General features: G+C 62.2%; 99 protein-coding genes, 1 other RNA gene and 2 pseudogenes. 65 read left to right on the top strand and 37 right to left on the bottom strand.

The features are described 5' to 3' along the window. Nucleotides 1-68 precede the first annotated feature (68 nt). Nucleotides 69-433: a transfer-messenger RNA gene (ssrA, locus tag HMPREF1008_RS10115) on the top strand. Between the two features lie 8 nt (nt 434-441). On the opposite strand, the gene HMPREF1008_RS01835 is transcribed toward ssrA, so the two are convergent. Beyond that, nucleotides 442-1,173, bottom strand: coding sequence for a flavin reductase family protein (locus tag HMPREF1008_RS01835; RefSeq protein ID WP_232202817.1), 732 nt, complete (start codon nt 1,171-1,173; stop codon nt 442-444). 75 nt (nt 1,174-1,248) lie between these two features. Between HMPREF1008_RS01835 and HMPREF1008_RS01830 the strand changes: the two genes are divergently transcribed. The 5 genes from HMPREF1008_RS01830 to HMPREF1008_RS01810 all read left to right on the top strand — a co-directional run bounded on the left by HMPREF1008_RS01830 (nt 1,249) and on the right by HMPREF1008_RS01810 (nt 7,972). After that, nucleotides 1,249-2,172 (top strand): patatin family protein, encoded by a 924-nt coding sequence (locus HMPREF1008_RS01830; RefSeq protein ID WP_009278148.1) that lies wholly within the window; start codon nt 1,249-1,251, stop codon nt 2,170-2,172. Next, nucleotides 2,169-3,161, top strand: coding sequence for a LacI family DNA-binding transcriptional regulator (locus HMPREF1008_RS01825; protein ID WP_009278147.1), 993 nt, complete (start codon nt 2,169-2,171; stop codon nt 3,159-3,161). The genes HMPREF1008_RS01830 and HMPREF1008_RS01825 overlap by 4 nt, the downstream gene beginning before the upstream one ends. Before the next feature lie 200 nt (nt 3,162-3,361). Continuing rightward, nucleotides 3,362-5,326 carry a PTS beta-glucoside transporter subunit IIBCA gene (locus HMPREF1008_RS01820; protein WP_009278146.1) on the top strand — a complete coding sequence of 655 codons (1,965 nt, stop codon included), beginning with the start codon at nt 3,362-3,364 and terminating at the stop codon, nt 5,324-5,326. A gap of 111 nt (nt 5,327-5,437) precedes the next feature. Beyond that, on the top strand, nt 5,438-6,388 hold the full coding sequence (locus HMPREF1008_RS01815; protein WP_009278145.1) for a carbohydrate kinase family protein: 951 nt from the start codon (nt 5,438-5,440) through the stop codon (nt 6,386-6,388). A gap of 60 nt (nt 6,389-6,448) precedes the next feature. After that, nucleotides 6,449-7,972: a glycoside hydrolase family 32 protein gene (locus tag HMPREF1008_RS01810; RefSeq protein WP_009278144.1), complete on the top strand. Its 1,524-nt coding sequence runs from the start codon at nt 6,449-6,451 to the stop codon at nt 7,970-7,972. Between the two features lie 208 nt (nt 7,973-8,180). On the opposite strand, the gene HMPREF1008_RS01805 is transcribed toward HMPREF1008_RS01810, so the two are convergent. The 4 genes from HMPREF1008_RS01805 to HMPREF1008_RS01790 form a co-directional block, all read right to left on the bottom strand. Beyond that, nucleotides 8,181-9,080, bottom strand: coding sequence for an HAD-IIB family hydrolase (locus HMPREF1008_RS01805; protein WP_009278143.1), 900 nt, complete (start codon nt 9,078-9,080; stop codon nt 8,181-8,183). Between the two features lie 67 nt (nt 9,081-9,147). Further along, nucleotides 9,148-10,563, bottom strand: coding sequence for a sucrose phosphorylase (gtfA, locus tag HMPREF1008_RS01800; protein WP_009278142.1), 1,416 nt, complete (start codon nt 10,561-10,563; stop codon nt 9,148-9,150). A gap of 54 nt (nt 10,564-10,617) precedes the next feature. Then, nucleotides 10,618-11,916, bottom strand: a complete 1,299-nt coding sequence (locus tag HMPREF1008_RS01795; protein WP_009278141.1) for a glycoside hydrolase family 32 protein — start codon at nt 11,914-11,916, stop codon at nt 10,618-10,620. A 43-nt stretch (nt 11,917-11,959) separates the two neighbouring features. Beyond that, nucleotides 11,960-13,441, bottom strand: a complete 1,482-nt coding sequence (locus HMPREF1008_RS01790) for a glycoside hydrolase family 32 protein (RefSeq protein ID WP_009278140.1) — start codon at nt 13,439-13,441, stop codon at nt 11,960-11,962. A 469-nt stretch (nt 13,442-13,910) separates the two neighbouring features. Between HMPREF1008_RS01790 and HMPREF1008_RS01785 the strand changes: the two genes are divergently transcribed. The 14 genes from HMPREF1008_RS01785 (at nt 13,911) to HMPREF1008_RS01720 (ending at nt 25,096) form a co-directional block, all read left to right on the top strand. After that, nucleotides 13,911-14,636 carry a hypothetical protein gene (locus HMPREF1008_RS01785; RefSeq protein ID WP_156797580.1) on the top strand — a complete coding sequence of 242 codons (726 nt, stop codon included), beginning with the start codon at nt 13,911-13,913 and terminating at the stop codon, nt 14,634-14,636. Continuing rightward, entirely contained in the window at nt 14,615-15,958 is a 1,344-nt protein-coding gene (locus HMPREF1008_RS01780) for a LuxR C-terminal-related transcriptional regulator (RefSeq protein WP_009278138.1), read from the top strand. The genes HMPREF1008_RS01785 and HMPREF1008_RS01780 overlap by 22 nt, the downstream gene beginning before the upstream one ends. Nucleotides 15,959-16,070: 112 nt before the next feature. After that, nucleotides 16,071-16,715, top strand: a complete 645-nt coding sequence (locus tag HMPREF1008_RS01775) for a hypothetical protein (protein WP_009278137.1) — start codon at nt 16,071-16,073, stop codon at nt 16,713-16,715. A 52-nt stretch (nt 16,716-16,767) separates the two neighbouring features. After that, entirely contained in the window at nt 16,768-17,436 is a 669-nt protein-coding gene (locus tag HMPREF1008_RS01770) for a hypothetical protein (protein WP_009278136.1), read from the top strand. Beyond that, the gene (locus tag HMPREF1008_RS01765; RefSeq protein ID WP_009278135.1) at nt 17,433-18,284 is read left to right on the top strand and encodes a hypothetical protein; all 852 of its coding nucleotides are present in this window, start codon (nt 17,433-17,435) and stop codon (nt 18,282-18,284) included. Before HMPREF1008_RS01770 ends, HMPREF1008_RS01765 begins: the two co-directional genes overlap by 4 nt. Nucleotides 18,285-18,400: 116 nt before the next feature. Then, nucleotides 18,401-19,114 carry a hypothetical protein gene (locus HMPREF1008_RS01760; RefSeq protein ID WP_156797579.1) on the top strand — a complete coding sequence of 238 codons (714 nt, stop codon included), beginning with the start codon at nt 18,401-18,403 and terminating at the stop codon, nt 19,112-19,114. Then, nucleotides 19,111-19,440 carry an ATP-binding cassette domain-containing protein gene (locus HMPREF1008_RS01755; protein ID WP_009278133.1) on the top strand — a complete coding sequence of 110 codons (330 nt, stop codon included), beginning with the start codon at nt 19,111-19,113 and terminating at the stop codon, nt 19,438-19,440. The genes HMPREF1008_RS01760 and HMPREF1008_RS01755 overlap by 4 nt, the downstream gene beginning before the upstream one ends. After that, entirely contained in the window at nt 19,403-19,828 is a 426-nt protein-coding gene (locus HMPREF1008_RS10960; RefSeq protein ID WP_009278132.1) for an ATP-binding cassette domain-containing protein, read from the top strand. Before HMPREF1008_RS01755 ends, HMPREF1008_RS10960 begins: the two co-directional genes overlap by 38 nt. Further along, nucleotides 19,825-20,502, top strand: a complete 678-nt coding sequence (locus tag HMPREF1008_RS01750; RefSeq protein ID WP_009278131.1) for a hypothetical protein — start codon at nt 19,825-19,827, stop codon at nt 20,500-20,502. The genes HMPREF1008_RS10960 and HMPREF1008_RS01750 overlap by 4 nt, the downstream gene beginning before the upstream one ends. Before the next feature lie 173 nt (nt 20,503-20,675). Beyond that, complete coding sequence (rplM, locus tag HMPREF1008_RS01745) at nt 20,676-21,113, top strand: 50S ribosomal protein L13 (protein ID WP_009278130.1); 438 nt, start codon at nt 20,676-20,678, stop codon at nt 21,111-21,113. 3 nt (nt 21,114-21,116) lie between these two features. Next, nucleotides 21,117-21,512 carry a 30S ribosomal protein S9 gene (gene rpsI / locus HMPREF1008_RS01740; protein WP_009278129.1) on the top strand — a complete coding sequence of 132 codons (396 nt, stop codon included), beginning with the start codon at nt 21,117-21,119 and terminating at the stop codon, nt 21,510-21,512. 554 nt (nt 21,513-22,066) lie between these two features. Then, nucleotides 22,067-23,107: an iron ABC transporter permease gene (locus tag HMPREF1008_RS01730; protein ID WP_009278128.1), complete on the top strand. Its 1,041-nt coding sequence runs from the start codon at nt 22,067-22,069 to the stop codon at nt 23,105-23,107. Next, the gene (locus HMPREF1008_RS01725; RefSeq protein ID WP_009278127.1) at nt 23,104-23,916 is read left to right on the top strand and encodes an ABC transporter ATP-binding protein; all 813 of its coding nucleotides are present in this window, start codon (nt 23,104-23,106) and stop codon (nt 23,914-23,916) included. The genes HMPREF1008_RS01730 and HMPREF1008_RS01725 overlap by 4 nt, the downstream gene beginning before the upstream one ends. A gap of 67 nt (nt 23,917-23,983) precedes the next feature. After that, complete coding sequence (locus tag HMPREF1008_RS01720) at nt 23,984-25,096, top strand: ABC transporter substrate-binding protein (protein WP_232202816.1); 1,113 nt, start codon at nt 23,984-23,986, stop codon at nt 25,094-25,096. A gap of 26 nt (nt 25,097-25,122) precedes the next feature. Here HMPREF1008_RS01720 and HMPREF1008_RS01715 read toward each other — a convergent pair whose 3' ends face one another. Then, on the bottom strand, nt 25,123-25,761 hold the full coding sequence (locus HMPREF1008_RS01715; protein WP_009278125.1) for a hypothetical protein: 639 nt from the start codon (nt 25,759-25,761) through the stop codon (nt 25,123-25,125). A 325-nt stretch (nt 25,762-26,086) separates the two neighbouring features. On the opposite strand from HMPREF1008_RS01715, the gene glmM reads away from it, so the two are divergent. The 27 genes from glmM to HMPREF1008_RS01580 all read left to right on the top strand — a co-directional run bounded on the left by glmM (nt 26,087) and on the right by HMPREF1008_RS01580 (nt 60,857). Then, a complete protein-coding gene (glmM, locus tag HMPREF1008_RS01710; protein ID WP_009278124.1) occupies nt 26,087-27,424 on the top strand; it encodes a phosphoglucosamine mutase in 1,338 nt (445 codons plus the stop codon). Between the two features lie 144 nt (nt 27,425-27,568). Further along, the gene (gene glmS / locus HMPREF1008_RS01705; RefSeq protein WP_009278123.1) at nt 27,569-29,416 is read left to right on the top strand and encodes a glutamine--fructose-6-phosphate transaminase (isomerizing); all 1,848 of its coding nucleotides are present in this window, start codon (nt 27,569-27,571) and stop codon (nt 29,414-29,416) included. Nucleotides 29,417-29,418: 2 nt separating this feature from the next. Then, on the top strand, nt 29,419-30,051 hold the full coding sequence (locus HMPREF1008_RS01700; protein ID WP_009278122.1) for a holo-ACP synthase: 633 nt from the start codon (nt 29,419-29,421) through the stop codon (nt 30,049-30,051). 1 nt (nt 30,052) lies between these two features. Continuing rightward, the gene (locus HMPREF1008_RS01695; RefSeq protein WP_009278121.1) at nt 30,053-31,672 is read left to right on the top strand and encodes a bifunctional ADP-dependent NAD(P)H-hydrate dehydratase/NAD(P)H-hydrate epimerase; all 1,620 of its coding nucleotides are present in this window, start codon (nt 30,053-30,055) and stop codon (nt 31,670-31,672) included. Nucleotides 31,673-31,692: 20 nt separating this feature from the next. Next, on the top strand, nt 31,693-32,853 hold the full coding sequence (gene alr / locus HMPREF1008_RS01690) for an alanine racemase (protein WP_009278120.1): 1,161 nt from the start codon (nt 31,693-31,695) through the stop codon (nt 32,851-32,853). A 12-nt stretch (nt 32,854-32,865) separates the two neighbouring features. After that, on the top strand, nt 32,866-33,480 hold the full coding sequence (locus tag HMPREF1008_RS01685) for a uracil-DNA glycosylase family protein (RefSeq protein ID WP_009278119.1): 615 nt from the start codon (nt 32,866-32,868) through the stop codon (nt 33,478-33,480). Next, entirely contained in the window at nt 33,473-34,018 is a 546-nt protein-coding gene (gene tsaE, locus HMPREF1008_RS01680) for a tRNA (adenosine(37)-N6)-threonylcarbamoyltransferase complex ATPase subunit type 1 TsaE (RefSeq protein WP_009278118.1), read from the top strand. The genes HMPREF1008_RS01685 and tsaE overlap by 8 nt, the downstream gene beginning before the upstream one ends. Before the next feature lie 169 nt (nt 34,019-34,187). Further along, nucleotides 34,188-36,653: a tRNA (adenosine(37)-N6)-threonylcarbamoyltransferase complex transferase subunit TsaD gene (gene tsaD, locus HMPREF1008_RS01675; protein WP_009278117.1), complete on the top strand. Its 2,466-nt coding sequence runs from the start codon at nt 34,188-34,190 to the stop codon at nt 36,651-36,653. Nucleotides 36,654-37,263: 610 nt separating this feature from the next. Then, nucleotides 37,264-38,292, top strand: coding sequence for a hypothetical protein (locus HMPREF1008_RS01670; RefSeq protein WP_156797578.1), 1,029 nt, complete (start codon nt 37,264-37,266; stop codon nt 38,290-38,292). 703 nt (nt 38,293-38,995) lie between these two features. Continuing rightward, on the top strand, nt 38,996-39,946 hold the full coding sequence (locus tag HMPREF1008_RS01665; RefSeq protein WP_009278115.1) for a transporter substrate-binding domain-containing protein: 951 nt from the start codon (nt 38,996-38,998) through the stop codon (nt 39,944-39,946). A 135-nt stretch (nt 39,947-40,081) separates the two neighbouring features. Then, complete coding sequence (locus tag HMPREF1008_RS01660; protein WP_009278114.1) at nt 40,082-41,404, top strand: amino acid ABC transporter permease; 1,323 nt, start codon at nt 40,082-40,084, stop codon at nt 41,402-41,404. A 63-nt stretch (nt 41,405-41,467) separates the two neighbouring features. Further along, a complete protein-coding gene (locus tag HMPREF1008_RS01655; RefSeq protein WP_303132936.1) occupies nt 41,468-42,220 on the top strand; it encodes an amino acid ABC transporter ATP-binding protein in 753 nt (250 codons plus the stop codon). 3 nt (nt 42,221-42,223) lie between these two features. Then, nucleotides 42,224-43,669 (top strand): M20/M25/M40 family metallo-hydrolase, encoded by a 1,446-nt coding sequence (locus tag HMPREF1008_RS01650; protein WP_009278112.1) that lies wholly within the window; start codon nt 42,224-42,226, stop codon nt 43,667-43,669. Nucleotides 43,670-43,813: 144 nt separating this feature from the next. Continuing rightward, a complete protein-coding gene (locus tag HMPREF1008_RS01645) occupies nt 43,814-45,439 on the top strand; it encodes an amidohydrolase (RefSeq protein ID WP_009278111.1) in 1,626 nt (541 codons plus the stop codon). 85 nt (nt 45,440-45,524) lie between these two features. Then, nucleotides 45,525-47,450, top strand: a complete 1,926-nt coding sequence (locus tag HMPREF1008_RS01640; protein WP_009278110.1) for an NAD(+) synthase — start codon at nt 45,525-45,527, stop codon at nt 47,448-47,450. Nucleotides 47,451-47,692: 242 nt separating this feature from the next. After that, nucleotides 47,693-47,983 carry a co-chaperone GroES gene (groES, locus tag HMPREF1008_RS01635; protein WP_009278109.1) on the top strand — a complete coding sequence of 97 codons (291 nt, stop codon included), beginning with the start codon at nt 47,693-47,695 and terminating at the stop codon, nt 47,981-47,983. Between the two features lie 61 nt (nt 47,984-48,044). Continuing rightward, a complete protein-coding gene (gene groL, locus HMPREF1008_RS01630) occupies nt 48,045-49,685 on the top strand; it encodes a chaperonin GroEL (protein ID WP_009278108.1) in 1,641 nt (546 codons plus the stop codon). 407 nt (nt 49,686-50,092) lie between these two features. Continuing rightward, the gene (gene deoC, locus HMPREF1008_RS01625; protein ID WP_009278107.1) at nt 50,093-50,731 is read left to right on the top strand and encodes a deoxyribose-phosphate aldolase; all 639 of its coding nucleotides are present in this window, start codon (nt 50,093-50,095) and stop codon (nt 50,729-50,731) included. A 443-nt stretch (nt 50,732-51,174) separates the two neighbouring features. Beyond that, the gene (locus HMPREF1008_RS01620; RefSeq protein ID WP_009278106.1) at nt 51,175-52,377 is read left to right on the top strand and encodes a phosphopentomutase; all 1,203 of its coding nucleotides are present in this window, start codon (nt 51,175-51,177) and stop codon (nt 52,375-52,377) included. Next, nucleotides 52,370-53,092, top strand: a complete 723-nt coding sequence (gene deoD / locus HMPREF1008_RS01615) for a purine-nucleoside phosphorylase (RefSeq protein WP_009278105.1) — start codon at nt 52,370-52,372, stop codon at nt 53,090-53,092. Before HMPREF1008_RS01620 ends, deoD begins: the two co-directional genes overlap by 8 nt. A gap of 104 nt (nt 53,093-53,196) precedes the next feature. Next, a complete protein-coding gene (locus HMPREF1008_RS01610) occupies nt 53,197-54,273 on the top strand; it encodes a BMP family protein (protein WP_009278104.1) in 1,077 nt (358 codons plus the stop codon). 92 nt (nt 54,274-54,365) lie between these two features. Beyond that, nucleotides 54,366-55,895: an ABC transporter ATP-binding protein gene (locus HMPREF1008_RS01605; protein ID WP_009278103.1), complete on the top strand. Its 1,530-nt coding sequence runs from the start codon at nt 54,366-54,368 to the stop codon at nt 55,893-55,895. Further along, nucleotides 55,892-57,022: an ABC transporter permease gene (locus tag HMPREF1008_RS01600; protein WP_009278102.1), complete on the top strand. Its 1,131-nt coding sequence runs from the start codon at nt 55,892-55,894 to the stop codon at nt 57,020-57,022. The genes HMPREF1008_RS01605 and HMPREF1008_RS01600 overlap by 4 nt, the downstream gene beginning before the upstream one ends. After that, on the top strand, nt 57,015-57,935 hold the full coding sequence (locus HMPREF1008_RS01595; protein ID WP_009278101.1) for an ABC transporter permease: 921 nt from the start codon (nt 57,015-57,017) through the stop codon (nt 57,933-57,935). The genes HMPREF1008_RS01600 and HMPREF1008_RS01595 overlap by 8 nt, the downstream gene beginning before the upstream one ends. Before the next feature lie 99 nt (nt 57,936-58,034). Then, nucleotides 58,035-58,475 (top strand): cytidine deaminase, encoded by a 441-nt coding sequence (locus tag HMPREF1008_RS01590; RefSeq protein WP_009278100.1) that lies wholly within the window; start codon nt 58,035-58,037, stop codon nt 58,473-58,475. Further along, nucleotides 58,472-59,803 (top strand): pyrimidine-nucleoside phosphorylase, encoded by a 1,332-nt coding sequence (locus tag HMPREF1008_RS01585; protein WP_009278099.1) that lies wholly within the window; start codon nt 58,472-58,474, stop codon nt 59,801-59,803. The genes HMPREF1008_RS01590 and HMPREF1008_RS01585 overlap by 4 nt, the downstream gene beginning before the upstream one ends. A gap of 142 nt (nt 59,804-59,945) precedes the next feature. Further along, a complete protein-coding gene (locus HMPREF1008_RS01580; RefSeq protein ID WP_009278098.1) occupies nt 59,946-60,857 on the top strand; it encodes a GRP family sugar transporter in 912 nt (303 codons plus the stop codon). A gap of 199 nt (nt 60,858-61,056) precedes the next feature. Here the strand turns inward: HMPREF1008_RS01580 and HMPREF1008_RS01575 are convergent, their stop codons facing one another. Further along, nucleotides 61,057-62,160 carry a PfkB family carbohydrate kinase gene (locus HMPREF1008_RS01575; RefSeq protein ID WP_009278097.1) on the bottom strand — a complete coding sequence of 368 codons (1,104 nt, stop codon included), beginning with the start codon at nt 62,158-62,160 and terminating at the stop codon, nt 61,057-61,059. Nucleotides 62,161-62,351: 191 nt separating this feature from the next. Between HMPREF1008_RS01575 and HMPREF1008_RS01570 the strand changes: the two genes are divergently transcribed. Then, nucleotides 62,352-63,623: a 4Fe-4S binding protein gene (locus HMPREF1008_RS01570; protein ID WP_009278096.1), complete on the top strand. Its 1,272-nt coding sequence runs from the start codon at nt 62,352-62,354 to the stop codon at nt 63,621-63,623. A 56-nt stretch (nt 63,624-63,679) separates the two neighbouring features. Next, nucleotides 63,680-64,744 (top strand): redox-regulated ATPase YchF, encoded by a 1,065-nt coding sequence (gene ychF / locus HMPREF1008_RS01565; protein WP_009278095.1) that lies wholly within the window; start codon nt 63,680-63,682, stop codon nt 64,742-64,744. Between the two features lie 262 nt (nt 64,745-65,006). On the opposite strand, the gene HMPREF1008_RS01560 is transcribed toward ychF, so the two are convergent. From HMPREF1008_RS01560 to HMPREF1008_RS01550, 3 genes are all read right to left on the bottom strand, one after another. Then, the gene (locus HMPREF1008_RS01560) at nt 65,007-66,230 is read right to left on the bottom strand and encodes a Fic family protein (RefSeq protein ID WP_009278094.1); all 1,224 of its coding nucleotides are present in this window, start codon (nt 66,228-66,230) and stop codon (nt 65,007-65,009) included. A 439-nt stretch (nt 66,231-66,669) separates the two neighbouring features. Beyond that, nucleotides 66,670-68,130, bottom strand: a complete 1,461-nt coding sequence (locus HMPREF1008_RS01555) for an LCP family protein (protein WP_009278093.1) — start codon at nt 68,128-68,130, stop codon at nt 66,670-66,672. Between the two features lie 21 nt (nt 68,131-68,151). Continuing rightward, on the bottom strand, nt 68,152-69,606 hold the full coding sequence (locus tag HMPREF1008_RS01550) for an LCP family protein (RefSeq protein ID WP_040656688.1): 1,455 nt from the start codon (nt 69,604-69,606) through the stop codon (nt 68,152-68,154). Nucleotides 69,607-69,847: 241 nt separating this feature from the next. Between HMPREF1008_RS01550 and guaA the strand changes: the two genes are divergently transcribed. Further along, entirely contained in the window at nt 69,848-71,440 is a 1,593-nt protein-coding gene (gene guaA / locus HMPREF1008_RS01545; RefSeq protein ID WP_009278091.1) for a glutamine-hydrolyzing GMP synthase, read from the top strand. Between the two features lie 504 nt (nt 71,441-71,944). Here the strand turns inward: guaA and HMPREF1008_RS01540 are convergent. Continuing rightward, entirely contained in the window at nt 71,945-72,358 is a 414-nt protein-coding gene (locus HMPREF1008_RS01540; protein WP_009278090.1) for a helix-turn-helix domain-containing protein, read from the bottom strand. 138 nt (nt 72,359-72,496) lie between these two features. On the opposite strand from HMPREF1008_RS01540, the gene HMPREF1008_RS01535 reads away from it, so the two are divergent. The 4 genes from HMPREF1008_RS01535 (at nt 72,497) to HMPREF1008_RS01520 (ending at nt 74,671) form a co-directional block, all read left to right on the top strand. Next, nucleotides 72,497-72,703, top strand: a complete 207-nt coding sequence (locus HMPREF1008_RS01535) for a hypothetical protein (RefSeq protein WP_009278089.1) — start codon at nt 72,497-72,499, stop codon at nt 72,701-72,703. Then, on the top strand, nt 72,690-73,760 hold the full coding sequence (locus HMPREF1008_RS01530; RefSeq protein WP_009278088.1) for a site-specific integrase: 1,071 nt from the start codon (nt 72,690-72,692) through the stop codon (nt 73,758-73,760). Before HMPREF1008_RS01535 ends, HMPREF1008_RS01530 begins: the two co-directional genes overlap by 14 nt. Before the next feature lie 40 nt (nt 73,761-73,800). Then, nucleotides 73,801-74,130, top strand: coding sequence for a hypothetical protein (locus HMPREF1008_RS01525; RefSeq protein WP_198003138.1), 330 nt, complete (start codon nt 73,801-73,803; stop codon nt 74,128-74,130). Between the two features lie 88 nt (nt 74,131-74,218). Continuing rightward, nucleotides 74,219-74,671 carry a hypothetical protein gene (locus HMPREF1008_RS01520; RefSeq protein WP_009278086.1) on the top strand — a complete coding sequence of 151 codons (453 nt, stop codon included), beginning with the start codon at nt 74,219-74,221 and terminating at the stop codon, nt 74,669-74,671. Between the two features lie 56 nt (nt 74,672-74,727). Here the strand turns inward: HMPREF1008_RS01520 and HMPREF1008_RS10730 are convergent, their stop codons facing one another. The 7 genes and pseudogenes from HMPREF1008_RS10730 to HMPREF1008_RS01490 all read right to left on the bottom strand — a co-directional run bounded on the left by HMPREF1008_RS10730 (nt 74,728) and on the right by HMPREF1008_RS01490 (nt 84,493). Then, a complete protein-coding gene (locus tag HMPREF1008_RS10730) occupies nt 74,728-75,714 on the bottom strand; it encodes an HNH endonuclease family protein (protein ID WP_232202868.1) in 987 nt (328 codons plus the stop codon). A gap of 498 nt (nt 75,715-76,212) precedes the next feature. Further along, nucleotides 76,213-76,848, bottom strand: a pseudogene (locus HMPREF1008_RS10725) (DUF262 domain-containing protein); the annotation flags it as partial. 8 nt (nt 76,849-76,856) lie between these two features. Beyond that, nucleotides 76,857-78,164: a P-loop NTPase fold protein gene (locus tag HMPREF1008_RS01510; RefSeq protein WP_156797577.1), complete on the bottom strand. Its 1,308-nt coding sequence runs from the start codon at nt 78,162-78,164 to the stop codon at nt 76,857-76,859. Between the two features lie 53 nt (nt 78,165-78,217). After that, nucleotides 78,218-81,319, bottom strand: a complete 3,102-nt coding sequence (locus HMPREF1008_RS01505; protein WP_198003137.1) for a GIY-YIG nuclease family protein — start codon at nt 81,317-81,319, stop codon at nt 78,218-78,220. A 3-nt stretch (nt 81,320-81,322) separates the two neighbouring features. Continuing rightward, nucleotides 81,323-82,741, bottom strand: a pseudogene (locus HMPREF1008_RS10570) (Eco57I restriction-modification methylase domain-containing protein). A gap of 94 nt (nt 82,742-82,835) precedes the next feature. Beyond that, entirely contained in the window at nt 82,836-83,516 is a 681-nt protein-coding gene (locus tag HMPREF1008_RS01495; protein WP_009278080.1) for a hypothetical protein, read from the bottom strand. Continuing rightward, on the bottom strand, nt 83,513-84,493 hold the full coding sequence (locus HMPREF1008_RS01490; RefSeq protein WP_009278079.1) for a YafY family protein: 981 nt from the start codon (nt 84,491-84,493) through the stop codon (nt 83,513-83,515). The genes HMPREF1008_RS01495 and HMPREF1008_RS01490 overlap by 4 nt, the downstream gene beginning before the upstream one ends. 448 nt (nt 84,494-84,941) lie before the next feature. Here HMPREF1008_RS01490 and HMPREF1008_RS01485 point away from each other — a divergent pair, with 448 nt between their 5' ends. The 7 genes from HMPREF1008_RS01485 to HMPREF1008_RS01455 all read left to right on the top strand — a co-directional run bounded on the left by HMPREF1008_RS01485 (nt 84,942) and on the right by HMPREF1008_RS01455 (nt 90,084). Continuing rightward, the gene (locus tag HMPREF1008_RS01485) at nt 84,942-85,307 is read left to right on the top strand and encodes a YraN family protein (RefSeq protein ID WP_009278078.1); all 366 of its coding nucleotides are present in this window, start codon (nt 84,942-84,944) and stop codon (nt 85,305-85,307) included. 249 nt (nt 85,308-85,556) lie between these two features. After that, a complete protein-coding gene (locus HMPREF1008_RS01480) occupies nt 85,557-86,324 on the top strand; it encodes a ParA family protein (protein ID WP_040656685.1) in 768 nt (255 codons plus the stop codon). Further along, nucleotides 86,311-87,267, top strand: a complete 957-nt coding sequence (locus tag HMPREF1008_RS01475; RefSeq protein WP_009278076.1) for a ParB N-terminal domain-containing protein — start codon at nt 86,311-86,313, stop codon at nt 87,265-87,267. The genes HMPREF1008_RS01480 and HMPREF1008_RS01475 overlap by 14 nt, the downstream gene beginning before the upstream one ends. 222 nt (nt 87,268-87,489) lie before the next feature. Beyond that, complete coding sequence (locus HMPREF1008_RS01470) at nt 87,490-87,912, top strand: hypothetical protein (protein ID WP_009278075.1); 423 nt, start codon at nt 87,490-87,492, stop codon at nt 87,910-87,912. Continuing rightward, nucleotides 87,912-89,165: a relaxase/mobilization nuclease domain-containing protein gene (locus HMPREF1008_RS01465; protein ID WP_009278074.1), complete on the top strand. Its 1,254-nt coding sequence runs from the start codon at nt 87,912-87,914 to the stop codon at nt 89,163-89,165. Before HMPREF1008_RS01470 ends, HMPREF1008_RS01465 begins: the two co-directional genes overlap by 1 nt. Then, entirely contained in the window at nt 89,162-89,731 is a 570-nt protein-coding gene (locus HMPREF1008_RS09755) for a hypothetical protein (RefSeq protein ID WP_009278073.1), read from the top strand. The genes HMPREF1008_RS01465 and HMPREF1008_RS09755 overlap by 4 nt, the downstream gene beginning before the upstream one ends. A 77-nt stretch (nt 89,732-89,808) precedes the next feature. After that, entirely contained in the window at nt 89,809-90,084 is a 276-nt protein-coding gene (locus HMPREF1008_RS01455; RefSeq protein WP_009278072.1) for a helix-turn-helix domain-containing protein, read from the top strand. A 100-nt stretch (nt 90,085-90,184) separates the two neighbouring features. On the opposite strand, the gene HMPREF1008_RS10390 is transcribed toward HMPREF1008_RS01455, so the two are convergent. From HMPREF1008_RS10390 to HMPREF1008_RS10100, 19 genes are all read right to left on the bottom strand, one after another. Further along, entirely contained in the window at nt 90,185-90,532 is a 348-nt protein-coding gene (locus tag HMPREF1008_RS10390) for a hypothetical protein (protein WP_198003135.1), read from the bottom strand. Beyond that, nucleotides 90,516-92,912, bottom strand: a complete 2,397-nt coding sequence (locus HMPREF1008_RS01450; RefSeq protein WP_009278071.1) for a hypothetical protein — start codon at nt 92,910-92,912, stop codon at nt 90,516-90,518. Before HMPREF1008_RS01450 ends, HMPREF1008_RS10390 begins: the two co-directional genes overlap by 17 nt. Before the next feature lie 220 nt (nt 92,913-93,132). Continuing rightward, nucleotides 93,133-93,435: a hypothetical protein gene (locus HMPREF1008_RS01445; RefSeq protein ID WP_009278070.1), complete on the bottom strand. Its 303-nt coding sequence runs from the start codon at nt 93,433-93,435 to the stop codon at nt 93,133-93,135. Between the two features lie 166 nt (nt 93,436-93,601). Then, nucleotides 93,602-94,309 (bottom strand): class B sortase, encoded by a 708-nt coding sequence (locus HMPREF1008_RS01440; RefSeq protein WP_009278068.1) that lies wholly within the window; start codon nt 94,307-94,309, stop codon nt 93,602-93,604. Nucleotides 94,310-94,360: 51 nt separating this feature from the next. Beyond that, complete coding sequence (locus HMPREF1008_RS01435) at nt 94,361-97,459, bottom strand: VaFE repeat-containing surface-anchored protein (RefSeq protein WP_009278067.1); 3,099 nt, start codon at nt 97,457-97,459, stop codon at nt 94,361-94,363. Nucleotides 97,460-97,470: 11 nt separating this feature from the next. Beyond that, the gene (locus HMPREF1008_RS01430) at nt 97,471-97,950 is read right to left on the bottom strand and encodes a hypothetical protein (protein ID WP_009278066.1); all 480 of its coding nucleotides are present in this window, start codon (nt 97,948-97,950) and stop codon (nt 97,471-97,473) included. A gap of 151 nt (nt 97,951-98,101) precedes the next feature. Beyond that, nucleotides 98,102-99,109, bottom strand: coding sequence for a type IV secretion system protein (locus HMPREF1008_RS01425; RefSeq protein WP_040656683.1), 1,008 nt, complete (start codon nt 99,107-99,109; stop codon nt 98,102-98,104). Continuing rightward, nucleotides 99,106-99,804: a hypothetical protein gene (locus tag HMPREF1008_RS01420; RefSeq protein ID WP_009278064.1), complete on the bottom strand. Its 699-nt coding sequence runs from the start codon at nt 99,802-99,804 to the stop codon at nt 99,106-99,108. Before HMPREF1008_RS01420 ends, HMPREF1008_RS01425 begins: the two co-directional genes overlap by 4 nt. An 18-nt stretch (nt 99,805-99,822) precedes the next feature. After that, nucleotides 99,823-101,376 (bottom strand): NlpC/P60 family protein, encoded by a 1,554-nt coding sequence (locus HMPREF1008_RS01415; RefSeq protein WP_156797575.1) that lies wholly within the window; start codon nt 101,374-101,376, stop codon nt 99,823-99,825. A gap of 38 nt (nt 101,377-101,414) precedes the next feature. Then, a complete protein-coding gene (locus tag HMPREF1008_RS01410; RefSeq protein WP_009278062.1) occupies nt 101,415-103,895 on the bottom strand; it encodes a VirB4-like conjugal transfer ATPase, CD1110 family in 2,481 nt (826 codons plus the stop codon). Next, nucleotides 103,870-104,292: a PrgI family protein gene (locus HMPREF1008_RS01405; protein ID WP_369750385.1), complete on the bottom strand. Its 423-nt coding sequence runs from the start codon at nt 104,290-104,292 to the stop codon at nt 103,870-103,872. The genes HMPREF1008_RS01410 and HMPREF1008_RS01405 overlap by 26 nt, the downstream gene beginning before the upstream one ends. A gap of 3 nt (nt 104,293-104,295) precedes the next feature. After that, entirely contained in the window at nt 104,296-104,511 is a 216-nt protein-coding gene (locus tag HMPREF1008_RS01400) for a hypothetical protein (RefSeq protein WP_009278060.1), read from the bottom strand. Nucleotides 104,512-104,688: 177 nt separating this feature from the next. Next, on the bottom strand, nt 104,689-106,482 hold the full coding sequence (locus HMPREF1008_RS01395) for a VirD4-like conjugal transfer protein, CD1115 family (protein WP_255348641.1): 1,794 nt from the start codon (nt 106,480-106,482) through the stop codon (nt 104,689-104,691). Nucleotides 106,483-106,526: 44 nt separating this feature from the next. After that, nucleotides 106,527-107,072 (bottom strand): hypothetical protein, encoded by a 546-nt coding sequence (locus tag HMPREF1008_RS01390; RefSeq protein WP_009278058.1) that lies wholly within the window; start codon nt 107,070-107,072, stop codon nt 106,527-106,529. A 28-nt stretch (nt 107,073-107,100) separates the two neighbouring features. Next, entirely contained in the window at nt 107,101-107,625 is a 525-nt protein-coding gene (locus tag HMPREF1008_RS10560; RefSeq protein ID WP_009278057.1) for a hypothetical protein, read from the bottom strand. Nucleotides 107,626-107,788: 163 nt separating this feature from the next. Next, nucleotides 107,789-108,622: an ATP-binding protein gene (locus HMPREF1008_RS01380; protein ID WP_009278056.1), complete on the bottom strand. Its 834-nt coding sequence runs from the start codon at nt 108,620-108,622 to the stop codon at nt 107,789-107,791. 14 nt (nt 108,623-108,636) lie between these two features. Continuing rightward, nucleotides 108,637-109,053, bottom strand: coding sequence for a hypothetical protein (locus HMPREF1008_RS01375; protein ID WP_156797574.1), 417 nt, complete (start codon nt 109,051-109,053; stop codon nt 108,637-108,639). 65 nt (nt 109,054-109,118) lie between these two features. Then, nucleotides 109,119-109,367 carry a helix-turn-helix domain-containing protein gene (locus HMPREF1008_RS01370; RefSeq protein ID WP_009278054.1) on the bottom strand — a complete coding sequence of 83 codons (249 nt, stop codon included), beginning with the start codon at nt 109,365-109,367 and terminating at the stop codon, nt 109,119-109,121. Nucleotides 109,368-109,463: 96 nt separating this feature from the next. After that, entirely contained in the window at nt 109,464-109,640 is a 177-nt protein-coding gene (locus tag HMPREF1008_RS10100; RefSeq protein WP_009278053.1) for an excisionase family DNA-binding protein, read from the bottom strand. Nucleotides 109,641-110,249: 609 nt separating this feature from the next. Here HMPREF1008_RS10100 and HMPREF1008_RS01360 point away from each other — a divergent pair. The 4 genes from HMPREF1008_RS01360 (at nt 110,250) to HMPREF1008_RS10375 (ending at nt 114,560) form a co-directional block, all read left to right on the top strand. Continuing rightward, nucleotides 110,250-110,483: a hypothetical protein gene (locus tag HMPREF1008_RS01360; RefSeq protein ID WP_156797573.1), complete on the top strand. Its 234-nt coding sequence runs from the start codon at nt 110,250-110,252 to the stop codon at nt 110,481-110,483. Between the two features lie 42 nt (nt 110,484-110,525). Continuing rightward, nucleotides 110,526-110,942, top strand: a complete 417-nt coding sequence (locus tag HMPREF1008_RS01355) for a DUF6508 domain-containing protein (RefSeq protein WP_009278051.1) — start codon at nt 110,526-110,528, stop codon at nt 110,940-110,942. Nucleotides 110,943-111,051: 109 nt separating this feature from the next. Further along, nucleotides 111,052-113,388: a hypothetical protein gene (locus HMPREF1008_RS01350; protein ID WP_009278050.1), complete on the top strand. Its 2,337-nt coding sequence runs from the start codon at nt 111,052-111,054 to the stop codon at nt 113,386-113,388. A 38-nt stretch (nt 113,389-113,426) separates the two neighbouring features. After that, a complete protein-coding gene (locus HMPREF1008_RS10375) occupies nt 113,427-114,560 on the top strand; it encodes a hypothetical protein (RefSeq protein WP_009278049.1) in 1,134 nt (377 codons plus the stop codon). Nucleotides 114,561-115,343 lie beyond the last annotated feature (783 nt).

Genomic DNA, 115,343 nt, shown 5'->3' with positions numbered 1-115,343 from the left:
CTTCGACGCACATCGCCCGTTCTTGAACCTTGACAGCGCGCATGGTGGCAGCAGCCCCACAACCTCATGGGGGTGACTGGTTTCGACAGGGTAGTTCTGAGGTGGGCAGCAAGCCGTGGTCTCCTCGCCACGTTAAACAGGGGTACCGTCAAATTGAATTGACGACAACTCTTATCAGGGCTCTTACGCCCTCGCTGCTTAATTTACTAGCAGCCGTCTAACCGGGGATCGCTCCCGTCTTCGGGGTGACGTCATTCTAGGGAGATGCTCCTGCGGACGTGGTTGGTATGCCGCAGGCTAAGACCGAACCAACTGGGATGCCGAACGCGTGTCGTTGGGTGCGAGGCGTCCGAGAGCCAACTAACGACTGAGCTTGGAGACACCTGCCAGGGGATTGCTTTGGACCGGAGTTCGATTCTCCGCACCTCCACCATGATGACGTCAGCCCCCTCCCGCCTTGTGCGGGAGGGGGCTTGTGTGACATGCGACGCGTGGTGTCAGCCTTTGCGCTATCCCTAAAAAGGCGCTGCCAAAGCGCCGTCCCGAAAGGATGACGCCGACGTGCGAGGCATGTTCCTGTTGCTTCCTGGCCTGCTCGGGAATGTAGGACGAGGCCTTCGGAGGCGTCTTTCCCTTGAGGATCGCATGGTAGTAGGCATAGGTGAGGGGCTCCTCCGCAAGGAGGTTCCGCGCGTCGTCCAGTTCTCCGACGAAGAGCATGTGGGTGCCGACGTCCAGGCTCTGCACCACCTTGCACGAGACCATTGCCGCGACGTGCTCGGTGGGATAGGGGTCGCCGTTGCCGGTCACGTCGCTCTGGATGCCCGCGAACTTGTCGAAGTCGGTTGAGCTGCGGAAGCCAAAGCGGCCGACGAAGGGCATGTCTGCCGTCTGGGTCAGGGGCGCGAGCGCGAAGTGACCGGCCTTCTCGATCACCTGCTCCGTGTGGTTCTGCTTGTTCACCACGACTGCGACCTGTAGGGGCTTGCTCGTGAGCTGGAGTCCGGTGTTGATGACGCAGGCGCCCACGTCACCGTCGTCCGCCCTTGCGGACACGACATACAGACCAGATGAGAACTTGAATAATGCAGTAGCGTCCATCTTGCCCTCTTCCCCGTGCGCGCCTAGTCGTGGCAGGCGCTCCTCTCCCTTTTGCTGCACTATATCATCCATGATGAGAATGGCTCGGACGCCCGATGCCAGCGGCCCGTTGGCGTTGGGTGGCGGCACTGATGGGAGGGGGATTGCATGGCACGAGGCAACGCGCTCGTCCTCGAGGGCGGCGGCTTTAGGGGCATGTTCACGGCTGGCGTCCTGGACGTGCTGCAAGAGAGGGGCGTCTACGACTTCGCAAGCGTCTGGGGAGTCTCGGCGGGTGCCATCAACGCGGCGAGCTACAAGTCGCGCCAGATCGGGCGCACGATGCGCATCATGCTCGCCTTCCGGGACGACCGGCGCTTCATGTCGCTCTGGTCCTTTGCCACGACGGGCAACCTCGCTGGTGGCGAGTTCATGTACGAGGAGATCCAGAACCACCTGGACCCAGGTGACGACGTGGCCTTCAACGCCAATGCCACGCGCATGTTTGCCGTGGCGAGCGACGTGGTGTTTGGCACTCCCGCCTACCTGGAGTGTGCGAGCTTTCCCGAGGACGTGGTCAAGGTGCGCGCCTCGGCCTCGCTTCCGCTGGTCTCCAGCATGGTGCAGATCGACGGGCACCGCTACCTGGATGGCGGCACCACGGACTCCATCCCCTTCGAGGTGGCGTTGGGGCGTGAGGGCGCGGCGAAGGTCGAGGGCTACGAACCGGCCGATCGCGCCTTGGTGGTGATCACGCAGGACCGCGACTACCAGAAGTCCGGCCTCAACGAGCGCATCACGGTGCGGAGCCATCGCTACGACGGCTTCCCCTACTACGAGGAGGCCCTTTCCGTGCGTGCCTCCTCGTACAACGCCAAGCGCGAGAGGCTCTTCGCCCTCGAGGCCGAGGAGTCGAGCCCGGTCCTGGTGATAGCGCCCGCGCAGCCCGTCGAGGTCTCGACCAACGAGCATGACGGGGGGAAGCTGCTGGACCTCTACCTGCAGGGCAGGGAGCAGGCGACCAAGCGCCTGGACGAGGTCCGTGCCTTCCTCGCGGGACGGTCGGGCGCGTCTTGGGGGGACAGGGCATGACCATCAACGAAATCGCCCAGATGGCAAACGTGTCGCGGGCCACCGTGTCGCGCTACCTCAACGACGGGTATGTCAGCGAGGAGAAGCGCAAGCGCATCGCCCGCGTGATCGAGCAGACGGGTTATGTGCCGTCCCAGCAGGCGCGCACCCTGCGCACGGGCAAGACGCAGTTCGTTGGGGTCATCATCCCCAAGATCAGTTCCGAGTCCATCGCGCGGGAGGTTGCGGGCATCACCTCAGTCCTTGGCGCCTCGGGTTACAGCACCGTGCTCGCCAACACGGACGGCGACGGATCGGCAGAGATCTCATACATCAAGTCCTTGGCCGACCAGGGCCGGAGCGACGGCATCATCCTCATAGGGACTGAGATAACGGAAGAGCACGAGCGACTCTTCAGGAGCCTTCCCCTGCCCCTTGTGGTGCTGGGCCAGCATGTCAAAGGCGTCAACTGCGTCTACTTCAACGACTATGACAGCATGTATGACCTCACGCTCTGCTGTACCGTGGGCAGCAGCCATCCTGCCTTCATAGCCGTGCCCGAGAGGGACTACGCGACGGGCTTCCTTCGTCGCAAGGCCTTCGTCGACGCCATCGGGCACCAGGGGTTCGACGTGGACGCGGCACCCATCGAGGAAGGCAGGTTCAACGCGCGGTCGGGCTTCGACTGCGCGGCAAGGATCATGGAGGCCCATCCTCAGACGGACGCCATCGTCTGCGCCACCGACGAGATCGCGGCGGGTGCCCTGCTGTACCTCCACGACAGCGGACGCGTCGTGCCGGGGGACGTGCGCCTCACGGGGCTAGGCGACTCCATGCTCGCCAAGGTGGTGAGCCCCAGCCTCACCACCGCCCACTACTACTATCGCACCAGCGGCGCGGAGGCGGCACGCATGCTCCTCGAGCTGATGGAGCAGAGCGAGGCAGCCCCGCATGAGGTCAAGATGGGCTACAAGCTCGTCCTGGGAGGCTCGACGCACAGTCCTGCATAGTCCTTCGCCTCCGTCGGCGAGGGAGCGGCAGGTTCGCCCGCCTGCAAAGTTCCCCGTTTGTCGACAAAAACCTACCGTTCGCATGCGCTCGGCAAAAGGTGTTCCTTTTGTGAAGGCGTCCTCCTAATCTTATTCAAAGGTGTGAGAACGATTTCACACAGACCTAAGACTGCAGGTCGTAGCAGGACAAGGGAGGAAGAATGGCGCTGGATTACAAAGAGGCCGCAAGGGCCACGCTGGAGGCGATCGGAGGCGCGTCAAACGTCGTGTCCGCCGCTCATTGCGCGACCCGACTACGCCTCGTGATTGCCGACAACGGCAAGATCGACAAGGACAAGCTCGAGGACATCCCCGGCGCGAAGGGCAACTTCGAGGCCTCGGGCCAGCTGCAGATCATCTTTGGCACGGGCACGGTCGACAAGGTCTACGACGAGTTCATCGGCCAGGGCAACATCAGCGCGGCGAGCAAGGCCGAGGTCAAGGAGGCTGCCGCCAAGAACCAGAACAAGTTCATGGCGGCCATCAAGGTCCTCTCTGACGTCTTCGTCCCCATCATCCCGGCAATCGTCGCCTCCGGCATGCTCATGGGCATCATGGGGGCCATCCCCTTCCTCTTCCCGAACGTCGACCTCTCCAACAACGTGTACTGGAAGATCGCGGGCCTGATCAACGCCTGCGCGCTTGCGAACCTCCAGATCCTCCTGGGCTTCTCCGCCGCAACCGTCTTCGGCGGCAACCCCTACCTCGGCGCGTCACTGGGTGCCTTGCTCATCAGCGGTGACTTCATCAACGCATACAACGCCTCCACCGCCATCGCCGACGGCACGATGGTCACCTTCAACGTCGTCCCCGGTCTCTATAGCATCGACTGGGTGGGCTACCAGGGGCATGTCATCCCCATCCTCGTGGGAGTCTGGATTCTCTGCTTCTTCGAGAAGCGCCTGCACAAGATCGTCCCCGAGATGTTCGACCTCTTCCTGACGCCGCTCCTGTCCGTCTCGATCGCGGCCTACGTGACGATCCTCTTCATCGGCCCCATCTTCGTCTTCCTCGAGAACGCCATCCTTGGCCTGCTCATGGCCTTGCTCTCCGTTCCCTTCGGCCTTGGCAACGCGGTCATCGGCCTGATCTACAGCCCGTCGGTCGTCACTGGCCTGCACCAGATGTACACCGCCATCGACGTCTCGATGATCGCCCAGCACGGCGTCACCTACTGGCTGCCCCTGGCCTCTGCCGCAAACATCGCGCAGGGCGGTGCCTGCCTGGCCGTTGCCCTCAAGACCAGGTCTGACAAGACCAAGGCCCTCGCGGTGCCCTCCGGCATCTCCTGCCTGCTTGGCATCACCGAGCCCGCAATCTTCGGCGTCAACCTGCCCAAGGTCAAGCCCTTCGTCGCTGGCATGGTCGGCTCTGCCGTCGGCTGCGTGATCTGCTACTTCACCAACCTCTCTGCCACCGGCACCGGCGTGACCGGCATCTTCGGCATCTTGCTCTGCATCGACAATGCCGTTGGCTATGTCATCATGTTCGCCGCCGCCTTTGCGGTCGCCTTCGGTATCACCTGGACCCTCTACTCCGACGAGGCCGACGCCAAGAGGCAGGGCAAGTCCCTGCCCGAGCAGGCCGTCGCCTCCACCCAGGCGGCTGCCAACCAGACCGCTGCGGTCGCCGCGAGCGTCGCCCAGTCCAACCAGGGCGTCACCGCCCCCACCGACGCCGAGGTCATCTTCGCGCCCTGCGCCGGTCAGGCGATCGGCCTCGATCAGGTGGACGACCCCGTCTTCGCCAGCAAGGCGATGGGTGACGGCGCCGCCGTGGTTCCCAGCGACGGCAAGATGTACGCCCCCGTCACGGGCACCGTCACGGTCCTGGCCGAGACCGGCCACGCCATCGGCCTGCTCTCTGACGAGGGTGCCGAGATTCTGATCCACATCGGCATCGACACCGTCAACCTCAAGGGCGCGCCCTTCACGCCTCACACCACCGTGGGTGCGGCAGTCAAGAAGGGCGACCTGCTCATGGAGGTCGACCTCGGTGCCATCAAGGCCGCCAATCTCGATCCGACGACCATGGTCATCGTCACCAACACTGACGAGTACGGGACCGTCAACACCCACACTGGCGGCGCGGTGAAGGCCGGAGCCGCGCTCATCGAACTCGGATAGGGCGCTTGCGCCAGACATGCGCGTGTGGGGGGGCGGCTGCCACGAGCGGCTGCCCCCCCGTTGGAATGAGGGCCCTTGCGGGCCGACCCATCGTTTGAAAGGGAGCTCGGCATGATTGACGTTACTGCCATGGGCGAGGTGCTCATAGACTTTACGGACGCGGGCATATCTGACGCCGGCCAGAAGCTCTTCGAGCGAAACCCTGGGGGTGCGCCGGCAAACGTGCTGGTCGCCCTCCAGCGCCTAGGTCACCAGACTGCCTTTCTGGGCAAGGTCGGTGACGACATGCACGGCAGGTTCCTGCGCGCCACGATGGAGGCCGACAACATCGACGCGCGAGGGTTGCTGACGGATCCGAGCTACTTCACGACCCTGGCCTTCGTGGCGCTCGACGAGCAGGGAGACCGTTCCTTCTCGTTCGCGCGCAAGCCTGGGGCCGACACCCAGATCACCACCGACGAGCTCGACACGAGGCTCATCGCCGAGAGCAGGGTCTTCCACATCGGCTCCCTCTCCCTCACCGACGAGCCTGCACGCTCCGCGACCTTCGCTGCGCTGGACGTGGCAAGGTCCGCCGGCTGCGTTATGAGCTATGACCCCAATTACCGCGCCAACCTCTGGCCGGGCGTGGAGGCGGCCATGGAGCAGATGCGCGCCGTGGTGCCTTACATGGACATCATGAAGATGAGTGACAACGAGTGCGAGCTGCTGACCGGTCGCCGCGACCCCGCCGAAGCGGCGAGGGCGCTGGTCTCTGGTGGAGTGAAGGTCTGCTGCGTCACCCTGGGCTCCGAAGGCGCCCTGGTATGCACCAAAGATGGCGTCACGGCAGTTCCGCCGTTCAAGACCGAGGCGGTGGACACCACGGGTGCCGGCGACTCCTTCTGGGGCGGGTTCCTTGCCGCCTTTCTCGAAAGCGGTCTGGCCCCCGCAGAGGTGGCACTTGATGAGGCAGTGGGGATGGCTCGCATGGGCAATGCCGTGGCGTCGCTCTGCGTCCGCAAGCGTGGCGGCATCCCCGCGATGCCCGAGCGTGCCGAAGTGCTTGGGGTCCTGGCGTAGCCAGCCGACGCCTGCCCCTCGCGCGCACCCACGTCAACCCTCCCGAATCGAGGAAGCCCCATGGCCGTCGACATCAACTGGAACCCCAAGCACAACTGGCGACTGCGCTTCCACCTGCAGACGCCCACGGGCGGCCTGACCGACCCCAACGGCCTGTCCCAGCTCAACGGGGTCTACCACTGGTTTCACCAGTACACGCCCAAGTGGCCCGCCGTGGGGCATGGCTGGGGGCACTGGACGAGCGAGGACCTCGTGAGCTGGACCTTCCATGGCGAGGTGATCCGGCCCGATTGCGAGCTTGACCGCAACGGCTCCTACTCGGGGTCCGCGCTGGTCAAGGATGACAGGCTGTGGTGCTACTACACGGGCAACGTGCTCGACCCCGGCGAGCATGACTATGACTTCGAGGGGCGTCGTGCAAACGAGATACTCGTGACCTCCGAGGACGGCAACACGTTCAGCGAGAAGGTCTGCGTCCTCGACAACGAGGGATATCCCGCCTACTGCTCCAACCACGTGCGCGACCCCAAGGTGTGGGAGCAGGACGGGGCCTTCCACATGCTGCTGGGCGCCCGTACGTCGGACAGTCGTGGCGCCGTGCTCCTATATCGCTCGGGCGATGGGCTCGCCTGGGAGTTCGAGGGGTCGGCGACGTCGCGCGGCAGAAGGGGCTTCGGCTATATGTGGGAATGCCCCAACGCCGTTCGACTGGATGGTCGTGAGTTCCTCTTCGTGTGTCCCCAAGGGGTTCCCAAGCAGCCGTTTAAGTATCAGAACATCCACAACTGCGGCTACTTCCCGGTGGAGGGGAAGGTCATCGACCTGCTTGGGCGGGACCCGAAGGGAATGGACGGCGAGGGGCCCTATGCCTGCTTCGACGAGGGGGACTTCGTCGAGACCGACTACGGCTTCGACTTCTACTGCCCCCAGGTCTTCGAAGATGAGCGCGGCCGCGTGCTCTGCGTGGGATGGATCGGCCTGCCGGACGTGGAGTTCCAGTACGAGACGCCGACACGCGAGTGGATGCACACGCTGACCCTGCCGCGCGAGCTCTCCCTCAATAAGTCCGGCCAGGTGTGCTTCTGGCCCGTCGAGGAGGTGGACTCCCTGCGCGGCACGGAAGTCGAGTTTAGCGAGGACGCCGCGCCGGGCGCCACGGGCTATGTGGGGTCACAGACGACCTGCGACATGTTCGACGTCACAGGGGCGAAGTCTGCCCGTTTCCCCAACGGGACGGCGGACGTGCTCATCAAGGACATCAAGGGAGAGGGGCGCGTCATCATTGGCTCCGACCTCGAGCTCCTCCTCCATGGGGACATGCTCGAGCTCGACTTTCAGAGTCCCTCGGGACGCTGGCGCACCAACCGCCGCCTGCCCCTTTCGGCCTTGAGCGCGGGACGCGTGACCGACCTGCGCATCCTGGTGGACACCTCTGTCATAGAGATTTACGTAAACGGGGGAGAGAAGACCATGACCACGCGCTGGTATCCCCTGGAGGTCACTGACTTGCACGTGACGTCCGACCTCCAGGCATTGCATGGCGCGTGGGAGATGGGCGCCTTTGTCTTCAACAACGTGGGCTAGGGGCGTAGCACGCCCGCGTGACGCGTGGCATTGCACGTGGCCACGGGCGCGCGCAGATTAGCCGTAGTTTGCGCGCGCCTGTGCGAAGCTGCAGGTCATCGTGAAGTCACGCGCAGTTTGCGAATGGAGCGCGCGGCTGGCTCTCTCCCTACGGGGTGGGCCAGCCGCGCATTGTCCCAAACCTCCGCTGCGGCGGACAAGTCAGTGGCTATGCCTCGTACCACTCACCCTCGAGGGCGTGCTCGAGCCACCTGGCGACGCCGTCCTCCCACATCGTGTCGACGACGCACGACGCCTGCTCCATGATTGCCTCGGAGGCGTTGCCCACGGCCACGAACACGCCGACGTGCGGCACCATGGGCAGGTCGTTGCCCGAGTCGCCGAAGGCCACGAGCTGCTCCCTGTCCAGCCCCAGCCGCTCCCGCACCCACTCGATGCCCGAGCCCTTCTCGACCCCCTTGAGGGTGATCTCTATCTCGGTGGGGGTGACGACGGCAATCTGCAGGTCTCCTCGCCCTTCCAACTCTGCGGCATCGCGCGCCAGGTCGTCTGCGGTGTCGAAGCAGGCACCCATCTTCTCGACGAAGCTCGTCACCTCGTCGACCGCGAGAATCTCGGGTTCGACGTCGTCGACGGTGAAGCGGTTGGGGATGCTCGAGATCTCTTCGTCGAGGTCCTCGTCGCTCAGGGTGCTGCTGTCGTCCAGTCGATGCACGGCCTGGGTCATGTAGGACACGAGTCGCTTCTCGAAGTAGGCTCCCCTCGAGGTGAGCACGTTGAGGCCGGCGCCGCGGGAGTGCAGCCAATGTGCCATATCGAGCGCCATGTCGCGGGGGATGGCCTTGCTCGCCAGGTGACGGCCTTCTCCGTCGAGGATTTGCCCGCCGTTGACGGTGATGTAGTAGTCGATGCAGGGCAGCCTGATGGCGTCGGGCACGATGGGCAGGTTGCGGCCGGTCGAGATGACGTTGGCGCAGCCCGCCGCATGCACGGCCTCCAGGGCGGCGACCGTGCGCTCGGAGACGTGGGTTAGGTCGAGGATGGTGCCGTCCAGGTCATAGAATGCCGCGCCGATGCCTTGGGGGAAGTGCGTGTTTGCGGGTAGCAAGGGGTGCTCCTTCGTGTTCGGGCTCCGGCTGGGTTGGAGGGCGCCGTGCCCGTCGGTGGCCATGTCCCTACGAGTGTGTTACCTCGAAGGAATGCGACGAGAGGTCCGCGTCGAGCTGCGCCCAGGCTTCGCCTGCGGTGCGGCGGATGCGAAGCCTGCTGCCCTGGGCGTCTGCCTCGAGCTCGCCCTCGACGTCGAACGCGGGATGGCTGTTCCGCAGCTCCATCAACTCGACGAGGTCCCTCACGACAGGGCGCTCGACCTCGCGGTCTATCTCGTCGACGCTGTAGTAGTGGCGGTTGATGTTGCGGCCCTCCTTGGTGGACTCGAGCAGCTCTATGTCGTTGCTGCCAGCGAGCAGGCCGACGTAGTAGACCATGGGCACCCCGCGGGCGAAGAACTGGACGGCGCGGGCGAGCAGGTAGGCGTCATCGTCATTGCCGAGTGCGGAGTAGTAGGTGGTGTTGACCTGGTAGATGTCGAGGTTGTTGTATGCCTCGGTGTTGTAGACCTTCTTGACGTTGGCCCCCTCCGAGAACATCTTGTCCTTGGTGTAGTCGACGGCCTCGTCGGGCAGCAGGTCCTTCACGTCGACGATGCCCAGGCCGTCGTGGGTGTCGAGGGTGGTGAACTGATGCTTGGGGCTCATTATGAGCCAGTTTGCGAGGTAGCTGCCCTCGCCCGAATAGAGGGCATGCAGGGTCAGCACGGGCAGGGCGAAGTCGTAGACCCAGTAGCCCTTGTCCGCGACCTGCATCTGGATGGTGTAGTGCTCGTGAATCTCGGGGAGCACCATGACGTCGTAGGGGTCAAGCACCTCCTGCATGTCGCGCAGGAGCTCGGTCGTATCCGGCTCCACGAAGAAGCAGCTGCTGCCCGCGCGCTTGGCGGCGTAGGCGAAGGCGTCGAGGCGAATGATGGAGGCGTTGTTCTCGGCCATGTGGGTCAGCGTCTCGCGGAAGAAGCGCTGCGCGCGATCGGACCTGATGTTGATGTCGATCTGCTCCTCCCCGAAGGTGCACCACACGTCCTCGCGACTGCCGTCGGCGAACTCCGCCACGACGCTCGGCGCCTTGGGCTTGCGCTTGTAGATGGCGTCCACCTGTTCCTGGGTCGGGGCGCCCCCCGGCCAGAAGTCCTTGTACCTGATGAAGAAGTCGGCGAACTCCGATTCGTCCTTCTTGGCCAGGAAGTCCTGGAAGTAGGGAGATTGGCGCGAGATGTGGTTGATCATGAAGTCGAACATCAGATAGCGCCTCTTGCCTATGCGACGCACGTCATCCCAGCTGCCAAGGGCGGGGTCGACGATGTCATAGCGCATGGGGGCGAAGCCGCGGTCTGCCGAGCTAGGAAAGAAGGGCAGTATGTGCACCCCGCCCACGGCCTTGTCGAAGTGCCTGGCAAGCACCTGGTCGAGGTCCCGGAGGTTCTTCCCCAGGCTGTCGGCGTAGGTGATGAGCATGATCTTGTTCTCGAACCTCATGTGACTCTCCCTGCGGCTGGTGGGTGCTGTGGATGTCGTGCCTCCGTGCGTGGCCTAGAGGCCGAGGATGGTGAAGTCCGCTGACGAGTTGGTGGACATCGAGTTGCCCAGGCCATAGACCATGTTGCTGATGACGTACTCGCCGTCATTGACGTAGACCTCGACGATGTGCCCGTGCACGAGCATCTCGATTTTGTTCTCGTCTGCCACCTCGGGCGTCATGGAGTGCATATGCGTGAAGCCCTCGCGCGGACGGTAGACCTTGCTGCGGTCGACGTGGACGCGGTTCTTGTCCTGCCACACGCGCAGACCGCCGATGTCGATGTGGTCGCCTTCGTGCAAGGTGGTCCCGAAGAGATAGGGACGGTGGTGCGCTGACGCATTGGTGCGGTGGGCGATGGCATGGCGTACGTTGGGATGCAGGCGGAAGTAGGTGTGCCCGTTGACGACCTCGATTATGCGCGGTGCGGTGAACATGCCGATCCACTTGTCGTCGACGGGCTCGGGCATGCGCATCCAGCCCACCATGACGCGACGACCCTCGGCATCGGTCGTGGTCTGCGGCGCATAGAAGTCGTGGCCGTAGTCGGTGAGGCGCCGCTCGCCAGTAAACTCGATGGAGCAGTCTGCTTCGTCGTAGTCGACGACGAAGCAGACGCTTTGGTCGTCGCTGCCGCCCTCGTAGCCCATCAGCGAGGCGAGGAGCACGGTGCTCCCGTCGACCCTGAAGAGGTCGGGGCACTCGCACATCCAGCCAAGCTCGGGATTGAGGACGGTGCGGTTGACGTACTCCCAGTTGACGAGGTCCTGGCTCCTGTAAAAGAGGACCTCTCCCTGCCTGCGATGGATGTTGCTGCCCAGGGCCAGGTACCAGCCATCGGAACCCTGCCATACCTTCGGGTCGCGCGTGTGGGTGGCGTCGCCCAGCTCGGGGTCCTCGATGGGTGGGATGATGACGCGCTTGTCCTCGAAGTTGTTGAAGCTGCGGCCATCGGGTGACTCGATGGTGAGCTGCGCCGAGGTGAAGTGGCCGGGAATGCACTTGTTGATGTCGTCGGGGTCGAACTCGTCGTAGTGGACGCCCGTGTAGAAGAGGCGGAGCCTGCCCCCGCTCTCGATGGCGCTGCCCGAGAAGCAACCGTTCTGGTCGGCGGGCTTGGAGGGGAACAGCGCGATGTCCTCCTGCTGCCAGTTGACGAGGTCGGGGCTGATGGCGTGTCCCCAGCAGATGGTCCCCCATTGTGTGGCATGGGGGAAGTACTGGTAGAAGAGGTGGTACTCGCCCTTGTAGTAGATGAACCCGTTGGGGTCGTTCATCCAGCCCCGATGCGTGTGGAAGTTGATGCTCTGCATGTGTGCCTCTCCGTGGTGGCTGTCTTGCGGTGTCGGGTGCTGACTAGCGGTCGACGACGTAGTTGACGCTGATGGGCGACATGGGGTACCAGACGGCAGTGGCCTCGGGGAAGTCGACACTCACCCTGATGTCCTCGGCCTCGCTGTAGTAGCGGGTGCCGAAGACGGTCTCGCCGCCGTTGACGAAGATCTCGAGGACGGAGGTGTCCATGACGACGCGGACGTCGCGCACGGCATCGACCCTGGCGCGGCGGACCTTCCTGCCCTGGCCCGTCTCGTCGTCGATGAACTCCAACTCTGCCACCCCGTCGTGGAAGCGCAGCTCGAGGGCGTCGTCGAAGCGCAGGGTGCCTTCTCCCTCGATGCCAGAGACCACGAGGTCCGACACCTTGGGGATGCTGGCGCTGCCCTCGAAGGCGACCGCCTTCCCGCGGAGCGCGTCGATTTCCGCCACGGGGTTCTGAAGGATGTGTCCGTCCGGACCCAGCGCGAGCTCGCGCGGGACCGTGAGGCAGCCGCGCCAGGTGCTGGTGGGATTGTCGTAGGGTCGCACGTCGTTCTTGTCATGGGGCAGGCTCATCCAGCCCACGAGGAGCGTGCGGCCCCTCTCGTCTACGAGGGTCTGGCAGGCATAGAAGTCGAAGCCGTGGTCCCACTCGACGAAGGTCGTCTGGTCGATGGCGGCGTGTGGGGCCTTGGCGTCCATGAGCTCGTGGTCCTGGTGGAGAAGGTCCAGAAGGGTCCCCTCGATGGGGAAGTAGCCGTTGCCGTGCACGTTCTGGAGCATGTAGGGGAGGCCGAGCTCGTCCGTGCCCTGGGGGCAGGTGGCAAGGAACTCGTGGGGCGCGCCCTTCTCGTCTGCGAGGACGATGCGGTCGGGGCACTCCCACATGTAGCCGAAGGGCGTGGGGTCGGTGTTGGTGACCGAGCCCTCGAGCTCCCAGGCCTCGCCGTCCTCGGAGCGATAGCACAGAACCGCGCCGCGGCTGTCCTCGCGCGTCCTCGCGCCCAGCAGCATGTGGAAGGCGCCGTCCTGCTTCCAGACCTTGGGGTCGCGCACGTGGTTGGAGCAGTAGGCGGGGTAGCCAGAGTTGTCGAGCACGACCTCCTTGGGGCCAAGGTGGATGCCGTTGTAGCTGCGCATGCGCGTCTGGTTGGCGAGGCGGCCGGCGAGCGTGCCGTCGCCCTCGGGCAGGCGGACGTTGCCCGTGTAGTAGTACCAGACCTCTCCGCCGTGGCCGGCGCCGTCCTCGGGGGTGGCGAGGTAGGCGCCTCCAGAGTAGGAGCCGTCCCTGTCGGAGGGGCAGTCGGGCATGACCTGGCAGCCCAGGAAGACCCAGTTGGTCAGGTCGCGGCTGACGTAGTGGCCCCAGCCGTGGGGGCTGTCGAAGTTGCCGGGGTACTCGGGGGCGTTCTGGCAGCAGATGTGATAGGTGCCGCGGAACTGGCACAGCCCGTTGGGGTCGCTGAGGGAGCCTTTCTGGGGTGCAAGGTGGAGTTTGGGACGCCAGGATTCGTCGCTCATGAAATGCCCCTTCCCTGGGTGTGCCGAGGCGTGCACGGACCCTGCCAGCACGTCTGCATATCTGCTTATAATCTTATCTGAGAACGATTTCATAGTATGCCAGGCGGCGGCGAGCGGCACCCGCGTCGTGCGAGTGGTTTTCCTGCCGTGCAGGGCGAGCTCCTATGATGTGTGTGTCTAGAGAGGGGGAGGAGTCCAGCCGATGGAAGCGCGCTTTGCGGAAGGCCGTGGGCCTCTGGTCCGCCTTGTGGGGCTCGCCCTCCTCACGACGATGCCGTTCTATGCGTTGACGGCGCCGAACCCAGCGTTGTCCGGCAACCAGGCGCTGGTGGCGCTCGGGCTTTGTGCGGGATTCGTCCTCGCTCGCGTTGTTCCGGATGGCCTCGCGCGACGGCTCCGAGCCGCTGGCGTCGTTGCCCTTGCGTCGCTGGCTTCCGTGGAGTGGGCGCTCTGCCTCTCGCTTGCGAGAATGTCACGATACGCATGGCCCTTCGACATGGATTGGTTCGCCTCCTTCCGGCACGCCTGGCTCCTGGCGACTCCCGTGCTTGCGTTCGCCTCCGCGCTCGCCCTCTCCTCATGCCCGTCCGGTGAGGAGACGCGTCCCCCTCGCGGCGCCTCGTGCGGCCTTGACGAGAAGAAGCCAAGCGGCGGAGGGGGTCTCGCCGCGATCGCGGCGGGTTTTCTCGTCAGGGGGCTGTCATATGCCGTCACGGCCGTCGTCGACGGTCGTATGGCGCCCGGCAGGCTCTGGACGACTGGCTTCTCTCCCGTGAACCTTGTCGTGATTCCCGTGGCGTCGCTGATCCTCCTGGGGGTGAGTGCGACCCCTGACGGTAAGCTGGACCCGATGCCCATGCGCGTGGGCGTCGGATCCTTTGCCTGGTGGTCCCTTACGAGGGTGATTCCCCTTGGTCAGGCGGTCTCGTGGCCGTATGCACTGCTCTCCCTCATTGCCGCGGCGTGCTGGCTGCCTCGCGCTCGTTGCCTCTTTGCCCTCTCCGCACATGGGGCCGAGGGACGACGGAGTCATTCGGCAGAGCCTGAGCCCTCGTTCGGAGACGGGCATGTGAGGCCGGACGAGGAGACCAGGGAGGCCCTGCTAGGCCTCGGGCTCGCTCCCCGCGAGCTCGAGGTGGCGGTCGGGGTCGTGTGCGGGGGAGCTCCAGGGAGGTGGGCGAGCTTCTGGGGGTGAAGCCCGCAACGGTTCGCAGCACCATGGCACGCGTCTACAAAAAGGCCAGTGTGACGGGTAGGAAGGCGCTCCTCGAGCTCATCGGGATGTCAGATCGCCAACCCGCCGCCTATGGCCATTCGGACGGCGAGGAATCGGGGCGATTGGCGGCCGAGGGCTCGACGGGCGCACGGAGGGTGCCTGCGTCGGCTGCCTCACGCCCGCTCGAAGCGGCTGTCGCGACCGCGCTCCTGCTTCCCTGGGGCATCACTCTGCCTGCGTGGGGCGCGGGGCGACCGCTTGTCTATGGGGCCGCGCTCGCGTGCCTCATGACAGGCGGGGCCTCTTTGGCGGGTTGCCATCCTTCGGAAGGCCGTCGCGCCTCCCGTGTCGCCCTTGCCCTCGCTTCGATGCTGTCGCTCGGCATGGCTCGGTTTGCGGTAGGGGTGGGCGGGTATTGGATTCCCTTCGAGCTGACCGGTGCCCTTCTTGGCACCGCCATGCTGATCGAGCTGTTGTTGCAGCAGCAGACGGAGGCGGTGCCGGGTGGCTGGGGGCACTGGGATAGCCTGGCGGGATGGGCCATGCTGCTGACATCCCTTTGCATGGGCGCCGCGTGGGAGGAGACCTGGCGCGTGGGGCCGTGGTTCGCAGCCTCGCTGCAAACTACGGTTTTCCTGCTTCTGGTGACGGCAGGGGGCTTGTATCTGCTGGCAAGCGAGCGTCAGTACTTGCGGATGGCCCTCGCGCTTGCCTTGCTTGCCGTCTCGCTGTTGTCGAATGTCAGAGGTTCCCTGTTCGCACTCGCGGCGGCTTCCTGCGCATTACTAGGGCGAAGGTTTGCGCGTGCGAAGTCGGCGACACCTGGTCCGTCCCTGCCGCTTGTCGCATTTGGGCTCGGCGTGGTTGCAGCTGACGTCCTGGTCAACCGCGTTGGCTTCCTGATGGTTGGCAACGAGGTGCTCACCCGACCCTTTGGGGGGCGTGGGGCGTTTGGGGGGATCTTCCTGAGCTCGTCCCTCCTCCTTGCGCTGTGTGCCGGGACGACGTTTGCGTGCCTCTGCCGGAGCGTCGAGGTGGCAGAGCGCCTGAGGGGCAGCCTTGACCGATCGGGCCTCACGCGCGAGAGGACCGAGCACCTCCTGCTTGGCCTCGGCTTCGGACAGACCGAGGCGGAGGTTGCGAGCGACATCGCCTATGGGTACTCCTCGCAGAAGATCTGTGAGCGCCGGTTCGTCTCCAGGGGAACGGTCAACACTGCCAGGCGTGCCGTCTACTCCTCGCTCGGCGTACATGGCAGGTCGCAGCTCGTAAATCTGTTGCTGCAGCTTAGCCGCCTGTAAACACCCCGTTTTCCACTTTCATATCGGCTGACTACAGACCCGTCGCGTTTGGCGGGCCATCGTTTGTGGTGGCGCGCCACCACCTTTGGTTGGTCAGACGAAAGGAAGCAAGATGAGGCTCGAACACATGTCCCATCTGAGTCTGTTTGCCATTGCACTTGCCTGTTGCCTAGCTGTCAATCCCACGGTCGCGCATGCAGGGTCCCTTGAGGAAGATTCTGCCACGGGGGATGCCGTCGAGGCGACCGCCGAACTTGAGGGGGCCTTCGAAGCTGGTGCCGTTGCGGGGGATGCCACCGAAGAGGCTGCCGTCCAGGAGGACGCTTCCGCAAAGGGTCCCATCGCGGAAGGTGCTATTGAAGAAGGTTCTCCTGCGGGGGGTCCCGCCAGGGTCAGAGACACGCGGGACTCACGATATGACTTCAACTTCCAGTTCAAGGGAGCAAGCCAGGGCACCGAATGGCGCGGAAAGGATTCATACAGCTCGACCTACCTTCGTGTTGACTACAGGACCGGCAAGTCACCGCAGCTGTTTGTCGACGGGGCTAATAACAGCAAGGGGGCAGGGTGGCGCAACTGCACGAACGGTGATTACGTAAGGGCTCCGGGCGTTGGCCAATACGAGATTCATAACGGCGTGCGCGAGCTTGGCTACGCCTTTGCGCGACTCACCGGCTGGGCCGATCAGGGCTCTGGGAAGCTTAGTGGCCTCTGGAGTCCAGACTGCGCGGGCAACTACACCGACCTGAACAGATAGGGACGGAGATGGCCCGGCGGGCGACTCCGCCAGGCCACCACTGGGAGGCTACGTGAAGAGGAATGAGCGCATCGCCGCCGCAGTGTTGCTCGCGGCCTGTCTTTTGGCGGCGCTTGCATACAAGGGCTACGAGTCCCATTTAGACGCCCAAGTTTGCCACGAGATTCAAGAGGAGGAGAAGAGTCGAACGAAGGCGCAGGAGGGGGACGAGGTCACGATTGGGACCAAGGACGATCGCGAGGACTCTCCATTCCGCGGAACGATGCGCGTGCGCGTGGAGGATGCCGTCGTCTTTGACGGACCCGACCAGGCCCGCAAGGAGTTCGACGGTTGGGTGGAGGACGCATTCTACGCGGGAAACTACTTCAGCGAGGGAAGGCAGGGGGAGGACTTCGACTTGGTGTTGTTTCGCATCCACGTCTCGAATGTCGACGCAGAGCCACGGCACGCGACAAAGCTGGGCAACCAGCTGTTCATGATCGAGGGCGTGGCCGGGTTGCACCCATGCATAGAGCATGCCTATCTGGATGGGCCTGGGACGGCAACCAAGGATGCCGAGCGCGGCTACTTTGGCATCGTCCCTGGCAGCGAGGGAGATTACGTCTTTGGATACGTGGTGAGAAGAGATGATGTGGACAAGGGGTCATTTACTGCGGGGAGTTGGGGCTACGGCGGCTACGAGGTGCCATTGGCTCCCAGGGATCTGAGGGGGCAGTCATGAGGACATTGCTGGCGCTGGAGCTCAACAAGGTTCTGAGGAGCAAATGGTTTGCCACGGCCTTGCTCGTTGCCGTGGCGCTTGCCGTTGCCTCTGCCGTTTGTGGGATCGCGAGCGTGCGTGAATGGGAGAGCCTCAAGGAAGGAGGTGTCCGCGAGTACATCGTCACATCCAAACGGGGGAGCTATGGCAGGAGCCTTCTGTTGCACAGCAACCTGCCGCGCGAGGCGTTCTTTCAGCTTGTGGCCCTCCTGGCGGCCCTTGCTGGCTCATGCTCGCTGAGGTCTGAGCTTGACTGTGGGGTCGCGAACCAGATGCTCGTGCGCGCGTCGAGGAGTCGCTATCTTGCGTCCAAGTGCATCGCGGTATTCTGTTCGGGCGCCTTGGTCGTGGGCGTGCCTCTGGCGCTGAACTTCCTTGTCCTTTCCTGTGCGCTCCCAGGCTATGCGCCCGAGGTGCTCGACAACCTGTACATCGGGCTTTCGGCACAGGAGACCCTCTCTTGGCTCCTGTACTCACGGCCCCTTTTGTACCTTGTGGTCAACCTTGTTGTTGATGCCGCGCTATGCGGAATCTGGTCCGTTCTGGTGCTCGCCGCCTCCTTGGTCATCAAGAACCGCGTCATATTGCTTGCGGGCTCGTATCTGCTCACCCTCGGCTCGCTGCAGCTGGGCAAAGTCATCTTCTACATCGCGAGAGTGGGTGGATTCCGCTTCGACATGATTTCCGTGCTGGAGGGCGTATGCGAGGGGCCGTTGCGCAGCGGTGTCGCAATGGCGGCAATGGCGCTGCTCATGCTCGCGGTCTCCCTTGCGACCCTGCGTCTTCGAAGGGACGGTGACGTCCTGTGACCTTCGCAAACCTTGTGAGGTCTGACCTTTCGGAAGGCCTTCGCTCGACGCGAGGGCGGGTGGCCCTGCTGGCCGTGGGGGGCGGCTGCCTATCGTTTCTGCAGCTTCTCTTCACCATGGCAATAGACTATTGGGATCCCCCCTTCACCTTCGGCGAGGCCATTGTGGCGGCCATGGGTGGGATGAGCGTCTTTGACCCTGATCATGAGGTGGCTTTCCGGTTTCCGGCTGGGTGGATGCTAATGCTCATGCTCGTCGCGTACATACCCCTGAGCTATCCGTACAGGGATCTCATGGGGTATGGGAGGGAAGTCCTCGTTGCGTCAGGTAGCAGGTGGTCGTGGTGGCTCTCCAAGTGCCTGTGGGTGACGCTTGTCGCCCTGCTTGGCTGCGCCCTGCTCGTTGTCGCCTGTGCCATCGTCTCCCTGTTGTGGGGAGGAGAGCCTTCCCTTTTGGTCCCCGATGGCTTCCTGGAATGCGCGGGACTTGGCTCGGAGCTTGCTGGCCCCTATGACCTCAGGCCCTTCGTCCTTGTGTTTCCCTTGATGGTCGTTGCCGTCTGCCTGCTCCAGCTAGCGCTGTCCCTCGCGCTGGGCCCGACTCTGGCATTTGCGTCCACCTCGGTCGTCCTCCTGGCGTCGGCGTATCTGTTCCACCCCCTTCTGCCGGGCGAATACCTCATGATCGCACGGCTTGACCTGTCGATTCCAAATGGCATGAGCCTGAGGAGCGGTGCCAGCTATGCCCTGGTCATAGCGGCGGCAAGCGTGCTGGTTGGAGGTCTTCACTTTTCGCGGATGGATTGCATAGACAAGGAGCTCTCGATATGAGGGGAAGTCTGGTCGTGACAGATCCTGGCACCGGCGTCGCGTCTGGCGATGCATGCTCCGGCTGTGCCGTAGAGGTCAGTGGGTTGTCCAAGCGGCTGAGGGGCGTGAGCGTCCTAGACGACGTCAGCCTGTGCGCGGACGCTGGCGAAACGATTGGCCTTTCCGGACAGAACGGCTCGGGAAAGACGATGCTCATGCGCGCCATCGCGGGGTTGATCAGGCCGAATGCCGGAAGGGTGACCATCGACGGCAAGGAGCTGTGGAAGGACACCCCCCTTCCCTCCCAGCGTGGGCCTCCTGCTGGAGGGCCCCGCCTTCCTGGCTGACCGCAGCGGGAGGGACAACCTGAGGCTCCTCGCCTCCATCAAGGGGCTGGCAAATGAGGATGACTGCCTGGCCGCCCTGCGTGACGTCGGGCTTGATCCAGACGACAGGCGTCCGTATCGCAAGTACTCGCTGGGAATGAAGCAACGGCTCGGCATTGCCGGGGCGCTTTTCGAGCGGCCCTCGCTCCTGCTGCTCGACGAGCCCACGAACGCTCTCGACGCGGATGGTGTGGAGATGCTGAAGAGGCTGGTGAGGCGCGAGCAGCGGCGTGGTGCGACGATTGTCCTGGCGTGCCATGCGGCAGACATCCTCCGGGAGCTTTCCCACGAGGTCTACCACATTGCGGAGGGGCGGATCGACGGGCACGAGGAGCTGAGGCAGCCATGAGGCGTGGTCGTGCTTGGAGCGCGTTGACCTTGGCGCTGGTCGCCTGCGCAGTCGCCGTTGCCCTGGCGGCGCGCATCTGGGTGGTGAACGCGAGGGCTCCCGTCATCCCCGAGGAGTGGTTCCAGGCCAACGAGGACGTTCCCCTGGAAGGTGCCTTTGCCGAATACAGGTACGAGAACACGAGGGGGTATTCGATCTGCGTGACGGACGCGCGCAGCATGTCCGTCAGGGAATACCTGGCCGAGTTCAGCAAGGACGACGATGCCGCACGCGTGCAGATGGAGCGGCTCGCCCAAGAGGGGACGGACCTGGATGCCAAGACGCTGCTGGTCGCCGACATAACGATGAAGAACGAGAAGGGGGCGGAGGACGAGAGGGGCTACCTCGACTCCATCGGGTGGTCCGTCAAGTGCCCTGAGACGCCGGCGTATTGGATCAGGGTGCAATCCATGCTGTTCTCCTGCTCCGTCCCCCAGATCAATGGCTCCTACAAGCTCTCGATCAGGCCGAAGACCGAGTACGTGATCCATGTGCCCTTCGCGTCGACGATGTTCGAGGCGACGTTCCCACAGCCGTATGACTACCAGTACCTTCCCACGTTGGAGCCGGGTGAATACGGCTTCGTGGTCACGAAGGGGCCGGTGAGGAAGGTCGTCCACCTGGACGTCGCATAGGACGTCCTGGGCGTGCGCCGGGTGGTGCGCGCCGCCCCTCTCGCCTCCACTTGTGTGCTTATTTTGAGCGCTCGGGGCATTGGAATGCTGCTGTATACTTTTAAGGCTTTTCCACTGAGCCCCGTAACCTCATAGGAAAAAGCGTACCGATACGTAGTACATGGAGGAGTCAAATGAAGTCGACTCATTACGCCAAGCCTGGCGAGGTCGAGCGCAACTGGGTGCTCATCGACGCCGATGGCGCCACACTGGGACGCCTTGCCACCAAGGCTGCCATGATCCTTCGTGGCAAGAACAAGCCCCAGTACACCCCCAACACCGACACCGGCGACTTCGTGGTCGTCATCAACGCCGATAAGGTCCAGCTTACCGGCGTCAAGGCCGAGCACAAGTCCTACTGGCGCTATTCCGGCTGGCTGGGCGGCCTCAAGACCGAGTCCTTCAAGGAGGCCATGGCCAAGCACCCCGAGCGCGTCGTCGAGCACGCCATCAAGGGCATGCTCCCCAAGACGACCCTTGGTCGCCAGCAGGGCATGAAGCTCAAGGTTTACGCTGGTCCCGAGCACCCGCACACCGCTCAGAACCCCGTCAAGATCGATCTGGAGGCTTAACCGATGGCTGACAACACCGCTGTTTACACCGGCACCGGCCGTCGCAAGGAGGCCGTCGCCCGCGTCCGTCTGGTTCCCGGCACCGGCAAGGTCACCGTCAACGGCCGCGACGCCGCCAACTACTTTGGCCGCCAGCAGCTCGTCGACAACGCGACCGCTCCCTTCCGCGTGACCGACACCGTCGACCGCTTCGACGTCTTCGCCAACTGCGATGGCGGCGGCATCAACGGCCAGTCCGGCGCCCTGCGCCTGGGCATCGCCCGCGCTCTCCTCGAGGCTGGCGAGTATCGCGCCGATCTCAAGAAGGCCGGCTTCCTCACCCGTGACGCCCGCGCCGTCGAGCGCAAGAAGTACGGCCTGAAGAAGGCCCGCAAGCGCCCGCAGTTCTCCAAGCGCTAGTCTCCTCTGGCCTTTCGCGAATCTGGGACCCGCTTCGGCGGGTCCTTTTTTGTTGCTCATGGAATGACGGGGATGACGGCTCGCGTGCGGGGTCGCGTCGTCGGGGGGCGCTTGGCGCGTGTCCTGCTCGACGGCGTCCAACGCGTGCGAGAGGGCGCCGACGACGTCCAACGCGTGCGAGAGAGCGCCGACGACGTCCAACGCGTGCGAGAGAGCGCCGATGACGTCCAACGCGTCTTTCTCCTTCCTGCCAACTGGGCAAACGCGGAAGCGAGAGGCGTGTTGGACGTTTTCGAGAGAATTTGGCACGCGTCGGGCGTTTTCATCAAAGAGCGGTGCGCGTTGGACGAGATGGCGCAGCCAAGTCCGTGGCGCCCGCAATCGATAGTGCACCCTGTGCCTGTGCCTGTGCCTGTACCTGCGGCAGGGACCTCCGCTCAAGACGAAAAGTCTGACATTCAAACGATTAATTTGCCAAATCGCCATTTTGATTCGTAATCCTTCGATATACTCGTCTAGCTATAACGTAGGAGAGACGAGAGGGGGCGAGGGACATGGAGAACGTCGCGTACGCATTGGGCAGGCGCCTGCGTCGCGCCAGCCATTCCACGCAGCTCCTCCTGCTCGCCCTCGGCGTCGCCGTCGTCGCGCTCGCCTCCCTGATGCTGGGCCGGTATCACATGGGCGTGGGGGAGGTGCTGGGCATGCTCGTCGGACGGGTGCTTCCGGTGACGCCCGGCTGGACGCCCCAGCAAGAGACCCTCTTCTTCAACGTCCGCCTTCCCCGCGTGCTCCTGGCGCTCATGGTGGGCTGCTCTCTCTCCGCTTCCGGCGCCGCCTTCCAGGGCGTCTTCCAGAACCCCCTGGTGTCTCCTGACTTCCTGGGCGCCTCACAGGGAGCGGCCTTCGGTGCCTGCGTGGCCCTGCTCCTCTCGTTTGGAAGCATGGGCACCTCCATCGCAGCGTTCGTGACCTCCATGGCGTCGGTGGCGATCGTCCTCTGGCTCAGCGGCCGCGCCAAAGGGAACCGCATCCTGGTCACCGTGCTCTCGGGCGTCATGGTGAGCTCGGTCTTCCAGGCCGGCGTCTCGTACACCAAGCTCGTGGCAGACCCCAACGCCCAGCTCCAGGCCATCACCTTCTGGCTCATGGGCTCGCTCACCAGCGCCAGCCCGCGCGACCTTGCCTTCGTCGCCATTCCCATGCTCGTGGGCAACGCGGGGCTCCTTGCCCTGCGCTGGCAGGTCAACGCGCTCACGATGGGGGACGACGAGGCGCTGAGCATGGGCGTCGACGCCCCGCGCGTCCGCCGTGCGGTGATCGTCTGCTCCACGCTGGTCACGGCTGCGAGCGTCTCGGTCACGGGCATCATCGGCTGGGTGGGGCTCGTGGTCCCGCACCTCGCCCGCGGCATCGTGGGTGTCGACTACCGCCACCTCCTGCCCGCCAGCATGCTGCTGGGCGCCGGCTTCCTGTTGGTGGTGGACGATGTCGCCCGTCTGGCCACCACGGCAGAGATTCCCATAGGCATCCTCACTGCCTTCATCGGCGCGCCCTTCTTCATGCACCTGATCACGAGGGGGCGGCGTCGATGAGCCTCGAGGTGAGTGGCCTCAGCTTCTCGTACGGGAATCGTCGCGTGCTGAGCGACCTCAGCTTCGGGGTGCCCGACGGCAGCCTTGCCTGTGTGCTGGGTCCCAACGGCGTGGGCAAGACGTCACTCTTCCGCTGCATGCTGGGCATCCGTGGCTACGAGGGCACGGTGCTCGCCAACGGTCATGACGTGCGCGAGCTCAGCGTGAGGGAGCGCGCCCGCCAGATGGCCTACATTCCCCAGGCCCACGTGAACGTCTTCGACTACGAGGTCGTGGACATGGTGCTCATGGCCTGCGGCACGGACCTCGGCATGCTCAGGACCCCCACCCGCCGCCACGAGGACAGGGCCATGGCGGCCTTGGAGCGCGTGGGCATCGCCGACCTGGCGCATCGCAGCGTCAACCGACTCTCGGGCGGCCAGCTCCAGCTCGTCCTCTTTGCCCGGACCATAGCCCAGGACGCACGCGCCATGATTCTGGACGAGCCCACGAGCGCGCTGGACTTCGCCAACGCGGACAAGGTCCTCTCGCTTGCCCAGTCCCTGGCCAGGGAGGGGAGGTCGGTGATCGTGTCGACCCACCGGCCCGAGCAGGCCTACCTGTACTCGGACCTGGTCATTGCCATGGGCGAGGGGGGCGTCGTGGGGGTTGGCAGTCCACAGGAGGTGGTGACGAGCGAGCGCATGAGCAGCCTCTATGGCATGGGCGTCACGGTGAGCTCGCTCTTTGGCGACGCGGCGCGCGCTTGCGTGCCCAGCGAGCGCCTGGGGGCCGAGGCCGCGCGGGAACAACGAACGACGATCAGGTGATTCTTTGTCGTGCGCTAGCTCGCGGGAAGGCCGCGACGCACGGCGTCAGAAGGGAGCAAAAGTGAGAGTGGCGCAGTTAGGCAGGAGGGCGTTCGCCGCGCTGGCGGCTGGGGCCTTGGCCCTCGCCCTTACGGGCGGGCTCGCGGCGTGCGCGGGCCAGCAGGCTGGCGGCGGGAGCGACCAGACACAGCAACAGGCGACCACGAGGAGCTTCACCGATTCCTGCGGCCGAGAGGTCGAGCTGCCCTCCAACATCACGAAGGTGGCGGCCTCTGGCCCGGTGGCCCAGCAGATACTCCTCACCATCGCGCCCGAGGACATGGTGGGTCTGGCCACGAAGCTGACTGACGGACAGGCCACCCTCTTTGACGACTCCGTGGCCCAGCTTCCCGTCTTCGGCCAGATCTACGGCGGCAAGGGCGACTTCAACAAGGAGGCGGTCGCGGACGCCGCGCCGCAGCTGGTTATCGACCTGGGCGAGGCCAAGGGCAGCATCAAGGAGGACATGGACCAGCTGCAGGAGCAGATCGGCATCCCCTGCGTGCACATCGAGACCTCGCTGGACAGCTATGACGAGGTGTATAGGACCCTGGGAATCCTGCTGGGCAAGGAGGGCCGTGCGGCAGAGCTCTCGAGCTACTGCAAGAAGGCCTACGACGAGGTCGATGGTGTCGTCTCGACGATTCCCGAGTCCGACCGACCGAAGGTGGCCTACCTGTTGGGGGATTCCGGCCTCAACGCGATCGCAAAGGGCAGCTTCCAGGGCGCAGTTGTCGACTTCGTGGCAAGCAACGCCATCGTGACCGAGAAGGCGTCCGGCTCCGGAAAGGGCCAGGAGGTGAGCCTGGAGCAAATCGCCTCCTTCGACCCGCAGCTGATCGTCTTTGGGCCGGGAAGCATATATCCCAGCGTGGGCGAGGACCCCGCCTGGTCCGAGCTGTCCGCCATCAAGGGTTCCAACTACTACCAGGTTCCTGCCAGCCCCTACAACTGGCTCTCCTCGCCTCCATCGGTCAACCAGGTCGCAGGCATGCAGTGGCTCGCCCGCGTGTGCTATCCCCAGAAGTTCCAGACCGGTGTCGAGGACGTGGCGAAGGACTACTTCAAGACCTTCTACGGCCACGACCTGAGCGACTCCGAGCTTGAGGACCTTCTCGCGGGCTCGCTTCCCAGGGCGTAGGGCTGCCGCTTACCCCGGTCGCCACGCTATCCAAGGGGGAATCCCTCCAGCACCCTCTCCTGGCATGTCGAAGTGGGCTCGATGGGCTCCGGTCTGCCCCAGGCGGGCCGGAGCCTCTTCGTGGCAAGGTCAAGAAGCGAGGGGCGCACGACCACGACGGCGTGCGGCCAGGCGGGACGCGGCCCCTCCTCTAGCAAGGCGAGTGCCTGACAGAGGCCTTCGCCGCGCCTGAGTTCGAGGGGGCCAAGCTCGTCCACGACCATGAGCCCCGGTCTGTCTGCCTCGAGAGCGAGCCCACCCAACGACCCGAAGTGACGGTTGACCCGTCCCAGCGCCACGTCCGATATGTCCCAGCCGAGCCCCGCGCGCCTGGACTGCGAGCAGCCGTCACGGTCGCCTCGTGGGGCGTGTGCGGCGTCGATGCGGTTGGCCCGCAGGCCATGCGTGACGGGATTGGCGGGGCGCGCGAAGGCGAGAAGCTCGTGCTGCGGGAGAAGCAGGTTGTCTATGCCCAGCTTGGAGAGGCTGCCGTCCGGCTCGCGCCTCCAGCGACCAGGCGCCAGGACGCCGCTGCAGACGACGCCGCGCGCCTCCAGCCCCTCCACCAGGGATTGCAGCCACCGCGTCTTGCCGCTTTGCCGTGGTGCGCTCAGCAAGTACAGCATCTTCTCTCCCTCGCATTCGACAGGCTCTCGGGTACGCGCGAGCGCACGTCTCGCCTATTCCCCACGCACGGACGCACGTCCCATTCAGCCATCACGCGCAAACGCACACAAGGGCGGCTCGCCAACTGCGAAAACGTCAATGAGCGTGTGCGTAGTAGCGTAGCGGATGCCATCGGCGTGCGCAGGAGCGTGCTCGGCGCCTGCGGCGATTGGCACCACCCGCTGTGCACAATCGCACGGCGGCATGCTGCTACCATTCTTCTTGTATCTTCCGTGGCAGCACCGGCGGCATCGCCGTACGGGGTCCATGAGCAGGGGAGAGTAGATGAAGTACTTTGGCACCGACGGCTTCCGCGGCCGCGCGAACGAGGGCCTCAACGTCGAGCACGCATACAAGATCGGCCGCTTCGTGGGTTGGTACTACGGAGCACGCCAGGCTCGCAAGGCTCGCATCGTCATTGGCAAGGACACCCGTCGCTCCAGCTACATGTTCGAGAGCGCCCTTGTGTCCGGCCTGGTAGCCTCCGGAGCCGACGCCTACATGCTGCACGTCATTCCCACGCCGGGCGTCAGCTACGAGACCGTGGACGGGCAGTTCGATTGCGGCGTCATGATTACCGCCTCGCATAACCCCTTCACCGATAACGGCATCAAGCTGGTCAATGCCGACGGCTTCAAGATGGACGAGGACGTCCTCGAGGAGGTCGAGCGCTACATCGACGGCGAGCTCGAGATCCCCCTCGCCACCGGAGACGCCATCGGCTGCACCGTCGACTACATGCAGGGCCGCAACCGCTACATCGCCCACCTCATCGCGAGCGCCAACTTCTCGCTTCAGGGCGTAAAGGTGGGCCTGGACTGCGCCAACGGCGCCGCTAGCTCCGTCGCGCGTCCCGTCTTCGACGCGCTGGGCGCTGACGTCCGCGTGATCAACAACGCGCCCAACGGCTTCAACATCAACGTCGACTGTGGCAGCACCCACATCGAGCGTCTCCAGCGCCACGTGGTGGAGCAGGGCCTGGACGTGGGCTTCGCCTATGACGGCGATGCCGACCGCTGCATTGCCGTGGACGAGCGCGGGCACGTGGTGGACGGCGACCTCATCCTCTACGTCTGCGGCAAGTACCTTCACAAGCACGGCCGCCTCGCGGGCGGCACCGTGGTGCCCACCGTCATGAGCAACTTCGGCCTCTTCCGCGCCTTCGACGAGGCGAACCTCCAGTACGAGACTACCGCCGTGGGCGACAAGAACGTCTATGCCTGCATGCGCCAGAACGGCTATTCGCTGGGCGGCGAGCAGAGCGGCCACATTATCTTCGGCGACATCGAGCGCACCGGCGACGGCATCATGACCAGCCTCCGCATGATGGAGGTCATCCGCGCCGAGCGAGAGAGGCTCTCGGTCCTCTGCTCTCCGGTCAAGCTGTACCCACAGCTCCTGGTCAACGTGCGCGTGAGCGACAAGGAGGCCGCCATGGGCTCGCCCGAGGTCAAGGCCGCGGTGGCCGAGGCCGAGCGCTTCCTGGAAGGCAACGGCCGCGTGCTCGTGCGCGCAAGCGGCACCGAGCCCCTGGTGCGCGTGCTTGCCGAGGCGCCCGAGGATGCGCTCTGCCGCCAGGCGGACGACATCGTGCTCAAGGCCTTGGAGCCCTTCAAGGCCTAGGCCGACAAAGCACCACGGGGCCCACCCGACGGGCTCGTGGCCCATGCCCCTCTCGCCTGACTTTTCCCATGCGAGAGGGGCTCGTCCTACGTGCTGGTAGAATGGCCAGACAGTACGTAAACGCAACGCAATCGGAGGTGTCACATGTGCGGAATCGTCGGCTACACGGGACGCAGGCAGGCTGCCGAGTTCCTTCTCTCGGGCCTCGCCGCCCTCGAGTACCGTGGCTACGACTCCGCCGGGATTGACGTGATGGCGTCCGACGGCGAGCTCCATGGCGTGAAGTGCGCCGGGCGCGTGGCCACCCTGGTCGAGCGCTGCAGGACGGCCAACCTCACGGGCACCACCGGCATCGCTCACACACGTTGGGCGACCCACGGTGCCCCCACCGACCGCAATGCCCATCCGCACCTCGACTGCGACGGGCGCATCGCCATCGTCCACAACGGCATCATCGAGAACTTCCGTGAGCTTCGTTCCCAGCTCAGGCTCGCGGGCCACCAGTTTGCGAGCGACACCGACTCCGAGGTCGTGGCGCACCTGGTGGAGGACGCCTGGAAGGGCCCCGCCAAGGGTGATCTGCTGCGCGCCGTGCGCTACGCGTGCCGCCGCCTCCAGGGCTCCTGGGCCCTGGTCGTGGAGTGCTCCGACGTCCCCGGCCAGCTGGTCGTGGCCCGCAAGGGCTCGCCACTCGTGCTCGCCTCGACGGATGACGGTGCCTACGCGGCGTCGGACGTGATGCCCCTCTCGCCCGTGTCCTCCGACGTCATCCAGCTCGAGGACGACCAGTTCGCCCTCCTGCGCGCGGACGGGACGGTCGAGGTCTTCGACGACGAGGGCGAGCTGGTGGCCCATCCCAGCACGCTCAGGATCGACTGGGACGCCTCCGCCGCCACCCTGGGCGGACACGCCGACTTCATGGCAAAGGAGATAAGCGAGCAGCCCGAGGCCATCGAGCGCCTCCTCAAGGGCCGCCTGGGCGAGCATGGCATCGAGCTCGACGAGCTCAGCATGACCTCCGAGGAGCTCGCAGGCATAGACCGCGTGTACGTCGTCGCCTGCGGCACCTCCTACCACGTGGGGCTCATCGCCCGGAGCATGATCGAGGACTGGGCGCACGTCCCCGTCTTCTGCGAGTACGCCTCGGAGCTCAACTACAAGGACCCGCTCGTGAGCGGCCGCACGCTCTGCGTGGTCATCACCCAGTCGGGGGAGACGGCCGACACCCTCACCGCCGCCCGTCGCATGAGGGCCTTGGGCTGCAAGGTCTTCGCGATCACCAACGTCCTGGGGTCCAGCGCCGCGCGCGAGAGCGACGGGACCCTCTATGTGCAGGCCGGGCCAGAGATCTGCGTCTGCTCGACCAAGGCCTACACGGCGCAGATGGTCGCGGCGGCGCTCCTCGCCCTGAGGCTCGCGCTCGCCAACGGGTCCATGGACCTCGACGAGGTGCGTCGGCACTTCGACAACCTCGAGGCCCTGCCGGACCTCGTGCGCGAGGTCATCGCGCGCCGCTGGCAGGACAAGCGCGCCGCCCGGCACTTCCGTCGGGCCGCCTCCGCCCTCTTCCTGGGCCGCGGCGTCAACGCGACGACCGCCTACGAGGGAGCGCTCAAGCTCAAGGAGGTCAGCTACCTCCACGCCGAGGCCTACCCCGCCGGCGAGATGAAGCACGGGCCCATCGCCCTGCTCGAGCCAGGCTTCCCCGTGGTGGCGATCGTTCCCGCCGACCACGTGCACGACAAGACCGTGTCCAATATCCAGGAGGTCATGGCCCGCGGCGCCACCTGCGTCGCCGTAGCCACCGACGGCGACGAGGCCGTGGGCGCCCTCTGCGAGGACACGCTCTGGATTCCCGAGGTCCCCGAGGAGAAACTCGTGCCCATCGTCGCCATCGTCCACCTCCAGCTTCTGGCCCGCTATGTCGCCCGCGCGCGCGGCTGCGACGTGGACAAGCCGCGCAACCTGGCCAAGTCGGTCACGGTGGAGTAGCCATGGCGTCGGCGGGAGTGGGCTTCTCCATGCTCGAGGTCGCGCGCATGGAGCGTGCGCTCGAGAGGCATCCCTCCTTTGCGGGAAGGGTGTTCTCCGAGGACGAGCGGTCGCACTGCGCCGCGACGTCCCGCCCCGTCGGACACCTCGCCGCCCGCTTCGCGGCGCGCGGGGCGGTGGCCCGCGCCCTGGGCGTGACGGACTCCGGCCCCTTCCTGGGACTGCACGATGTCGAGGTGGAGCTGGACTCCGCGGGCAGGACTCAGGCGAGGCTCGCGGGGACGGCGCTCGCCCTGGCCCGCGAGCAGGGGGTGAGCGAGATTGCGCTCTCGCTCTCGCTCACCAGGGAGATCGCCACCGCAAACGCCGTCGCGGTGAGCGATGCGGTGCGCCCCCGCGCTGACGAGGGGCCCGATGCCGCCAAGCAGATGCAGGCCTCGTTCAAGGCGGCACGGTCGGTCATCGACGAGCTCGAGCTCCTTCAGGGCGGCGGGGGAGAGTTGCCCCTCTCCGAGCCCGCGGGCCCAGGGACAGGGGAGTCGGGCGACGTGACGGACGAGGTGGACGTGCAGATGGAAGCTGCCGGGGAGGCCGCGGGCTCGCCAACGCTCCCCGGCATCGCGATAGGAGGCTGACATGCAGCCCGTGCTCAACATCGAGGACATCAAGAGGGTCGAGGCGGGGCTCACCAACGTGGGCGTAAGCATATCCGAGCTCATGCACCGCGCCGGCACCGCCGCCGCCAACGAGGCGCTGCGCCTGGCGCATCCGCAGGGCGCGGTCGTGCTCTGCGGCCTGGGCAACAACGGGGGCGACGGCTGGGTCGCCGCCGAGGAGCTGCTCTCCAAGGGAGTCGAAGTCTATGCGGTGACTCCCGTCGAGCCCGACCAGATCAAGGGTGACCTCGCCCGCGTGGTGGCAAAGAGCGCGCAGGTCGCGGGCGTGTCCATCGTGGTTGCTCCCCCGCGCGAGCTGCTCGAGGGGCTCCTCTCGGACGCCGACGTGGCCATCGACGCCATGCTGGGCACGGGGTTCCGCGGCGTCCCCCGCGCACCCTTCGACATCTGGATCGACTGCCTCAACGGCAGCGACGTCCAGGTGGTCTCGGTCGACGTGCCCAGCGGCCTTTCGGCCCAGACGGGCCTTGCCGAGGACGCCTGCGTGGCGGCCGACCTCACCGTGACCATGCTCGCCCTCAAGCCGGGCCTGCTTTCGGACGACGGACGTGACGCCTGCGGCGCCATCGTGGTGGCGCCCCTGGCCGAGCAGACGGAGCGTCTGGTCCTCGAGGCAGATCCCGTTGCCTGGAGGGCCGACCTGGACGACTACGACTCCGTCCTGCGCCCGTCCTCGAGCGCCGACGACAAGTTCCGTCGCGGCTCGGTGCTCGTGGTGGGAGGCTCCTCTCGCTTCCCCGGTGCCCCCATGATGGCGGCCCTGGCTGCTGCCCGTGCCGGTGCGGGCTACGTCACCCTCGCCGTACCCGCGGCCATCGCGCCCATCGTCCAGTCCCAGATGCTCGAGATTCCGGTCATCGCGCTGCCCTGCGAGGCGGACGGGACCTTCTCGGCAAAGGCTGCCGAGGCGGTGGCGGAGCTCGCCGCGAAGCGCACGGCTACCGTCGTCGGCCCGGGCATGCGCGTGAGCTCGGGCACCGTCGGGGTCGTGTCCGCCCTCCTGGGCACTCCCGTCCCCCTGGTGGTCGACGCGGACGGCCTGAACTGCATCTCTCGCCTGACCTCCAACGCGCTCGACGACTTCCCCGAGCTCCTGCGCAGGGACAGCCCCCTGGTGCTCACCCCGCACCGCGGGGAGCTGGGACGCCTGGTTGGCCTGCAGGACACCCCTCCCGCGAGCCTCACCGCCGCAATGGAGGCCGCCCGTCGCATCGTGTGGTCCGACGGGGGCAGCGAGCTCTGCGTGGTCTCGAAGGGGTCCGCGACCGCCTGCGTGAGCGTGGACGCCGCCTTCCTGCCCAAGCCCGGTCCCGCTGCGCTGGCGACGGCGGGCTCCGGTGACGTCCTGGGCGGCATAATTGCCGCCTACCTGGCCCGCTCCAACGTGGAGGCCGACGACCTCCCCGTGCTCGCCGCCTACGCCTGCGAGGTCCACGGCTACGCCGGCTCCATCGCGGCGCAGCGCGTGGGGGCCAACGCCGTCATGGCCCACGACCTCATCGACGCGATCGGCCTGGCGGAGGACGCCCTCCTCGAGCAGGTCAACGCGGCGGTCACGGGCATGGGCGAGAAGAACTAGCCTCAAAAGGAGTCGCGAAGATGGCAGTGAGCAGGGAACCACAGACGCGCGCGGCCTGGGTGGAGGTCGACCTCAACGCCGTGCGCAAGAACACGCGGGCCTTCAAGGCGCTCCTGCGCCCGGGCGTCCAGATGATGTGCGCCGTGAAGGCGGACGCCTATGGGCATGGGGCGGTCGAGTGCGCCCGCGCCATGCACGCCTCGGGCGCGAGCCAGTTCGCCGTGGCCACGGTGGACGAGGGCGTCGAGCTTAGGAAGGCCGGCATCGAGTGGCCCGTCCTCATGCTCAACGAGTCGCCGCTCCAGAGCATCGACGTGCTTCTCGAGTACGACATCATGCCCTCGGTGTACGACATGGACTTCGCGCTCGCCTATGGCGAGCGTGCCGTGGCGCTGGACAAGGTCGGCAAGTACCACCTGGCGATAGACACCGGCATGAGCCGCATCGGCGTGATGCCGGAGGACGCGGTGGAGTTCCGCCGCATGATCGACTTCCACCGTGGCATCGAGTGCGCGGGCACCTTCACCCACTTTGCCACCGCCGACGTGGTGGGCGACTGGGACTTCCGCCAGCAGAGCACGCGCTTCATGGACACGGTGGGCGCGCTGCGCGACGCCGGCCTGGACTGCGGTCTGGTGCACTGCGACAACACGCCGGGGACGGTCCTCCATCCCGAGCTCCACAACGACATGTGCCGTGTGGGCATCGGCCTCTATGGCCTGCACCCCGCAGACACCACGGTCCCCCGCATCCAGCTCGTCCCCGCCATGAGCGTGCGCGCCCGCGTGACCCGCGTGGCGCGTCCCGCCGTGGGCGAGGGCGTGGGCTATGGGCTCACCTACCGCGTGCCCAAGCCCAGCATCCAGATTGCCACGGTGCCCATCGGGTACGCGGACGGCCTCGCCCGCAGCCTCTCCAACAACATGGACGTCCTGGTGCGCGGGCAGCGTGCCCGCCAGGTGGGTCGCATCTGCATGGACCAGTTCATGTTCGCCGTGGACGTCAACGACGCGCGCGCATACCGGCCTGTCGAGCCCGTGGAGCGCGGCGACCTGGTCACGGTCATGGGCGTCGACGGCGACGAGGAGATCACGGCGGACGAGATGGCCCGACGCCGTGGGACCATCAACTACGAGGTAACCTGCGACTTTGGCATGCGCCTCGAAAAAGTGTTCGTCTAGGAAGGCGATGCCATGCTTCAGATTCCAGGACACCAGAACCAGCGTCCCCGTGAGGTGACCCTCGAGGAGGTCCGTGCCACCCTGGGCGACTGCCACCTCTGCCCCCTGGGAGAGACGCGCAACAAGCTCGTGTTTGGCGTGGGCAACCCCCGCGCCCGCGTCATGTTCATCGGCGAGGGGCCCGGAAGGAACGAGGACCTGCAGGGTGAGCCCTTCGTGGGTGCCGCCGGCAAGAAGCTCGACGCGCTCCTCTCGCTCGCCGGCCTCACCCGCGACCAGATTTACATCGCCAACGTGGTGAAGTGCCGCCCGCCCTCGAACCGCAATCCGCGCCCGGAAGAGATCGAGGCCTGCTCGCCCTTCCTGCGCGAGCAGGTGCGCTCCGTCTGGCCCGACGTCATCGTCTGCCTGGGCAACTTCGCCTCGCAATGGGTGCTGAGGACCGAGCTGGGCGTGACCAAGCTGCGTGGTCGCTTCCACCAGACGGGCCACTTCGTGGTGATGCCCACCTTCCATCCCGCTGCCTGCATCTATCATTCCGACTGGCAGCCCCTGCTCGAGAGCGACCTGCGCATGGTGGGCGAGTGGCTGCGCGAGCACCCGGTCGAGGAGGCCGCGCATGAGTAGGCCCTGCGGGCGCGTGGGGGAGGGCGAGTTCGACTCCGCCTCGCAGGAAGAGACCGTCGCCCTGGGCGAACTGCTTGGCGCCCTGCTCGAGCCCACCGACGTCCTCGTCCTGACGGGCGACCTCGGTGCGGGGAAGACCCAGCTCACCAAGGGGGTCGCCGCCGGCCTGGGAATCGAGGACGACGTGACCAGCCCCACCTTCACCATCGAGATGGTCTATGGCGGGGGGCGCATGCCGCTCTATCACTTCGACCTCTACCGCCTGGACGACCCCGACCAGCTCGAGGACATCGGTCTCTACGACGCCATGGGCGTTGACGGGCCCTGCCTCATCGAGTGGGGCGAGCAGTTCCTGGAGCAGATCGGCCCGGAGCGCGTGGACGTGTTCCTCTCGCGCAGGGACGAGGAGTCCCAGGTGGGGGAGGAGCCGAGGCGCTCCATCCGCTTCGTGGCGCACGACGAGCGCGGGCGGGAGCTGGTCCGCGCGCTCGACGCTGCCGTGGATGCCCATGCAGGCGAGAGGACCCAGGAGGCCTAGGCCGGACGAACCCTTGCGCGGCGCGGTGGCCTTGCCCGCGCATGTGCCGACGGCGGCTGGCGTGGCCTGTGTCTGCGCCCGCTCCCTCGTAGCGCTACACTGTGCGCGTTTTGCAAAAGCCAAGAGCCGACCGCGGCGTGCGCGGCCGACGGATTGCGGGTGATGTCCCATGGCCCAGGGTGGCCCCAGCTCCCGGATTGTGCTTGCCCTCGACAGCTCCACCGACATGCTGGCCTGCGCAGTCGCGCGCGTCGCTGCCGATGGTTCGATGGAGCTTCTCGCCTCTGGCGACCATCTCTGCCGCCGTCGCGCCAACGTCGAGCTCACCACGACGGCGCTCGACGTGCTGGCGCGTGCCGGGCTCTCCATGGGCGACGTGGACTCCGTGCTGGTGGGCCGCGGTCCCGGGTCGTTCACCGGAGTGCGCATAGGCATCGCCACCGCGAAGGGCCTGGCCTGCGGGCGTGGCATCCCCCTCCACGGTGTCTCGACCCTGGATGCCGTCGCCTGGGGCGCGTGGGAGTCTGGCGTCCGCGGCATGCTGGCGGTGCTGGGCGACGCCATGCGCGGGGAGCTGTATCCTGGCGTGTACCGACTGGACGAGTCCGGTGCGCACCGCTGCTTCGACGTGGAGCGCGTCTGCGCCGCGGATGTCGCCGTGGCGGAGCTCGCCACTCGCTCGGACGCGGGCGAGCTGCTACTTGCGGGCGACGGGCTCAAGAAGTATCGCGCGCGCTTCGAGGCGGCAGGGCTTGTGCGGGTCGCCGACGAGGCGCTCTGGCACCCCAGCGCTTCGGGCCTCCTGAGGTCGTTCCTCTCGCCCGACTGGGTGCCGGCCGTGGGGGACGGGGACCCTGCCCTGGTCCTGCCCGTGTACACGCGGCTCTCTGACGCGGAGGAGAACGAGCGCAAGCGCCTGGGGCTGGCGGCCCCCGCCAGCGTGAGGGTGACCGGTACCGCCGACGCGCTCGCGGGGCGCCACCTGCAGCTGCGACCCATGTCCGTGAATGACCTCGACGCCGTTGCCGCGCTCGAGGACGCTGCCTACGAGGGGAGCGACCACAGCGCCTGGACGCGCCAGATGTTCTACGAGGAGCTCTTCGCCCCCCAGCGCAGCTGGTGGGTGGCTCACGACCAGGGCGAGCTCGTGGGGTTCGCAGGGGCGAGCCTCGCGGGGTCCGACTTCGAGCTGCTGGAGGTCGTGGTGGCGGAGGGACGTCGCCGCGAGGGAATCGCGTCCAGGCTGCTGGGCCGCGTTGCCTATGACGGACAGACGCTCAACGCCACTGCCATGACGCTGGAGGTGGCGGAGGACAACGCCGCCGCCCGCGAGCTGTACGGGCGTCTCGGCTTCGTCGAGGCGGGTCGCCGCCGGGGCTACTACGGCCCCGGTGCCGACGCGCTTCTGATGCGCGCCGAGCTGCCCCTTGGGGCGGACGCGTCGCTCGTGGCGGACCAGCCCCAGCCCAGCGCCTCCATCCGACCCTGGCCCGTCGTGCCCGGCGAGCGCAGCGTCGCCTCCCGCGACGCGTTGGCCAAGGCGGGCGACCTGGTGCTGGCCATCGAGTCGTCCTGCGACGAGACGGCCATGGCCGTCATCGACTCCAACGGCGTGGTCTGCGCCAACGTGGTGGCGACATCCGTCGACTTCCACGCCCGCTTTGGCGGAGTGGTGCCCGAGATCGCGAGTCGCAAGCACGTCGAGGCAATCGTCGGCGTCTTCGAGGAGGTCATGGCACGGGCTGGCGCGCACTTTGGCTGCGATACGCTGGCGCCGTTCGACCTCGCCTGCGTGGGCGTCACGGCCGGCCCCGGCCTGGTCGGTGCCCTCGTCGTGGGGGTTGCCTTCGCGAAGGGCCTCTGCGCCGCTGCAGGGCTGCCCCTCACGCCGGTGAACCACCTCGAGGGGCACCTCCTGGCGAACCTCTTCGAGACCCCGGACCTGCAGCCTCCCTTCGTGGCGAGCCTGGTCTCGGGTGGCAACACCATGCTGGTCCACGTGCGAGGCTGGGGGGACTACCAGCTCTTGGGAGCCACGATTGACGACGCCGTGGGGGAGGCCTTCGACAAGGTCGCCAAGGCGCTGGGGCTGGGCTATCCCGGCGGGCCCGTGATCTCGAAGCTCGGGGCGCAGGGCAACAAGAAGGCCATCCACTTCCCGCGTGCCATGATGCACAGCCACGACTACCGCTTCTCGTTGAGTGGGCTCAAGACGGCGGTCATCACCTACATCGAGGGGGAGAACAAGGCGGGCCGTCCCATCAACCTGCCCGATCTGGCGGCGTCATTCGAGGCTGCGGTCATTGACGTGCAGGTGTCGAAGGCCATCACGGCGGTGGGCGAGACGGGAGTGGGCGACTTCTGCGTGGGTGGTGGCGTGGCGGCGAATCCTGCGCTCAGGGCCGAGTACCGCAAGAAGCTCCCGCGGCGTGGCGTGCGCGTGACCGTGCCGCCCATGGTGGTGTGCGGGGACAACGGTGCGATGATCGCCGTGGCCGCGCTGCGCAACTGGAAGGCCGGTGTTACGGCCGACCTCACCTTGGATGCGGATCCCAATGCCAAGCTGGGCTGCTGGTCGTCCGAACTGGCGCCCGTCGTCGGCGAGGGCTGGCCGCCTAAGAAGGCCGGCAAGTAGGAGGGGGCCGGTGCTCCCGAGGCTAGGTTTCGAGCTCTTCGAAGTCGTACGGCTGAAGGTCGGCGAGTAGGAGGGGCTGGCACTCCCGTCGGCTCGCGTCCCGGTGCTGACGGAGCGCCGGGCCGCGCCGGCACCCCACGACCTCGTGCTGCCTGTCGCTCGCGTCTCGCTGGCACCTCGTGACCCCGCACCGCTCGCCTGTCGCCTTGGGGCCCGCTCCGTCTGCCGGCCGCCTTGTGAACCGCGTCGTCTGCCGGCTGCTCGTTGCTCGTATCGCCAGCTCCTCTCGCTAAAAAAGAAGTTAATAAAATTGTTTGCTGTTTTTTGATTTATTAATTGATTTAAATTTTCAGCTGTTTAGATTTCCGCAGGTAGATGACCTGTATTGTTTTTTAGTTGTATGCGGAATCCGCATACAACTCGCGTGGCAGACGATTGCGCGATTGAATGCTGCCGTATCGGGTGACTGGCGACCCAAAAAAGCGCATGGCTGCACATTGCTTGCATGCAGCTGCCTGCAGTCGAATTCCCGTGAAGATGAGAATTGCGAGATGCCGGCCAATATCATGTCTCCCAATGAAGGGGTTATGGGGAGAGGTGATTATCTACTATGAAACTGTTTCTTGGACACTGGACGGCGCTGCGCCTCTGGAGGCGGCTGCGGATGTGCGGTGTCACGCCTCCCGTCGCTCGCCTGGGCCGTCTCGACGGCTGCGTCTGCCGCAAGCGGCAGCTCGTCGATTGCGGAATCAGCCTCTCTCCCCCTGCCGTCTCCTCGCGCGTGGGTTGCGCCGACCTGGAGGTAGCGCTCGTCGACCCGACGTCCGGGGACGTCCGTCTTGACCTGCTCGTGGGCGACCGCGCGGCGATAAGCGGCCTGAGGAACGTCAGGCACCACCTCCTTGCCGGCGCGCTCCCTCCGGGCTCGCTCAGGATGGTCGCCGACGGCATCTACCTGCCCAGCCCAGAGCTTACCTACCTTTTGCTCGCGCCCGAGCTCTCTGGGCTGCGCCGAATCGCGCTGGCGCACGAGCTCGTGGGGAGCTACGCGCTGGACCCTGCCTCTCCCAACGGTTTCGCGAGTGGTCTGACGCCGGCCACGTCGCTCGACCGGCTGAGGGGCTACCTGGAGCGCTCGACCTGCCGCCGCTGCGCGGCGAGGGCTCTCGAGGACCTGGGGATGGTGCACGAGGGCAGCGCCTCCCCGCGCGAGACGGACCTGGCCATGGCGTTCTGCCTGCCCGCACGCGACGGGGGCTACGGGCTGGGACGCTTCGAGATGAACAGGGAGCTGAGCTTCGGGGGCGAGCTTGCGGCGTTGGTGGGTGGGGTCCGGCGGTACCCGGACCTTCTCTTCCCGGACGCGCGGGTGGTCGTGGAATACGACAGCGACCAGTGGCATGGCGGGGGCCTGAAGCCGAGCCTGGACAGGGACCGGTCGGATGGCCTCTCCGCGGCTGGTTATACGGTGCTCACCTTCACCAACCTGCACTTTGGCAGCTACGAGAGCTTTGCCCGACAGATGCGTCGGCTTGCGGGGCATCTGGGAGAGGACCTGGCATGTGAGGACGAGGCGCTCGTCTTTGCCCGCAGGCGCCTCTTCGACTTCCTTCGCTCTCCTGGTCGGCTCGTGTACTAGGGGGTCTGGGCTCTGGAGTTGCTGCGTCGTCGCCCGGACGTCTGCCGCGAGACTCCCGTGCCCGTCGCGAGACTCCCGTGCCCGCTGCAAGACTCCCCCGTGCCCGCTGCGAGACTCTCGTGCCCGCTGCGAGACCCCCCCGTGCCCGCTGCAAGACTCCCCCGTGCCCGCTGCAAACTCTCGTTGTGGCATCCCCGCGTCACCCTGAAAGCTAGTTTCCAAATTTGTGTGCGGTTTTTCTCTTCACTATTTGATATAGATTTTCAGGAGAATACGTTTTCGCAGGTAGAAGCATTGGGCCGATTTTGAGTTGTGTGCGGAATCCGCATACAACTCTGAGGAGCTGCCGCTGCCGCGCCGAGGAGCTGCCGCGCCGGGGGTTGCGGAGCTGGGGGGCCGCTGCTGTGCTGGAGGGGGCCGCACTGCGCCGCCAGCTCCGTAGCGCCGCTGCGACAGAGGCGCCTCGCCACATGCTGCCACGCCAGTGCCGCGCGCCGTCGCTCTGTGGCAGGTGAGAATCACGCGCGTTACCTGGATGTTTCATATCCCACGAAGTTTGCGTCACGCGCGTCCGAGGGGCGTAGCTTATGCCTAGCGACGTAACTTTCTCGCATTAAGTTGCAAGGGGGAGGGGAATGGGTCCCCTCCGGTTGCGCTCGCGGAAGGGGTCTTAACAGACAGTCAGGAAGAAAGAGGAACCGCCATGACCACCGACTCTCGCACAGCCATCACAAACGCCACCCAAGACGAGAAGCGCCAGCACGTCTCGCGTCGTGACTTCCTCAAGCTCTCGGGCATCAGCGCCTTGAGCATCGCCGGAATGACCGTCCTCACTGCCTGCGGCCCCGCAGCCCAGAGCTCTACCACAGACAACAGCTCCGCATCCTCTGTCTCTTCCTCGAACGACGGCACCCTTGGCGACGGCAAGACCCTGCGCATCGGCATGGAGGCGGCGTACGCCCCCTACAACTGGCAGGTGTCCGAGGCGAGCGACCACACCATCCCCATCCAGAACGTGAGCGGCGCGTACGCTGACGGCTACGACGTTCAGATGGCAAAGGTGGTCGCCGACGCGCTCGGCATGGAGCCGGTCGCCGTGAAGATGAGCTTCACCGGCCTCATCGACGCCCTCAACAACGGCCAGATCGACATCATCATGGCCGGCATGAGCGCCACCGAAGAGCGTCGCCAGGCCATCGACTTCTCCGACCCCTACTTCGAGGGTGGCTTTGGCCTTCTGGTGAAGAGCGACTCGCAGTACGCGAGCGCCACTAGCCTCGAGGACTTCTCGGGCGCCGCCGTCCTGGGCCAGAAGGACACCATGCTCGACGACGTGATCGACGACATCCCCGGCGTCAACCACCTCACGCCGGTCGACTCCGTGCCCTCCCAGATCTCGCAGCTCAACCAGGGCACCTGCGACGCCATCACCTTCAACACCGAGAACACCGATGGCTTCCTCCGCGCCAACCCTGGACTGGTCGCCGTCCAGTTCGCCGAGGGCAAGGGCTTCACGGAGACCGTTCCTGCCAACGCCGGCATCGCGAAGGGTCAGGACGCAGTCCTCGCCAAGGTCAACGACGCCCTCGCGACCGTCTCCACCGACGAGCGCCAGTCTGTCTTCGACGCCTGCGTCGAGCGCCAGCCGGCGTAGTCCGGGCAGCGCACCAGGCTGTTCCCAACCACGCCAAGTCGTTCCCAACCCGGAACGCGCACCTCGTCTCCCGCATGTCGGGCGACGAGGTGCGTCGCCGTTCCTCTCCCCATTAATTCCTAGGAGGTTGTGCTCATGGGTACAGACCGGGAGGGCCTTACCAGACCCGCCGAAACATCGCCTGCCGAGGCTGGCGCGCCAGACGCGCCAAGGTCGCACGGACGCCTAGCCAGCTTCGTGACATCAGACCACCGATACGTATTCCTGGGTACGAGCGTCCTCGCGCTTGCGGGCATCTGGCTTTCGATGCAGCCCCGCTCCCCCTGGAGCTTCCTCAGGGGCGCCTACGCGGTGGAAGTCGTCCTGTACTACGTCCTGGTGGCGTGGGTCGCGCTCTCGCTCGTCGCGCTCGCCAACAAGCTCGCCAGGTGGCGCGACTACATGCGGGTCTCCCTGTTCGTGCGTCCCGGCGCCAAGCGAGCGGAGAGGTACCTCTCGTATGCAGTCGTGGCCATCTTTGCCGTGCTCTTCGTCGACCGCGCCGTGATGGGGCTATGCTCGGCGGTGTCGGCAGCCATCTCGTCTGATTCGAACCCGACGGACTTTCTGGGCGGAGCCATCTACATGCTCTACGAGGGCCGCGACGTCTTCGCGAAGGGCATCGCCACCACCATCGGGCTCGCCACCTTCGGCACGGTCATCGCCTTCTTCCTCGCCATACTCCTGGTCTTCCTGCGCATACAGACGGTTGACCGCCCCGACAACGACCTCGTCCGCTTCCTCAAGGTCGTGGGCACCACCTTCGCCAAGGCCTACTCCGCCGTGGTGCGCGGGACCCCGATGATGGTCCAGTCCCTGCTGATCTACTTCGCTGGCTTCGCCATCCTGCGTGGGACCGGCATGAGCACGTCCCAGATCGGCGCGATCTGGAGCACCTTCGTCGCCGGCCTCACGACCATCTCGCTCAACTCCACCGCTTACATGATGGAGGTCCTGCGCGGCGGCATCGAGGCGGTCGACGTGGGCCAGGCCGAGGCGGCGCGGTCGCTGGGCCTCTCGCAGTGGCAGGCGATGACCAAGGTCGTCTTCCCCCAGGGCATAAAGAACGCGATCCCCGCCCTGTCCAACGAGCTCGTCGTCAACATCAAGGACTCCTCCGTCCTCTCGGTCATCGGCGTCTTCGACCTGATGTTCGCGACGACCACGGTGGCTGGCATCTACTATCGCCAGCTCGAGGTGTACGCCATCGCCGCGGTCTGCTACCTCGTCCTCACCATGGTCGCCTCCAAGCTGCTCTCGATGTTCGCGCGGCACCTCGAGGTGCAGAGCCCCGGGCCGGTGCTCTCCACGTCGGACATGACCTCGACGCACGGCACCGCCGGCGGCATGGCAGACCCCAGCCGCGTCAGGCTCTCCCCGAGGCACCCCGCCGAGAAGAACGACATGGGAGGCAGGTAGGACATGGACTTCCGCGAGCAAGAGGTCGTGACTCCGGTGATGGCAAAGAGGGAGGAGGGCCCCATGGACCCAATCATCCGCGTCGAGGGGCTGCGCAAGTCGTTTGGCAGCAACGTCGTGCTGAGGGACATCGACTTCCAGGTCATGCTCGGCGAGGTCGTGACCATCATCGGGGCCTCCGGTTCCGGCAAGTCAACCCTGCTGCGCTGCATCAACCTCCTCGAGACGCCCGACGCGGGCCACGTCTGGTTCCACGGAGAGGACCTTGCCTCCCGGCACGTGGACGTGAATCGCCTGCGCGAGAAGATTGGCATGGTCTTCCAGGGCTTCAACCTCTTCAACAACATGGACGTGCTCCAGAACTGCACCCTCGCTCCCGTCACGCTCGGCAAGATGGGCAGGGAGGAGGCCGAGGCCGAGGCGATGCGCAACCTCGAGTCCGTTGGGCTCGCGGGCTTCGCGCATGCCGCCGTCACGTCCCTCTCGGGCGGGCAGAAGCAGCGCGTTGCCATTGCCCGCGCCCTCTGCATGAAGCCCGACCTCATGCTGTTCGATGAGCCCACCTCTGCCCTCGACCCCGAGATCGTGGGAGAGGTGCTCTCCGTCATGCGCGACCTGGCCGCCCAGGGGATGACCATGGTCGTCGTGACCCACGAGATGGAGTTCGCCAAGAACGTCTCGGACAAGGTCGTGTTCATGGACCAGGGCGTCATCGCCGAGTCCGGGGACCCCGGGAAGATGTTCTCCTCCCCAGAGCTGCCGCGCACGCGCGAGTTCCTCGCGCGCTACCTCGACGGGCCGAAGGCGGGGGAGTAGGGCGTGGCCGAGGTCTGGCGCTACTTCGCGCACGAGGACGACTTTCCCGACCTCGACGGCGACGCCGCCTGCCGCAGGCTTGGTGACGCGCTCGCCATACCCACGGTGGACGGCCCGTCCCGGGAGCTGACCGACTGGGCGGCGTTCGACCGTCTCGAGGGCCATCTGCACGCCTCCTTTCCCCTGACCTTCGCCGCGGCGACAGCCGAGCGCGTTGACCACTCCCTCCTGCTCACGCTTCCGGGAAGCGACCCCTCGCTCGACCCGGCCCTGTTCATGGGTCACGTCGACGTGGTTCCCGTGGTCCCCGGCACGGAAGGCGACTGGACGCATGGCGCGTTCTCGGGGCACGTGGACGGGGAGTACGTGTGGGGACGCGGCGCGCTGGACATGACCGACCAGGTCGTGGGGTACTTTGAGGCGATCGAGTACGCGCTCTCGCATGGTTGGGCGCTTCGCCGCACGCTCCTCGTCACCCTCGGGCAGGACGAGGAGACCCTGCAGTCTGGAGCCCGGCGCATGGGCGCGCTGCTCGCCGGGCGTGGGATTCGCCTGGCATGGCTGGTGGACGAGGGCGACTACCGCATCGTGGACACCGGGCTCTACGGGGCCCCAGGCCACCACGGCATGAGGGTCAGCCTCGCCGAGAAGGGCTACGCCGACCTGCGCCTTACGGTGAGGAGCCACGGCGGCCACTCATCGAACCCCTTCGGGGGCAGCTCCCTGGCCACGCTTGGCGAGGCGATCGCCCGCGTGGCCAGGGACCCTTGGCCCGTCGAGCTGACGGAGCTGAGCCGCAGGACGCTCGAGGCCGTGGCAGCCTGGGTGAGCCAGGAGCCGCTCGCCTCTCTGGTGAGGTCAGGTGAGGGGGAGGGCACGCGGGACGCGATCGACCGCAACGCCGATGCCATCGCCCGGCTGTTCCTCGGCTCGCGCGAGCTCTTCCCCCTCGTCACCACCACGGTGGCGCCCACCATGATCGAGGGCGGGTCCAAGCAGGCAAACGTGCTCCCGCAGGACATGAGCGCCGTCGTCAACTTCCGCATGCTTCCCGGGGTGACCTGCGCGGCGGTCGTGGCGCGGGTGAGGGAGCTCCTGGCAGACCTGCCTGTGGAGGTCGAGCTGCTCGCCGAGGTGAGCAGCAGCCCGTCGCAGGTGTCGCGTTCGGACGGTCCGGGCTTCAGATTCCTCGAGCGCGTCGCCGCCCGCTATTTCAGGGAGCCTGAATCGGAAGAGCCGCTCAAGCTGATTCCCGCCATCGTCGTTGGCGCGTCGGACGCCCAGATGTACGACCGCGTTTGTGACTCGTGCCTGCGATTCTCCCCCTTCGTGGCGGATGACGAGGAGGTCGAGCGCGGCGTTCACGGCACCGACGAGCGCATCACGCGACGCGCCTACCTGCAGGGCGTGCGCTTCCTCATCGGGCTCATCCGCGAGGCGCTGCTCTGATCGGGACACCCCGGCGAGGGCCCCGACGTCCCTTGCCGGGCCATGATGTCCCGCACTGGACTATAGAATGAGCGAGAAAATCGTGCGTCCGCGGCCGTGGCCAAGTCCCAGACCCGGGCCCGTGGGAGGTTGGGGGAGAGGACCATGGCAGCCGATCTGGTCGTCGCATCGCGAAGGGTCTTCGACGGGCTGGGGGATGAGGTCGACCCTCTCTCGTTCGCTGTCGAGGACGGCCGCATCACGAAGGTCGCCCACTACGACCAGGCTGACGAGCTTGTCGGTCCGGGCGCGCGCGTCCTCGACTTGGGCGACGCCTTCGTCTGCCCCGGCTTCCACGACGCCCACCAGCACGTTCTGCACGCGGCGCTCTTCCCCTCTGCGCTCGCCACGGAGTATCGGGGCACGAGCGAGGCCGACTGCGTCTCTCACATGGTCGAATTCGCCAGGACGAGGCCGGCTGACGGCTGGCTCTTGGGCCACGGCTGGCGCGAGACCTTTTGGGATTCGCCCATGTCCCCCACCAGAGCGTCGCTCGACGCCGCCTTCCCCGACCGCCCGGTGGCCATGTACTCCGGCGACGCCCACACCCTCTGGGTCAACTCGGCGGGCCTTCGCGCCTTGGGCATCGACGAGGGGACCGAGCCGCCCGCGGGAGGCTCCTTCGACCGCGACGCCGATGGCAGGCTCACGGGGGTGCTCCGCGAAGCGGCGGGCATGCTCTATGTGGGGCGCGTGCTGGGAAGCTTCTCCATGGGCGAGCTTCGCGGAATCTACCGTGACTACTTCCGGAGGCTCAACGCCATGGGCGTCACCTCCGTCTGCGACATGGCGCTCTCCTTGGTGCCGGGTGCCGACGGCATCAACCCGCAGGTCTATGAGGCACTGCTGCAGGCGGACGAGCTCAGCCTGCGCGCGCACCTCTTCCCCACGCTGGGAGACGACCAGTCGATTCTCGAGGGCCTGCAGTCCCGCTGGCGAGGTCCGCTGCTCCGCGCTCCCGGCTTCAAGCAGTTCTTCGACGGGGTGAGCAGCCAGCACACTGCCTGGGCGAGCGACGAGTACGCCAACCCCCGCTTTGCCGGCGACGTGGGGCGGCCCACCGTGGCGCCCGAACGCATGCGCGAGCTGGTGCTGGCCGCAGCCGGGCGTGGGCATGCCGTGCGCATCCATACCATCGGCGACGAGGCCGTCCACGCCGCCGTGGGCATCTTCGAGGAGGCGAGGCGCCTCTTCGGCACGCCGAGCCAGGGCGCCAACACACTGGAGCACATCGAGGACATCCATCCCGAAGACGTCGCCCGCCTCGCCCGTGCCGGCGTGGTCGCCTCCGTGCAGCCACCGCACGTGACGATCGACGTCGACCAGCCCGCTCGAGACCTGGGGGAGTGGCGCGCCGAGCGCATGTGGCCCTTCGACGAGTTCGCCCGCCAGGGCGTGACGATGGCCTTTGGCACCGACGCCCCCGTGGTGCCCCCCAACAGCCTTGACGTGCTCTGGTGCGCCTTCGAGCGCAGCGCGCCGGACACCCACCTTCCCACAGGCGGCTGGTACTCGCAGCACGCGGTGGGCCGCGCGGCGGCGCTTCGTGCCTACTCGGCGGGGTCTGCGGCGGCGGTGGGCCGCGGGCGTGAGCTGGGGGCCATCGCGCCTGGCATGCTCGCCGACTTCGTCGTCTGGGATGCGGACCTCCTCGAGGTCCCCGCCGAGGAGTTCCAGCGGGCGCGCCCCATGGCCACCTACCTGGGCGGGCGTGCGGTCTGGGAGGCGTAGCGCCGAGGCGGCTCGCCCCTCTCGCCCGGCTCCGTAGGCTTCGAGCTGCTAGGATTGCGGGTAGGCCAAGAGAAGCGAGGTTGCCATGCAAGACGGATTCGTCAAGGTCGCGGCGCGCACGCCCCAGGTCCGCGTGACCGACGTCGACTTCAACCTGAGCGCCTGCGTGGCCGAGACGACCGATGCCGTGCGCTCGGGCGCGCGCTTGGTGGTCCTGCCCGAGCTCTGCGTCACGGGCTACACCTGCGAGGACCTCTTCTGGCAGCAGTCCCTCGTCAAGGCGGCCGAGAGGGCCGTCGCCTCCTTCGCCCAAGAGACCGCCTCGCTGGACGCCCTCGTCTTCGTGGGCTGCCCCGTGAGCGTCGCCGGCAAGCTCTACAACTGCGCGGTCGCCGTCGCGCGCGGCCATGTCTTGGGCATCGTGCCCAAGCTCAGCATCCCCACCTACAACGAGTTCTACGAGGGTCGTCACTTCGTCGCAGGTCCCCTCGACGTCACGCTCGTGGACTTCGCCGGCCAGTCTGGCGTCCCCTTTGGTGCGCGCCAGCTCTTCTGCTGCGAAAGCCTGCCCGACCTCGTGGTCGCGGCTGAGGTCTGCGAGGACCTCTGGGTAGCCAACCCGCCCTCCATCGCGCACGCCATGGCGGGGGCCACGGTCATCTGCAACCTCTCCGCCTCCAACGCCGTGGTGGGCAAGGCGGACTACCGCCGCTCCCTCGTGGTGGGGCAGAGCGCGCGCCTGGCCTGTGCCTACGTCTACTGCAGCGCCGGCTGGGGCGAGTCCACGCAGGACGTGGTCTTCTCCGCCCACGACATGGTGGCCGAGAACGGCTCCCTCCTTGCGGAGGGCAGACCCTTCGGCGAGCGGCAGGCCACGTCCGAGATCGACCTCGAACTCCTCGTGGGCGAGCGTCGTCGCCTCTCGACCTTTGCCACGGGCGCCTCGCCTGAGGCTGCGGGCTACGTCCGCTCGAGCTTCTCGCTCGAGCCCGCCGAGACGCCCCTCACGCGTTGGGTCGACCCGCACCCCTTCGTGCCCGACGAGCCCCAGACGCGCGCGCAGCGCTGCGAGGACGTGCTGGCCATCCAGTCGCATGGCCTGGCCCGCCGCCTCGGGCACATCCACGCCAAGTCCGCGGTGATCGGCGTGTCTGGTGGCCTCGACTCGACGCTTGCGCTGCTCGTGATGGCGCGTGCCTTCGACCTCCTGGGCCTCGACCGATCCGGCATCGTCGCCGTGACCATGCCCGGCTTCGGAACCACCGACCGCACGCACGACAACTCGCTCGAGCTGTCGAGGGCGCTGGGGGCGACCCTGCGCGAGGTGGGCATCGTGCCTGCTGTCCGCCAGCACTTCGCCGACATCGGACACGACGAGGCCCTGCGCGACGTGACCTACGAGAACGCCCAGGCCCGCGAGCGCACCCAGATCATCATGGACATCGCCAACCAGGTGGGCGGCATCGTCGTGGGCACGGGCGACCTCTCGGAGCTCGCCCTGGGCTGGTGCACCTATAACGCCGACCACATGTCCATGTACGGCGTCAACGCAGGCGTGCCCAAGACGCTGGTGCGTCACCTCGTGAGGCACGTCGCAGACACGACTGGGTCCCAGCCGTTGCGGCGCGTGCTCCTGGACGTGCTGGACACGCCCGTCTCGCCCGAGCTCCTTCCCGCCGAGGAGGACGGCAGCATCGCGCAGCGCACGGAGGACCTGGTGGGTCCTTACGAGCTGCACGACTTCTTCCTCTACCAGGCGCTCAGGCGTGGCTTCGGCCCTCGCAAGGTGTTCCGGCTCGCCCGCTACGCCCTGGGCAAGGACTACGACGACCAGACCATCCTGCGTTGGCTCAAGACCTTCTACCGGCGCTTCTTCTCTCAGCAGTTCAAGCGCAGCTGCCTGCCGGACGGCCCTAAGGTGGGCTCGGTGGCGGTGAGCCCCCGTGGCGACCTGCGCATGCCCAGCGATGCCAGCTCCGCCCTCTGGCTGAGCGAGCTCGGGGGCCTGTAGCTGCGCCAACGGCCCGACAGATTCCCTCAGGGGAGAGGATCCACGACCCTCGTTGGCGGCTCCTCTCCCCTGACTTCTGCCGTTGCAGAAAATCTAAGTGCCGTCTGTAAGATTTTTTCTCTCTCGTTGTATAAGGAATCGGTTCTGGGTATTATTCACAGCGTTGGCTGAGCGACAGGGTCAGCGGTGGCCCTGCCTGCGAATCGGGCATCTGCGATGCCCCCAAGAAGGAGGAACTCACCATGACTCTTAAGCCTTTGGGCGACCGCGTCCTCGTCAAGCCCGCCCCCAAGGAGGAGAAGACCTCGACCGGTCTCTACATCTCTTCCGGCGCGCAGGAGAAGCCCCAGCGCGGCGAGGTCATCGCCGTCGGCGCCGGCAAGCTCAACGACAAGGGTGAGCGCATCGCCGTCGACGTCCAGGTGGGCGACCAGGTCTTCTATGGCAAGTTCGGCGGCAACGACGTCAAGCTCGACGGCGAGGACTACCTGCTCCTCCGTGCCGACGACATCTACGCCATCATCAGCGAGTAGCTCTTAGCAGGCAGGCACAGGACGCTCGCCTCCCGCGAGCGAGACTTTGGAGGTACACAGAATGGCCAAGGACATCTCTTTTGGCACCGACGCGCGCGCCAAGCTCGCCAAGGGCGTGAACACGCTGGCTGACGCCGTCACCACCACCCTCGGGCCCAAGGGCCGCTACGTCGCCCTTCAGCGCTCCTACGGTGCTCCCACGATCACCAACGACGGCGTCTCCGTCGCCAAGGAGATCGAGCTCAAGGACCCCGTCGAGAACATGGGCGCCCAGCTGGTGAAGGAGGTCGCCACCAAGACCAACGACACTGTGGGTGACGGCACCACCACCGCGACCCTGCTTGCCCAGGTCATCGTCAACGAGGGCCTGCGCAACGTCGCCGCCGGCGCCAACCCCATCGCGATTCGCCGCGGCATCGACAAGGCCGTCGCCGCCGCCGTCGACCAGATGAAGGTCGCCTCGCAGGACGTCTCGACTAAGGAGCAGATCGCCGCCGTCGGCACCATCTCGGCCGGCGACCCCCAGATTGGCAACAAGATCTCTGACGCCATGGACGTCGTGGGCAAGGACGGCGTCATCACCGTCGACGAGTCCCAGACCTTCGGCATCGACATCGACACCGTCGAGGGCATGCAGTTCGACAAGGGCTACATCTCGCCCTACTTCGCCACCGAGAACGACACCATGACGGCGGAGCTCCAGAACCCCTACGTCCTGATGACCGACCAGAAGGTCAGCAACATCCAGGACATCCTGCCCGTGCTCGAGGCGATTCAGAAGAGCGGTTCCCCGCTGCTGATCATCGCCGAGGACGTGGACGGCGAGGCCCTGGCCACCCTGATCCTCAACAAGCTCCGCGGCACCCTCAACGTCGCCGCCGTGAAGGCCCCCGGCTACGGTGACCGTCGCAAGCGCATGCTCGAGGACATCGCCATCGTCACCGGCGGCCAGGTTGCCATGAAGGAGCTCGGCGTCGAGCTCTCTGACATCACCGCCGAGATGCTGGGCCGCGCCAAGTCCGTCAAGATCACCAAGGACAACACCACGATCGTCGACGGCGCGGGCTCCAAGGAGGCCATCCAGGAGCGCATCGGCCAGATCAACTCCGAGATCGAGCACACCGACTCCGACTTCGACAAGGAGAAGCTCCAGGAGCGTAAGGCCAAGCTGGCCGGCGGCGTCGCCGTCATCAAGGTCGGCGCGGCCACCGAGGTCGAGCTGAAGGAGATCAAGCACCGTATCGAGGACGCGCTGCAGGCCACCCGCGCGGCCGTCGAGGAGGGCATCGTCGCCGGTGGCGGCGTCGCGTTCCTGCAGGCCGCCAAGGCCCTCGACACCGTCGAGGTCGCTGATGACGACGAGCGCATCGGCGTCGAGATCATCCGCAAGGCGCTCTCTGCCCCCGTCCGCACGATCGCTGCCAACGCCGGCTTCGAGGGCTCCGTCGTGGTCGAGAAGATCAAGAGCCTGCCCGAGGGCGAGGGCCTGAACTCTGCGAACGGCGAGTGGGGCGACATGATTGAGATGGGCGTCCTCGACCCCGTCAAGGTCACCCGCACCACCCTGCAGAACGCTGCCTCCGTGGCGTCCCTGATCCTCATCACCGAGGCCACCGTCTCGGACGAGCCCAAGGACACCACCATCGAGGACGCGATCTCCCGTGCCGCCGCTGCCGGCGGACAGGGTGGCGGCATGTACTAAGCCGCAGGTCTCAGAGCCAGGCAGTGACAGGCGCCCCATGGCTTCGGCCATGGGGCGCCTTCTCGCATCCTTGGACAAAGCCTTCCGATTTGCCTGTAGCCATTCGGGATCCGTCCGCCTGCGGGTCCACGGCTACCGTTGGCACAAAAGCGCCCTTGGATTGTGTGGGAGTTGGAAGGTCGTTGGGCGCCATTTCCGTAACTTGCGCTACAATCGCGCAAACGCCAGAAAGAAATAACAGCTTAGGCTATGCATCCACTTGTATGTATTAGCAACTGCTCATGCATGTGGAAATCACTTGCTCTTATGGCCGATGCCATTCCTGGCGTATGCGCAACTCATTGGGGTGCCAGCATAAGGCGCATGACGCAAAGGGTGTCGCGCCGCCCCGGGGCGGAGGAGGAGACATGGAACTGCACGAGCGAATCGACCATACCAACCTCAAGCAGAACGCTACTGAGCAGGATCTCGCCAGGCTCTGCGACGAGGCGCGCGAGTACGGCTTTGCGACCGTCTCGATCAACGGCTGCTGGACCTCATTTGCCGCAAAGCGACTCGAGGGTTCCGGCGTCGGCGTCACCACCTGCATCGGCTTCCCTCTGGGCGCGGCCACCACGGCGGGCAAGGCAGCCGAGGCGCGGCAGGCGGTCATCGACGGCACGACCGAGATAGACATGGTCATCAACGTCGGAAAGCTCATCGATGGTGACGACGACTACGTCGTCAACGACGTTGCGGAAGTCGTGAAGGCAGCCGACGGCCACCCCGTCAAAGTCATTCTCGAGTGCTGCCTGCTTGACGACGAGCAAATCGTTCGCGCCTGCAAGGACTGCGTGAAGGCCGGCGCCTCCTTCGTCAAGACGAGCACTGGGTTCAGCACGGGTGGGGCCACGGTCGAGGACGTGCGCCTCATGCGCCAGACCGTTGGAAATGCCTGCAAGATCAAGGCGGCGGGTGGAATCCACAGCAAGGATGAGGCCCTTGCCATGGTGGAGGCCGGTGCAGATCGCCTTGGCACCAGCGCAAGCGTCGCCATCGTCAGCTAGTCGTTCGGCGTCGGGAGTCTCCTGCCGTCTGCCATATCCTGCCTGCGTCCCGGGTCGGGCTTGTGCGCTTGCCAAGTCCGACTCGGGATTGCTCGTTCTTGGACACGTATACTAAACAGTAGCTTATAAAACTAAATATATTCTCAATATAGTTTGATGGGACAAATGGTTTCGTATCAAACTATGTATCACATTATGAAAATACAAATAAGGATAGTAATTTTTATAAAGAAGCAGCTACAAGAAGACAAGATTAGCAACTCACAATCACCTATGCATGAGAACACTCATCAGACATGCCACTTGCGGCGAGCTAGCGACCGCTCATAACTGTTTTTCTTATGCTTGATGAATATAAACATATGCTATTCAAGACGTTTATCTGAGAGGTCACTGAACCTTTCACGCAAGCATACGGCACGCACAGAGAGATAGGTGATTTGATGGCCAAGAGGGTCTTCCTCGTCGTATTGGACAGCTTCGGAATCGGAGAGGAACCCGACGCGGCGGAGTATGGCGACGAGGGAAGCAACACCCTCTGTGCCTGTGCGACGAGTCCGTTCTTCCACATGCCCAACCTCCGCGACCTCGGGCTCTTCAACATCGAGGGCGCGCTTGACTCCGTCTACGACGTGGACATCGCTCCCATCGAGGCCCCGAAGGGTGCCTTTGGAAGGTTGCGCGAGGCGTCCAAGGGCAAGGACACCACCGTTGGCCACTGGGAGATGGCGGGTGTCATCTCGCCTGAGCGCTTTCCGACCTATCCCAACGGTTTCCCCGCGGACGTCATCGAGGAGTTTGAGCGTCTGACCGGTCGCAAGGTGCTGTGCAACAAGCCCTATTCGGGCACCGAGGTCATTCGTGACTATGGCAGGGAGATGGTCGAGACCGGCTCCCTCATCGTCTACACCTCCGCGGACAGCGTCTTCCAGATCGCCGCGCACGAGGACGTCGTCCCCTGCGAGCAGCTCTATGAGTACTGCCGCATGGCCCGCTCGATCCTGACTGGGAAGAACGGCGTCGCCCGCGTCATCGCCCGTCCCTTCGTGGGCGAGGACGGCAACTACACGAGGACGTCGCATAGACATGACTTCTCGCTGGAGCCCACGGGGCAGACGATGCTCGACATCCTGAGCGCCAACGGGACCGACGTCATCTCCGTGGGGAAGATCTTTGATATCTTTGCCCACCGTGGCATCAAGGAGTCCATTCCCACCTCGGGTAACCCTGAGGGCATCGAACGCACCATCGAGCTCCTTGACAGGGACTTCGAGGGCCTCTGCTTCGTGAACCTCGTGGACACCGACATGATCTACGGTCATCGCAACGACGTGGACGGCTATGCGAAGGCACTTGCCTACTTCGACGAGCACGTGCCCACCATCCTGGGCAAGCTGCGTGAGGACGACCTCTTCATGGTCACCGCCGACCATGGCTGCGATCCCGTGACCCCCTCCACCGACCATTCGCGCGAGTACGTTCCCTGGGTCATCGCGGGGCCTCGCGTGAAGGCCGGCACAGACCTCAAGACCAGTGGCACCTTTGCCGACATCTCGGCCACCATCCTCGACTATCTCGGCGCACCGGCAGGCGACCACGGAACGTCCCGACTCGACCAGATCATGGAGGTAACAAAGAATGCCTAGCGTCCCCACCCCGCACAACGCCGCGCTTGAGGGCCAGATAGCCAAGACCGTCCTCATGCCGGGAGACCCGCTGCGCGCCAAGTACGTGGCCGATCACTTCCTCGAGGACGTTACCTGCTTCAACAGCGTCCGCAACATGCTGGGCTTCACGGGGAACTACCAGGGTCACCCCGTGTCGGTCATGGGCGGCGGCATGGGCATCCCCTCGATAGGAATCTACTCGTACGAGCTCTTCAACTTCTATGATGTGGACGCAATCATCCGCATCGGCAGCGCTGGCGGCCTCGCCGAGGGAGTCGCCCTGCGCGACCTGGTCGTGGGCCTGGGCGCGTGCACCGACTCAAACTACGCCGCACAGTTCAACCTGCCCGGGACCTATGCGCCCATCGCCGACTTCGGCCTCCTGCGTCGTGCCGTCCGCAAGGCGGAGGAGCTGGGCGTCCCCACCCGAGTCGGCAACGTGCTCTCGGCCGACTCCTTCTACAACGCAGACCCCACGGTCAACGAGCGCTGGGCCTCAATGGGTGTCCTTGCGGTCGAGATGGAGTCTGCGGGACTTTATCTCAATGCGGCGAAGGCCCACAAGAAGGCGCTCTGCCTCTGCACCATCTCGGACCTCCCGATGACGGGGGAGTCGCTGTCCGCCGACGAGAGGCAGACCAGCTTCACACAGATGATGGAGGTCGCGCTCTCCTTGGCCCTGCCCGAGGAGTAGTCGCCTCCGTGCGAGTGCGGCACCACATGGGGCGCAGGCCCCATGGACATATGCAAGCGGGGCAAGGCCCCCAGGGAAGTTCGAAGAAGGAGAAGGGACACGTCATGCTCAAAGCCGAAATCACGCGCAGGAACTTCCTGGGCGCCACGGCGGCCCTAGCGGCGACCGTAGGGCTTGCTGGTTGCGGTGGGGGCTCGGCCTCGACCACCGAGTCCGCCGGCGGTGCCGGAGCCGATGCCGCCAGCTACAAGATCGAGATGGTCACCGACACCGGTGGCGTGTCGGACCAGTCGTTCAACCAGAGCTCCTGGGAGGGTCTGCAGCAGCTCGAGTCCGACAAGGGCTGGGAGGTCAGCTACATCGAGTCGAAGCAGGAGTCCGACTACGCGACCAACCTGGACAAGGCCGTCGACGACGAGGCCAACCTCGTCTGGGGCATCGGCTTCAACATGGCCGACGCCGTCGCCCACTCCGCCCAGACCAACCCCGACGTCCAGTTCGCAATCATCGACAACGCATACGATGAATCCCAGTCCAACCTCACCGGCGTGACCTTCCGTGCGCAGGAGCCCTCCTTCCTGGTTGGCTACATCGCCGCACGTACCACGAAGACCAACAAGATCGGCTTCGTCGGTGGCATCACCGGCGTGGTCATCGACCAGTTCGACTACGGATACCGGGCTGGCGTCGACTACGCGAACAAGGAGGCTGGCACCAGCGTCGAGGTCCAAGGCCAGTACGCCGACAGCTTCTCCGATGCGGCCAAGGGCAAGGCGATCGCTTCCAAGATGTTCTCCGACGGGTGCGACATAGTGTTCCATGCCGCCGGTGGCGCGGGTGCGGGCGTCATCGAGGCGGCCAAGGAGGCGAACCAGTACGCGATCGGCGTTGACCGTGACCAGAACTACCTCGCTCCCGACAACGTCATCACCTCGGCCCTGAAGAGGGTCGACAAGGCCATCATCGAGGTCTCGACCCAGATCGAGGCGGGCACCCTCAAGGGTGGCTCCAACATCGAGCTGGGCTTCAAGGAGGATTGCGTCGGCATCCCCGAGAAGCACGATCTCATTGCCGATGACGTCTATCAGGCCGCGCTCGCGCTCTCCGAGAAGATCAAGGATGGCAGCATCGTACCGCCCATGAACAAGGACTCCTACGACAAGTACGTGGCGAGCCTCTAGTCCGCAAGTCAAGAAGCACGCAGGGATGGGGCGCCCTGGCCTGATGGCGGGGTGCCCCATCCCTTGGATGCGACGCCAGGGGAGCAGAAAACATGGAAGTCAGTCCGGAATACGCCGTGCAGATGCATGGCATAGTCAAGACGTTCGGCTCGTTCCGAGCGCTTGACGGGGTTGACCTCGACGTCAGGAAGCAGTCCATCCACGCCATCCTGGGCGAGAACGGGGCGGGAAAGTCCACGCTCATGAACGTCCTGTACGGTCTGTACCAGGCCGACGGCGGAGAGCTCTTCCTCAACGGCGAGAAGGTAAGCATAAACAGCCCGACCGAGGCCATCAAACATGGGATTGGCATGGTCCACCAGCACTTCATGCTGGTGGAGAACTTCACCGTGACCGAGAACATCGTCTTGGGGGAGGAGGTGTGCGGCACGGCGGGCGTCCTCGACATGGCCAAGGCGCGACAGGAGGTCGTCAAGATCGTCGAGGAGTACGGCCTCGAGGTAGACCCGGACGCGCTCATCGAGGACATCACCGTGGGCATGCAGCAGCGCGTCGAGATACTCAAGGCACTCTACCGCGGGGCGGACACCCTCATCCTAGACGAACCGACCGCAGTCCTCACGCCCCAGGAGATCGGCCAGCTGATCAAGATCATGCGCGACCTCGTCAGCAAGGGCAAGACGATCATCATCATCACGCACAAGCTCAAGGAGATCATGTCGTCCGCCGACGAGTGCACCATCATTCGCCGCGGTCGCTACATGGGAACCGTGGACGTGGCGCAGACCAACGAGGCGGAGCTCGCCTCCAAGATGGTCGGTCGCCACGTCAACCTCCACGTCGAGAAGTCGCCCGCCAGGCCGGGCGAGACCGTGCTCTCGATACGCGACCTGCACGTCAAGGACGACCGTGGGATCGAGGTCGTGAAGGGCCTCTCGCTCGACGTGCATGCGGGCGAGATCGTGGGCATCGCCGGCATCGACGGCAACGGACAGCGCGAGTTCGTGGACGCCATAGACAACCTCGTGCATGCGGAGTCGGGAACGATCGAGGTAAAGGGCAGGCAGATTCAGAACACCACGCCCAGGAACACCATCGAGACTGGCGTGGCCACCGTGCCCTCAGACCGCCATCGCTGGGGTCTCGTCCTGCCCTTCAGCGTCGCCGAGAACTCGGTTCTCGAGCGTCACAACGAAGAGCGCTTCGGCAAGGGCATCATGCTCGACCTGGCAAAGGTCGAGGAGTTCGCTCGCGGCCTCATCGAGGAGTATGACATCCGTCCCGAGGGCTGCGAGTCCCAGCCGGCCGCAGGCCTGTCTGGAGGCAACCAGCAGAAGGTCATCATCGCCCGCGAGGTCTCTGGTGAGCCTGACCTGCTCGTGGCCGTCCAGCCCACGCGAGGCCTGGACGTCGGTGCCATCGAGTTCGTGCACAAGTCGTTGATTCGCGAGCGCGACCGCGGCGCCGCCATCCTCCTCGTCTCGCTCGAGCTCGACGAGGTCATGGACGTGTCCGACACAATCGCCGTCATACACGACGGGCAGATCGTTGGCAGCTTCGAGCAGGGAACGGTCACCGAGGAGCAGATCGGCCTCCTGATGGCAGGAGGAGGGAGCAAATGAAAACCATCGTCAAGCTATTGAGGAAGCCCATCGCGGCATCGATACTGGCAATCGCCGTAGGCTTCCTGATCGCAGCCATAGTGCTCGCGATCGCGGGCTATGCGCCCGGACCGTCCTTCGCGGCCCTGTTTAACGGCATGATCGGCAAGCCCAAGTACATCTCCAACGTCGTCATCAAGGCAACCCCCCTGATTCTGACCGGCACGGCCGTGGCCTTCGCCTTCAAGACGGGCCTCTTCAACATCGGTGCCGAAGGCCAGTACGTGACTGGCACCATCTGCGCGGCGATCGTTGGCATCAGCTGCGACTTCCCACCCGTCTTGCAGGTCCCCCTCGTCATTCTCGCGGGGACGCTCGGCGGGGCCGCATGTGGCGCCCTCGTTGGCTGGCTCAAGGCGAAGTTCGGGATAAACGAGGTCATCACCAGCATCATGCTCAACTGGATCAGTCTCTACGCCTGCAACTTCGTGGTCAACGTGCCCGCCTTCCACCAGCCGGAGTCGACGAGCACCTATGCCGTCAATCCTTCCAGCTACACCATGATCCTCCCCAAGTGGAAGCTCTCGGAGGAGGGGCTCGCCACCCTCAAGGGGACCCCCTGGCTCTACGAGGTGCTCGTGAAGACTGACGTCAACGTGGGCATCCTCATCGCGGTGGCCTGTGCCATCCTCATCGCAGTGCTGCTGAAGCGCACCAAGATGGGCTACGAGATGCGCGCCGTGGGCCTCAACCGCGAGGCGGCTCAGTTCGCCGGCATCAACGTGAACCGCAACATAGTCACCTGCATGCTCATCTCGGGTGCCCTCTGCGGCCTGGCGGGCGCTCTGGCAGTGACCGGCCTGGAGCCGCATAACATATCCACCCTGGCCGCATTCGAGAACAATGGCTTCAACGGCCTCTCGGTGGCCTTCATTGCCGGCTCCTCGCCCATAGGGTGCATCTTCGCCGGGTTCCTGTTCAGCGGCCTCATCTATGGCGGGCAGAGCGTCCAGCAGGTCATGGGGGCGCCATCCGACATCATCAACATCATGATCGGCACCATCGTGTTCCTCATGGCCCTCTCGCAGGTCGTTCCCATGGTTGCCGACTGGCTTGAGCGCAGGGAGAAGGGGGTCGCAAATGCCTAGCAGCCTGTTTCTACTCATTGGCATCACCCTCATGTACTCGACGCCGCTCGTGTTCGGCGCCCTCTCGGGCGTCATCTCGGAGCGCTCGGGCGTCGTTAACATCGGCATAGAGGGCATGATGATGGTCGGTGCCTTCACGGCCTCTGCCGTCTCGTACTTCACCGGGAACCCTTGGCTGGGCTTTCTGGCCGCAGGCCTCACCGGTGCGATCATTGCACTCCTCCATGCCTTCGCGTCCATCACCTTCAGGGCTGACCAGACGGTCTCGGGCGTCGCAATCAACCTCCTGGCGCCCGGGCTCGCCCTCTTCTTCTGCCGCCGCCTCTTTGACAACGCGGCAATGACCCCCGTCTACACCACGCTGCCCAAGCTCTTCGGCGACAAGGCCCTTGCCGGCACGCCGTACGCGAGCCTCAACGTGGACGTGACGGTCGCCCTGGGCCTGGTTGCCGCGGTGATCATGTGGTTCGTCCTCTACAAGACCAAGTGGGGCCTGCGCGTCCGCGCCGTGGGCGAGCACCCTGCTGCCGCCGACACCCTGGGCATAAACGTCGAGCGCACGCGCTACGTCTGCGTGATCGTCTCGGGCATGCTGGCGGGCTTCGGTGGCGCCTCGGTCACGCTGGCCATCGTCTCGCAGTTCACTCAGACGGCCATCAGCGGCCAGGGCTTCATCGCGCTCGCCGCCGTCATCTTCGGCAAGTGGAAGCCGCATGGAGCCTACGGTGCCTGCCTGCTGTTTGGCCTGGCCCAGGCCCTCACCGTGATACTGGGCGGTGGTGACATCGCGATTCCCAGCCAGCTCATGGCGATGCTGCCCTACATCCTGACCATCATCGTGCTGGTGCTCTTCGTGGGTCGTTCCGTGGCACCCAAGGCCGATGGCGTGCCCTACAGGAAGGGTGCGCGCTAGCATGTCGTGCGGTACGGGGACCTCTCGGGCTACGGGAGTCCGAAGGAAGACCGTCGGGGCACCTCGCAGCCAGCCGAGCGCCCCGTCAAGGGAGGCATGATGGACGAGGGAGCGCTCGTTCGGGAGGCCATCGCCGCGCGAGAGGAGGCATACGCCCCGTACTCGCACTTCTCCGTGGGTGCCGCCCTTCTCGACTCGGAGGGCAGGGTGTGGCGTGGCTGCAACATCGAAAATGCGTCCTACACGCCCACGAACTGCGCGGAGCGTACCGCGTTCTTCAAGGCGGTGAGCGAAGGGGCGAGGGAATTCGAGGCCATCGCCATCGTCGGTGGGGCCGAGGGGCTTCCCATCAGCAACTGGTGTGCGCCCTGTGGCGTGTGCCGCCAGGTGATGGAGGAGTTCTGCGACCCTCGGAGCTTCAGGGTGGTGCTGGCCGCCTCGCCGCGCCAGATCAGGACCTATCTGTTGGAAGACCTGTTGCCGTTGGGCTTTGGCCCCCATGACCTCGAGGCGGCGCAAAGGGAGGCTGATGGCCAATGAGGATGTACGACGTCATCGAGACCAAGCGCAATGGTGGGGAGCTGAGCGACGAGCAGATCAAGTTCTTCGTCGACGGCTACGTCTCGGGCCAGATACCCGACTATCAGGCCTCTGCCCTGTGCATGGCCATCTACTTCAGGGGGATGAGCGCCCGCGAGACTGCGACGCTCACCATGGACATGGTCGCGTCTGGCGACGTGGTGGACCTCTCTCCCATCCCCGGCATCAAGGTAGACAAGCATTCCACCGGTGGCGTGGGTGACAAGACCTCGCTGGTAGTTGCCCCCATCGTCGCCTCGCTCGGCGTTAAGACCGCCAAGATGAGCGGCCGTGGGCTGGGACACACGGGCGGCACCCTTGACAAGCTCGAGTCCATTCCCGGCCTCTCCACCTCGGTCGAGCGCGATCGCTTCGTGAGGATCGTGAGCGAGGTCGGCGTGGCCATCATCGGCCAGACGGGCAACCTCGTTCCGGCCGACAAGAAGCTCTATGCCCTGCGCGACGTCACCGCCACCGTCGACAGCCTGCCGCTCATCGCCTCCAGCATCATGAGCAAGAAGATAGCGGCTGGCTCCGACAGGATCCTCCTCGATGTCAAGTGCGGCAGCGGGGCGTTCATGAAGACCGTCGACGACGCCATAGAGCTGGCTCGGTCTATGGTCGAGATCGGCGAGCACGTCGGCCGTACCACCGTCGCGATGATCACCGACATGGGCAGGCCTCTGGGCAACTGCATAGGCAATGCCCTGGAGGTGGCCGAGGCTGCGGCGACTCTGCAGGGCAGGGGTCCCAAGGACCTGACCGACATCTGCGTCGAGCTGGCGGGCAACATGCTCTTCCTGGCGGGCAAGAGCCAGATGGACGACTGCCGTCGCCTGGCGCGCGAGCAGATCTCCAACGGAGAGGGCTTCGCGAAGCTCAAGGAGATGGTTGCCGCCCAGGGCGGTGACGCCTCCCTGCTCGATGACGCCTTCGACAGTCTCGTGCAGCCGCGCGTGGCCCGTGAGGTGCGCGCGCAGCGCTCTGGCTGGCTCTATGCGATGGACACCGAGCGCTGTGGCATAGCGTCGGTGGCGCTGGGTGCCGGTCGAGCGCGCAAGGAGGACGCGATAGACTACTCCGCGGGCATCGTCTTGGCCAAGAAGAGTGGTGACGCCGTCGCTGAGGGGGACCTGCTCGCAACGCTGTATGCTGCCGACGAGGCGCTGTGCGACGAGGGGGAGCGCATCCTTCTCTCCGCGCTGGACATTCGCGCGGAGGAGCCCGCGGCCATCCCGCTGTTCCACGCGCGCGTTACGCGCGACGGCGTCGAGCGCTTGGACGCATAGGCGATAGTCCTGCCGGGTTACGACGATTTCTGTGGGCACGGGGGATGCGGGCGGTGCGGGAATGCCGTCGCGTCCCCCGTACGCATGCGGTCCGCTGCACGACGTCGTCGCGCGTCGTCTGCGACATGGACGGGGGAGAGGGATGCTGGCGATTCTGGTGGGTCTTGTGCCCGCGTTCGGCTTTGGCCTCATGGGCTGCGTTTCGCAGTTGGTGGGCGGCAGCGTCGCAAACAAGCAGCTGGGGCTTGCCCTCCCTACGCTGCCTCTTGCCCTTGTCATGTCGCTGGTCCGTCCGGTCGCCTGGTCGTCGGGGCTTGTCGTGGCGGCCGCCATCGATGGCATTGCCTGGAGCGCGTCGGAGGCCCTGCTTCTCTACAGCTTTGGCATCCTGGGCGTGTCGCGCTCGGTGCCCGTGTCCACTGGCGTCCAGCTCCTGGGCACGTCGGCGATTGGCGTGCTGTTCCTTGGTGAGTGGCGGGGGCAGTCCCAGCTGGCCTTGGGCCTGCTCGCCCTCGTGCTCGTGGCTGCGGGCGTGGTTCTCTGCTCTCGCGAGGACGCTTCCGCCATCGAGTCCGCCGCATCTCGTCCTGGGCACGAGGGCTGGTCGGCGAACGCACGAGGCATGGCCTGCGTCATGCTGTCCGCCGGTCTGAGCGTCGCCTATGCCTCGACGAGCAGCATCTTTGCCGTCGATGCCCTGGACCTCCTGCTGCCGCAGTCACTGTTCATGGTCGCAAGCTCGTTCGCGGTAGGGCTCGTCTCATCCAAGGGCAGGCTGGTCGGCAGCCCCGAGGCGGTACTCGGACGCAAGACTTGGGAGAACATGCTCGCGGGAGCGCTTTTCGCCATTGCGAACGCATGCGTTCTGCTGTCCAACCAGATGAACGGCCTCGCCGTGGGTTGGACCCTTGCCCAGATGAACGTCATCGTGTCGACCGTTGGCGGCCTAGTCCTGCTCCACGAGCACAGGTCGGCCCGAGGCCTTGCCTTCGTCGTTACGGGCATGGCTCTGGTCGCCTTTGGCGGCGTTCTTATTGGGCTGACCAAGGCCTGACGCCGGGTCGCCCATGGGCGAGGGCCGTCTGGCTTGGGGGCCCGCCTCGGGAACATGCCTAGGGCAGAATGCTTGTTTTCGGACGCACGTGCGCTGGGACGTCGCCCTGCGAGTCATTGTAGAAACCCTATCTGCACAAACGCAGATGACCTTTTCGCACGATAGACTTTCCACCGTCTCAAGCTCGCAAAAGCAACGCCTACTCCCCCGGTTCTCGTACGGACATGCCCAGGCGCATTCTCATGCTGCGGTCGTTGAGCGAGACGCGCGTGGCTCCGCGGGCGTTGGCGCAGGCCGATGCCGCCACCAGGCCTGCTTGTGCGCTGCGGCGCACGCCCAGGTCCTGCACCCAACCCCAGGCGATGCCTGCGGTCATTGCGTCCGAAAACTCGTTGGACTGGGGGATGGGGCCACCAGCCCAGGGCAGGAAGGCGCGCTCGGACTGACTGGCGCAGTACATTCCGCCCTCGTCCAAGGGGATGAACAGCGCGAGTGGGCCGCGCGAGAGAAGCTCGTCCGCCGCCGTGCGAATCGATGCCCTGTCGCGCAGCTCGCGGTCCAGCACCTCCCCCAGCAGCCTGACGTCCAACTTGACGAGCTCGGGTCGCTGTAGATCGTCCTCCAGGGGCTGGCGCCTGTCGGTGGCGGAGGGCGCGAAGAAGAGTGGCGCATGCACGTTCTGCCAGAGGAAGGAGCGCGACTCGGGCGGGACGCTGGAGTCCACGACGCAGACGGCCGCTCGGTCAATCACGTCCAGGTGCGCAGCCAGGTAGTCTGCCGTCAGGAGCTCGAAGGCCTTGGCGTCCCTCAAGACGAGTCGGCGGGTTCCGTTGGGACGGGTCATGTAGACGTTGGATGCGGTCTCGAGTCCGCGCGACACGAGGGAGTCGCTGATGTCCACCCCGTCGCGTCGGCAGCCATCCATGAGTCGCTCGGCGTTTGCGTCATCGCCAAAGACGGACACGAGCCTCACCTGGCGGTCCAGGTGGGCCAGGAACTGTGCCACGCTGCGTGCCGATCCGCTGGCGACGCTGCGCACCGTGCCTTCGAGCTGCTCCGTGCCATCGGCATCGCGCTCGGGCCAGCCGATGACGTCGATGCACGCGGCTCCCACCACAGCGATGTAGGGACTCTCCTGCAGTATGTAGCGCCTGCCAAGGATAGCGCCCTTGCGTGTGAGGTTCGACACGTGCACGGCCACCGACGAGCGCGAGATGCGCGCCTTCTCGGCAAGCTCCTTCTGGGTGATGGAGGGGTTCTCTCGTATCCATCCCAGGATTTGGCGTTCCCTGTCGGTGATCATGGCGGCTCCAATCCACTAAGCATCAGTTTATCGGCTCAACGTGGTCACGGGCGAGAGGAGCCGCTGGCCTCGGGTTGCGTGCCGTCCGTACCTGGCTCGCCGCCTCCGCTGGGAGGGCCGCGCTCCTCTCTGCCGTGGTAAAATGCCAGACTGCAAAAGGCGGACGCCGCAGCTAGAGGGGGAGGTTAGACGTGGCCGAGAAGCGTGACCTGCTCGATGACCTCATCGACATACAGCAGGACTGGGCAAGCGTCTCGAACCCCCTGGGTGGCATCGCCGACACCCTTGCTGCCGACCCGTCCAAGGTGAGGCAGTTCGACCCCTCCGAGTTCAAGGAGCGGCCGCGCGTCAACTCGATCTTCTGCCTGCGCGTCTCGTCCGGCAGGGATGACGTCTGCAGCCGCTGCTTGGACGTGTGCCCCGTGGATGCCATCCAGATCAAGGGCGCTGCCATAAAGGTGCTGGACAGCTGCCGCAAATGCGGGCTCTGCACCATGGCCTGCCCTACCGAGGCATTCCTGGTCCAGAGGATCATGGCCAAGCAGCTCTATGACAAGATCGTCCGCGTGGCCAGCGCCTACGAACAATGCTACGTGACCTGCACCCGCGCCATCGGTCGCCTGCCCAAGGACAACGAGGTGGTGCTGCCCTGCGTGGGCGCCATGCCTACCGAGGTCTGGCACGCCCTCCTGAGCGAGTTCGACAACGTGAGCGTCTACCTGCCCCTGGGCATCTGCGACCGCTGCCGCACCACCACGGGCGAAGCGGCGTATGTTGACCAGATTGGGCAGGCCGAGGAGTGGAGCGGCGACTCGGTGGGCCTTGAGGTCGACGAGGGACAAATGACCCACGAGCAGACGCGCGCCTACAAGCGCGGCCAGTTCGTGAACAGCATGGTCCAGGCGGGCCAGACGGCCCTCCTTGCCGGCAACCCCTCGCTCCTGGGTGCCAAGGCGGTGGCCCAGCGCATCCAAGACCACTCGCGCAAGATCACCAGCATGCAGCGCGAGCTCGAGCGCATGGTGGGCGACAAGACCACGGCCAACCGACGTCGCGTGCTCACGCAGAAGCGCAAGACCCTGCTCACCACCCTCCAGGGCCGGCCCCGCCTCGCGCGGCCCATCGTCCTGGACGTCCCCAGCTGCGATCCAAGCCGTTGCACCATGTGCGGGGACTGCGTCAAGGCCTGTCCCGTGCATGCCTGCGACCTCGACGCGGGAGGGCGCTTCTCCGTTGAGGCAGCCTATTGCCTCAACTGCGGGGCCTGCGCGAAGGTGTGCCCCGAAGGGGCCCTGACCATGGTGGCGGGCGACCCGCAACAGCTCGTGGTGCGCGACGAGGAGGCGGAGCGCCGTGCCAGGGCGGCGGCCAAGCAGCGGGAACAGGTCCAGAAGGCCAAGGAGGAGGGCAAAAGGCAGCTCAAGCGCGGCCTCGACATCCTCGAGCGCCTGGCGGACGACTAGAGACCAGCAAGGGCGGGGGACGCGGGCGTCCCTCGCATGGAATAGGAGTTGAGGACGTGGCACTTTCCATCGGCATCGTGGGCCTTCCCAACGTGGGCAAGTCGACCCTGTTCACCGCGCTCACGCGCAAGGGCGGTCTTGCGGCCAACTACCCCTTCGCGACGATCGACCCCAACGTGGGCATCGTGGACGTGCCGGACGCACGCTTGCAGAGGCTGGCAGACATCGTGCATCCCGCACGCATCGTTCCGGCGACGGTCGAGTTCGTGGACATTGCCGGTCTGGTGAAGGGCGCAAACGAGGGAGAGGGGCTGGGCAACCAGTTCCTGTCCAACATTCGTAACACCGACGCCATCTGCGAGGTCGTGCGCTACTTCTCCGACCCCGACGTGGTGCATGTGGACGGGCGCGTCGACCCTGGCTCCGACGCCGACACCATCCAGACCGAGCTCGTCCTGGCGGACCTCGGCACGCTCGAGCGCGCCATCCCCAAGCTCGAGAAGGAGGCCAAGCGCGACAAGGAGAAGGCCCCCAACCTGGCCATCGCCAAGAGGCTCCAAGACTGGCTCAACGAGGGCAAGCGTGCGGCCGAGCTCGACATGAGCGACGACGAGCGCGCGGCGGCCCACGACCTCTTCCTCCTCACCATGAAGCCCATGCTCTATGTGGCCAACGTCGACGAGGACAAGGTCTCCGAGGTGCCCGCCCCCATCAATGGCCAGACGCCCATTCCCATCTGCGCTGAGGTCGAGGCGGAGCTCGCCGAGCTCGACGCCGAAGAGGCGGCCGAGTACCTCGAATCCCTGGGCTTGGAGCACAGCGGGCTCGAGACCCTGGCACAGGCCGCCTATCACCTGCTAGGACTGCAGAGCTACTTCACGGCGGGCGAGAAGGAGGTCAAGGCCTGGACGGTCCACATCGGTGCCAAGGCACCCGAGGCCGCCGGCGTGATCCACTCCGACTTCGAGCGCGGCTTCATCAAGGCCAAGACCATCAGCTACGAGGACTACGTCGAGCTGGGCGGCGAGGCCGGCGCGCGTGAGGCTGGCCGCCTGCGCATGGAGGGCAAGGACTACGTCGTCCAGGATGGTGACGTGATGGAGTTCATGTTCAACGTGTAGCGAGCTGGGTTGCTGAGCCTGTGGGCCGTGCGACCCTCGCAGCCCCTCTCGCCCTGCGAATTTGCTCGTCGAGTGCGCAAGCTTAAGCCTTGCTACTTCGCGAGTGCGCAAGCTTAAAGGCCGGAATTGCGCACTCGACGGCGAAAACCGCCCCTCTCGCTACGAAGGGCCAGGTGGCCGGAAGCCGAGTGCGCAAGCTGAAGCCTTCAGACTGCGCACTCGACGCTTGTCTGTGGGGGAGAGAGGCTTCGTTCTAAGATGTCTACAGCAGGCTCTTTACTTCTTCGCTCAGCTCGAACCTGAGGGGACGCCTGCGTGTCGTCACCATCAGCCCGAGCTCCTCGAGCCTTTTGGTGTACTTGCGTGCCTGCTGCTGTGAGACATTGGAATGCGAGGCGACCTCGGCAAGGCTGGTTCCGGGGAACGTGGCGAAGAGTTGGAGCTGGATGAGCATAAACAGGACGCTTGCCTCCTGTTCGGACAGTCCTCGCTCGCTCACGACCTGCGATAGGAGCTTCGAGGCCTCTTCGAGCGCCGTTCGCTTCTGGGTCAGGTCGTCGACGATCTGCTCTTGAGCGACAAGGATGTTCTCGAGGAGGTTCCAGACGAAGAAGGTGAGCTCCCCGTGGTTGAGGGGGCTTTCTGCCTGCTTGAACGACTTGTAATAGGCGGCTCGGTTCTCTGCGATGACCCTAGAAAGCGAGAGCGATGTGAGTGTGGAGAGCGGTCGGCTGAGGTAGAGTGCGAGCAGATAGCGCCCCGTGCGTCCGTTCCCGTCGTAAAAGGGGTGGATGTACTCGAAGTAGTAATGCGCGATGATCGCGCTGAAGGTCTGGGGCATGTCCTTCCTGTCCGCGAGCTCGATCATGCGGGCAATAGCCTCGATGATCTTCTCCTCCGGCTCGATTCCCACATGAAGGATCTTCTGATGCGCTCCGATGATCTCAACCCCACCTGCTCGGAATAGCCTTCCGTCAGGCACGACGCCATGCATATCTTCGCCCCTCATGACGAGGTCGTAGACTCTGCGCACGTCTTCTGGGCTGCTTGGGTACCCTCGGTCATGGTCGCTGAGGTCCAGGTAGAGCTTTGCGAATTCCCTGAAGCGGCGGTCCCGTGACTGATCGTCCATAGAAAGTTCCAGGTCGAGGGCATCGCTCACCTGCCTGCGCGTGCTGTGAACGCCCTCCAGCTCGTTCGTGCTGACGACCTCGTCGATGACGAGGCTGCGCACGAGGGCGGCGCTTGCCACGGGGGGCAGCGCACCCATGGTCGCCGAGACGGCGCGCTCGTTGCGCATGACGCGTTCGTTGAGCACGGAGAGCTCTCTCGGGGTAGCAAGGAACAGTTCTCCGTTCGGGGTCAGCAAGCTTGTGCGAAAGGTCGAGTCGGCTTCGAGTCGCTCCCGTGCAAGACGCGCGTTGTGTGCGAACCTGTCGGAGGAAGCATCCGCATAGAAGATCTTCTCAAGGGAGCGGTATGACATGGTCTGCGCCTCCGGACGTTGGGAGTATGACTAGTGGCGTTTGATAGCCTCTCTTATTTATACTAACTGGCAATTAGTATAAATAAGAGAAGACCTATGATTCGCCTGTACTTCGTCCCTGCTTCGCGAGTGCGCAAGCTTAAAGGCCGGAATTGCGCACTCGACGGCGTAAACCGCCCCTCTCGCCACGAAGGGCCAGGTGGCCGGAAGCCGAGTGCGCAAGCTGAAGCCTTCAGACTGCGCACTCGACGCTTGGGCGGTGGAGAGGGTCCGCGACTGGATCAGTCGCGGACCCTGAAAGAGAAAAACTCTGCAGCTGACCCCAGCCGGCTAACCCCCGGCTCGTCCTAGCTTGCTGCGGAGACCAAGAGACTCCCCGTGTCACAGCGGGTAAGAGAACCGCCATCCCTGGGGGGCACCAGTCCTCCTGACCGCGGCACTAGGACTTGTAGTCGCTTCCCAGCACCACGACCACGTCGACGCTGCTGTTCCAGCTGCCGTCGTTCTCCTCGATGATGGAGTCGTCCAAGCCCAGCGTCCTTGCCGCGCCACGGGCCTTTGCCGACGACGAGGCGTTGTAGATGACGCGCGTGGTGTCCGAGTTGGAGTCCGCGTTGCCCGCTATGGCCGAGAAGCCCGCGCCTACGAGCTTGTTGGCGGCGTTGCCCGCAGCGCCGTTCTTGCCGCTCGCGTTGAGCACGCTCACGTTGCCGGAGTAGACGGGCTCCTCGCTTGCGCTCGAGGCGGTGACGGAGTCGCCGCCCGAGCTCTTGCCAACCGACCCCGCCACGCCTGCGGTGGTGTCCTGCGAGGCGTCGCTGTAGGGTGGAAGACCCTGGTCGACGCGGTCCATCATCACCTTCCATGCTGCAGTGTCGCAGATCTCGTACCAGAGGTCGTTCATGTACTTGGCGGTCGTGGGACAGAGTCCGGAGTAGATGTCCTCGTCCACGTCCATGCCGATGAGCTGCGAGGCAAGGCCCGCGATGGACGAGACGTCGAGGTCGGTGGTGACGTATCCCGCCATGGTCGAGACCGTGTTGGCCATGGTGATGGGGTCGCTGGAGAGCACCTTCTTGGTGACGGCGCCAATGAGCATGCGCTGGTTGGCGGCGCGGTAGAAGTCGCCGCCCCCGTAGTTGTCGTAGGCGTGGCGGGTGCGTCCCAGGAGGGCGGCCGTCTGGCCGTCCAGGGTGTTCTCGCCCGCGGGGAGGTCGAGACCGGTGTAGTCGGGGTCCTTGACGTCCACGGGCAGGTCGACGGTGACGCCTCCCACTTGGTCGACGATGGCCGCGAATCCGTCCATGTCCACCTCGGCATAGTGGGAGATCGAGACTCCGGCGAACTCGGAGACGACCTTCGTCGCGTAGGCCGCGCCGCCATAGGAGTAGGCGGCGTTGATCTTCTGCTTGCCGTTGACCCCCAGGTCGACGTAGGTGTCGCGGGGAATGGAGACCAGCGTCACCTTCTTGTTTTGGGGGTCCACGCGGGCAAGGATGATCGTGTCGGTGCGGTAGTTGCTGCTGTCGGCCCCGTACTGCGAGTCCTGGGTGCGCTCCTCGTCCTTGTCGACGCCCAGGAGCAGCATGTAGAAGGGCTCGTTGTACTTGGTCTCGGTGAGGACGGAGCGCAGCTCGCTGCTCACGCCGGCACCCAACTTGCCGTTTATGCTGATGATGTAGCCCCAGACGCCGACGACGGCAGCCACGAGCAGCACGGCCACACTTGCGAGGACGCCGCGTAGCACCCTGCCTCTGCGGGCGGAGGCGCGCTTCTTGGCGTAGTAGGGAAGGGCGTTGCGCCTCGAGAGGATGTCTGCCGAGGGCCCGCCGGCGAAGCGCCTTCCCCTGCTGGCGCGTCCCTCGGCCTGCTCCTGGTCGCTGTTCCTCAGATGTCGCATGGGCTAGCTCCGCATCGCTATCTACTCGTAGTCGACCCCAAGGGTGACCACGACATCGTAGCCGTCGTACTGGCTGTCGTTGCTCTCCTTGTATGTGACCTTGAGCCCGAGCGTCCGCGCGACTCCCGCCGCCTCTGCCTCGTGGCCCGTCGTGTAGGTGATGGTCGTGGTCTGAACGCTCGCCCCGGCGTTACCGGAGCTGGCGCCAAAGCCCGCCCCGTCCAGCTTGTCCGCAGTCTTGCCCGCGAGGCCGTCGGTGTGGGTGCCGTTGAGCACGAGCACACTGCCCGTGTAGCTGGGCTCGACGTCGGAGGATGTAGAGGCGTTCTTCTCGCCTGTCGAATCACCCTGGGTGGTCGCGGCGGTCGAACTTGCGTTGGAGCTGTTGTCGCCGATCCGCGCCGAGGCGTCGCTCGCCAGGTCTTGGTCGCCGTCCTCGTAGGGGCTGAGGCCCCTGTTGACGCGGTCCATCATCTTCTTCCAGGCGGCAGTGTCGCAGACTTCGTACCAGGTGTCGTTGACGTACTCCGGCGTCGTGGGTTCCATGCCGCTCATGATGTCGCTGTTGACGTCCATGCCAAGGAACTGGGTCGAGAGGCTGGCGATCGACGACACGTCCATGTCGGTGGTGACGTAGCCGGCGAGGGTCGACACCGTGGACGCGAGCGTCAGGGGGTTGCTCGCCAGCACCTTCTGGACCACGGCGCTGATCACGATGCGCTGGTTGGCGGCACGATAGCGGTCCCCGTCGCCGTAGACGTCGTAGGCGTGGCGGGCGCGACAGAGAAGGGCCGCGGTCCTGCCGTCCAGGGTGTTCTGGCCTGCCTTGAGGTCGAGGCCGGTGTAGTCGGGGTCCTTCACGTCCACGGGCAGATCGACGGTGACGCCACCCACCTGGTCCACGACCGCAGCGAGGCCGTCCATGTCGACCTCGGCGTAGTGCGAGATGGGCACGCCCGCGAAGTCCGATATGACCTGGGTGGCGTAGGCCGCCCCGCCGATGGAGTAGGCGGCGTTGATCTTCTGGGTGCCGTTGGAGCCGAGCTTGACCTGGGTGTCTCGGTGGATGGAGACGAGCGTGACCTTCTTGTTCTGGGGGTCGATGCGCACCAGCATGATGGAGTCGGAGCGATACGCGTTGTCGGAGCTGCCGTACTCGGAGCCTCCGGCACGCGACTCGTCCTTGTCGATGCCCAGGAGCAGCATGTAGAAGGGGTCGCCGGCCTCGTGGTCGCTGAGCACGGACGAGAGGGTCTTGTTCACGCCCTTGTTGAGCTGGGCATTGATGTTGCTGACGTAGGTCCAGGCAGTGGTTCCCAGCGCGACCATGGCAACGAGCAGGGTCACGAGCACGGTCCGCACCACCGCGTGGCGGCGGCGGGAGCGACGCATGCGGGAGTAGCGCTCCAGCGACCCCTCGCGCGAGAGCTCCTGGGCTCCGAGCTGTTCTGGCTGCGAACTCCTGCTCTTGGCCAAGGGGGCTCCTTTACCGTTAACCGTGCTCTTTGGGGCAGGGAATCCGGGTATGAATTCCTCCATGTATAACCACCTAATAATAGTCGCAGTGGCCTGCGCGCGCATGAAGCACACAAACGCTAGCAGGCATCCGACTCGGCCTTTGCGCTGGTCTACAATGAACCGGAAAAAAGCAGCACCGATGGCGACGTCGCACCGTCCGGCGTCGCGGCACGAACCCATGCACAGAACAGGAGCAGCAATGAAGGCTTCCAGGCCAGGACAGTTCGTCGCGGTCTTCGACTTTGGCGCCCAGTACGGCCAGCTGATCGCACGTAGGGTGCGTGACCTGCACGTCTACTCAGAGATCGTTCCCTGCGACATCTCCGCCGACGAGCTGAGACAGATGGCACCCTCCGCCATCATCCTGTCCGGTGGCCCCGCCTCCGTGTATGCGGACGACGCGCCCGACATGGACGCCGCCGTCTTCGAGCTGGGCATCCCCATCCTGGGCTTCTGCTACGGCCAGCAGATCATGGCCGTCAAGCTGGGCGGCAGGGTCGGCCACACCGAGAAGGGCGAGTATGGTCCCGCGACGCTGGTGCGCAAGGGCGAGGCGCGCATCCTCGACGGCACGCCCGAGGGCGGGCAGACCGTGTGGATGAGCCACCGCGACGCCGTGAGCCAGGTGCCCGAGGGCTTCTCCGTCACCGCCAGCACCGAGACCTGTCCCATCGCCGCCATGGAGTGCCCCGAGTGCAACTTCTACGCCACGCAGTTCCATCCCGAGGTGCGCCACACCGAGCACGGCCAGGACATGCTGAGGAACTTCCTCTTCGGCGTCTGCGGGCTCGAGGAGAGCTGGACGATGGACAACATCGTCGAGCAGAAGGTCACCGAGATCCGCGAGGCGGTGGGGGAGCGCAAGGTGATCCTGGCACTTTCGGGCGGGGTGGACTCCTCCGTGGTGGCAGCCCTTGTGCACCGTGCCATCGGGGACCAGCTCACCTGCGTCTTCGTGAACCACGGCCTGCTGCGCAAAGGCGAGCCCGAGATGGTGGAGCAGGTCTTCCGCAAGCAGTTCAACGTGCCCCTGGTGCACGTGCACGCCGAGGAGCGCTACGCCAGGATGCTGGCGGGCGTCACCGAGCCCGAGCAGAAGAGGCGCCTGATCGGCACCGAGTTCTGGAAGGTCTTCTTCGAGGAGGCCCAGAAGATCGGTGGGGTGGAGATGCTGGCGCAGGGCACCATCTACCCCGACATCATCGAGAGCGGCGCGCGCAAGACGGGCGGCAAGGCGTCGACCATCAAGAGCCACCACAACCTGATTCCCTTCCCCGAGGGCGTGCACTTCGACCTCATCGAGCCCCTGGACCACTTCTTCAAGGACGAGGTGCGCGAGCTGGGCGTGAGCCTGGGCCTGCCTGCGGGCATGGTGTACAGGCAGCCCTTCCCCGGGCCCGGCTTGGCCATTCGCATCATCGGTGACGTCACGCCCGAGAAGCTCGACATCCTGCGCGACGCCGACGCCATCGTGCGCGAGGAGCTGGACGCGTACAACGCGCGGCTCTTCGAGGAGACGGGCGAGAGGAACAGCGAGCACAGCTGCTGGCAGTACTTCGCCGTGCTGCCCGACATCAAGAGCGTCGGCGTCATGGGAGACGAGCGCACGTACGCGCGACCGATCATCGTGCGCGCCGTGGAGTCGAGCGACGCCATGACCGCAGACTGGGCGAAGCTTCCCTACGAGGTGCTGGGCAAGATCAGCAGCCGCATCGTGGGAGAGGTGCCGGGCGTGAACCGGGTTGTCTACGACGTGACGCCCAAACCGCCAGCTACGATAGAGTGGGAGTAAACTGGAGCGGATTTTGCGCAATCGAAATTCCGTCCGTTGAGTGTCGCAGTGTGCCGCCACGGACGAAAAAGCGTAAAGCCACCTGTGATTTTGGGTGAGTAAAAACTTTCGGGACCCCCTGGAAACAACGTTTTCAGGGGGCTTTTTATGCCTTTTGACCTGCTGTTTCAGCCATTTTTACTCTAAAAGCGCGTACACCACGAACATGGCGACATGCAGCGGACGAAGAGTAAAGGAATTTTCGGAGAGTAAATTGTCCCAGTAGTTTGTCCCACCGCCCCAAAAACGCCCCTGAAACTCAAGTGAAACTCAATAGGGCCAAATCAAGTGGGTTTCAAGCAAAACCGCAGGTCAGGGCTAAGAGTAAAAATTTACTCTCCGACGCCATTCTTGGGCGTTTCCGCATAGAAAAAGGCTCTTGGGACCGATTCCCAAGAGCCTCGATTTACTCTAAAACACGCCCGATTTCCGGGTGAAAGCCACTGTATCCCGAAAGAGTAAAAACTAGAAGCGAGCCTTCCACTCGTCGTACTCCTCCTGGGAGATCTCGCCGGAAACCAGCTCTTCCCTCTTGGCTGCCCACGTCTTCAGCATCTGGGCGGCCTTGGGCGCAGAGGGCGCCTTCGAATCGACGGCGAAGGACATGCCATCCTCGCCCGGCACGATGCCGAACTCGTCCTCCAGCTGCAGCATGAGTGCCAGCAGATCCCTCGCACTCTCGACACCATAATCCCTCAGGACCAGCGGCGAGACGTCCAGCGCCTTGGCGATGTCTTCAACCTGAGACGGCTTCGGAGTCCTAGCTCCGCTCTCGTAGTGGCGAATCGCCCCCTCAGTGAGACCGACCTTCTCAGCCAGTTCCCCCTGGTACATGCCGCGCAGCTTGCGGTAGTGCTTGATCTTGTCGCCAGTGGACACGGGTTCCTCCTAGATGAAATGCAGACGTTGCAATTCTAGCACCGTACAGAAACGTACGCAAATTATTGACAGTACGGATACGTACGATTACTATGCAATCCTATAACGTACAAATACGTACGATGTTAGGAGGAGACATTGCACGACGAGGAAAAGAAGCCGACCATGCTGAACGCCGATCAGGTTGCCGAGCGGCTGAACATGTCAAGGAGCTACGCCTACCGAATCATCCGGGAGATGAACGACGAGCAGGAGTCAAAGGGACGCCCCGTGCTGAAGGGCCGCGTAAGGTCCGACCACTTTGAGCGCAGGTACTTCGCAGGTGATGAAGATGCCCGTATATAGAAGCGAGAACGGCACGTTCTACGTGCAGTGCTTCTACCGCGACGGCAGGGGCACCAAGAGGCACAAGACGAAAAGGGGTTTCCCCACCGAACTGGAGGCCCTGCTGTGGGAGAAGGACTTCAGGTCCTCCCATCTGGGCACCATGGACATGGCCTTCAAGGATTTCGTCGAAGTGTACGCCACCGAGATAAAACCTCGCATCAGGGAGCACACCTGGATGACCAAGGAGTACATCATTGCCGACAAGATCACCCCGTTCTTCGGCAACATGCGCATGAGCGAGATCAAGCCGGTGGACATCGTGCGCTGGCAGAACGAGCTGATCGAGCACAGGAACAAGGACGGAGAGCCGTACTCCCCAACCTACCTGAGAACCATCAACAACCAGCTGAGCGCCATATTCAACCACGCGGAGCGCTACTACGACCTGCCACAGAACCCCGTGTCCAAGACGACGCGCATGGGTTCCTCGAAGGGCGGAGAGATGGTGTTCTGGACCAAGGACGAGTACCTGAGGTTCTCGGAGGCCGTCATGGACAAGCCGTTGTCGTTTCATGCGTTCGAGCTGCTGTACTGGACGGGCATCCGCGAGGGCGAGCTGCTGGCTCTGACTCCCGCCGACTTCGACCTGGAAACCGCGGAACTCAGCGTCACCAAGTCGTACCAGCGCTTGAGGGGCGTGGACACCATCACCGACCCAAAGACGCCCAAGTCCATCAGGAAGATATCCATCCCCCGGTTCCTCAACGAGGAAATGCGGGACTTCCTGGAGATGAGGGACGACCTGGACCCGCACGACAGGATCTTCGCGGTGACGAAGAACTTCCTCAGCCATGAGATGAAGCGAGGATGCGAGGCCAGCGGCGTGAAGCGCATCCGCATACACGACCTCAGGCACAGCCACGTCTCCCTGCTCATCAATATGGGGTTCACGGCATTCGCCATAGCAGAGAGGGTCGGCCATGAGAGCATTGACATCACCTACCGCTACGCCCACCTGTTCCCCACGAAGCAGGTCGAGATGGCAAATGCGCTCGACAACCTGAGGGAAGGATAAGATGCAACATTCAAGAACGGGTCGCGCGCGAAGCAAGACCATGGCGTTCAGGCTCACGCCGGAGGAGTACGACCTCGTTTGCGAGAGGATAGCGCTCTCTGGACTTGGCCGCCAGGAGTACATCTACCGCAAGCTTATGGACATGGAAGTGGTCGTGCAACCCTCTGTGAGGGTTCACAAGGCCTTGAAGGACTCCATGGCGCAAATCTACCAGCAGTTGCTCAGAATCCGTGCAGGAGACAATCTGGACGCCGAGATGGAGGCCGTTATCCAGATGCTTGCCGAGGAGTTCAACGATCTGAAGCCAGCCGAGGAGGAGGCACGGGTCGACCAGGAGAACCAGAGCATGTGGAACCTTGAGCGCAACTAGAAAAGGGGTGTCCTTTTGTAAGGACTACGCCGGTTTAGCTGTGAGCTTAGAATCCGTGGCGAACGATGAAGATTAGAGCGGAGGCGCGATGAGACATAAGAAGAAGCAGGTATCCATCGCGATGAATTCGGCGCTCCTAGACGAGATAGGTAAAAGCGAGGAACCTCAAGACTGGATCACTCTCGACAAGGTCCTCAAAGATCAGTATTTCGTTGAAGCATTTGCGACAAGCAATGCATTCGCGGGTTTCGATTATCATTTCCCGGTTGTGTTGCGCTTCGAAGAGTATGACCTGTCGATCAACATCGACCAAGAAAGGATGTCGCTGCGAGCGATTCTTCATAAGGGCGATGCCCTCGATCAGCTCTGCCACGACAGTACCTCCCATGAGGAAGAGTGCATTTATTGGCATAGGGTCAGCGAACTCGAGGACTGCTGTGGCGAGAAGATGATTTGCGTTGATCGCCCTTGCGGTCCCGGTGATACAGTGCATTTTGAGCTTGAAGACCACGAGTTTGCATTGCAGCTAATTGAAAAGTAAAAGAAAGCGAGGCTGGCCGCTGATTGCGGTCAGCCTCGCTGGTTATGCGCAAGATTCTAGATCTCGACCTTACCGCCAACGAAAACGTCATCGGCCTTCGGGAACGTCGGCAAGTCATCCTCCACCTCGGGCTTCACCTTGTATAGCTCGAAGGAAAGGTCGGATCCCTCAAGCCCTGCGGCCTCAAAGATGATCTTCAAGGCTTCGATCTTTGTGGAGGTAGAGCTTCCTGCATTGAAGTAGATGCCTTCGCCCACCTTGAACGGATGCCCGTCCTGCTTCCAGGAGAAGTAGCGCCCAGGGAAGTCAGATCCTTCCGGCACGAACTTATGGAACACTACAGGGTCCATCTCGTAAACCATGGACAAGACGCCGCAGATCATCTCAGCCCAGTTCTTCGTTGTGAAACGGGAGCCCATGAAGGTGTATGCGGCGATCTTGCGGCCCGAGAAGTCGAAGTCGTCGTCAAGCTCGTGCTCGTCGTAGACGTCGTTGCTCCACTCGAAGTCTGAGGAGATCATCGGCCACAATGAGAGGAACTTCTCGCGCATAAGCTCGTCGCGCTCCTCAAGCTGCTTCTCTCCCCACACGTCCTGCAGGCTCACGTACTTGTTGATTCTAAAGCCAGAGTCCTTGAAGCCGTCCTCCATGTCTCTCTTCTCGACGAATCTCCTGTTGCTGTACTTGGAGTTGTACGCCGTCAGGGTCAGGTTGGCCATGCTGTTCAACCAGCGTTCATGGATTGCCTCATGGTCCTCACCGAGGTCAGCCAACCAGCTGCTCGAAAGCGTCTGGGGCATGAGGTGCTCGACGCTGAACACCTCGTCGCGCAGGTTCTCGACGACGTTCACGTACTCCAGACTGTCGCCGTTCTCGAGTCGGTCGTACAAGTAGTACCTGTAGCCGCCGATACGGTAGAAGTCGCGCTCCGCGTAGGCGGCGATGAACTCCTTGTCGTCCGGGAAGTGGCCGCTGCCCTCCTTGGACAGCAGAACCTTCTTTAGAACTTCCGGATAGCAGCCGTCTTCCTTGACGCCGCGCATGACCTCTCCGTGAAGTGTCTCGAAGGCTTTGTTCAATGCATTCGCGGGAACCTTGCAGACCCAGCGTCGGAACAGGTAGCTCTCCACGGCGAGAAGTGATGCCACGACCTCGTTGTCACTCACGTCGCCTTGCCTTCTGCATTCGAAAAGATTGAGCGAGTACGGACGCATAACGGATGCGTCGAGCAGGTTGAGACGTCTGAGAACGGCGTCGATCTTGTGGTTGCCCGAGCTCGCCTTCGTGATGACGCGGTAATGGTCCGAGTATTTGAGCAACTCTGCAAGCAGCTCAGCGGTGTCGAATCCCTGGCTCTTCACATAGTCCTTGAAGGTGGTGTAGACCTTCTTGATCGCAGGCGTCTTCCTGCGGATGGCCGCAAGCCAGTCCCTAGCGAAGGAGCTCACCTCGTAGCCGGTGTTCTTCTCGATTCCGTTCCAGTACTTCTCGTAGCAAATCTCCTGGGTCTCAGGGTCGAGGCCCATCAGGATGAAGTTCCTAATCTTGTCACCTTCGCTCAAATCAAGGCCTGTCGAGTTGAGGCTCTCGAAGATTCTCTGAGCATCGTCCTCCTTGTCGAGCTTGATGTCGATGATCATCAGCTTCTCGATGGCGCCCTTCAGTTGGTCCGCATCCAACTGCGACGCCTTAATGCGATTGCAGAAGAAGAGGTAGTTCTGGGTGACGTTTGAATTCTGGACGAACTTGTCCGGATCGCCGGCGTATACGGCCTCGAAGGCTGCCTGGTCGTCCTTGATCAGCTTGAGCTTCAGCTTCCTCTCGGACTTGTGCCATTTGTCGATCAGATACTCCTCGTTAACCATGTCGGCAAGGCTCTCGTCTTCGGAGGTTATCCCGCCGTCGCGAAGCTACTTAACTAACGCAAGGAGAAGAAGGTAGGAAGTGGTGATACGCTGCTGGCCGTCAATGATTACGCGGACGTCTCCGTCGGCCTTGGAGACGATGCTGCCGAAGAAGTGCGATTCCCCGCCCTCATGAACCAGCTCCTCGAGGTCGTCGAACAACTGCTTGCACTGCTCAAGCTTCCAGTCGTAATTGCGCTGGTACACAGGTATGACGAATCTCGTTTTGGTCCCCTCGAGGAGATTCAGTAGATATCTTTCTTCGCCCTTCATTGAGCCTCCTAGATAATTCTTGCTAGACGCGGGAGAGAGTCAAAACTCCAGCTGCCGCCAATAATGCGGTAGGCATTTTGGCGTTTCGGGTTATTACTGTCGTTGCACCAAATCCAATACACGAGAGCTTCAAGGAGTTCCATCCTTGCCGCTTGCCTATCTTCTTTAGACAGTTCTTTTTCGGAATCAAGTTTGATATACGAGCCCCAGGTCGCATCCATAAAGTCCATCGCACTATCGCTGAGAGCGAAGGTATCGTACAAGGTCTGAATATCAAATTGCTGAGTCACCGATTTATAGGAATCGGGGTCTACGGTTTTAAGAGCAAGCATAACTGGAGCAAGCCCAGCATCGGCAAATGCGGAAATCCAGTCGTTCCCAAAGCCATTGCGGCTCTCTATCACCTGCGGACGAACCCTCAATAGCTCCGTAAGGTACCTATTCGTATCTCTCATTGTCATTGAATATGCTTCGGTTAGGTCATATGCGATGACATCAAATCGATTGGAAGTCTTCAGTAGTCCGGATACCTGCAAATGCTTGGACGCGTCGACCTTTCTTAATGGGACCGAGAGATCGTAAAAGCGAGACAAATAGCGCTGACCGTCGAATTCCTGACCATACATCCCCTCAACAACATGGGACAACTGAGCGGAGTTGACCGAGTAAACAACAACTACGCGCTCGTCAACAAAAAGGTTCTTCAACTGCTCGAGCACTCTCATGGCGAAAGAAGGACGACACCGATCGAGCTCGTCGATTAGGAGAAGCAGGGTGTTCGCTTTTTCAGGAAGCACGGAGTCTACCAGCCGCGAAACAGACAGCCTGAGCGATTCCCTCTCTCGATAGGCTTCTATCAAATCTTTTCCGGTAAAGGCTTCTCTTAAAGTACTGAAGCCACTTCGGCCAAATATGCCAAGAATCGCGTCCAACGAACCGGCAATTTTTTCAGAAGCTTCCGTATCGCTTCTGAAAGAAGCGCTCATGTCACCCTGCAGGGCTATTGCAGCAGCCAACGAAGGCAGTGGGTCATCCCAATGATCATTTTCCCAGGCGTTGTAGTAAACGGGCAAATATCCATCCAGGCTCGAAAAACGCGCAAGTGGCGCGTCTTCTGCCATCAAATCCGAAAGATCGCCAGGCGACCCTATGAAGGGATTTGACTCTTCAAGCAGGCAGATTAGCTGCTTTACGAAAAAGGTTTTTCCGCTGCCCCACTCCGCATCAAGAAACAGCGAGAATCCCCCCTCAAGGGAATCAAGAATCCCGGCAAACTCTATTAGGTCCGTGTTGCGCCCGAGCTGATCGTCACGCATGCACTTAACCAACACGTTTCTATCAGGGACTGCATCTATTCTTCTCACAGCGGCTATCCAATCTGCAAGATACCCTGGTAGAAGGTTCCGGGGAACACCAGCTTGCGGTATGGCTTCTTTTTCTTGTCATCGTTGTCGAATGCGATGGCGATGTAGGAGTCGTCAAGGTCGAGCACCTCGCCATAGCCAAACGCCTTATGGAACACCAAAGAACCGGGCTCGATAGAGGCGAGCTGTTCCTCGCTGATTCCCTGTGGCTCGTCCTTGGGCTCGACCTTCTCTGGATAGCCCTTGATCCACCATGCGCTGCGATTGTCCGTGGCATTGCCGCCACGGAGGCTGTACTTGAACTCAGCGCCCTGTTCCTTGAGCTCCTTCATAAGGGCATCAAGCTCGCCGCCACCGATTACCCACAGGCAACCGTCGGATTCGCGCAGGTCAATAGGCTTGGCATTCGCCTTCTCGAGCTGCTCGATGATCCAGTCGCGCTTTGCGGGCTTGGGCTCGACAGCGCGCTTCTCAGCAGGAGCTGCAGTCTTTGCAGCTGGTTTTTCTTTGCGCACAACGGGCTGCTTCTTCGCAGGCTTGGGTTCAGAAGACACTTTCTTGGCGAAGCCCTCAGGCGTAACCATGGATTCTTCTTGAGCAAGCTCGAGGTACTCGTACTCGGAGAGGCTGGTGTCGAACAGACCGACGCGCTCGCCCTCGTGCTTGTTGATGCCGGTGTAGGACAGGCTGGAGTCCTCGTAGCGGCGGAACTTGTAGACAGCGTCGTTCATGAGGCCGTCGTTGAACACGCCGAGCGTGGTGAGCAGCTCGAAGTCCTTAACATCCAGGCCCATGACCTTCTTGAACAAGCCGGGCTCCAGCTGGGTGATGACATCCTTGAGCGTCTCCTCGCGGTAGTCGGTGAGATACATGAAGACAGGGATGCGCGTGGCGAACTTGATCAGCTTCTCCTGGATTTCCTTGCGCTTGGACTTGAACTCCTTTTCCTCGTCGGAGAGCTCCTTCTTCTCCTTCGGAGTGAGCTTCTCAGCCTCCTTGCGCGCCTTCTTCACCGCCTCGGACTTGTTGATAATGGTCTCGATGTCTTGATTGAGGTTACGGAAGCCCTCAATGCTCATCAGCGCGTTGATAGCTTCCTCGTTGGCGAGCAGGCGCCACAACGTGTCGTTATCCACGTTGACCAGAAGCGCACTCTCCCAGTGTCGTGCGAGCAGCGTGGCGCTGGTGCCGGCCATAGCAATGTCGAGGATGTCGGCTGCAGAGACCTGCCTCATGGCGCTTCCGTCATATGCGAGCACAGGCAGGAAATTGATGAACTCGCCCACCTTCTGCTCGGGTCCCGTCTCCTGAATGGAGAGGCGGCAGCTGTAGTCGGAGACCATGCGCAGCGCGCGGTCCAGAGCGAAGTCGAAGACGTAGCACTCGTTCTTTACGATTTCGCGCTCATCACCTTCGCCAATAGTCCAGGGGCTCTGGACGCGGAAGGTGCTCTGGAAGTAGGCTTCCGGCGTGCCAATGCCGGTAAGCATGAAAATGCCTGTCCAAGGCTTGACCGTAACGCCGGTGGTGAGCTTGCCACACGTGAGCGTAATGGTCTTGGAGTCCAGCGGATTCTCCATGGATTCTTGAACCTTGTCGAGCGCGGCCGCACCGATGCCCGCCTCCGCTCCTGCGCAGACGTTCACCGTGTAGTCGTGGTAGAAAGCATTTTGGGGTTCCTTGAGAAGGTTTGCCATGGCATGGCAGCTATTGACCCTCGGAAGGTACCAAAGAGTATGGTTCAACACGTTAAGCAACGGAACATGGCTAAACGGTACAGGAGGCTTCTCCGCACCCTGCTTCAGGTTATCCAAGGTGGTAGCTGAGTAGGCGCCACGAATAAGGTCGAGCCACTTCTGCACGTACTCCTTGAAGACGAACTCGGCTTCCGCACCCTTGCCCTCTGCCTCGAAGAACGCGTTCAGATCGAAGGAATCGTACTCCCCGCCGCGAGCGATGCTCACGATCTCGTCTGGCATCTGGTAGGTCATGAGGACCATGCGCGGCAGGGTGATGTAGGGGTTGGGCTTGCCGGGGTTAACCTTATCCCAATTCCCCTTCTCGCGCTGCTCGTCGGAGTAAGTCCAGTTGAAGATCTGCTCTTCGATAAGCTCGCCAGAATTCAATGCGCGGAACGGAGTACCCGAGAGGAACAGGTAGTAATCGGTCTCGATAGGCAACCAGGACTCATCATAACCATCACCGGTGTTAGATGCTTCGGCCGTGCTCTTCTCGTCATCGTCGTCAAGGGCAAAGAGGCTCTTTGAGTTTTCGTTCCATGCTCCGAAGTGATATTCGTCAAAAACGACGAGGTCCCAGTGCTCGAGGTGCACCCACTCGTTGCGTGGCTTGATGCTGCCAGTGTTCTTATCCTTGCCGAGAAAGTCCTGGAAGGAACCGAAGCAGACGATTGGCCTGTTAAAGTCTGCGTCCTCGTATTGGAGGCCCTCGCGGGTAACGAACTGCCAACCCTCGAAATCTACGTGACGAGCTAAGTCGTCATGCCATGCGCTGCGGACAGCGGGCTTGAAGGTAAGCACCAGCACACGCTTGAAACCCATTTTTTTAGCCAGCTGATAGGTGGCAAAAGTTTTACCAAAACGCATCTTAGCGTTCCAGAGAAACTTTGGAGTACGTGCAGGGTTCTCAGCGTTAATCGACCTGAAGTAAGCAATGGTCTTGTCGACGGCAGCTTCTTGCTCGGGACGCATGGAAAAGTCCTGGTCGCGCTTTTCGATGTTCTCCTTGCGATCACGAACAGCAATCCATGCTGCACGAACGTCTGAAGCTGAGCACTTAAACCACTCGGTTATTTTTCCGTCTTTATCCCTGAGTCTCCTATAACCCATGCGAACAAGTGCGTCATGGACTTCATGGTCCATGAATGAGGTGCCGTCATTGCGAACCGCAGGCTCCGAGAAAACGATAGAGAACGGTTTTTCTCCGGGCTTTAGTGTTGGATATTGATCGGCTACACGTTGCTCAACATCGACGGACGTATAGCCAACTTTCAGCATCCCGTCATATGCAGGATTCGAATCCGAATAGGCATAAATGTACGGTTTCGAATCAGGTTTTTGGGGGAAATATGTCTCAAGCATTGCCATCACTTATTCCATCGAGTGAATCAGAGAGTTAATAAACGCTACGTTCTCATCGCTTAATGCGAATTGCGAATATAGCTTTTCCTCAGAAATTGGGGTAGCGAAGTCAACGCAAGGAACAAAGCAGAATTTATCCTTATTCAGGTTAATCGAGGAGAGCGTTTGCGAAACGAGCAGTCTCGCGAATTTCGTTTTGAGATAAGCGGCGAGGTTATCTGCTTCTTGCTCGGTCGAGAATTTTCCGCATATTAAATACGAGTCAGTACAGACTTCACCCGGTTTCAAAACCTCGATCTTTGACAGAACTCTTAACTTGCCTTCTTTATCTGGCTCGCCAGCATGCTCATAAGTAATACGACTAATAAGAACCTTGTAAGCGTCAATCAACTCAAAACCTTTTTCAACGCTTGAACGAGGAACGTAGCTTCTGCCTTTGGACGAAACCATAAGGACGTCATCTGGGGATTGCGTTTCCGCGCCACGAGTTGATGTCGGGAGGCCAAACGGATTACGTGAAGTAACCTCCGCCGACAGAAATCCTAGATTATCGGTTTTGCACTTCGAAACAATTTTGTGAATAATCTCAACGGCCTCGTTGTACCGAACAAACGAGTCAAACTCATTTAAAGATCGAACCATTGTTGTAGTCTTACCGCCCAAGTTTGTAGTGAACCCGCATTCGCCTTCATGATCTCTATCCCAAAGGAAATAGTTCACACCGCCGCTTACGCTGTTTTGCGGAAAGCAATCTTTCGCATTAATGTAATCAACAATTTTTCTGATTCTTTTGTCATTCATCATGGTGCCGCGGAAAGAATCGAGCCCCTTTCCTCCGGAGAACTACCTAGATGGAGTAATCATCACCAGATAGCGCGGATTGAGTTTGATAGCCTGCTCAATAAAGCGATGGTAAATCGGGCTCGCGCTAGCACCATTTCCGCCATCGCTAAGTTGGTAGGGAGGGTTGCCAATAACAACATCGAACTTCATATCAAACACTCTTTCAGGATTATCTAGATGAATGAATTCATACGCGTATGATTCAAGAGCCTCATCGCGGTTGTATTCCGACTCAGTAGCTCCACAGTATTTACAACGTCCACCAGACCAGGTGTGATCAAGATGTTTGTAGTCAATATTCCCTTCAGGGTTATCGAACCTAACCACCGAATAAACGCTAGTCGGATACTTCGAGCAATAAACGCTGCGGCGAGAAAGCAAGCTGGTTAGTTCAGTGATTGCCATACCATAAAGCTGATTCTTAAAGATATGCTCTAATCGCTCTTCCAAGTTTGGGAACTCGCCCTCAAGGCCGTCGATAAGACGCTTTGCGATCTCCCTCAGAAACACGCCCGACTTACAAGCGGGATCCAGGAAGGTTGCGTCTGGGTCTGACCAAAGTTCCTCAGGTAGAAGGTCCAGCATTTGGTTTGCAACCTCGGGCGGCGTAAAGACTTCATCGTTACTCAGGTTCGCTATGCAGCTGAGCACGTCCGGGTTGTACGTTGTTTCAAACAGACTACTCATAGTCCACCACCTCGTAGAAGCTTGTCAGCGGGTACTCCTTGATAGGAAGAGGGATGTATGTCTGAGTTTCCTCGTCAAACTCCCACTCCGTGGTTGCATTACCACTTGAGCCGAAAAGACTCATGGTCTCTCCGTGGTCGACATTACCTTCAAGCATCTCGTCGAGCCTGAAGTCGCGGCGTTTTACCTTGATACCCATAGCCATGGACCACTCAGTGAAGATGATTGGCTCTCCATCGTCCTGAAGAAGAGTCAGAGCGTCGCCACATAGAATATTGCGCTCGATCACATATCGGATTGCCAGTAGGAACTTCGGGTTCGGCTTTTTCTTGCAGACGCGCATGTACTCGCATTCAACGATGTCGTAGAGGCGGTCGCGACAGTCCGCCGCATTGTCCTGAAGCAGCTCGACTCCGTAGATGCTGCCAACTGCCACGAAGCAGTATTTCTCGTATTCACTCACGCTTTTGCCGTAGCGCTGCTTCACAACGGCAAGCTTTCGGCGGAGAATCTCCGCCAGGAAGTTGCCGTCGCCGCACGCCGGCTCGAGGAATCGCGAGTCGATGCGCTCGGTCTCTTGCTCGACCATGTCAAGCATCGCGTTAACCTCGCGCTCGTTCGTGAACACCTCGCCGTGGTCGGCTACGCGCTCTTTTGACTTAACTTGACTCATTCTTCAATCAGTCCCTTAAGGTAATTCTTATATTCGTCAACCAGGCTTTGCGGCCCGGCGATCTTCACTGTGTTTCCCATGCCCGCGATCCAGCCGAAGAACTGCTCGCTCTTGCGGACCTTCACGAAGGCCTTGGCGGTCTCGTCATCGACCTTCGAAATCTCGGCACCATCGCCGAAGCGGTCCAGGACGATCTCGACCTTATCCGCCCTCACCTCGAGCCTGGCTGTTACCTCCTCGCCACTGAACCGACCGAAGCGCTCGTACTTGTCCTCATCGTAGACATGATGGTCTATCTCGGCGTTTCGCGAGGCCTGACTATCGGACACCCTGGCCTTTCCCATGCGGTCCAGGCGGTACTCCACCATGTTTTCGTGGTCGTCGTCCCAGGCGGTAAGGTAGTAGAAGCCGTCCGCATAGGCGATGCCCACCGGAGTGACAACGTGCGGCCTGCCGTCCCTGGTCGCACACCTCTCGCCATCGGCATCTCTGCGGTAGTAGGTGAACTCCACCTTGCGGCGAAGCCTCATGGCATCGTGGATGACATCGACGTTTCCGAAGACGCAGTCTGCCTTCGTCTTGATGCGGCCCGGAACGTGGATGCGCCTCTCAAGCAGCGCCCTCTCGTGGTCGCTTGCTAGAAGTTTGATGTTAGTGACAAGCGCATTGCTCTGCCGCACCGTGAGCGCCTTGCTGGATTGCACAGCGTCGACCATGAGCATGAGCTCGGGGAGCTTGAACTGGCGCCGAATCAGCGCGTACTCCACTGGGTTCCTCTGGTAGGAGCGGATGTCACATCCGAACTCTCTGAGCACCTCGATATCGCGGTAGACGCTCTTGCGCTCCGCCTTGATATCGAACTGCTCCAGCCTCTCTATGATCTGCCTCATCGACAGCCCGTGCTCGGCGTCGGTCTCCTCCTCGAGGATCTGCTTCACGTAGAGGGTCTTGAGCTTGGCCTTGTTGTTGTACGTCACGGGACGACCACCGCCTCGGATACCCCGAATTGTCGGACAAACTCCATCTCTCCATTCTACTGCAAACCCGGCGTTTCTGAAATGAGGGGTGTCCCATAGTGTCGCCTCGAGGTCCCAGCGGTAGCACGCTCCGAGCGGGGGCTTCTCGCCAGTTCCCCACGACCTCCGACGCAACTGCCCCGCCCTGCTTTCCTTATTCCCCGCACGTTCGCACGGAACCCGGGCACCGCCCAAGGGCCGCGATACTTTTCCGATTTCTTTCGGCAGTGGGAGGGAGGTTCCCACTCCTGCCGAAAAAAACCGCTGCGCTTCGGAAAACTAGCGCCGAGGGTTTTCATCTTCTGCCTTCGGTTTCGCTTTACTCCCTTGAGCGGACCCGGAACCCATGCGTCCTCCGTGTCACAAAACAAGCCACAGGGGCGAGCCTAGGACTTATGGAGGTCATACCATGAAGAACTTGAACGAGAAGGCAATCGCCGCAGCCGAGAGGTTCCTGGACCGCAGGGGCTACGAGATCCTCGACACCAACTGGGAGGCGCCCGACGGATTCGGAACCGTCGACATCATCGCAGCCGACGAGGACACCATCGTGTTCGTCGACGTCGAGGCGACCCGCGGCACCGACGGCTTCCCCGCCGAGGAGAACGCCCGAGGCAAGCGCGAGGCCCTCGCCGCCAAGTGGCTCGCGGAGAACCCCGAGCGCAGCGACACGGCCATCAGGTTCGACGCCATCTCGATGATGGTCGTGAGCGAGGACCGCGCCCTCCTGCGCCATCACATCAACCAGCTATCCACCGCACCCGAGGAGGAGTAGCGACCTCCGCTCCTCCCTCGGAGGAGGCCGGGCACCCTTCGGGGGGCCCGGCTTTTCGTTTACCCGCTCCCCGAGCCCATGCCCATGGATCTCCGCAGCGCACCTTTCCTCCTTACATCGTACATAATCGTACGTTTTATGGTAAGATTCATTTGTCGGACAAAAATGTACGATTATGACCTGACGGTCACTGCGCAAGGGATCTTCCACATCACCTCCGCGCAGGATACAAGAAGGAAAGGGATTTCCATGCGCACGATAGCCATATCCAACTACAAGGGAGGCGTGGGCAAGACGACCACCGCGGTCAACCTCGCCAGCATATTCGCCTCGCAAGGGCTCAGGGTACTGTTGATCGACCTCGATCCGCAGGCATCCGCCACAGACTACTTCGGCCTCTATGAACGTGCCGCTGCTGAGGGCAAGACTTCGATCGGTTTGCTCTATGGCGGCATGCCGGTATCCGAGGTTGCCTACCAGACCGCCGAGGACAACCTCTGGGTAGTCCCCTCCACCATCGAGCTGGTGGACCAGAACGAGCTGCTGCTCCGTGAGCAGCGCCTGAAGTTCGCGCTCGACGACGCGGCGCCGGACTTCGACATCTGCCTCATAGACTGCTCGCCGGTCATGAAAAGCCTCGCCTTCAACGCCTATTTGGCGGCAGCCGACGGCGGCATCGTCGTCATACCGGTGAAGCTCGACTCCACCGTCATGAGGGGCACCGCGCTCACCGTCGAGGCCACCAAGTCCATCGCGGAGGCCCTGAGGATGCCGACGCCCCGGTTCAAGATACTGAGAACCTGCGTGCCGGGCCGCATGACCAACGCCGAGTCCACGGGCGCGCAGGTGCTGGACAGGTTCTTCCCCGAGTCCCAGTTCTCAACGGTCATCCACGCCTCATCGAAGGTGTGCGAGGGCAGCTGGCAGTGGATGCCCGTCACCGCGTTCGAGCCCGGCAGCAGGCCCGCGCTCGACTACGCTGCCTTAGCGAAAGAGGTGCTCGATGAGCTCGGCTAGAAACATCGCAGAGGGCTTCTCCATCACGGGCCTTCTGGACGAGTCGTCGAGGACCAGGGAGCGCTACCCCGTCGTCGAGATCGACGTCTCGACGATCGCAGACCATCCCGCCAACGTCGCCTACTCCATGGACAGGGAGGCAATCCGAAAGCTCGCCGCATCCATCGCCGAGAGCGGCCTCACCGACATCCCGTTGGTGCGCAAGATGGCAGACGGCTCATGGCAGATGATCTCGGGACACAGGCGCAAGGCCGCGTTTGCATTGCTTGCGGAGAGCGATTCCGCCTACGCGAAGATGCCCTGCCGCATCATCGAGAGAATCAGCGACGAGCAGGCCATCACGCTCCTTCACACCGCCAACTACTTCGTGAGAGCCCTCACCGTCAGCGAGAGGGCCGCGGCAACGAGCGCGTTGGGGCTTGAGGTCAAGCGCCTGCGCGATACGGACGAGTCGTACAAGGGCAAGCGCACCGAGGACATCAAGGCCGAGATCATCGAGAGCCAGACCGGGCGAAAGGTCTCCGGCAAGACCATCCAGCGCGAGGAGCGCATGGCCCGAAAGATTGAGAGCTCGCTCTCTCCTGAATGGGCACGCGAGGCGAACGCCGGCAACCTCACCGGCGAGGCGATCGACACCTTGGCGGAGATGCCGTTACAGAAGCAGGCCGAGCTCTACGACGCCAAGTCGCGCGGCTGCGTCACCAAGCGACAGCTCTCCGACTACGTGAAAGAGCAGACAAGCGGCACCCGCACGGCCGACTCGAGGCTTGCCAAGGCGGGCAACCTCATCGCCTCGTACCTCGAGAACCCGCCCAGGAACGTCAGCAGCCTCGACCTTTCCGAGCTCGAGAAGATAGCCGCCCTGACCGCTCGTTTCGGCGGCAAGGGCAAAAGATGCGCGCCTGATGCCCGCAGGGCGTTAGGCGCCAAATCCAGCAAGTAGCCTATGGCGTCAGACAAAGTCCTGACGCTTCATGGCACTTGCTCCAGGCACGTTGGAGCAACTTTGTCGCGAGCTATGCAAAGGCTCGCTCCGGGGTACGCCTGGAAGGAACAGGCAGCCGCAGACTGATAAAAAGCGGCTTGCCTGGCGGGGGATCCCCCGCGCCCCTTAATTGAGAAAACCACTACCCGCGCAAGACGCGGAGAACCATAGGAGACAACCATGGCAAAGAAGATCAACAAGGAGCAGAGGCTCACTTTCCGCATGGCCCAGGATGACTACGAGAAGCTCGAGCAGCGCTGCACGGAGGCCGGTCTCAGCAAGTCCGAGTACCTGCGATACCTTGTCCGCATCCCGCTGGCAACCGAGGAGAATCCCGAGTCCGAGCACTGCATCCTTCTCGACCGCAAGGCCCTGAACGCGATGTCCAGGGAGCTCACCAGGTGGGGTTATCACTACAACCAAGCGGTGCATGCGATGAACTCCATCAACTACTACGTGGCACGCGGCACCATCGACCGCGACTACATCGGAACCAAAGCCGAGGAGATCGAGGTGGAGCTCGTTACCGTGAACAGGAATGCCGAGAGACTCGTCTATGAGCTCGGGCAGATCCAAAGCCTTGCTCTGGTGACGGACCGATAATGCCGATCCTGAAGCCGATATCCGGCCATGGGTCGACGGCGGGAATCCGCCGGTACCTCGAGAAGAACGGGCGTGCTTTAGCTAGGGACTTCTTCAACCTCTCATGGGATGAGAGGGAGATGGAGCACGCCGATGGAGGCATGAAGGAGCTGGTCCTCTGGGACGTCGAGATGGACTCGACCCGCGAGGCATACGGCAACGACGAACCCTGGCACGGAAAGCCCGCAAGGACTTTCAAGCACTTCGTCTTATCCCCAGACCCCGATGACGACATCGACCTGAACAAATTGAGGGAGCTATCGAAGGAATGGGCGCTGAAATACTTCCCCGATCACGAGATAGCCATCGTCTACCACGATGACAACGCCAAGGGGATTCCCCACGCGCACATCGTAGTCAACAACACCAATCTGGTAACGGGCAGGAGGATGCACACCGAGCATCCGGAGGACCTGAACAGGGCCTTGCAGGACATGGCGCGAGAGCGCGGTCTTTCAGGCTTGTCAAACCAGAAGAAGCCCACGGATAGCAAGGTCTCAACGACCGAGAAGAATAAAGTTAATCATCCGCGAACCAGGCAGAACGTCTACTTGGGACGGCAGGAAAAGGAGATCGCGAAGGCTGGCGGGTACACATGGGTCGGCGACATCAGATCCCGAGTCGCCCTGGCGAAGACGACGGCAACGAGCGAAGCGGAGTTCTTCGGGATACTCGACGCATTGGACGTGCACGTTGCCGACAACTCCGAGAAGGCACGCCGCGACGATTGGATCTTCTCCCTTGCCGACGAGCCCTCGAAGAAGGTTTCCGGAGAGAGGCTCGGGTTCACGTACGGCAAACAGATGCTGCAACGACGCTTCGAAAGGTCAACGTCGTACAGGCCGACCGAGAAGACGGTTGAGGAGATAAGAAAGCGCGCAGAAAGCGCCGTCGAGCTCAACGACCTCGATGACCTCTCAAAGCTCTCCGCAGCGCTTGAGACCTGTGCCAAGTTCGACATCGAGTCCATGGAGGAGTTCGACGCCCGCCTTACCACCCTTTCCCGGCGAGGGCAGATCGGAAGCGAGGGCGCCAAGAGGCTCATGCAGGCAAAGGGCTACATGGCCGAGCACAAGCTCATGCCACAGCAAGTCAGGTATGAGAACAGGCAAGAGGAGCTCGTCGACAGGCGCAGGTCCAGGACAAGCCAGGAAGATCAGCGTAGCCAGGCGGCAAGGCAGCGCGAGCAGCAGCGAAGGAGGAACCAGCGATGAACGTGAGGATCACGTACCCAGGCGGGCGGATAGACGTGTTCGACACCTCTGCATACGTCGCAAGCGCACCTTTTGACGGCAAGAACATACTCACGGATTTCGAGATCTGCCTCGACGGCATCGAAGAGGAAGGTCTCTGGCTGGTAGCCAACTACTACGCAGCCAAGGCCGAGTACAGGGAAGGCTCGACAGGAATCCCGGCGGCAAGGCGCTCGCGAGGATGGAAGTTCCTGCTTGCCACCGCGGATGAGGCGAAGAACCTCTGCGATGTGACCATCGACGGAGAGATGGTGGTGGCAAGGATCAGCGACTCGGTCTGCAACATGAGGGAGTTCGAGTCCGCCGCCCTCATGAGGATCGGAGCCTCCAACGACGGCGTGCTGGAGCGAATAGCGAAACTCCATGTCTTCATGGCGCTGGAGCTGAAAGAAGAAACGCCGGCGATCCCAGGGATACCGGCGGAAGTGGTCGAATACGCGCTGAGCACGACCGAGGCGCAGCCTGAGAAAGGTGACAAGAGAGTCGTTTCAGAGGATTGGGGTGATATGGATGAAGTTGATTGGTAAGTGCATCTCAGGGTTCATCAGATGGCTGATCAAGGCCGTCTTCAGGTTCATGTAAGATACGGCCTATGGAGGCACTCATGAAAATCAAAGAAGAGACTGATGCATACGTCGAAGAGCGTTCTGCGATTTTGGCAGAGTCGCTTGCCAGACTTCGGACAGAAGCAGGCCTGTCCGTTGCGGAGCTTTCGTGGAAAAGCGGCGTTTCCGCCTCTACCATCAGGCGAATCGAAAAGGGTGATGCGAATCTACGCGTTACTACCCTGTTCGACATCGCAACCGCTCTTGGCGTCAATACAGGCAGGCTCGTCTCCACCAAAGAGGAATGGGGAGAACACATGAGCGAGAAGTCTTAAACTCGAACCTATGCATTCAATTATGCTTCGTTACGAAGTCGGTCAAAGAGAGATTGCAACACTTTGGCACCTAGTCCAGAAACGACCAGGTGCCTCTTTGTTAGCTGACAGGAAGTTCTGCGTCCTCTTTGTCATCCCGATTCAAGGATTCAACAGCACTTTCGCAAGCGAGAATTCCCTGCTGAATTGCAGTAGCCCCAGAATCGAGCTTGGCATCACGTCTCCTTGAATACGCCTTGAAAAACTCAGAGTAACGTGCCCCCACCTCAATGAGCTCGGCTTCCTGAATGGATGGGTCAACAGCAAACATCTCATCAGGAAAGCGAACGTCAGGGTCGGGGTTTGTGAGACAAATCAAAAGATCCCTGTAGGACCCATCATCGTCAATCTGATAGTCCTTGCCATCAATCTCAACCGTTACAGCTTTAGAGCTACTCACTTTTATCATCGTTGTCACCAACCTGGAAATCGTATTTGTAAAGTCTCATCTTCAGGAAGCGTTCGCCACCGTCGAGCACTTCGGAAATAAATTCCTTTGCCGGGCGCCCATTTATTACGCCCGACGAATAGCTAATGATTGATCCGTCGTTTTCAGCCATCACGATGTTTCTCGCATCGCCGTTAATGATCACAGGCGCTGAATGGCTTACAACGAATACCTGCACCTCTTTCTTCAGCCGTTTTATTCTGTTCACAAGGACATCACTGATTGTCGGCGTATCAAGGTTGTCTTCAGGCTGGTCGAAGACTACATAATCGTATCCACCCGATGACAACCCATCATTCAAGAGCAGCTTCAGCAATGCCTGCGCCTGCATTCCAGGAGACATCTCTTTTACAGGCGTCCTATTGATGGATACATCAATCTCGAAATCGCAGTTCTTCAACAAATCGCTTTTTATGTTCGCAAACACCTTTTCAAGAACAGCTGAGGCACTTGTGCAGTTTCGAATTTTGTTCTTATTGAGCAGCTCTTGTTTTGCCTTTTCGAGATCGGAGCACATGAGCACAAAGCGGACGATTGCGTCCGTGCGGTCAATGCCATTTTTCAGCTGCAGTTGGAACGAATCCTCATAGGAAATCGTTTCTGCAATAGTGAGTCCAATCTCCACCTCATCCTCGTCAGCTTGATACGTATTTGTCGGAATTGGACGAAGCATAGATGCTACAGATTGTTTCAACTTCTCCTCGGATGCCTTGATGTTTATTCTCAAATCGAGCAAATCATCAAGCAGCTCGTTAGCCTCACTAAGGTTTCGGTCGTAATTGTGCGTTCCCAGGGCGTACTGCATGTTTGTCCTGATGAGTTCATCTTTAAAGCATTCAACCAGGTACTCTCTGGTCGAAAAAGGTTCCGCCATCAATATGCCGACCGCAGTTGTAATATCATTGAGACCATCAGAAGCTTCCTTGAGGGAAGCAGCCACCTGCTCTATCCTCGCATTCAATGCGTTTACAAGAAGAGTTGATTCCGGAAGCGACGTTTCTATACGAAGCGCTGAGATTTTCTCCTCAAGCTCCCCGACCTTATCTCCAAGCTGCTTAGACTGCTCGCCCATGTTATTGATGACGGAGCGATTTGCTGCAATTGAAGGAGCCTCCTTTATCGAAATACCATTCGGCCTTGCTTCCTGGAGCGAATCAGGTCGTTTCAAGGAACCTTGATGCTTTTCCACAAAGGCATTGGAAATCTCCTTTAGGTAATCGAGTTGCTCCGCTACGTCGGCATAGTGCAAGTCAGAAGCAGTTTTTGCCGACTCTTTCATTGTCTTGAGACGGGACTCGAGGAAAGGGACCGACTTGTAATCAGACTTGTCGAAAACAACGCCCAATTCGCCTTGCTTTACATAGAGGCAATTTGGCAAATTCTTCGAATATGCCCCACCCTTCATCCGAAAGCGGACTGACTCAGGGTCCACGTATTTTTCGTAGCCTTCGCCGACCTTTCCTGAGAGAATCCTTGCGAGCATGGACTTTCCACTGCCTCTGGATCCGACGATTCCATTGTAGCTGGGGGCGAATTCCAGCTCGCATCCAGTCGGATTGCCGCTCTCATCAAGCAAGTTAAACTTAATCGATTCAAGATAGGCGTTCAGGTTTGACTGTGGATTACTTCGGGATTCGTCGGAGGTGACAATTCGGCTCTGAGGATCTGTGATTGCAAGATTGAATGAGTCGATGTCGCCGTCGAAGTCTACCCAGGTGAAAGCGGTGCCGATTTTTGCCAAGGATTTCGCATCACTGCAGAAAAACCTGCAAACCATAGTGTTGAGATCTGTTTCGAAGAAATCCGAAATGGGCTTGCTCTTTTTGCCTCCTTCGATGGCGAGATGCTGATTGTAGTAAAAGAGGCTGTGCTTGAACTTGTCGTTTCCACCTTGTCCGTTTTTCAGATAACCGGAGAGGTTTCGCCGATTGTCTCCTTTGCTTTCATGGAACGTGAAGAAGTGCTTCAAATCGCCCATTTCGCGCTGTACGTCATTAAAGTAAAACGCCTTTCCAACAGATAGAGCTGAAATTTCCTTAGCCGTCTTGCCTTCCCTTTGTTGAGCGGATATGCCGATTCGGTCAAGCAGGCGGCACACCGCATCCTTAAGCTTCTGGGCGTCCACCAAGTCGCACCAAATAATTCCGTGGAAGTAATCCGTTGAAGGAGACACTACCAAATTGTGCTTCACACGAGTGCCTTCATCGATTTTGACATTCAATTCGACGCCGGCGAGAAGCGTCTTCCCCCTTGGCGCAAGCACTGATGACAGTCGATTCATCAAGTCGACGTCAACAGAGTTGTGATCCGTGATAGCTATTACGTCCAAATCAGATTGCAACAGGGCCTCTTTAAAGCTCTCATACGAATATGATCTGCTTTCGCAGGAGCTAGAGTGGACGTGCAAATCGCATCTTTTATATGTCTGCACTGGTCCTACCGTTCCCTCACGCGACGCTGGCTGCGTGAGCAAATTTAATATCGTTGTTTGTTTGAATAATTATATCACCCGTTGATTGGCTTACAAAAAGAGGGCAACGTTTTTGGCGTTGCCCTCTTTGTTATTGGTCCGATGCTTGTTTCAGGATCTTTGTAGCGACTTGCAGTACGGCATCGACCTGTTCCTTGTCATATTGTATCGATGACGCGCTGGCAGCCTCGTCTTCAAGATCGTTGTCGAGCAGCTCCCCGAAGGTGGCGCCTCCAAACTGCTCCACCGCGAGCTTCTCGACGGCTTCGATGAACTCCTCGCACCTCTCTGCGGGAATGGCGACTCCTCCGAGAACCAGGGGCTCGGCATCGGTCTCGTACATGTCCGTGATGATCAATGTCTTGGACAGCTTCGAGTAATCCCTTTCAGTCATTAGAACCTCCAAACCTTTCAAGCGCATTCTACCAGTTTAGGCAGGTAGATAGCCTTGTTCCGCTAATCCCACTCGTCGTCACGCAGGGCACCGACCCTGATGCAGCTGTACCCCACCAAGGCACAAAAGCCCATGAGCAGGCCGACGGCTAAAAGCACGTGAGGCATCATTTCATCACCTCCGTCGCATAGACGACCGTCCTTGAGTTGCTCGTTTCGTACGAGCAGGTCACGAACGCGTACACCTTTTGGCCTTCGGGAACCCCGCCAAGGGTCACCTCGCCTTCAGCGGCTTCGTCTGCCATATACGCGTCGAGCTCCTCCTGGTCCTCGAAGTCGAGACGGACGCTCTTCGCGTAAGCGTTGATGACGTTAACCACCCTCGGCTCGAGATGAATTGTCCGCTCTCGCGTGTAAAGAATGATTTCACCATGATCCTCCGCGAATGCCCTGCCGCTGTAGTTCGCGAGGTCCGCGAACATCGTGCCGTCCGACATATGGTGCCCGTAGATCATCACCAAGGGGCTATCGAGTCCTTGCTCGCACCCGTTCGCAACATACGGTGTGCCCCATGGGGAGTAGATTCCTTCCACGTCATGGAACAAGTAGAACCCTGGATCCTGATCGCTACCCATGACGACTGGATAGTCGATGGAGGTTCCCGGCACGTATACCCAGGCAATGACGTTGCATGGCAGCTGGCCCCAGTCTATCGAGCGCTCCTGCCCCTCGCCTTGGGGCTGGACGACTGCCTGCTGGATAGTGGGAGGGATGTCGGGGCGCTTGCCGCCCTGCCCCGCTACGAGGAGCGCGACACCCACGGCGATGGCGAGTATCGAGGCGATGGTGACAGCCCTTCTTGTCCTTGCTTTCATGCTCCGCATAGCAAGGGGCTGCAGGTCTTTCTTCCTGCAGCCCCATAGTTGCTACTCGCTCACCTCCTCAGAGGGCTCGGCGTCTTCCTTTGGGTCCTTCCTGCGCATCCTGGCGAAACCCAGGGCTGCGGCACCGGCGCCAACGAGGGCGGCGCCGACGATTGCGATGATCGCGACTGGGCTGCCGGGTGCGGTGGCTCCCGTCTTGTCGTACGGGGTCTTAGGCACCTCAGGGGTGTCAGGATTGTCGATGACCACGGTCTGGCCGGCATCGTCGATGTCCTGATGCGCCGCGACGAGGTTGCCCTCGGCGCTGAGGCACTCCTCGAATGCGACGAGCTCGTCACCCTCCTTGAGGGACGTGGTATCCAGCTCGAAGGCCACGTCGGCGGTTCCCTCGGATGCCTTCGCCACGAATTCCGCGGTCGCGGTAATCGGATTGCCGTCGGCATCCAGCAGCGCCTCGCCAGTGGACTTGACCATGATGGTGCCGTGGACGATGTAGGAGTCGCCCTCGATGAGGCCCTTGTACTCGACGGTGTCGACGAGGCTCACCTTGCCGGTGGCTACGATCTGGTCGCCATCGGCCGCGTCGGTGAGCTTGGTGCCGATCTCGCAGACGCTCACGGTCTGTCCCTCATCGCTCGGGTCCTCATGCGATGCGAGCTGCACGCCGGCGCCGAGGAGCTTCTCGAATACCACGACCTTCTTGCCGTCGAGGTCGGTTCCGTCGAAGGTCAGCTCGATCACCTGGGTGCCGTCTGCCTCCTCGGGGGTGAAGGTGGCCTCGCCGGTCACCTGGGACTCGCCAAGGCCGCCCTTCACGGTGATGGGCTCGCCGGTCTCCGCATCGACCAAGGTTGCCTGGAGGACGTACTCGGTGCCGGGCACGAGGCCCTCGTAGGAGACCTCGTCGCCGATGGTGATCTCGGTTCCGGTCACCAGCTTGTCGCCATCGGACTTGTCGGTTGCGGTGGTGCGGATGTCGAGGAAGTGCACGCTCTGGCCCTCGTCGTTGATGTCGGCGTGAACCGCGACTTCGATGCCCTCGGAGAAGAGGGACTCGAAGGCCACGATGTCCTCGCCTGCGAGCAGGCTGGAGTCGAAGGTGAACTCGAGCTGGATGTCGCCGGCCTTCTGCTTGGGCTTGAAGGTCTTGGACGCGGTGATCGCGTTGCCGTCAGCATCCAGCAGCGCCTCGCCGGTGGACTTGACCATGATGGTGCCGGTGACGGTGTACTCGGTTCCGTCGTTCTTGAGGTTCTCGTACCAAACGGTGTCCACCAGGGTGGTCTCGCCGGAGGCCTGGGCCACGTGGTCGCCGTCGGCCTTGTCGGTCTCCTCGGTCTGGATCTTGGGGCCTTCCTTGTCGTCGAGGCTCATCCAGACGGCCTTGGCGACCGTGGAGTCGCGCTCGATTACGAAGGACTTCTTCACCAGGTCGTAGCCCTCGTTGGAGTCGCTGCGGAGCTCCTCTAGGGCGTACTTTCCGTAAGGGAGGGCGGCAAGCCCGTCGTCGACGTCAGCATTGATGCCGTCCTCGCCAAGGGAGAACCAAACGCCGGCCTTGGGGTCCATGTCGGATGCCTTGATGCCGTCGGCTTCGAGCAGGCCGTCGTTGCCGTTGGTGTTGTTGCTGTGCTTGTTCCAGGAAGATGCGGTAGAGACGTTGCCGTTCTCGTCGGTCACGACCACGTGGGTCTCGCCGGTGGAGACGTTGGTCACCTTGAACGCGACTTGGAGGGATGCGTTCGTGTCCTCTGCCATCTTGACGATCTCGAGGTCGTTTCGGATCACCTGATCGAAGAACTCAAGGTTGGCCCCAGCTGATGTCATGTTGACCATTGCGCCGTCTTGGCGGATCTGGAAGGTCTTCGCGGTGCCGTCGGTGAGCAGGTAGGAGTCGTTGCTCTTGGTCTCCTGGATGGTGTAGGTGCCGTAGGGCAGCTCGTCCTTGGCGGTCTGGGCGGTGTAGGCCCCGGCCTGCTCGTTCCAGGAAGTGATGATCGTCTCGATCGTGTCACCCGGGTTGAACCACTTCCCGCCGACGAGGACCTTCTCCTCGGAGGCGTTGGCGATGGTGAACTCGATTCCGCTCAAGGTGGAGCCGGTGTCCAAGGTGTCGTGGGAGTTGCCTCCGAGGGCCTCGGATTCGCCGAGCTCGATGTCGGACTTGGTCACCTGGACGCCGCCGCGGACGACGTCATCCTTGCATGGCTCGCCCGTAACATCGATAACCTGGCCATTGGAGGCTATCGTCACGGTCTTGGACCAGTCGGCCGGGAGGTACCCTTCGGGTGCTGCGCTCTCGACGATTCTGTAGGTTTCGCAAGGAAGCGCATCGGGGGAAGTTTTGGCTACATATGCCCCGGATTCGGTGCTCCAGCTGGTTTCGATGGTCATCGCAACCGATCCGTCGGGGCAGGACTTCCCGTTCACGAGGGCGGGCTTCCCGGAGATGTTGATGATGTCGAACTCGGCGCCGGTGAGGGCTGCGTCGCCTTGGGGCGTGGCTCCCGCATCGCCGTCCTCCTTGGACACCGCCAGGCCGCCCTTATCCCACTTGAAGCTCATGAGGTCCTGGGTGGCGGAGCCGGTGTGGATGGCGTAGGCGGTGAAGCCCGTGGACACCTCGCCCGAGCGCGATTGGATCTTCGGCCATGTGCCGCCAAGGAGCTCGGAGCGCGCCCATTCCCCGAACTCGGCGTTGGTTCCGTACAGTGCGTCGCTGGCGGACCCGCTGTAGGCGTAGGAGATCAAGATGTGGCTGGCGACCAGGTACTTTCCCTCGTCCCAGGATCCGCCATCGTACCAATCGCTCGGGAGGATTCTGCTGTCGAATCCGGGCGCACCGTAGCTGAACCACATCGTTGCGATAAGGTTGCGGTCGCTTACTTCGGATTTGCTGTAGGCTCCTGGCTCGGGTGTCGGCGCTGCCGGTTGAGCGCAGTAGGCGGCGTTGCCGTCTGCCCACATGTAGTTTGTCGTGTACCCCGCATATGGGACGCTGTCGCCGATCGACACCTCGACGGATTCGGCCGCAAGGGCCTGGCTAGGCACCGTCACGCAGACGCTGAGCGCCAAAAGCAGGCTCATCGCCACGCGGATGACCTTCGATGAGGTGATCCTCTCTGTTGCCTTGGAGTTCATGGCTCACCTCCCTAGAATGGAATGTCTTCGCGGCTCATGGACGAGCGGCCCTGGTCGCCGGCGAGCTCGCGGGAGCCCTCGCGAGCGCCCTTCGCCTTCTCGGAGAGCGATGCGAGGTAGCGCTCCCTGCTGGATTCGACAGCCTCCTTGAGTTGCGCGGGCATGATCTTCACCGTGTCCTTGATCGGCTTGCCGGACTCGTCGGTGACGGGGTTTCCGTCTGGGTCCATCACGGTGCGCTTGAGCCAGACCTCCTTGTTGGCCAGGAGCGGGATGTCCCTGAAGTCCTCGCCCTTGAAGCGGGACTCGTTCACGAACAGGGGGCTGAATTGGTAGAAGCTGAGGTCCTTGCCGTCGATGGACGTGTCGCGGGGAAGGGTCACGGAGTTGAACTTGCCCGTTCGGTCCGTCTTCTTGTCGAAGTACTCGATCCCTTCTCTCACGAAGCTCTTGTGCACTGTGATGTAGATGTTCTTCTTCTCATCAGGCATTGCGTTTTCTCCTTTGCATTCTTCACTAGGGGAGGGTTTGTGGAAGCTCCCTGCCCCATCGCTTGGTTTCTGGTGCGGCACGCTTAGCCCCGTGCCGCTGGGGCCTTACCTTCTCATCGGAATCACCTCCAGCCTCTTCCGATGGCCTCCGTTAGAAGCCGCTGACGATATCTCGAGCCCATGCGCCGCTGCGCACGAGCGAGAGGACGAGCAGGATGCACATCGCCAGGTACTGGAGCGCGTACGTGAGCCCGGTCGCGATGGTGTCCACCGGCGTGCCCGTGCCGGGGTTGACGCCGACGATTCCCCCGAGCACCACCGGGAAGGAGATGAGGAGGATGAGGATGATCAGTCCTGCCACGCATACCGCCAAAAAGCTCTTCAGGTATCCCATGCCGATCTGCCTGGTGTGCTCGAATCCGAGGAACGCCAGCGGTATGGGGCTGAAAGCCGCCATGATGTAGAGCTGGATCGCTCGCGCCCAGCAGACGACGAGCGCCACCACGTACGCGACGAGGACCACGAGCCAGCTGATGAGCGACACGACGAGCATGGCCATCAATGCCGACACGTCGTCTTCGGTGGTGACGATGGACACCTCGGCAAGGTTCATGGCGCCTCCGGTTCCGAAAAGGCCTTCCACCCTGTCGACGGCGAGCCCGATGACCTCGTAGATCGCCGCCATGAGGTCGAAGCTGTTCTGGATGAGGAACAGGAAGACGGCGAAGAAGACGAGCAGGAACACGACCTCCTTGACCCCGGGCATGCTCTGGTTGCCGTCCATTCGCTGGGAGATCTCGATGAGCTTCAGCGTGAAGACCAGGCCCAGCACTCCGCAGCCGATGGGGAGGATGGCCACCTGCCAGGTGCCCCTGGCGATGTCGTACATGGAGAGGTCGCCCGAGCTTCCGAGCATCGAGGAGAATGGAGCGTCGAGGACGCCCTCGTATCCGATCGAGCTGAGCACGCTCGCCTGGGCGTGGAACATCCAGTTGCTCCAGTCCCTGAGCAGGTCGCACAGCCATGAGTTGACGTCGTCCGCGATCGAGGCGTAGGCGCTCTGGCATGGGATGAGCGTCAATACCAGGAGCGTCAAGGTGACCGCGAAGGCCATCCCGAACCGCCTCTGTCCGGCGATTGCCCTTGCTGTGGCGATCATAGGGCGCTCAGCTCTTTGGTCTTCTGGTCGTAGCGGAGCTGGACCAAGGTCCCCGCGCCGTCGTTCAGGGTGAAGGACGTCGTCGCCGTCTTGCCGTTGCAGTCTATGTAGACCTCGCCGTCCCAGGTGGCGCTGGTCGCATACGGAGAGCGCTTTGCGGCCCAAGCGGTTATCGCACTCGAGATTTCCCCGTCGTCGGACTCGAGGAGGTCGTTGAGCTTCCCCGAGTGCGCGGTCAGGCTCACCTTGTTGTCGGGCGAGGCGTCCAGCGTGTATGTGGCCGAGAGGGAGAAGGCATCGCACGTGATGGTGGTCGAGGTGGTGCTGGAATCGATCTTCACGATGCCCTGCTTCGGGGTGTCCCTGGGACCCTTCGTAGTGGTCACGTTGACGGACAAGCCGCCGTCATCCGGGTCTTCCGATATGACGTCGAAGTAGGTGACGGCAGTGGACTCCCCATCGCGTTCGACCATCACGCCGTCGGCGATGGCAAGCGTCTTGGAGCCGCCCTCAGCGCTCCAGGCGCTCCCGACGTAGTCCTTGATGCTGTTCCCACCGGTCTTCTCGGCAACCTCCTCGATGCCTTCGTCAGGGCTGTTCTGGGGAGGCTGCATGGCGCAGCGCGCGACGCCCGAACCCACGAGGATCAGGATCGCGCCGATGGCGCAAGCGAGCATGACTCTCTTCTTGTTCATGTCTTTCCGCTCCTTTCGTTAGACCTTGCGCAGCGCGCAGGTGAAGTGGTCGATTCCGTTTCCGATGCAGCAGACTGCGCCGGTGTGCGGCTCGTGTATGTACTTGTCGTCTCCTATGTAGATCGCCACGTGGCCGGGCTTGTAGAGGATGTCTCCGGGCTGGGCCTGCGAGAGCGGGATGTGGGTCAGCTCTCTGTACTGGTCCTCGGTGTAGTGGCTGATGTGGATTCCTGCCTGTCGGTAGCAGTACTGCGTGAGGCCGCTGCAATCCAGGCCCCTGCCCGGGGTCTCGCCTCCCCACACGTAGGGCACGCCGAGCTGGCTGTATGCCGCTGCGACGATCACGTTCGCGTTCGCGCGGGAGCTCTTCAGGTCCTCGGCCGTCATAGTGTCGAAGCGCCTCAGCCCATAGGTGTCCATAACGGACTTGAGGCTTGCGACGTAGTCCGAGCTGGTCGCCCATCCGGCGGATTTCAATCCCTCCGCCATGAGGTCTGAGTCGTGCTTTTGCATCGCCTCCCTGATGGTCGCGTTGTTGGCATAGGTTCCCGCTTGGAGGAAGACCCTGCTCCTGAACTTGATGCAGTCGACGTCTGACTTGAACACCGTGAAGTAGGCGGTGATCGTGGATATGGCACCCGGGGTGTATTCCTCCCTCGTCACCCAAGCGCTCTTGCCCGCGACCTCAGGGCACCCGGCGAAGCTGCCTGCCCATTTCATTCCGAAGAGGTTGTGGTCCCTCGTCGCGAGCTTGCTCATGGTCTCTCCCTGGCCGCTCTCCACAATGATCTGGGCAAGCGTGCAGCTGGCAGGATGTCCGTACTTCTCCTGGCATTCGAGCGCGGCTTCGACCATCTCGTAGGTGATGTACGGGGGAAGCCCCTCGAGGGATTGCTTGTTCGCCTCGTTCTCCCAGAAGCCGAACAGCGCGCTCACGAGGTTGCCCACGATGAGCGCGCCTATGACGAATGCCGCGATGGCGCCGAGAACGCCGAGCACTACTGCGGCACCTGAACCTCCTGCACCGCCGATGACGGCGGTTGAGGAGGATCCAGCTGCCTGGGATGCGGCTGCCGCTCCCTGGCCCACCGCTCCCTTGGATGCCTCGGCAGCGGCGGCGCTTGAAGCCGACGCCTTGCCGGTGCCGGCTCCCAAGGCCGATGCGGATTTGGAGGATGCCTTCTTGGCGGCGCGCCCTGCGCCCAGCCTGCCTTTGATGGCCCTGGCCGATCGCTGCGCGTCGTAGGCCTTGGACGAGCCTTCGAGCTCTTCGCTGTCGTCGAACTCGTCCACCGCTGCCCTTGCCAGAGCCTCCTTCGCAGCTGCGGCCCCGGTAATGCCTCCCTTCTCGGCAATCGCCTGGGCCTGAGCCTCGGCTTCTGCCTTCGCACCTTCCTTCGATGCGAAGGTTCGCGCATGCCCTCTTGGCTTCGACGAAAAGCCTTCGGAGGCCTCGCGGATTCCCGCGGCGCTCTTCCTCTCGGTAAGGGATGAGAGCATCTGGGCCTCGTCGTCGGAGATGGTTCCCGTGTTCGCGAGAGTCGCCTTCTCCTTGGTGACGAGATCGGCCATCGACTGCCCGTCGTTGTCTTTAAGCGGGCTCGACTTCGTCACGAGGTGCCGCCTTTCGAGCCTTCGAGTACGCTGCGCTCGGCGATCGCCGCAGGCTTCGTGTCGAACAGCCTGAACAGCTCGCCCTTGGGGAAGTCGTCCTTGATGGGCACGCGGATGCCGCCTGCGACGAGCAGCCCCTCGCCGGCCTTGATCGACTCGTCGATGAAGCCCCTCTCCGCTGTGGACAGGTCGAGCATCTCCGTCCAGGCCTCGAGGTCGGCCGGTCCCTGCTTGTGCAGGAGGAAGAAGTCCGAGTTGATGACCATGTCTCGCGCGTTGGCGTTGAGGAGCATGTGGGAGGTGTTCTGCGAGATTCCGGTGCAGATGAGGCCGAACTTGCGGCCCTCGCGCCAAAGCCTCGCGAAGTAGTCGACGATCGTCGGATGGCCGAACAGCGACTGGACCTCGTCGATGTAGAGCCAGGTGACGACGTCCCTCGGAGGTGTGACCATGACCCTGTTTCGAACCATCTCAAGCGCGGTGAGCATGCCGAACACCTTCATGTTCTGGCCGAGCTCGTGCATGTCGATGTTGGTGATCCTGTTCTCGAAGCCCACGTTGCTCTGGCCGTTGAAGAAGCTGAACGCGCCGTGGACGTAGCGCTCGTAGCGAAGCGCGATGTCGCGCGCCTCGGCCTCCGGCTGGCTGGCGAGGATGGAGTGGAAGTCCTCCAGCGTAGGGAGCCTGTCCTCCGCAGCGCCCTGGTCGTATGCGAGCCCCACGCACCTGGTGATGATGGACCTGTCGTTCTCAGGCAGGCCCTCCGAGCCCTCAGCCATGAGGGCAGATGACAGCGCAAGGATCGCGTCCGTCTTGTAGGCAAGCTTCGTGGCGTCGCTCCTGTCGGACACCGCGGAGGTGTCGAACGGGTTCAGGATCGTGTCGGTGCCTGGTGCGAGCCTGATGTTCGCGCCTCCCAGCGCGCTGATGAGGTTTCCGTACTCGCCCGCGGGGTCGAAGATGATCACCTCGTCGCCCGGATGAGCCAGGATGGTGTTGGTGATCTCGCGCTTGACGGAGAACGACTTGCCGCTGCCGGGCTTTCCGCAGACGAAGCCCATGGGGCTTGCGAGCAGGCCGCGGTCGCAGATGACCAGGTTGCCGGACTGCTTGGACTGGCCGTAGTAGCCGCCTCCCGGCTGGTTCAGCTCCTGGCTTGCGAAGGGCATCTGCATTGCGATCTGGCCCGTGGTGAGGTGCCTGAATACGTCGACGTGGTTGATGCCAAGCGGCAGCACGGAGTTGAAGGCCTCGCGCTGCTGAAGGAACAGCGGTTCTATCCCGAGGGAGTTGCCCTGGGCTACGCTGATGATCTGCTCCACCTGCCGGTCCAGCTCGTCGAGGCTGGATGCGTAGGTGTAGACGAGGCCTGTGTAGTGGAAGAGCTTCTCGTTCTTGTTGCGCAGGAAGTCCAGCAGCTCCTCCGCCTCTTCCTTCGAGTATCGAAGCTCAGGCGGGAGGATGGTGTAGTCGTAGCCCTTCCTCACCGCCGTACGCTGCTCGTCGATGATCTCCTTGTCCATCCAGTCGAGCTGGCTTTTCACGAGCGCGAGCGCGTCGGATTGGGCAAGCGGCTGGGCGTGGATGTTCACCGACAGCGGTATCGGCAGGTCGATGATGTTCGCGATGTAGTAGTCCTCGAGCACGGAGCCGAAGCTCTTGATGAGCAGGACCTGGCAGTAGGCGTCGTCGACGCGGAAGGCGTCCGCCCTGCCCTCCGGCTTGAAGTCGATCATCATGGGCGCGATGAGGTCCTTCGTGCGCAGCTTCGAGGAGTGGGACAATTTGTCCCAGGAGAAGGCGAACTCGCTCTTCGGGCGAAGCTGCGACTGGAGCGCGCGCAGCCTCTCTTCTCCGTCGAGCGAGCGGGCTTGGCACCTCACGCGTTGGAGCGTCTGGATGCAGTCGCCCTTGACGCGGGAGAGCTTGGGCACGGCGCCGTCGACGTCGTCGGCGGAGACCATATAGGTCAGGTACCTGTGGCGCTCGAGGTTGGAGAATCCTTCCCTCATCTTGTCGTTGAGGATCCTGTTGTACTCGTCCACGTATCTGGCCGTCGCATCGTCGCCGTTCTCGAAGAAGACCCTCTTGCCGATCTCGCGCTCCGGGATGGGGATGTTGGCGATGGTTAGCTGGAAGCATGTGTCTGCACCGAAGTAGTTGTAGAGGCTGGAGAGCACGGTGAAGACGTTCTCCTGGTTCTCCTTGCGCGCGGACTGGTAGCTGATGTCGGAGAACTCGATGGTTTGGCTGAAGAGGCCTTCCTCGACCTGCGCGATGCCATCCTTGTACATGGCGTCGTAGCCGATGTAGCGCAGGACGTCCTTGGCTGCGCGCCTTGCCTTCTTCTGGCGGTTGGCCTTTTCCTCGTTGGCCTTCTTGGAGCGGTCGACCTTCGTCGCGCCGCCGAGGAGCAAGGAGAGCACGCCCGGCTTGGCCTGCACCTTCTTCTTATCCCTGCTGTTCTGTTGGTTCACGGAGCTCCGCCCCCTTTCGCTTTGCAATACGTCGTGACTTGCGGCTTGGCTTACCGGCCTTGATTGGCTCGCATGACGGGTCGGGCCCGCTTCTGTAGAGGAGCGTCTGGTCGTCCAGGTGATGGGAGGCGAACCTCGGGATGAACTTCTCGAGCCTCATCCCGAACGGGCGCCAGAAGCCCGCAAGCCAGAACGGCAGGCTTGCGCACATGACCGGGAAGGCGGCGTTGGACACTTCCATGCCGATCCAGAAGTAGATGGCGGCCGCGGTGGCGATGGCGCTCGCGAAGCCCAAGGTCACGCAGATGAGCGTCCTCAGGCTCAGCTTGCCGACGATCTTCTCCTCGTACTCCCCGATGTCTTTCTGGACGGGAATCTGAAGGGACAAACCTGCCACCTCCTAGTTGGGGAGCCAGGAGGTGTCCAGCTGCCCGAAGTAGATGGCGGCCGCGATGATGATCGCGCCGCCGGCGATCGTGGAGATTGCGCTGGCGATCTGGCTGCCGCCCTGCTGCTCGCGGACGGCAAGGCCCAGGGACACCGCGCCCCATACGACGAGGAAGCCTCCCAAAAACGTTACGCAGCCCGATACCAGGCTGATGATGTTGTTAAGCATGTCTGCTCCTTTGCATGTGATGCGCACCCCGGGCCGGTTGTGGAAGGAGGGTTTCCCGGGGGCGCTAGAATTGACTGCGGGGCACGTGCGTGCTCCTTTGCATGGGGGTCGCGGCAGCATCGGCGATGTGTGGAAGCGTTTTCGATGCCCGGTGCGTGACGCGCCTGCCGCGGCCCTTTACTCGCTCATCAGCGACTCCCTCTCATAGGCCCACCTCCTTGCCCTGTATTCCCTGAAGTCGAACGGGCTTCGCTCTTCGCAGCTGTGCGCCCTTGGGTGCTGTCCCAGGTCGTACTTCTTGTCCTTGAACGGCTGTGCTCCGTTGATGAGGACGAGCCCCTCGTCCCTCGGCATGCGTGCGATCTCCGATGCCTGGATCAGATCTCGCTCGAAAACCCCGTAGTTCCTCGTCGTGGACGGGTTGGCTCCTCGGGAGTCGTTCACCGTCACGTTCTTCACCGTCTGCTTGCCGACCATCTCGGATATCTCCTTGTTGGTCTCGTTGGACTTTCCGCCCAGGTAGACGAAGGTGTCGCAGGCGTTGATGATCGTCGAGGCGTTGTTGTCGCCGTAGGTCTCCTTCAACTGGGATAGCGACTGAAGGATCATGGAAACGGCGATGTTCCTGCTTCGCGTCACGGTGATCATTCGCTCGAAGTCGGGTATGCGGCCGATGTTCGCGAACTCGTCGAACATGAAGTGGACGGGGCGCGGCAGCCTTCCCTGGTACCTGCTGAGCGCGACCTCACAGAGCGTGTCCATCGCCTCGTGCATCAGAAGCGCGAAGAGGAAGTCGAAGGTGGAGTCCGTGTCCGACATTGATGCGAAGACGACGGTCTTCCTGGTCACATCGCCAAGATGTCCCAGGTCCATTTCGTCGTACGAGAGGAGCTCTCGCACCTCATCGATGTCAAATGGCTTCATGCGGACGTTGCAGCTGACCATGATCGACTTCATCGTCTTGCCTGCGGCCACCTTGAACTGCTTGTAGGTGGAGAGCGCGAAGTCCTGCTCCGGTTTCAGAGGCTTTCCAATTTCAACCCACTCGAACGAAGAGTTTCCTTCGTCGAAATCCCTTCCGTTGGGATCGTATGCGGAGCCTCCTGCTTTGGCTGCCAGGCGCTTTCCCGTCTCGATCTCGTTGAAGAGCATGTCGAGCGGGCTCATGTAGTCCTCGTCGTCCTCGCGTGCATCCGCCAGTGAGAGCAGCATGATAAGGCCGCCGACGTTGCGGTCCTCCGGAGGGCAGTGGGCCACCAGGTAGCCGATGAGCGCTGTGTAGAGCAGTTTCTCCGCGTTCTCCCAGAAGGGGTCGCCCGCATGCTCCTTGTCGCCCGTGGTGTTCTTCACGAGGCACTCGACGAACTTGAGGATGCCCTTCTCGTCGCGAATGTAGGAGATGGGGTTGAAGTGCATCGAGCGCGTGAAGTCGATGGTGTCGAAGGTGACGATGTCGTAGCCCTCTTCCTCGAACAGCCAGCCGACGTCCAGGATCAGCGTTCCCTTGGGGTCGGTGATGAAGTAGTTGGAGTTCAGCTGGTAGAGGTTTGGCTTCACGTAGTAGCGGGTCTTGCCGGTGCCGGGGCCGCCGACGATGAGCATGTTGTTGTTCGTCTCGGTCCTCTGGTCGTGCACGTCGTCGACGAAGCGCTTGCGGGAGCGCCTCGAGAGGATGATGTTGTTGTCCGGATGCAATGCGTCGGAATAGGAGGCCATCTCCTTTTGCGTTGCCCACCTGGAGCTTCCGTGCTCTTCGCCGCGGCGGTAGCTGCCCCTTCTTTCGAGTTCTTTCGCCCAGATGAGCCATACGCCGCATGCAAGGGCTGCGCCCAGTGCTAGCGACAAGGGATCCGAGAAGAAGACGCTTCCGCTCGCCAGGGAGCCGGGGAGGGTTTCTGCGAATCCCCCGCCCTGCATCAGCGGGTTCGAGCCCGTTGCCTGCGCATGGCCCGCCATGACGTCTCCGACCATGAACGCAACGACGGACGCGATGATCGCGAAAACAACGTCGCTTCTCATCGCGTTCTCTGCTCAAGGCGCTCGACCTGGCGCGCCTGCTCGCGAGCGGCCTTGCTGGCGGCAGACGCCGCCTTTGCCTGCTCGGCCTTGACGGCGAGCCTCTCGGCGTCCCTGGACTTGGCGATCGGCAGGCGCTCCTTCGCCTTGTCCAGGGCCTCACTCGCCTCACGCTCGAGCGCGGCGAAGACCTCGTCGATCTCAGGCGCGTCCTGCACCTTGAAAACGAGGGACTCGCGCTCCCCGTCCTTGTGGAAAGCGTGCTCGATGGATGCGTCGTTCAGCCTCTCGTCGATGAGCTCGCGGATGGATCCGTATTCTGGGAGCCCCTGGAAGTCGCGCATGTTGAGCTTCGCCCAGCTCTGTTCTGGCGTCTGGGTTTCAGCCTTAAACCCCTTGTTTGTGGCCGAGCCCCTGGCGTTGCGGAAGGCTTCCGTGAGCCTTTGCGCGCTTGAGGCCATGGCGGCACCGCCGGCGTCCTGGCCGATCCTCAGCAGCCAATCGACGAGCTTCTCTCCGGAGTCGTCACCGTAATCGCTTGGCATTTCCTCCTGCCTTCCTGCGGGCTGCCCGCTATCTCGTCTGGTTCAGGTTCTGGTTCTGCCGGGTATCCGCCTTGATGGCGTCCGATGCGCTGATCGCGCTCTGGGCCTTATCTGCCAGGCTCTGCTTCTGCTCGGGGATCTTGGACTCCATGTACCGAAGCGAAAGGCACTCCTCCTTGGTCGCGTGCCGCATGTGCAGGATCGCGTTCTCGAACTCGGCGGGCTCCTGGGCGATGCGCCCGAAGCTCCAGCTCTCGAAGTCCACCCACTCGTCCCCGAAGCGCTTGCAGGTCCACCATTCGTCGCCCCCGTTGACCTGCTGGATGAAGGCCAAATCCTCGTAGACGAAGCCCTGCCTGATGGCCCAGTTGCCTCCGCCTAGCGCGCTGCGTAGGTCGTCGATGCTCTCTGTCTTGGCGAAGGTGTACGGATATTCCTCCATGAAGGGATCGTCCTGCCAGTCGTAGCCGCCCCTTTTGAGCCAGCCGTTCTTCTGGCACTTTTGCTCGAGGAGTTCGTGCTCCTTTCCGGTCATCGTCTCGAAGCCCTTCATGGTCGTCCTTTCGTTGGTGGGACAATTTGTCCCAGTTGCTGTTCATGGGAATGGCGAGGCGCTAGAAGTCACGGCTCGGTTTCGTTTGGGGATGTTTCAGCTGGCCAGCTCTTCCTCGCCATCGTTCGTGCTTATACCAGCAGCGGGAGGGACCCTCTCGCCTCTATCGGTGGCTTTGGTTTTGCAGGGTTTTCTTCGGACCGTATCCACCAAAACAGCTCTTTTCGCGCCGCCTGTCCCTCTTCGGCAGGCGGATGAAAGCAGATGTTTCGACGATTCTGGACGCGATTGCCTCGGCGCTCTCGCGGTCCCCGTAGCGGGCCATCCTCGTGAGCAGCGAGTCGACGTCGTATTGGGACGTGTAGATGGTCGGGCGCATGTCTTCGTAGCGGGAGTTGATGATCTGGAAGAGGTTTGTGAGCGCCCAGGAGCTCGTGGTCTCCTTGCCGATGTCGTCCATGATGAGGATGTCGCAGGCCATGTACCGCTCGATGCCCGCAGCGGAGTTGTCGTCATAGCTGCGCTTGATCTCCTCGAGCATCGAGAGCGATGTTGCCACGACGACGTTGTAGCCCGCCATGATGAACGCCTTTGCGATGGCGCAGGCGGCGTAGGTTTTCCCCGACCCGACGCAGCCTTCGATGTAGAGCCCGGCACCGCCGTTGCCCCCGAATGAGGACAGATACCTCGCCGATGCCTCCAAGCTCACCTCTGCGTTCAAGAACCGCTTGCCGATGCCGGCCCTCGATAGTTTCGAGTTGAGCTTTCCCTCGGCCTCCCTTGCCTCTTTCGCGGCTTGAGCCTGCTGCGCTTCGATCTCTTCCGGGCATCCGCATGGCTCGTGCGTTATCCACCTGACCGACCCGTCGAAGGAGATGCCGAGCGGGACGGTCGCCTTGCCGCAATAGGGGCAGGCGACCGTCCCAGGCTCGTCGCACTTCAGACCCCGGGCTTTGGCCTCTTCGAACGTTATGAACGGGTTCCTCTCTTGCTTCACGAGGCCTGCCTTTCTTATCTGAAGTCTTCGTTATCAGCCTTTCTTATTGGCTGACAATTTGTCAGGTGCCTACCTGACGTTTCGTCACCCCAGACCTGCCTTTGCCCTGACAAGATTTCAGGGGGTGACAATTTGTCAGGGGGTGACGTTTCGTCAGGGTCGGGCCCTCTGGCCCTTGCGGGAACCGAAGACCAAACCACCGAGTAACGCTTGGTCTCGATTCCCGCCGGATGCCGGTAAGGCCCTTCGTCCTTGATCAGTCCTTTGTCGAGCAGCTCCTTGAAGGCCCTGTAGATCGACCTGTCGGTGGTAGAGAGGAAGTCTGCAAGGTGCGTCTTGCTCTCGAAGAACTCGAGGTTTGCCGAGTTGAAGCCGTAGATGCGCGCATACACAAGGAGCGGGACTCCGGAGAGTCCCAGCTCTTTCATCATGAACCGATGCAGGACGATGAACTCGCCTGGCGAGGCGCGATCACCGGTTGGCCCTTGTTCAGCCATCATCTTTCTCCCAGCCCCTTGCGTTCACGGACCAGGATTGTGTTTCTCAGGACCCAGTCACGAAGTTCCTTCCGGTCGCAGATGGAACCCCGCTTTGACCCCGGGAAGGTCCTCAGGGGCAATGGGTCTTCCTTGCGATCCGCAAGCTCATAGAGTTTTCTCTTGCTTATCCTCAGCAGGTTCATCACCTCTTGGGCGCTGTAATAGTCTTGAGGTGGAATAGGTCTAGGTCCCGTCTTGTCGTTCATCGTCTGCCTCGTTTCGAGTTCGTTCGAGGCGGCAAGACGATGCCTCGCTTTTCAAAGGCGTCGAAGCTGTGGGTGTCTACGAACATGACCCGGACCTCAGTTTTTGGTTTGGTCGCCAAGCGCTCCGTTAGCTTTGATGTACCGGTCAAGAGACAGCCTATTCACGAGGATCCTCCTCCCCAGCCTGTACGACCTGACCTCTCCAGCCTTGATCAGCTCATAGGCCTTGGTCCTTCCGGCATGCATGTACTCCTGCATCTCGGCAACGGTCATCTATTCGCTGGGGCCACCTGCGACCTGCTCGTTTTGGGCGCTGCTGCCGCAATCGCTCTGCGGTCTCATTCGTCCTCCTATCAAGTACGTGTCGTGCCGCGGTGTTGCGCGGCGTTACGTCGTGTACGCTTCTCTGCGTTCTACGCGAACAAAGAAGAGGAGGCTCTCGAGGGAGGGTGTCCTAGGTTTTGTTGGGTTCTATTGGTCCCGTATTCAGAAAAGGGACATATATCGGCTTTGCGACTTACTGGGACAATTTGTCCCAGTGGCGCAGGTGCGCCCCTCTGGACGACGGTGCCTGACGCGTCAGAATCAATGCTGAAATGCGAGTTGCGTCCGGCATTAAGTACTCCCGACGTGCATCGCATCACCACCTGTGCTGTGTTTACGCTGCGTTACGTGAAGGCAGGCTTGACCGATAGGCTCGCACAATACTGGCGAGCTTAAAAAATCGTATTACCTTGAATCGGTTTGCGTTGTCCGTACTAACGGACACGGCTAGTTCATCACTCCAGTTAGAATACAGATAGCAAATAATGTTTAGGTTCATAATTGATAGCTAGAGAGAACGAAATGGCATTGGAAACCAACGAACACGATCTGCCTCTAATGGCAATGGGAAAGGAAGCCTCGGAGGCTTTCAGCAAGCAGATGAACGCAGGCTTTGGGCCTAGGTGCCCCAAGTGCGGAAGCGAGAACATCGCACTCATCATCTGGGGCGACCCCGTTTACTGCGACGGCCTCATCCAGGACATCGACGAGGGCCGCGTGCATATCGGCGGTTGCTGCGTAACAGGCGACAATCCGGAGTGGCACTGCAACGATTGCGAAGAGGAGTTTTAGCTTCTGGGACAATTTGTTCCAGTAAACACTGGAAGGAAGCCCATGAAGAGGTTTGAGAAGATAACGAAGCTGATTCCCTTGCTCGAGGCAGAGGAAAACCACGGTGAGTGGATCATCGACACTGAGCACAAGGGCACTATCGACGACCCTATCCGTTTCCCATTTGTTGGATACGGAAGGGCCGCCCATGAGCTGATCGAGATGGTCCATGAGTGCGTCGACGACAACGAGGACCTCGACGTCCGCGACTACAGGGGCGTGCTCGATAGCTACGGGCTGCCCGACGAGAAGGCGGTCCTGGCTGCCGACGTGTCGAAATGCGATGCCAGGTGCACGCTCGCAATGATCCTCACCGTCGTCCGCGGCGACAGGTTCTGTGAGGGCATGCTGCTCAGCTACCTGAAGAACGGAATGATGCTCAAGTGGATGAAGAGGCTCGAGGAGATCGACGGCGAGTAGCGCTGGGACAAATTGTCCCAGTGGGAATGTCAACCAACCATCTGAAACAGAAGGAGAAATCTTCTTGAGGTGGGATAATGAAAACTAAAAGCGGTATTAAGGATCGCCTATGAGCAATTACGAAATAATCCCCGTTTCAGGTGCGGGCTTAGCAACAGTAAATTCAATCGGCTCCGATGAGCTGTCGATTATCGAATCGTTCGAGGCGCTAGAGTTCGAGTTCGACGAAAGCGTCGATAGAGCAAGTCGTCTCGACTATGGAATTGCTGCAGGCAGCGGCTTGATCACCGGCTTGCTTAGCATCTTCCTCGGCAAACCGCTCTCAGTTGAAGAGGCGGCGAAAATCGGAGGAAAGGAAGCTGACGAAATCGTCATCAACGCGGCTAGATCTTTTGGCTGCAAGCTTCCAGATGATAAAGCCATCTTCGATAAAGACGGACGCTGCAACACCGAAGTGTTATCGAAGGCCATCAAATTCCTTGAGGAGAAGTTCCCTATTCCTCAAGACAAGCTAACACCTGCTTTTGGTGGTGGATTGCAGCACCACCTCAGAGACTTCTCTCATCACCCCACCGTTCTCGGTCTCTTCTTTTCCATCCTCGGCCAATTCACAGGCACTGGATACGGCACTGACACCGACGGCAATTTCATCAAAGTACTCTTCCCAGAGAATGCCCTTGTAGGCAAGAACGTCCCGGAAAAGATCGCAATCGGAACCTTCAATTGGCTTTTCCACCTGATTAGCGACATCGATGGATCAAACGCTAATGCAGGCAAGGGCACCGGCATCCCAGGGCCGATTCTCTCAGTTCTGAAAGAACTGTCTTCGTCGCCGCTCTTCAAGAACGTCAAGATAAACTATAAGGACAGCGAGATATCCTTCTCGAAGTGGGTTTCCAAGCTGTTCAACGGAACCTACTTCAAGGACCCTGAAGGCAAGCCGGTGCGCTTCGACTTCAGAACAGAGATGGGCCTTGCAACCCAAATAATCGAAGAATCCCTTTTCGTTTTGGCAAACGAAGTGATCGTCCGTGTCTTCTATACGGTTTCAAGGCTTGCCGCGGAGATCAAATCAAAGAACATCTCCTCTGTCCGCGAGCTTGATCAGCTTGACCCTAAGGCGTTTATCCCAATCAAGAACCGTGCCCTGACGAGAATGTGCACCGTTTCAAGTGGCACGTTCGTAGTTGTCAACTCTGCGGGAAGCGCAATAAAGGCCGGTATCGCCTCTAAGGGCAATGCCGGAATGTTCGCCAAAGCCTTTTTCCTTAACGTCAATTACCCCGGTATTGGCAGGTTTGCCATCGCCTGCTTCTTCGATGCAAAGTACATCAAGGAAGATGTTGCAACGGCTTACAAACGCGCTATGAGGGAGCACGAAGAGCAGAAGCGCAGACGCGAAGATGAGCTGCAAAGGCTTTCCGCAAAATACAAGTTCCTTACCCTAAGCCCAGCTCAAACCAGGCTACTCTACTCATTCGAAGACATGATGGTTGGATTCGACATCCTGAACACGAAGAAAGTAGAGACTCAGCTCGAAAAGAAGAGATGGAAAGAGCGGTGGGAGGAAAGTGTCTGCGAGGCATTGGAGGTCCAAGGAGACGAATTCTTCATCCGAAGTGGACGGCAAGCCTTTGATCTGATGGATGAGATTTCGAACGAGATCGAGGATCGCTCCTGGATAGACCTCGTTGTTCTTGAACTGTCCAGGTTCAACCCTTACTACCAGCTGGGCGCCGAAAAGGACAAGTCCTTCAAGAGGCTAAAGCTCAAAACAAACTATCTCTCTGATGTCTTTTGCAAAGGGCAAAACTATATCGACGTAAAGGATGTTAAGGCGATCCAAAAGGCCTACACGAATGCCGTTGGAACCGTCACGGGTAATCGAAAGAAAGTTGCCGCAGCCGCAGCTGTAACCCTCGCAGCAACAGCCGCTACAGCGGGAGGTGCTTTGTTCTTCGCTCCGGAAATCGCCGTGCTTATAGCAGGCGACGCTGTGGTTGGACTCTCCGGAGCCGCTCTAACAAGCGCCAGTTTGGCATTTGTCGGGGGCGGCTCGCTGGCAGTCGGCGGAATGGGTATGGCCGGAGGCACGGCGATCTTGACAGGAGGCGGTGCGCTAATCGGTCTTGCAGGATCAGGCGTTACCACCGCAGCTTCAGTAGCTGCGCAGTCATCCGAAGCATTCGCACAGAGCGAATGCTCAAAGCTCCTGACATTCTGTACCGAGGTTGCGATAAAGAAATACGGCAGATACGACATTGTCAAACTCGTCCATGAAGGCATCGCAAATTGCGTGACCGAGCTTCAGGCGGAGATTGAACTTCTCTCAAAGGCAGAAAAGAAACCCGATAGGAAACTCCTTTCGCAGATGAAGAAGAGCCTGAAATGCATGGAGCGCTGCGAAAAAGCATTGATGAAGCTGGCGGAAAAGCTCCCTCAGTGAAAAAGCCACGTCTTCTCGCAAGGAGAAAGGGGGAGCTAATGGCTGAACACGAAGGATGGAGCTACCTAGACTCCGACAATATGGATGAGTTTTCCGAGCGTACAAAAGAAGAAGGCTGGGCATCCCAGAACAGTGATGGCAGTGGGTCATTCTATGGCGACGACGGTAGCTGGGGTTTTACCAATGCCGACGGAAGCGGATCATATTACAGTGCCGACGGTAGCTGGGGTTTCAAGAATGCTGACGGAAGCGGATCTTACTACGGCGAAGATGGTAGTTGGGGATTTAGAAACGCAGACGGAAGCGGATCGTTTTACGGTGAAGGCGAAGATTGGGGCCATTGGGACTCCGATAACGGCAAGACGTACTATGGAGACTCCGACGACGATACGAATACTTACTCCAATTCAAACTCTGAGGACTTTGGGGTCGCTGACGCTGTGGGAGCTGCAATAGACGCAGGTCTTTTTGCGACTGCAGTAAACCGCAGCAAAAGAAAAGATAAGGAAGAAGAACTCAAACGAGCCCGTGAAGAGGAAGAGAGAAAACGCCAAGAGAAGGCTGCAATGCGTGCGGAATGGCGGAAGAGTCCCGCAGGGCGAAAGGCTCGCAAGGTAAAGCTCATCGCAATCATCGTTCTAACAATCGCACTTGCTATTGCGTTGTTGGTAAGCTCGCTTAAAGTCATCGGGCATTCTTCATCCGAAATGATAGGAAGTGGCCATGGCGAGGTTGCTGAACAGCTCAGTGCAGCTGGATTCTGGGATGTTGAGCAAGTCGAGATTTCAGACCTAGCTCCTTCTCAAGCCGAACAAGATGGATTGGTGACAAATGTGAAGATCGGTATATTTAGCAGCTTCACGGCTGAGCTTAGGATGCCTTGTTTTATCAAACCCGAGGTCACTTATCACACACTAGCCAGCCTAAACCCTCCGCTTTCAAGCGAAGATGCTAAGGGAATGGGCTATCAGGAAGTCGTATCCGCGTTTGAGGGCGCCGGCTATTTGGATGTCGTAGCTGAACCAAGAAAAGACGTAGTAGTTGGATTGTTCAACAAAGAGGGTGAAGTCTTTGAAGTCCGCATCGGAGACACGAAGTCATTCACCACGGAAGACCAATTTAAGCCTAACTTAACCGTAACGATCGCATATCATTCCAAGGTGTTCGACTAGGCATAATTAGCCAAAAGCCACCTGCAACCATTCTTCGGGCTGGTGAAGTCTCGACAAGTCTTTTACCTGCGGTTTCTTATCAAGATTGCCAGCCACTTGTAGTTACTCCTTTGGATTAGTTGCAAGTGGCTTGCAGGTTTTCGGCGCTAGGGGAGAGTTTTTGACCTCTCTACCCCGCCCCATCATCTACTGGGACAAAAATTGAAACTCAATCCGGCTGAGTTTAGTTTGAGTTTCGGTTTTTGTCCCAGTGCTGTCTCAGTAACGTGTCACCATGTACCGTAACGTGCCGCCATGTCAAATGGCGATACAAACTAGAGCAATCTATGCACCAGGTGAAAAACAAAATTTATAGAGTGGGAGTAGAAAGCCCAGGTCAGAGTGGTAGTCACTGGTAGTCACCCCTCTAACAACCTCGTACCATCTGGTACCACGACAAGGTGTAAGCCACCTGCTAAAAAAGGGGAATGAATTTCGAGTCCAGACCCCCGGTTCCACGCATTCCGGGGTCTTCCCATGTCTTCGGGCGGCAAATCTACCAGCGGTTTCCGCTCGGATGAGCGGATTTCGACGTCGTTTAGCCGCACGGGAATTGTTAGAGGTTGCACGAGATGTGACGAGATTGTTAGAGACGTTTTTGAGACTTTCCACTCCCTTTGGATTGTTAGCGCGAGGAAATCGGCGGAATCCGCGAGCTGCACCCGATCTGCACCCAGTTGGTAGTCACCCGGGTTTTGAGACGCCGAAATCGGAGTTTCCCCAGTTCCCGATAGGGGAATAAAT

Source organism: Olsenella sp. oral taxon 809 str. F0356 (assembly GCF_000233535.1).
GTDB classification, from domain to species: domain Bacteria; phylum Actinomycetota; class Coriobacteriia; order Coriobacteriales; family Atopobiaceae; genus Olsenella_I; species Olsenella_I phocaeensis.
This window is presented reverse-complemented; position numbering and strand designations above follow the sequence as displayed.

Coding starts and splice junctions, on each gene's coding strand:
- HMPREF1008_RS10375 (WP_009278049.1), top strand. CDS start 113,427: ATGGCTGAACACGAAGGATGGAGCTACCTAGACTCCGACAATATGGAT.
- HMPREF1008_RS01730 (WP_009278128.1), top strand. CDS start 22,067: ATGGAGAACGTCGCGTACGCATTGGGCAGGCGCCTGCGTCGCGCCAGC.
- HMPREF1008_RS01360 (WP_156797573.1), top strand. CDS start 110,250: ATGGCAATGGGAAAGGAAGCCTCGGAGGCTTTCAGCAAGCAGATGAAC.
- HMPREF1008_RS01750 (WP_009278131.1), top strand. CDS start 19,825: ATGAGGCGTGGTCGTGCTTGGAGCGCGTTGACCTTGGCGCTGGTCGCC.
- HMPREF1008_RS01560 (WP_009278094.1), bottom strand. CDS start 66,230: ATGTCATACCGCTCCCTTGAGAAGATCTTCTATGCGGATGCTTCCTCC.
- HMPREF1008_RS09755 (WP_009278073.1), top strand. CDS start 89,162: ATGAACGTGAGGATCACGTACCCAGGCGGGCGGATAGACGTGTTCGAC.
- HMPREF1008_RS01815 (WP_009278145.1), top strand. CDS start 5,438: ATGATTGACGTTACTGCCATGGGCGAGGTGCTCATAGACTTTACGGAC.
- HMPREF1008_RS01430 (WP_009278066.1), bottom strand. CDS start 97,950: ATGCCTGATGAGAAGAAGAACATCTACATCACAGTGCACAAGAGCTTC.
- HMPREF1008_RS01725 (WP_009278127.1), top strand. CDS start 23,104: ATGAGCCTCGAGGTGAGTGGCCTCAGCTTCTCGTACGGGAATCGTCGC.
- HMPREF1008_RS10560 (WP_009278057.1), bottom strand. CDS start 107,625: ATGAAGGGCTTCGAGACGATGACCGGAAAGGAGCACGAACTCCTCGAG.
- HMPREF1008_RS01825 (WP_009278147.1), top strand. CDS start 2,169: ATGACCATCAACGAAATCGCCCAGATGGCAAACGTGTCGCGGGCCACC.
- HMPREF1008_RS01575 (WP_009278097.1), bottom strand. CDS start 62,160: ATGATCACCGACAGGGAACGCCAAATCCTGGGATGGATACGAGAGAAC.
- HMPREF1008_RS10390 (WP_198003135.1), bottom strand. CDS start 90,532: ATGATAAAAGTGAGTAGCTCTAAAGCTGTAACGGTTGAGATTGATGGC.
- HMPREF1008_RS01585 (WP_009278099.1), top strand. CDS start 58,472: ATGAGGATGTACGACGTCATCGAGACCAAGCGCAATGGTGGGGAGCTG.
- HMPREF1008_RS01470 (WP_009278075.1), top strand. CDS start 87,490: ATGGCAAAGAAGATCAACAAGGAGCAGAGGCTCACTTTCCGCATGGCC.
- glmM (WP_009278124.1), top strand. CDS start 26,087: ATGAAGTACTTTGGCACCGACGGCTTCCGCGGCCGCGCGAACGAGGGC.
- HMPREF1008_RS01445 (WP_009278070.1), bottom strand. CDS start 93,435: ATGACTGAAAGGGATTACTCGAAGCTGTCCAAGACATTGATCATCACG.
- groES (WP_009278109.1), top strand. CDS start 47,693: ATGACTCTTAAGCCTTTGGGCGACCGCGTCCTCGTCAAGCCCGCCCCC.
- HMPREF1008_RS01350 (WP_009278050.1), top strand. CDS start 111,052: ATGAGCAATTACGAAATAATCCCCGTTTCAGGTGCGGGCTTAGCAACA.
- HMPREF1008_RS01600 (WP_009278102.1), top strand. CDS start 55,892: ATGAAAACCATCGTCAAGCTATTGAGGAAGCCCATCGCGGCATCGATA.
- deoD (WP_009278105.1), top strand. CDS start 52,370: ATGCCTAGCGTCCCCACCCCGCACAACGCCGCGCTTGAGGGCCAGATA.
- HMPREF1008_RS01835 (WP_232202817.1), bottom strand. CDS start 1,173: ATGGATGATATAGTGCAGCAAAAGGGAGAGGAGCGCCTGCCACGACTA.
- HMPREF1008_RS01695 (WP_009278121.1), top strand. CDS start 30,053: ATGCAGCCCGTGCTCAACATCGAGGACATCAAGAGGGTCGAGGCGGGG.
- gtfA (WP_009278142.1), bottom strand. CDS start 10,563: ATGAGGTTCGAGAACAAGATCATGCTCATCACCTACGCCGACAGCCTG.
- HMPREF1008_RS01530 (WP_009278088.1), top strand. CDS start 72,690: ATGCCCGTATATAGAAGCGAGAACGGCACGTTCTACGTGCAGTGCTTC.
- HMPREF1008_RS01755 (WP_009278133.1), top strand. CDS start 19,111: ATGAGGGGAAGTCTGGTCGTGACAGATCCTGGCACCGGCGTCGCGTCT.
- HMPREF1008_RS01420 (WP_009278064.1), bottom strand. CDS start 99,804: ATGAACAAGAAGAGAGTCATGCTCGCTTGCGCCATCGGCGCGATCCTG.
- tsaE (WP_009278118.1), top strand. CDS start 33,473: ATGAGTAGGCCCTGCGGGCGCGTGGGGGAGGGCGAGTTCGACTCCGCC.
- HMPREF1008_RS01645 (WP_009278111.1), top strand. CDS start 43,814: ATGGCAGCCGATCTGGTCGTCGCATCGCGAAGGGTCTTCGACGGGCTG.
- HMPREF1008_RS01495 (WP_009278080.1), bottom strand. CDS start 83,516: ATGAGTCAAGTTAAGTCAAAAGAGCGCGTAGCCGACCACGGCGAGGTG.
- HMPREF1008_RS01685 (WP_009278119.1), top strand. CDS start 32,866: ATGCTTCAGATTCCAGGACACCAGAACCAGCGTCCCCGTGAGGTGACC.
- HMPREF1008_RS01610 (WP_009278104.1), top strand. CDS start 53,197: ATGCTCAAAGCCGAAATCACGCGCAGGAACTTCCTGGGCGCCACGGCG.
- HMPREF1008_RS01820 (WP_009278146.1), top strand. CDS start 3,362: ATGGCGCTGGATTACAAAGAGGCCGCAAGGGCCACGCTGGAGGCGATC.
- HMPREF1008_RS01640 (WP_009278110.1), top strand. CDS start 45,525: ATGCAAGACGGATTCGTCAAGGTCGCGGCGCGCACGCCCCAGGTCCGC.
- HMPREF1008_RS01485 (WP_009278078.1), top strand. CDS start 84,942: ATGAAGAACTTGAACGAGAAGGCAATCGCCGCAGCCGAGAGGTTCCTG.
- HMPREF1008_RS01440 (WP_009278068.1), bottom strand. CDS start 94,309: ATGAAAGCAAGGACAAGAAGGGCTGTCACCATCGCCTCGATACTCGCC.
- HMPREF1008_RS01655 (WP_303132936.1), top strand. CDS start 41,468: ATGGACCCAATCATCCGCGTCGAGGGGCTGCGCAAGTCGTTTGGCAGC.
- HMPREF1008_RS01505 (WP_198003137.1), bottom strand. CDS start 81,319: ATGGCAATGCTTGAGACATATTTCCCCCAAAAACCTGATTCGAAACCG.
- HMPREF1008_RS01400 (WP_009278060.1), bottom strand. CDS start 104,511: ATGCTTAACAACATCATCAGCCTGGTATCGGGCTGCGTAACGTTTTTG.
- HMPREF1008_RS01790 (WP_009278140.1), bottom strand. CDS start 13,441: ATGAGCGACGAATCCTGGCGTCCCAAACTCCACCTTGCACCCCAGAAA.
- deoC (WP_009278107.1), top strand. CDS start 50,093: ATGGAACTGCACGAGCGAATCGACCATACCAACCTCAAGCAGAACGCT.
- guaA (WP_009278091.1), top strand. CDS start 69,848: ATGAAGGCTTCCAGGCCAGGACAGTTCGTCGCGGTCTTCGACTTTGGC.
- HMPREF1008_RS01665 (WP_009278115.1), top strand. CDS start 38,996: ATGACCACCGACTCTCGCACAGCCATCACAAACGCCACCCAAGACGAG.
- groL (WP_009278108.1), top strand. CDS start 48,045: ATGGCCAAGGACATCTCTTTTGGCACCGACGCGCGCGCCAAGCTCGCC.
- HMPREF1008_RS01810 (WP_009278144.1), top strand. CDS start 6,449: ATGGCCGTCGACATCAACTGGAACCCCAAGCACAACTGGCGACTGCGC.
- HMPREF1008_RS01670 (WP_156797578.1), top strand. CDS start 37,264: ATGAAACTGTTTCTTGGACACTGGACGGCGCTGCGCCTCTGGAGGCGG.
- HMPREF1008_RS01425 (WP_040656683.1), bottom strand. CDS start 99,109: ATGATCGCCACAGCAAGGGCAATCGCCGGACAGAGGCGGTTCGGGATG.
- HMPREF1008_RS01700 (WP_009278122.1), top strand. CDS start 29,419: ATGGCGTCGGCGGGAGTGGGCTTCTCCATGCTCGAGGTCGCGCGCATG.
- HMPREF1008_RS01355 (WP_009278051.1), top strand. CDS start 110,526: ATGAAGAGGTTTGAGAAGATAACGAAGCTGATTCCCTTGCTCGAGGCA.
- HMPREF1008_RS01760 (WP_156797579.1), top strand. CDS start 18,401: ATGGCAATAGACTATTGGGATCCCCCCTTCACCTTCGGCGAGGCCATT.
- HMPREF1008_RS01620 (WP_009278106.1), top strand. CDS start 51,175: ATGGCCAAGAGGGTCTTCCTCGTCGTATTGGACAGCTTCGGAATCGGA.
- HMPREF1008_RS01580 (WP_009278098.1), top strand. CDS start 59,946: ATGCTGGCGATTCTGGTGGGTCTTGTGCCCGCGTTCGGCTTTGGCCTC.
- HMPREF1008_RS01510 (WP_156797577.1), bottom strand. CDS start 78,164: ATGCGTGACGATCAGCTCGGGCGCAACACGGACCTAATAGAGTTTGCC.
- HMPREF1008_RS01370 (WP_009278054.1), bottom strand. CDS start 109,367: ATGAACGACAAGACGGGACCTAGACCTATTCCACCTCAAGACTATTAC.
- HMPREF1008_RS01520 (WP_009278086.1), top strand. CDS start 74,219: ATGAGACATAAGAAGAAGCAGGTATCCATCGCGATGAATTCGGCGCTC.
- HMPREF1008_RS01415 (WP_156797575.1), bottom strand. CDS start 101,376: ATGGCCGATCTCGTCACCAAGGAGAAGGCGACTCTCGCGAACACGGGA.
- rplM (WP_009278130.1), top strand. CDS start 20,676: ATGAAGTCGACTCATTACGCCAAGCCTGGCGAGGTCGAGCGCAACTGG.
- HMPREF1008_RS01785 (WP_156797580.1), top strand. CDS start 13,911: ATGTCACGATACGCATGGCCCTTCGACATGGATTGGTTCGCCTCCTTC.
- HMPREF1008_RS01795 (WP_009278141.1), bottom strand. CDS start 11,916: ATGCAGAGCATCAACTTCCACACGCATCGGGGCTGGATGAACGACCCC.
- HMPREF1008_RS01765 (WP_009278135.1), top strand. CDS start 17,433: ATGAGGACATTGCTGGCGCTGGAGCTCAACAAGGTTCTGAGGAGCAAA.
- HMPREF1008_RS01435 (WP_009278067.1), bottom strand. CDS start 97,459: ATGAACTCCAAGGCAACAGAGAGGATCACCTCATCGAAGGTCATCCGC.
- HMPREF1008_RS01395 (WP_255348641.1), bottom strand. CDS start 106,482: ATGGTCGGAGACGTCATGGCGGGCCATGCGCAGGCAACGGGCTCGAAC.
- HMPREF1008_RS01660 (WP_009278114.1), top strand. CDS start 40,082: ATGGGTACAGACCGGGAGGGCCTTACCAGACCCGCCGAAACATCGCCT.
- HMPREF1008_RS01830 (WP_009278148.1), top strand. CDS start 1,249: ATGGCACGAGGCAACGCGCTCGTCCTCGAGGGCGGCGGCTTTAGGGGC.
- tsaD (WP_009278117.1), top strand. CDS start 34,188: ATGGCCCAGGGTGGCCCCAGCTCCCGGATTGTGCTTGCCCTCGACAGC.
- alr (WP_009278120.1), top strand. CDS start 31,693: ATGGCAGTGAGCAGGGAACCACAGACGCGCGCGGCCTGGGTGGAGGTC.
- glmS (WP_009278123.1), top strand. CDS start 27,569: ATGTGCGGAATCGTCGGCTACACGGGACGCAGGCAGGCTGCCGAGTTC.
- rpsI (WP_009278129.1), top strand. CDS start 21,117: ATGGCTGACAACACCGCTGTTTACACCGGCACCGGCCGTCGCAAGGAG.
- HMPREF1008_RS10100 (WP_009278053.1), bottom strand. CDS start 109,640: ATGACCGTTGCCGAGATGCAGGAGTACATGCATGCCGGAAGGACCAAG.
- HMPREF1008_RS01595 (WP_009278101.1), top strand. CDS start 57,015: ATGCCTAGCAGCCTGTTTCTACTCATTGGCATCACCCTCATGTACTCG.
- HMPREF1008_RS01590 (WP_009278100.1), top strand. CDS start 58,035: ATGGACGAGGGAGCGCTCGTTCGGGAGGCCATCGCCGCGCGAGAGGAG.
- HMPREF1008_RS01525 (WP_198003138.1), top strand. CDS start 73,801: ATGGCGTTCAGGCTCACGCCGGAGGAGTACGACCTCGTTTGCGAGAGG.
- HMPREF1008_RS01775 (WP_009278137.1), top strand. CDS start 16,071: ATGAGGCTCGAACACATGTCCCATCTGAGTCTGTTTGCCATTGCACTT.
- HMPREF1008_RS01480 (WP_040656685.1), top strand. CDS start 85,557: ATGCGCACGATAGCCATATCCAACTACAAGGGAGGCGTGGGCAAGACG.
- HMPREF1008_RS10730 (WP_232202868.1), bottom strand. CDS start 75,714: ATGCGCGGCGTCAAGGAAGACGGCTGCTATCCGGAAGTTCTAAAGAAG.
- HMPREF1008_RS01465 (WP_009278074.1), top strand. CDS start 87,912: ATGCCGATCCTGAAGCCGATATCCGGCCATGGGTCGACGGCGGGAATC.
- HMPREF1008_RS01375 (WP_156797574.1), bottom strand. CDS start 109,053: ATGATGAAAGAGCTGGGACTCTCCGGAGTCCCGCTCCTTGTGTATGCG.
- HMPREF1008_RS01455 (WP_009278072.1), top strand. CDS start 89,809: ATGAAAATCAAAGAAGAGACTGATGCATACGTCGAAGAGCGTTCTGCG.
- HMPREF1008_RS01390 (WP_009278058.1), bottom strand. CDS start 107,072: ATGCCAAGCGATTACGGTGACGACTCCGGAGAGAAGCTCGTCGATTGG.
- HMPREF1008_RS01715 (WP_009278125.1), bottom strand. CDS start 25,761: ATGCTGTACTTGCTGAGCGCACCACGGCAAAGCGGCAAGACGCGGTGG.
- HMPREF1008_RS01605 (WP_009278103.1), top strand. CDS start 54,366: ATGGAAGTCAGTCCGGAATACGCCGTGCAGATGCATGGCATAGTCAAG.
- HMPREF1008_RS01475 (WP_009278076.1), top strand. CDS start 86,311: ATGAGCTCGGCTAGAAACATCGCAGAGGGCTTCTCCATCACGGGCCTT.
- HMPREF1008_RS01555 (WP_009278093.1), bottom strand. CDS start 68,130: ATGCGACATCTGAGGAACAGCGACCAGGAGCAGGCCGAGGGACGCGCC.